Raw genomic sequence first — 115,343 nt, forward strand, 5'->3', positions numbered from 1 at the left:
TTATTTTTTTCTTTGTTAAGATAGTGAGGTTAATTTATTGTCCTCCAACAACACATCCTGTGGATAACTTCTCTTACCATATCGTTTAATAAACGCTCAATATGCGATCGGCTTTCAAAAAATCCTTATTTTACAAGGACTTTTACCTCTTTTGCTGTTATGACCTCTAAATTATTTATCCACAAAATCTGTGGATAATCCTGTGAACATGATGTAAAACACCTTGTACAATCAGCCTGATGTGTACCTGCTTCACAACTTTCCAAAGTGTTCTTTGAAGTTTTAACTTTGGAGGGCCATCTTCAATTTTAGATTTATTTTTTTCATCGAATTTATGGGTAAATTTTAAGCATTCTAAAATAAATTCAATTGAGGTTAAAAATTTTTAAAAATACCAAAGTCAAGACTGTTTTTTATTTTTTTCTTTGTTAAGATAGTGAGGTCGATTTATTGCCCTCCAACAACACATCCTGTGGATAACTTCTCTTACCATATCGTTTAATAAACGCTCAATATACGATCAGTTTTCAAAAAATCCTTATTTTATAAGGACTTTTACCCCTTTGGTTCTTATGGCCTCTAAATTATTTTATCCACAAAATCTGTGGATAATCCTGTGAACATGATGTAAAACACCTTGTACAATCAGCTTAATTCCTCCCCCTCTCAGAGGACAGCAGGATATTTTGGAACAATCCCATTTTATGTAATTTTTAATATAAAAAAATTCTAAACCATGTTTAAATAGACGAATAAAATAGAGATGAAACTGAACCCAGGATTTTTGTGAGGAAAGCAAGAACTCACTCTTTGACCCAGGCTACCTTATTTAAAAATACAATATGGCCCAGCACGACAGATATTGGCAAGCAAAAAAAGTAACCCTTTTGGGGGCTATTTCAAATGCGCTACTTGGCGTCATTAAACTCATTGGCGGATATTTTTTCCATTCCCATGCGCTTGTTGCAGATGGAGTACATTCTTTATCAGATCTCATAACGGATGCGATGGTTTTATTTGCATCGAAATATGGCAGTCTTGATGCAGATGCAAGTCATCCTTATGGACATCAACGTATCGAGACCGCAGCGACCTTATTGCTCTCTCTTTTACTTATTTTCGCTGGCATTGGGATTGCTTGGGATTCAATATATGACTTGCTTCATTTCAATTATCTTGTGCCAAATTGGTTAACCCTTCCCATAATTTGCATTTCCATCATGAGTAATGAAATTTTATTTCACTACACACTGTATATTGGAAGGCGTATTAATTCCAAATTAATTACGGCAAATGCCTGGCATCATCGTTCCGATGCGGCCTCCTCTTTGGTTGTTTTAATAGGCTTAATTGGCAGTATCTCAGGTTTCATCTTTCTTGATGCCGTAGCAGCCATTATTGTCGGCCTCATGATTGTTAAAATGGGTTTGGACTATGCCTGGAATAGCGTCAAAGAGCTGGTAGACACCGCAGTCAGCCCAGAACTATTAACACGGATTGAAGAAGTAATTCAAAGTGTAGATGGGGTTGAAAAAATTCATCAATTACGTAGTCGTTCAATGGGAGAAGATGTATTAATTGATGTACATATTCTCGTTTCACCTAAAATATCGGTGTCTGAAGGTCATTATATAGCACAACATGTCCATCATGCGCTCACAGATCAAATAGAAAGTGTCAAAGATGTGATAGTTCATGTTGATCCTGAAGATGACGAACGCTTTTGTCCCTCCTTGCATTTACCCAGCAGAAGGGTATTACACGAATTATTATTAAATGAAGTACATATTGATTTCCCCCAAATTTTATTTTGGAATTTACATTATCTGGATGGTAAAATAGGGATAGATATAGTCTGTGATGAAACATTCACTCAGTGGCATGAATTGCATAATCGAGTAATTTTAGCGTTAAAATTACAGTCTGAGATTGTAGAAGTTCGTTTATTTAGCTTGCATGAAGCCATGCATCACCACTAAACTACGGGATTTGATTAAGTCTGGTTGTAGACTGAGGTTATTATAACCTGGGTGCAACGAAGCGAAACCCGAAGTTGAATAAACACGCTTAAACCCAGGTTCCGCTTCGTTGCACCCAGGCTACAATAATCCAAGCAACAATCTTAGTGATAAAATTCTAGAATAAATAACAGGATAAACGATGGTATCAGCTACCAGTTTAAAGATTTTTTTTGCATTTTCCATTTTTGTAGTCATCTTACTCGCGGGCTGGTATCCCTTTAAGAAACGTATTAAAGATGATCGACATATTGATTTTCCTGTGGGAGAGACCCTGGCTACTGGAGTATTTTTGGGAGCAGGTTTATTGCATATGCTTCCAGATGCAAATTTTTTATTTAAAAAAATGGGATACAACTACCCATTCGCCTTTATCATTACTGGAGCAGTATTCCTGATTTTCCTTTGGTTCGAACATTTAGGCAAAGAACTCTACCATCATAATACGAAGCATCCTGCTTTTGCCCTTTTAGCATGGGGAATGCTTTCAGTTCATTCTATTATGTTGGGAGCTGCCTTAGGGTTGGCACAATATAACTCCATGATTATCATGATTTTTCTTGCAATTATTACACATAAATGGGCAGAGAGCTTTGCAGTAGCAGTTCAATTAAATAAAAGTTCTATGAGCATGAACACCAGCTTAGTCTTTTTTATTTTATTCAGTTTGATGACTCCTTTGGGTATCTATTTAGGATGGTATTTTGGTCATGAGGTAGAAACTAATTCTCTATTTGATCCAATTTTAATCGCCGCGTCAGCAGGAACATTCCTCTACCTGGGAACACTACATGGTTTAGAACGCTGTGTTATGGTAGAGCGCTGCTGTAATCTTAAAGATTTCAGCTTCGTGATTATAGGCTTCACACTGATGGCGTTGGTGGCTGTATATGTTTAATTTTTTCCAACAAAAACCCATTATCCTCGCCTCAAGCTCATCAATAAGATTAAAATTATTGCAGTCTCTTGGAATTGAGTTTTCTGTAGTTCCTTCACATTGTGATGAAGAGGCAATTAAAACATCCTTCAAGTCAAAAAACGCATTGGAATTAGGCTATGCGCTTGCAGCAAGTAAAGCCTTGGAAGTGAGCCAGCACCATCCTGAACATTTTATCATCGCAGCAGATCAACTGTGTCTGTTTGAACAAACCCTGCTGAATAAGCCCCTGAACCATCATACAGCCATGGAGCATCTGCGTTTATTAAATGGTAAAGAGCATCTGCAAATTGCCTGTCTCTGCATTGCAAAAAGTAGCGAACTGCTCTGGCAACATCATGAAACAGCCTACTTAACCTTGCACCAATTAAGTGAAAAAACCATTGAGGCTTACTTACACAGTGAGAAACCCTATCATAGTTGTGGCGGTTATCACTATGAAAGTCTAGGTAAATGGTTATTTAAAGAGGTTCAGGGCAATGAAGATACCGTTTTAGGTTTACCTTTACTTGCTTTATCCAACGCTTTAATGAAGCTTGGTGCAGTCAGTTTCTGATTAGTTCATCATCGTTCCAAATTCCGCACTTCATTCAGGTGATACATGATCCCCAAAATACAAAAATCATTAACATAATGATTTATTGTATTTATTAAGATCATTTTGTTATGATTCTTTATCATTTGCTGAGGCATTGAGAAAAAAATGGAAGGAAAAATTGAAAATCCCGTTGCAGTAACGCCATCATTGAGTTTGTTTGAATTTAAAACTAAATTCACAGACCATATGAAAACATGTGCAATTTTTAAATTAACGTCTGAAAAGAGAATTGCTGAGTTAGAATTAAACAATGATCATGATGTTCTTATTAAGCTATATGAACAGATGATGGTCACAATTAGAGGACAAATCACTGTTTATCAAGGAAAGTTAACAGAAGCTGAGAGCTACGAAGAAGATAAAGAAACCTTACAGGGACGCATTAATACCGAAATTGCCAGACAAAAAAGAGAACTGGAGAAGTTACAATTACAATTGCTTCAAATCAAATCTTTAAAATTTTTATTCTCTTTAAACCCGCTTGAGTTATTTCAGGAAGCGCTAAAAAATAAATCCTCGGCGCTGCTTATTATCAAAAATTCGACCCTGATCGCCAAAATTTCCAACGATCAAATGCTCCTTATGACCCATCAAGACCCGGAGATCATTAAATCTTTAGCCTCTATCGTAGCAACACGTGAATACACGTTTGCAACACCCAATATTTTTGCTGCACTCAAACAACAAGTTCAAGCTGAGCCTGATCAACGCATCATCGTAGAAAAAGAAAATGCAGCAATCCGTGATTTATTACTCAAAATTAATAATTATCTCGATAAAAAAATAGAGAAGGCTGTAAAAGGAAATGCTAATCCATGGGCTTTGGGCTATTTTGGGTCACGCCATCAACTCGATAAAGGCGATAAAAAAGTACCTGTTCCCCAAGGTATTTATGAATTAAAAGAACATCTTAACCAACTCGGTAAAATCCTCCCGAGCAACATCTTAACCAAAATGCAAAATACACTTCAGATAAAGAATGTAGAAAGTAAGGATGAATCCTTGTTTCAACAGTTTAAACGACTTATAAGTTATCTTTTTGGATACGCCCAATCAGAACAGACCATAAAAGAATATGAATACCTTGAGCAAGTAACAATAGGAAAACAATCTATCTCTTGACAAAGCAAGCACATATCAAAACAATACTTCACTAGACTTCTTCGGAAACTTTACTAAGAAGAATTGCTTCGTCGATGCGGTGCTCTTCTCTCCCGGTAGCGAGTTTCCGAAGAAGTCTGATTTGAAAAATCATTAGATGGCTAATGGTTTTCAGATTAAAAAATTTCAATCGTAATTGGGACTCAACATGCAAATTACAAAAATTCAAGCTCGTGAAATTCTGGACTCTCGTGGTAACCCTACTGTAGAAGCAGACGTTATTTTAAAAAATGGAACCCAAGGAAGAGCCAGCGTTCCTTCTGGGGCATCAACAGGAAGCCGGGAAGCTTGTGAACTCCGCGATAATGATGCAAAACGTTACAATGGTAAGGGTGTACACCACGCAGTTGCTCATGTGAACCATGAAATAAATCAAGCGTTACACCTTTTTTCCGTTGAAGATCAGGACGCTTTAGATAATAAATTATGTCAATTAGACGGTACAGAAAATAAATCACGTCTTGGAGCCAATGCCATTCTTGCTGTCTCTCTTGCAGCCGCAAGAGCTCGAGCAAATGAGCATAAGTTGCCCTTATATGCTGCATTAAACCAAGGTGAAAAAATGTGCATGCCCGTACCCATGATGAATATTTTAAATGGAGGCGCACATGCAGATAATAATGTGGACATTCAAGAATTCATGATTATGCCTGCAGGAGCTGCTGATTTTCCCACGGCATTGCAAATGGGCACTGAGATTTTTCATGGATTAAAATCCGTTTTAAAAAAGCAAGGCTTAAATACTGCAGTAGGCGATGAAGGAGGTTTTGCGCCGAATATAAAATCAAACCGTCAAGCTCTTGACCTACTTTGTGAAGCAATTGAAAAGACGGGATTTAAGTTAGGCGATGAAATAGTGCTTGCTTTAGATGTTGCTGCTTCCGAGCTGTTCGATCAAGGCATGTATCACATGGCGTCAGAAAATCAAAAATTCACTTCAATGCAACTTATTGATTATTATACTAATCTTGTTACTAATTATCCTATAGTAAGCATTGAAGATGGGTTGGATGAAAAAGATTGGAGTGGCTGGAACCATTTGACTGCTCAATTAGGGGAAAAAATTCAATTAGTAGGTGATGATGTATTTGTTACTAATCCCAAAATTCTACAAGAAGGTATTACTCAAAAAGTAGCTAATGCCATCCTGATTAAAGTCAATCAAATTGGAACTTTGAGTGAAACACGACAAACAATTCAATTAGCTCAACAAAATGGATATCGTTGTGTGATGTCACATCGTTCAGGTGAAACAGAAGATACGTTTATCGCAGATCTCGCAGTTGCTACAGGTTGTGGTCAAATTAAAACAGGATCATTATGCCGTACTGATCGTGTTGCAAAGTACAATCAATTATTACGCATTCATGAAATGGCTGCATTGCCTTATGCAGGTAAATCCATATTAAAAAGATAAATTCAGGATCCTGGTTAAGTGTAGAATCGGTCGTCAAGCGGATGTTGTCATTTCTTGCGAAGGGGAATCCTTCTATAATTGAGCACATTGCCAATATAAAGATAGATCCCCGCCTGCGCGCACAACTGTCGGTTTTTGTCGCAAAAATAAAATCACATTTTATTCCATCCGAATCGGCTGCACAAACTTGAATGCATATGATCATATTTGATACAATAAGCACATTTTTAATATGCGAGTGAACATTATGGAAAAAAATTTGCTTGGCATAGCGTAAAAATTACTAGAGGTATAGTCCGTTTATTGATCATGGTGTTGATAAACAACATTGACGCATAATGGTCACTTGGAGTTCAAATAACCATCCAGGCCCTTAATATCTAATGCCTGGATGGTGAATAATTCTGGAAGCGATAAAAATGGCCAAAATTTTTAAATTAGATTTAAACTGAGGATTATGATAATGACCAAAATATTAGTGCTAGATATAGATGAAAATTTAATGATATTGCAGAGACCGAATCAAGGACATGATCTTACAGAAACTGCAAAAGAAACTCTAAGTCTAGAAAATGATACGAATGGATTTTTAAAAAAACCTCAGTTAAAAGAAAATATCCCTTTATCACGGGTAGAAGACTATTCAATAATCGCTTTAAGCAGGAATGAATGGGAAAAAATAGTTAAAAAAATAGATAAAGTAAATAAAGCTGCTATTAAAAAAGATGGTCAGCCAGCAATTATTGTTAAATTCATGACATCTGGAGGCTATGATAAAATAGCGTTCTTAAATAATGTGTTCAGCACATTTTATTACAAAAAAAATGAAGAAAAAATAGCAAGGAGAATAAAAAGAGGGCAATTTGAATTTTTTAATGCCGAAGATATAAAGAAATTATGGCGAGAAAATCCTTCTCTTGAAAGAGAGATGATAAAATCAAAACTGTTGGAACAGAAATTTCCCGAATGGCAGAAACAATATCCAGGAATAAATAAAAAAGATATCATTTTAATTGATGATAACAAGAAGATCATTGAAAACGCGGATATAAAAGGCTTTTCTACTCTTCATAATCCTACTTCTAAATCAAAAGATACGACCGATGCAGATTATAAAACTGCTGGACCAGAATTTTTTGCAAAACTTGAAAATGTAGTTAATGAAGTTGCTAAAGAATTCCCTATTCATAAAAAAGGATCAAAGAAAACGTCTTCTTATGCATTTTTTAGTGATGCTGAGAAAACAGCTTCTCAGGGAATATTCAATGATACTAGCAAGGTATTAAAGGCGTAAAATGCCAGGAATTCTGGACGAGTTTACACCGTAGCCCCATACAACTGTTCCAAATAATATGATTAGACGTATCCAATGATATGGACTCATCCTATCACTGGTTACAAATACTCTTAGCTTGACAGCAATGATCTGAAGAGGCCAGTATAGAGCTGCTTTTTTTCTTGATTCACCTGACTCCCCTATGCAATCTTTCTTAATCCTCCACAAAATGGATGTTGGTATTGTATTTAGTACGATTGAGGCAAAAACTGCTTCGAAACATTTTAATATTTGGCTCATTAGCAAATACCTTACGTGCAAATTCATTGTAATGATTCATATCTGCTACATGTATTATTAATAAATAATCGGTTTCGCCTGAAACAAAATAACATTGCTTTATCTCTTCTTGCTCCGCCATTTTGCGTTCAAAATGAGCCAATAAATCTTCTCTTTGCTTTTCCAAAGTAATATTTGCAAAAACAATGAGTCCGCGGCCTGCCTTAAAAGGATCGACCAGAGAAACATCCTTCACAATGATGCCCTCATCACGTAATCGTTTTACACGACGAAAACAAGGAGGAGCGGAAATCCCTACTTTTTCAGCAAGGGCTAGATTGGTAATTTGATTGTCTTTCTGCAATAAATTTAAAATTTTTCGGTCAATTTTATCTAAATATACCGGATCAGTCTTATTTTCCAATGCACTTCTATCACCATTTTTTTCCATATATTACCCAAAAGTAAAAATTTAACATTATAAAATGAAATAAAACATCATTAAATTAAAAATTTATTTATTTTTATTTCATGATAAATTCTCCTACCCATTAATAAGATACAAAAGGAAACAACTGTGATAAGAATAGCGCATATTGATGAAATTAATACGCTGAACCAACTCATTGAATATTCAGCCCGTGGATTAAGCCAAGAAGACTATACGAACCAAGAAATTGAAGGGGCTATTCATTTTATTTTTGGTGTGGACAAAGAACTTATTAAGGACCAAACCTACTATGTTATAGAAAAAGAAGGCGATGTCATTGCATGTGGTGGGTGGAGTAAACGAAAAACCCTGTTTGGTGGGGATCAATGCGCAGTGCGTGAGAAAGGTTTTTTAAATCCACAAACAGATTATGCCAAGATCAGAGCTTTTTTTGTCCATCCAAACCATGCTCGGCAGGGCCTTGGAAAAATGCTCCTGGAATATTGTGAACAACAAGCCTTATTTCATGGGTTTAGGAAAATGGAAATGATGGCAACCTTGCCCGGTGCAAAACTGTATGAGATTTGCGGCTATCAAATCATTGAACCGGAATATTTTGCTTTCCCCGACGGAAAAAAATTTAAAATGTTAAAAATGATAAAACATTTATAAATACCCGGGTCGAGCAGAGGAATATTTGAGTATGTGCCCTAAATGCAGTACGTACACTCCCCTGGATATGGTATTCCTGGGTGCACGTTGAAAAAGAGACCCAAACTTAATAAACCTCACTACGTACTGCGCTTTATGTTGTACGTAGTAGGATTTTGGATTTCCCCTGCACCAGGAGCGGTTACATTTGTAAACTAATTATTTTTCCGGGAATGATACTCAGGAATTTCTTTAGGATAGCAGCCTTTTATAGTTCTAAAGAAATCAAGAATCTTTGGAAAGTCCTTATCAATATCTCCTGATGGTTGGAATTTCTCATGAATTCGAACTTCCTTAGTTGCATAATCAGGACCTACCATAACGATAGGCAGTCCTGCTTGACACGCAATATGGTAAAATCCCTCTTTCCATCGGGTCACTGGACTACGAGTTCCCTCAGGAGTAATGGCAAGCTTAAACTCATCACGAGAACAGAATATTTCTACGACTTGCTCAACTGTCTTATTTTTTTTAGAACGATCCACTGGAGCGCCGCCTAAAGCTCTTAACAACAAACCTAGAGGAAAAAAGAACAATTGATCTTTCGCTAAAAAGTTAATTTTAACGCCGACTGAAAAACGCGCAAATAAGCCAACAACAAAATCCCAATTGCTAGTATGGGGAGCTACAACCACCAAATATTTTTTATCGTGCGGTAATTCGCCTACAACTTTCCATCCAAACAGTTTTAAAATAAAGTGTCCAAGTTTCTTCATAGTCGAAATCAATAATTATTTATCTTATTATATACAAATTATTATGCTGATACAGCTCTATCTCTTCGAAGACTAATTTTATCCGGATAGTTTAAATAAAAAAATGAATAAAACACAACACAGTAAAATATTTATACTAAAATGATACATATATAGGTGGAGCTATGGAGTGCCCCATGAAACAAGATCCTGCACTTGACTTTCCCAATCCACGTTTACTGGCAGCTGTTTACTACGGATTACTATCCGTTGTCGGAACGATACTTATCAATGGATTTCTTACAACAATTGGTTTTGAAGAGGTTGTGCCGCTTTTTTATGCAATTATACTAGGAATGGTTGTAGCCTCTATAACTGGGGCACTATTTGGGAAAAGCATCGTTCTATGTCCTAGACCTTACAAACTCAAGACTTTTTTGTTGGGCTTTATTATGGTTCTGCTTTCCTTGCCCTTTTTTGATCTGGGCTTGCTGCTCTTTATGGACACATCAGAAAATCAAGCATTGAAAGTAATCGATTTTAATGATTTTGTTTCTGCATACTTCATTGTCCTGGGTTACAGTTATATTCTTTTTGGCTTTTTACTTGCCATTGCTTCAGGTTTAGCCTCCATCTATTTACGTGGGAAATTTATTTACCAAATTTTGCGTACCGACAAACGACGAGACCATCGTTTACCACGATATGTTGGTGCTGCAGACAGAGAAAAACCTAAACCGGCAAAAAAAATCCGTACTTTGCAGCGCAAAAAAACTTGAGTACAATCTTCTAACTACTCAGCTTTTCATTATATTGTAATCTGCAAACAGCACAGCATAACTTTGGTTTCCCCGGGTATAGAACATTCTCCGGGAGCGCTGCGCTACACCCAGACTACAATTCAATTGTGGATTTTTAATGTCGACACACACGATTACTGATAAAGAGCAGCTTTTTTTTCTATTAACTCAAAAAACCATTGTTCTCACCCCGAATAACCGACTTAGTGAAGCAATACTTCAATCCTACTATACACACAGTAAGAAACAAACCATCGAGAAGCCTAAGTGTATGCCCTTTAGCGTTGCTCTGGTTAAAGCCTATGAACAACTCAATTTTATTAGCCCTCAGATTACCCACCCCACCTTATTAAACAGCACTCAATGTCAGTACTTATGGCGCAAAATAATTCAAGCCGAGACGAACATAACTTATAGTGAAGGTCTGCTCCAATCGATAAGCAATGCGTGGGAGCGTTGCCAACTCTGGCAAATTAACATGGAAGATCCCACTTTTAATTACACGGCACAAACACGACAATTTCAACAGTGGTGGCAATTATTTGATAAACAATTAAAGCAGAACCATTTTATCACTGAGCATCAATTAATCCCCTATTTGCTCCATGCTAATAGTTCTTTATTTTTCCAAGAGGTTGTTTGGGTATGTTTTGATGATTTTACACCTCAGCAAGCACTCTTGCAGGAACATTTGACGAGAAAAGGTTTCACTCAATACCACTATGATTTGAAGGAAAAATCATCGAAAACTGAAGTATTCGCGGCTCAAGACAACAAAGAAGAATATCAACAGCTCATGGCATGGCTGCATTTAAAAATACAGGAAGGGAATCGGCATATCGGTGTCGTTGTACCGAATTTAGAGCAAGAATCTAATATATTACAAAGAATCTTGGCACATCATTTTGAGTCATCCTGTTTTAATATTTCCCTTGGCCAGTCTCTGAGTAATTTTCCTTTGGTTGCCCATGCCTTATGTTGGCTTAATTTAGATGATCTCTTAAACCCGCATCAAGCAGGATTACTTCTGCAATCGCCCTATTTAGGCAGTTCTAAAGAAGAATTCATAGCCCGCTCTGAGTACTTGCACGAAGGAGTCTTATTAGAAAATCATTCAATTCAGCTAAATCATTTTAGAGAAGAACTTCATACTTATGCTCCAAAACTCGCTAACCTTTTAAAAAATCTTACTCCTTACCCTCAAGAGGCTGCTGTAGAAGAATGGATACACTTATTTCAAAAGCGTTTAAATACTTTGGATTTTCCCGGGGACTATACTCTTAGCTCAGAGAATTATCAGTGCCTTAATCGTTTTATTGCTCTCTTTGATGAGCTAAGGCAATTTTCTTTACTAAGTCCTTGCTTCACAAAATCGGAGGCTCTGGAGATAGTACGTCATCTTGCTGATAACACCATTTTCCAAGCGCAAAAAACCAATGCGCCGATTCAAATTTCCGGTCTACTGGAAGCATCAGGATGTGAGTTCGAGAGTTTATGGATCACGGGCTTAACCGATCAATGTTTGCCCAAAAAAGTAAAATTATCAGCTTTTATTCCACCTCAATTGCAACGTGAATTATGTATGCCACATAGCTTACCTGCTCGCGAATTGCAGTTTGCTCGCCAGATCCTGCGTCGGTTCCAAAGAAGTGCTGATTCTATAGTATTCAGTTATGCCCAATTGCAGGCAGACACACCTAATCTACCTTGCTCCTTAATCGTTGGGTTTTCCAATTTTGAACCTTTACCAACTGATTATGAAGAAAAAATTCCATCTGAGTTAATCTCTATAGAGGAGTCTTTTCATATTCCTTTATTGCCTCAGGAGCCTATTTATGGAGGTACAGCAATTCTATCGAATCAAGCCAAGTGTCCTTTTAAAGCATTTGCCGAACACAGACTCCGAGCCAAAACTTCGTTGCAAACAACCGATGGTTTAGGTAATAAAGAACGAGGACAAATCATTCATAAGGTAATGGAGTTGCTATGGCAAAAATTAGAAAATCAACATAATCTGCTTCATTTAGCCAATGATATTCTGGAACAATACATTGATGACGCCATTCATACCTCTTTAGTCTCACTAAAAAGACAACATTGTGACTCATTTCCTGATTCAATACAGGAAGTGGAATACACACGTTTAAAACGAATGGTACACACGTGTCTTGCATGGGAGAAACAACGACCTCCTTTTACCGTAGCAGCGATAGAGCAATCTTACGTGATTAATTTAGCGGGTCTCGATTTTCAAGTGCGCGTCGATCGTTTGGATCAAGTTGAAGATAAAAAATGGGTTATTGACTATAAAAGTACTCTTCCTGCCAGTAAACCCTGGAATGAGGAGCGCCCTAAAGAATCACAGCTCTTGCTTTATGCACTGTTGGATGAACAAATTAACACTCTTTTGCTCTTACAATTGAAAACCGGGAAAATTAGCTGTGCAGGACTTAGTGAGGAAAAGTATACCATAAGTGGGATAACCCCTTTAAAGAAAGACGAAGTATGGACAGAATGCAGGGAGCTTTGGCAAAAACAACTCACTGAGCTGGCTAAAGAATTCCAAGAAGGCCACTGTGCCCCACAACCCGCTCATTTAACTCTTTGCCAACAATGTGATTTTCAGAATTTATGTCGTTTTCAGGGGGAAGAGTAAAGTATAAAACTTTTTTTATACTTTATGTCGAACGGTTCCTAGAATGGATCCCGCACAAAATGCTTCGCATTTTTACGGGATAATGTTCGTTTAGCGTCATAAAAAGTATAAAGTGCTTTTATACTTTTTTATGTCGAACGGTTCTTAGAATGGATCCCGCACAAAATGCTTCGCATTTTTGCGGGATAACGTTCGTTTAGCGTCATAAAAAGTATAAAGTGCTTTTATACTTTTTATGTCGAACTCACGTTAATTGTGATATAAGACATTTAGACCGCTCAATCTCAATTGAAGTGGTTTAATACTATGGTTTCCCTACTACTAATAATAAAAAAGAGATAAATCATGCCTTTGAATCAGAGAAAATTAGAACTGCGTTTAAACGCCTGTGACGAAGCACTACAAACTCTGTTTGCTGATCAGGATGTCGGCGAGAAAATAAGAAAACAAATAACAGCCGTACAAGAATATTATAACCTTTCATATACCAAAACGAATTCAGCCAAAAGCGCTGAAAAAATTGCTGCCAGTTATGAATTATTTTTAGACCAATTAGCCAAAGTAAAATATAAACAGTTAAATACTAAGGAAGCATCGGAAAAAATTAGCAACTCCTGTGAATCCAGAAAAATTGGTGTCTTATTTCATAATCTTGGCAAAGCATTGGAGCTGATGTTCTACGCAGCGACTGCATTTTCTTTATATGCGGGTATTTTTGGGATTGCACTGCCCGTACTTATTGTTCAACCTGTTTTAGGTATTGCCGTAGGAATAACTATTGTCGGAGCAATGATTGCAGCAGCATATAAAGCATTGTCATGTTTCACAGAATTTAAATCATTCAGTCGCCACGATACAGAATATACTAATGAGTTAAGTTTAGTTTCCTTCTTCAAACCCGTGCTGCAACCAATGAAAGAAGAGCTTCAACTCAGTGAAGAAGATGAGTTAGAGAATCGTTGTTTCTGCTAATTAATCTGTCCACTTAAAATCCTGCGGTTATGTAGCATGAGAGGAAGCCTGGGAAACAAGGTCAAACCCGGGTTTCGTTTCGCTACACCCAGGCTAGTATTTTAAATGCCTGGTGCAATCAGTACAGATTCTAACCCAGTGTATAAGCCAAATTTATGAAGATGTTCCAATTGCGAAATTTAACCAGATGTTTAATAATGATAAAATCACGAAACAAGGGAGTGAATATGTCACTCAAATTAGCTAGAGCACGAATTCTATGTTGTGGTTTAATCACCTGTTTACTGAGTTCATGTTTACTGAGTAGTTGTTTTTATCCGCCTTATAATAATTTCAAACCGGTACATCCCATGCCGAGACGAGTCGTTACTGGAGCCGTTGTGGGCACTGCAGTGGGTGCTGCAACAACAGGTACCGTGACAGGTGCACTGGCAGGTACCGTTGTAGGAGGTACTGCTGGCGCCATTGTAGGTTTTTACAAAGCTAGCAGACGCAGCATCATTAAAGAGTTGAATAAAGAAAACATTGAATATGTACAATACGGAGACACCATGACCTTAATTGTACCTGTTGATAAATATTTTATGTTTCAAAGCCCACGCCTCAATGAAGTGTGTTACCCTGGATTGGAAAATATCATAAGGTTATTGAAGTTTTATCCTAACAGTCCTGTGTATGTTGCAGGATTCACCGATAATGTAGGCACACGTCGCCATAAAAAATTAATGTCCCAGGCTCAAGCAGAAACTATGCTTACTTTTTTATGGGCTAATAATATTCCTGCGCAACTTCTTAAAGCAGAGGGCTATGGGGATAAAAATGATGTAGGTGACAATAAATTGATTCATGGCAGTGCATTTAATCGACGCATTGAGATCCAATGGTTCAATAATTATGGTATTAAGACTTGTGCAACATGTCCAGCTCCAGTACCATCACCCGTAGTTTATGCATCAAAGTAAGGCAAATTAATGCGTTCAAGATTTATCGGAGGAATTCTTTTAATTGTTGGAACTTCTATAGGCGGGGGAATGCTCGCCTTGCCTGTCGCCAATGCAGCTACAGGTTTCTGGCAATCTTCCATTTTTCTATTTCTTTGCTGGGTATTCATGACATTAGGAGCGTTTTTTATCCTTGAAGCGAATCTTTATTTACCCAGAGGAAAACATATGGTTTCAATGGCGCAAGCCACTTTAGGTAATTATGGTTTGCTTGCTGCTTGGGTAAGCTATCTTTTTTTACTCTATACCCTGTTGTCTGCTTATATTTCTGGCGGGGCAGACGTATTAAACAGCCTTCTTTTTAAAATTGGATTGCATCTGACAGATTGGCAAGCGAGTTTATGGTTTACGCTTATTTTTGGCATGGTTGTTTATGGTGGAATTCGATATGTAGATTATGTCAATCGTGGATTGATGTTTGGCAAATTAGCTGTTTATGTATTATTAGTGGTACTTATTGCTCCGCACATTGAACTACAACATCTGCGTCATGGTGATATGCGTTATATCGGTGGCGCCATTATGATTTTAATTACCTCCTTTGGTTTCGCCATTATTGTTCCTAATCTAAGAGATTATTTTGATGACGACATTAAACAACTGAAAAAAGTGATTTTTATTGGTTCGTTAATTCCTTTATTTTGTTATTTGGCTTGGGATGCCGTCATCATGGGTGCTCTCCCCTCGGAGGGAAGCCAAAACCTTGAGAGTTTAATGCATAATCCGCATACTACGAGTGCCTTAGCAAGCTTACTCTCAAATAAAGTACAAAATACAACAATCAGCGCTTTGTTTAATTTCTTCACCTCCATTTGTATGCTCACTGCATTTCTTGGCGTGTCTTTATGCTTGTATAGTTTCCTTGCAGATGGTTTAAAGTTGCGTGAACGTGGAAGTCATGGTGTTGGGTTATTTTTACTTACATTTGCCCCTCCGCTTCTCATCGTCATTTATTATCCTGGTGCATACATCCATGCTTTAGGCTATGCAGGTATTTTTTGTATTATTCTGCTACTACTTTTACCCGCATTAATGTGTTATTTTGGCAGAAGAAATCATCAGTCTGTCTTTATTGTTCCAGGCGGTAAATGGACTCAAGGTATTGTAGTTGCTGTTTCTATCGGATTATTGGTGCATGAATTTTGGAATTTGATATAAAACAATCTGTATGCAGCATGTCACTTTAAGCGATAGAGGCAAAAGTTTATAGTTTAATAAAAAATTTTTATGTACTCTACGTATCGCCCTATCCAGAGAACTTGTTTAATAAAGAACTCAGAGGTATCTTAAAGGCTCAATTATGGATATCGGTATAAAGCGAGGTATATAGGGAAAGAACCTATTTATTAGGATCGCTCAACTATAACCCTTTTGGCTGCGATACAATTGACTTAAAATGAATAACAAAGTATCATATTGAATTATTTTTATACTATTTTGGGTTATATCTCATGATCAATTCAAAACTAATAGGTGGAATATTACTTATAGTAGGAACATCTATAGGTGGTGGTATGCTTGCCCTCCCCGTTTCTACTGCAGAAGTAGGCTTTAGCAATTCCATTTTCTTCCTGTTTTTTTGTTGGCTGGTCATGACTGCAGGTGCTTTACTCATTCTGGAGGTCAATCTACGTCTTCCAGCAGGAAGTAACATGATTTCCATGGCTAAATCTACATTAGGATTACCTGGTCAAATTATTGCCTGGATCACCTACCTGTTTTTGCTTTATACCCTACTGTCAGCTTATATATCTGGGGGGAGTGATGTATTCAATAGCTTATTACATAAATTGAATATTGATATGCCCAACAGCGCCACTGCAATTTTGTTTACATTTTTATTCGGTTTGATTGTTTATAAAGGCATACGTTCCGTAGATTATGTCAATCGTGGTTTAATGTTTGGTAAATTAGGCATTTATGTTTTGTTAGTTGCTATCATTAGTCCGCATACCTCTGCTTTGGGCTTAACTGGCGGTTCAGCGCGTGCCTTTACTGGCACTTTAATGATCTTAATTACTTCATTTGGCTACGCATCAATAATACCAAGTCTCCGTGACTATTTTGAAGATGATATACATACCCTAAAACGTGTAATCTTACTAGGTTCGCTTATCCCTCTTGTCTGCTATATTGTTTGGGATGCAGTCATTATGGGTGTTGTCTCTCGAGAAGGAGAAAATGGCCTACTCGCTCTCATGAATTCAGAACACGCGACGAGCGGGCTCACTGAGGCTTTAAGTCAATCAGTACAAAATCAATGGATCAGTGGATTTTTTGGCTTTTTTACTTCGATATGCATGCTTACAGCGTTTTTAGGAGTTTCATTGGGATTGTTTGATTTTCTGGCAGATGGATTAAAACTAGAGAAATCCGGTAACCAGGGAAAATATACCTTAGCTTTAACTTTTCTTCCTCCACTAGCAGTAGTCTTATTAAATCCAGGAATTTATCTGCATGCTTTAAGCTATGCCGGCATTTGCTGTGTTATTTTATTGTTACTACTGCCTTCAATTATGGCCTGGAAAGGACGTAAAACTCATTTAGTCACCGCAGAAAGCCACTTGGTACCAGGTGGTAATTCCAGTCTTGCTTTAATTGGTTTTATAGCCACAGGTTTACTGGTTATCGCCTTCATGTACTAATATCAACCCATCATAGCCGACTCGTTAAGCCTAGCCGGATCCCTTCTGCTTAACTTCACTGAGGATATAACTATGAAATTTGGATATAGCATTATTTATATTAGCAATGTAACAGTCCAAAAAACCTGGGGTTTTCCAGAATTTTTTCAGGTTTTTAAGTATTCCTTAATCAGCGTATAAATAGTCTATAATTAAATCATAAGTAAATGTTTTCATTATGATAAATACAAGGAGGTAATTATGTTAGGCTGGGCTTTAATATTTTTCATCATTGCAATTATTGCAGCCGCATTTGGATTTGGTGGCATTGCATCAGCTGCTGCAGGAATTGCGAAAATTTTATTCTTTATATTTCTTGTTATCTTTGTCGTATTTCTGATAATGGGATTACTGGGTCGACGTCCGCCACCTCCAGTATAAAATTAAATTGTAATAGTGAAACAGAACCAACCGGGCTTAATTTTGGGGTTCTGTTTCGCACTCCAAGTTAAGGCTGTACCATTTCATCAAATTAATTGAACAGTTTAATTTGAACTTCTTGAGATGAACTTTTCCATGCTCTTTTCATAATTTCAGTATTAAAAGAAATGCCAAAATCACCATTTTTATTAAGGGCAATAACACCTACTTCCCCGTTTAACCTTTGATTGCGTTCATGAATTACGTAATCGCACGCTTGCTGCAATGACATATCAAATTCTATCATCATGGAGATAGTATGCCCCACTACCCCTCTAATTAAATACTCACCTTCCCCGGTTCCAGAAACCGCACATGTAGCGTTATTGGCATAACATCCGGCACCAATAACACAACTGTCTCCAATTCTGCCTGGAAGGCAATTGCTAATTCCACCTGTCGATGTTGCCGCTGCAAGATCTCCTTGTAAATCTAAAGCAACAGCACCTACAGTTCCTTTCATTTTCTTGCGTTGAATTTCTTCCATGCTCTCTATTTTATTCAGCTTTTGATACATCTCATATTGATGCGGAGTTATAAAATAAGACTCGGGCTCCATTTCCAAACCATACTTCTTTGCCAGTTCTACAGCACCATATCCTGAAAGAAAAACATGACGTGTTTTCTCCATCACCAGCCGGGCAAGACGAATTGGATTTTTTACAGTACGAACCATAGATACGGCACCAGCTTGCAGATCCGTGCCACTCATAATGGAAGCATCCATTTCCACTTCACCCCGGCAATTTAAGGCTGAACCTTTTCCTGCATTAAATAAAGGATTATCCTCAAGAATTGCTACTGCTTGCTCTACTGCATTCAAAGCAGAACCCCCTTTATCAAGAACCGAATAACCTATTTCAACTGCTTGAGCCATGCCGTGTTCAAATTCTTTTTGATGATCGTGCAAAAAAGAATAATTTTCACTAGCACCACCATGTACCGCGATTGCAATTTTATTCATTACCGTATTCCATTTTTTGAATTATCTATTTAGAGGGATCGCAGGATTCGCCAGAATACGATCTGCAATTGAAAATTGACATCCCTTTACCAAAAGATGAACTATCAAATTTTCAACAAATACAGGCTCTCCTTCTTCAACATCCGTGATATTTGTTTGATTTATATTTCTACCATCAATAATGACAACCATACCTGAGCCATAACATTCTGCATCCGTTCCATTTCGAATAACCAGAGCGGTATCTTCACCTAGACCAATACCCAATTGTTCTGGGTTCATAATAATGGCATGTGCCAAACGACTAAATCGTCCTCTTTTTATGAAATGAGTATCAATAACACAAGAATGTAAAATCCCTAACCCCGAAGAGGTTAATAAATTGAGGTACCTTAAAGCTTCTGATAAACCGCCTCCTGTAATCATAACCGTACCCATAACCATAGCCCCAGCACTGGTTCCGGCAATAGTGAAATTGCTATCTTTCATATATCGTTCTTTAATAATATCGACTATAGGAGTACCACCTAATATCGTGGATAGACGAAACTGATCTCCTCCTGTAAAGAAAATAGCTCCCGCATCCTTTGCCCTTTTTAAATACTCTCCATGGCGTGCTTCGCTTCTATTTTTTATAGGAATAAAACCTATATTGGTATAACCCATGTTATGAAAAACATTTTGATAAATTTGTTTTACTTCATCCTGAATTTCCGACCCAGTTGTAATAATTTCTATTTTCTTATTCGACGGAGGCAATAATTCATTTAAAATTTCATAACGAGTAAATTCCTTATTTTGTTCCGTAATATCCAATGGCTCATTATAACCCTTATCTTCAGCACCCCCGATAATTAATAATTTAGCTTTGGGTGTCATTATAAACCTCATTTGCCATTATCAGTTGTTTTTCCTTTTTCTTGAGAAAATGAGTTGTTTCAAATACATCTTCAACTGCGCAATAAATAAACGTATTTAATTCTGCTACTCCCATCACATATTCAATGGCTTCGAGCTCATCTGAAATAATATTTAAAGACGGTTTAAAATCAGATCGAAGTATTCCTGCAGCAATAAGACGATTTATTTCATGATGAGTTCTCCCTCTTCCGTCTTTATCATGGCGAATGACGATTTCATCAAACATGGAAGCAGCATGATAGCCCAGCCTTTCTATGTCCTCATCACGGCGATCACCGACCGCCCCTATAATCCCAATTTTTTTAGTACAATGAATTGAAGCAAGATAATTTTTTAACTCACAAAATGCACCCTCGTTATGCGCATAATCGACCATGACTTGGCAATGAGGAAATTTAAATAGATTCATTCTGCCAGGAAGATTTTCGACATTTGGATAAAAAATTTGCAGTGCTTCTTTTACTTTTTCTAAAGAGAACTGACTGATAACCCCAGCCAATGTTGCAGCTAATATATTCATAATCATACCGCTTGCAGTACCTTGAAAACTAAGTGGTATTGATTTTACATCAGCTAAAACCGTTCGTTCGGAGCCTCGCTGCACGATAATATGTCCTTGATCAAGATAAGCAGTCAACCCACCTAAACTGCAGTGCTTCCTGATACGAGGGCTTTCAAACATACTAAATAAAGCAATGTTACACGTTAAATCGTTTCTTAAATCATAGGTTAAATTATCATCAGCATTTAAAATCGCATATCCTGTTTCTTTCGTGCTGCGCGCAACAACCGCCTTGACCTGGACCAATTCATCAAGAGTATGAATTTCATTTAATCCCAAATGATCCCCAGTAACATTAGTAATTACACTAATATCACATTCATCAAATCCTAAACCCGACCGCAAAATTCCGCCTCGCGCACATTCTAACACTGCATAATCCACTTCGGGATCATATAAAACAACTTGTGCACTGGCAGGACCACTACAATCTCCGCTATAAATCAATTTATTATTTATATAAATACCGTCTGTAGTAGTGTATCCGGTGTGATGATTTGCAAAACGTGCGAGATGAGCAATTAAGCGAACAACGGATGTTTTTCCATTAGTACCTGTCACTGCGACTATTGGAATCCTTGAAGTTAAATTAGGTGGATAAAGCATATTCAAAATGGGTTCAGCTACATTACGTGGCGTACCTTCATTTGGTGACAAATGCATTCGTAATCCTGGCCCAGCATTTACTTCGATAATGGCACCATGATTTTCATTCACAGGACAAGTTATGTCATTTGAAATCACATCGATTCCGCAAATATCCAAATTTACAAGTCGCGCTACACGTTCTGCAAGAAAAATGTTAAACGGGTGAACCGTATCAGTTACATCTTTAGCTGTTCCACCAGAACTTAGATTTGCAGTTTCTTTTAAGTATAAAATATGATTCTCAGGTAAAATACTCTCAAGAGTCAGATTATTTTGTTTTAAAATAGAGAACGTGTATTCATCAATCTTGATTTTTGTCAGCATATTTTCATGGGAATCGCCTCGATTCGGATCTTCATTCGCCTGCTGAATTAATTGACTGATTGTAAGTTTCCCATTCCCTCTAACCTGGGCAGGAGTTCTTTCAGCTACAGCTACCACTTTATAGTTTACTACTAAGAATCGATAATCTTTCCCTGTTATGAAGCGCTCAACTATTAATTCATTAGAAATTTTTTTTGCACGTTCATAGCCAAAAATTGCTTTATCCCAATCCGCAATATTTGTAGTTACCCCTTTTCCATGATTCCCGTTATATGGCTTAATCACTAATGGGAATCCCAATTGTTTTATTGCTTTTTCAAGTTCCTCTTCATTCTTAATAACCAACCCTTTGGGAGTTGGAATAAAATTTGTGCTTAAAATCTGCTTGGTAAGCTCTTTATCCGAAGCGATATCCACGCCTATAGAGCTTGTTTTCGAAGATACGGAGGCCCAAATCTTTTTTTGATTTCGCCCATATCCTAATGCGATTAGAGAAGTGTTTTCATAATGTTTACAAGGAATTTTTCTTTTTTTAGCTTCCTGGACAAGTGCCTGAGTGCTAGGCCCTAATCCCTGCTTTTTAAAAATTTCCCTTAAGTGATTAATTGCCCCATCAAGAGGATATTCTTTGCCTTCTGCAATAGAATTTATGAAATTGATCGCAACTTCTCCTGCATACAAACCTGCTTCTTCAATTTGGTATGCAAATATGACTTGATAAACACCATAATCTTTAGTCCCATAAGTCCGGCCAAAACCGCATTCCATCCCTGCGAGACACTGCAACTCCAAAGCAATGTGTTCGATCACATGTCCTAACCAAGTACCTTCTTCTACCCGTTTTAAAAATCCGCCGTCAACTCCTAAAGAACAACGATGGCTCTGTAAACTTGGAAGACACTGTATCAGCCGTTCTTTAAATCCAACTAAAAGATTCGTAGGAAGCTCCTCATATTTTCCTAAATCAAGTTTAATAACAATGAGTTCTTTTCTATAGTTCGACCAATAATTAGGTCCTCTCAAGACTTGGGTTTTTAAAATGTTCATTCGCATTCCTTGGCATAAAATGAATTACTAAAAACTCTTTTTAGCATAGGAAGAATTTTTAAATTCTTCAAATTTAAAAATAACTGATTTGCTAATCACGGTGAACTAAGGATAATAGTTAATTATTTGAAAAAAAATGATTTTTGGGAGATTACCTGCATTTCTTAGAAAGAAATGCAGGTAAATGGATTATTTTTTAACATCACATGTGATTTGTGTGCAGTCTCGGCAATGCTTTGTTGCGAAAGCAAATGACTTGACAGCGGAACCAGCATGCTCTGACATTTTCTTATCAGCATCTTGGTCGGCTTTTTTATCACTTGAGCTTGCATTAGTAGTACAAACCCAATTTGAGTTCATTGAGGTCTTCGGAGTAGCATTCGAACCTGTGCCATTAGACCCTGTTGTTTCATTAGCAAATGAAGTGACAGAGAATAGAACCAGTGTACTGAATAGTGCTCCTGATAGTATTTTCATAGATTACCTCCCTGTATAGAAACCGGTTATTGTAGTTTTAAATTCAGGTGCAGAAAAATTGGGCCAATGATCTTTATCAAAGCCAGGCGCATCTTTCAGATGCTGTTTATCTACATTGAGAATAAAACAATCATCTTTGTTGTCGTACAAAAATAAATTCCAGGGTACAGCAAAATATTTATTCCCAAATCCTAGAAAACCACCAAAATCTAATACAAGATAATTTACTTTTCCAGATTGTTTGTCGATAACAACCTCAGCAATTTCACCTAGATTCTCATGAGCTGGATTCATTACTTTAGAACCTGTAAGCTCACCAGATTTAACAATTCCTCTGTGTTCCATTTTAAAGCTCCTTTTAATGTGAAATCTTTTTCTTAAATTTTAATGATGCATTTTCTTTTGAAAATCTTGTACCGCTTTTTTAGCTTGTTCTTCACTGTAACCGTAATGTTTTCTGAGTTTTCCAAAAATTTCTTGTTGATTGCCTTCAATTTGTTTTAAGTCATCGTCTGTGAGCTTACCCCAAAATTGTTTCATTTGGCCTTTTATTTCCATCCATTTTCCTTGAAAAATATTCTGATTCATTTTAATTCTCCCTAATAATTTTTTTCAGCTAATAAATTGGAAAGTTCTTATTAGCCCCAATAAAGGCTAGTCAATAATTTTTAAAAATGCAAAGAAACTAACCCTGAGATTCAGGATATTTGCAAAATCTTGACGATCAAATTAACGTTCGTCCTAGGATTTCTAAAGGTCTATGATAGATTAATTGGGGTTTACATTATAATTTTCATTACTGTAACAGGGTGTTCTTTAAAACGGTCTGTATCTATAATTTTCCATCCTAATGATTGGTAGTAATTCGGAATTGTTTGATCAAACGCAAAGAGATAAAGTACTTCATATCCCATTTTTTTTGCTTGCTCTTTCGTTACATCAATAAGACGTTTACCAAGTCCCTGCCGTTGATATGCAGGTTTTACAGATAAAGATCCTAGCCAGGGCATTAAATCAGGGCGGATACCATCATTTTCACGTAAACTGCACATGCCTACCGGCGTTTCTTCATCAAATGCAACAAAAGTAATGGGTAATTTGTCGTGGTTTGCATGTTCACGAAAACGTTGTTCTACTACATCTAGGGGCACATCAGGTAACCAAATTTTTCCAAGACCTTCTTGCCAAATGAGGGCAAGCTCAGGGATCGCATCAAGATTATTTTGCAGAAGATCAATTCTTATCATTTTTAAATACCCAATAGTTTTTTGCAATTCTACGCTTTGGTTAAATGCTGCGATTTCATGCACTCCGATATCACATACGTTCGGTGCTAAAATCGCAGCTTTTCGACTCAATATAGTTGGGGACAGACCCTATGAACATCAGAATACATCTTATATTGCTTTATTACCACTCAGGATTCCATAAACAAACTATTATTTTAATTTTTTGAAGTAGGTGATTTCCCATATCGGTTCAAGGCATAAAGTCCCATATTTTTTGCTATTTCACCCTCGGCAAAAAACACCTTTCCGTTGATTTCTTTTTGTAATAACGTAGCCTCTTCCTCATTATGTGTCCGGATAACAATTTCAATTTCTGGATTGAATTTAGTTGCATATTGGATCATCTTTCCCACATGCACAGTCTCCGATATTACAATGATAAGCATACTGGCATGGGCAATATGGCTTTGCATAAGTACAGAAGGCTTGGATGCATCGCCATAAACTGCGGGTATACCCGAAACTCGCAAGCGTTCTATTAGCTCTCGATTATCATCGATTACAATATAAGGAACAGCTTTTTCCGAAAGTAACCGAGCAACTCGCTTCCCCACTCGTCCATATCCTATCAGAACAACGTGTCCTGCAAGATATTTTTCTGTAGTGGTCACAGGTAACTCAGTTAAAGGATCTTTTGTACGCTCAAAAATCTCCATTAATTTAGAGTGAGTTTTTGCCCATATATGGATAGGAGTGATTAGTTTAAATATAAGCGGATTAATGGCTATTGAGATTAACGCACCCGCTAAAATAAAACTTCGTCCCTCTACAGGAAGGAGGCCCAAGCGTATTCCAAGTTCAGCAAGGATAAAAGAAAACTCTCCAATCTGCGCCAGACTTGCTGATACAACCAATGCCGATTGTAATGGATAGCGAAAAGCGAGGACGAGAATAAATGCTGCAATTGATTTTCCAATAACAATGATACCTACAACAGTTAATACCTGCAGTGGTTGTTCCACTAAAACAGCAGGGTTAAACAACATACCGACTGAAACAAAAAACAATACAGCAAATGCGTCTCGAAGGGGTAATAATTCTTCGGCTGCACGATGGCTAAAGGCAGACTCCCTCATGAGCATCCCAGCAAAAAAAGCACCTAAAGCAAAGGAAACCCCGAACAGTTTAGCAGCTACATAGGCAATACTAATTGCGGCGGTAACAACACACAAAGTAAATAATTCGCGTGATCCTGTACGGGCAACATGCCAAAGCAATTTGGGAAAAAATCGCCGCCCTACCAAGAACATCAGGGCAATAAAAGTGGAAACTTTTATGAACGTAAGACCAAGGACAAACCACAATGGCTTGTGTATACTGACTGCTGGATTATTACCTAACCATTGGGATAATGGCGGAAGCAATACCAGCACAACCACCATAGCCAGATCTTCAACCAGAAGCCAGCCTACTGCAATATGACCATTAATTGTTCCCAACATGCCTCGTTCTTCAAGTGCTCTCAATAATACGACCGTACTTGCAACGGATAACGAAAGTCCAAAAATCAAGGCATAGCCATAGTTCCAACCCCACATAATGGCAGTACACCCCCCCAATATTGTTGCTACAATCATTTGCACAATCGCCCCCGGAATGGCAATCTTTCGAACATACAGCAAATCAGATAATGAGAAGTGCAATCCTACTCCAAACATGAGTAGCATGACTCCAATTTCAGCGAGTTCCTGAGCGATTTCAACATCAGCCATCAACCCTGGAGTAAATGGTCCCATAGCGACACCAGCTAATAAATAACCTACCAAGGCAGGAATCTTAAATCGTACCGCAAGAAATCCCAGGATTAATGCTAAAGCAAATCCCATTGCAACCGTAGTGATCAGAGGAAGCGCATGATGCATACTAAAGTATCCTTTTAAATCCATATTCTTTAGAAACTGTTGTTCACATGCATATCTATAAATCTATTAGTACGAAGAGCAAACATTTTTGATTATTAAATATTACTGATTTAATTGGGAAAAATTAACTCAAATAACTCTATATTTATTCAATATAGTAAATTTACTAGAAACATCAAATACATAATAAGACAAGAAGAAATAAATAATGCAGAACACATCGATCGATGTTATCCGCATGATTTACTGCAATAGCTTTATGCAACTAATTAGGGAAAAACTGAAGTTAGATGAAATTTGCCAGAGGCCCGCAGAAAATAACCAACGAGAAAATTTGCATCATTTTTAAGTGGGCTTAAAGAGGAACTTGTATTATCTCACGAATTATCTGAAGATTATTATGTGTTAAAAATATTTTTTTTTTAGAACAATTAGTTATGAGACTGCGGTGAAATAAGGATTGTAAGTTATGTTAAGAAGGTTAAATCGTTTACTCATTCCTCGCGCACGATTAAATCAATATCAATTAGCTGGCTGGAAGCCTGACTGTATCGCTGATTCAGGATTAGGGTGTAAGCTTTTAGCTGATGTAATGATTCCAATGCCGGACGGAGTTCATCTCTCTGCGGACGTCTATATACCGAGAAAGTCTGGAAAATATCCGGTTATTTTACAATTTTCGGCTTACAACCGCGACTTACATACTACTGGCCTCCCTACCGGAAATAATGAAATTGGTTCTCCTCCGGTAATTACTGATAGAGGTTATGTACAAGTTGTTGTCACCGCGAGAGCTATTGGACGCTCCGAAGGTACTTTTCAACTTTGGCAAAATGAGCAGGAAACTGATGATCATTTTCATTGTATTGAATGGGCAGCACAACAACCTTGGTCAAATGGTGATGTCTGTTTGTTTGGAACCTCTTACTATGGTATGAATCAAGCCAGTGTGGCTGCACTTAATCCTCCATCGTTACGCGCTTTTTTTGCTAATGAAATTTGTACTGATTTTTACCGACATATTTTCCACTATGGCAGTGTGTTTAATGCTGATTTTTTGAATTTATGGGTAGGGGCTAACTTCAATCCGGCCACAGTGCATCGCTATATAGCCCCGTGGAAAAGAGCAGTCCTTAGCTATTTCATCAGTTATCCCTGGTTATGGAATAGATTCATAAAGCCCAACTTAAATAAAATTATTGCACGATTTAAAAAAAGTCATGTCATCCCTGAAGCACTTCGCTGGTACATTCATCTTATGGTCGATAGCAACTTAAGAGAAGAGACTCAAATTGCACAAGGACCATTTCGAAAATTAAACCAGATTAATGTTCCTTTTGTTACAGTACAAAATTTAGGTAACATTGCATTACATCAATTTGGCTGTTATGACCTATTTGAACACGCAGGTACCCCCCCAAATAAAAAATGGATGATACTTGGGCCCGCCGAATATGAGTTACCTGTCTACTCATGGCAATTGGAAGCGCTTGCTTTTTTTGATCATATTGTCAAAGGGATTGATAATGGATACTCTAATTTATCTCCAGTTCGCTACTGGGTAGAAGGAAAAAACAAATTTGAATCCGCCACAAATTTTCCTATTCCAGAAATGCAGGTACATAAGCTTTATCTTCAAGGCCAATCCAATAGTTCAAAGCGTCGAATACTACAGCATCAAATACCGAATGAAGAACAAGATTCCTGGATTTCTATTCCTCCAGGTACAGAAGTCTTACCCGGAATTGAACAATTCGAAACGCAAAAATTGGCTTATGAATTTATTTTTGAGCGAGAAACAACAATAATTGGTCCTATTACATTGCAACTTAAATACAGTTGTAATGAAATTGATTCCTATGTAATCGCTCGATTAGGGAAAATAGATCACGAAGGGAATTATCATCCTTTGTCTATGGGGCATCTTCGCCCTGCTACACGGGCCATCGATACCCAGAGTACTCGTTGTGAGTTAGTTATTAATACATCGATAGTAACGCCCCTTCAACATAATATACCTGTCTTATTGCGTTTTAGCCTGACGCCGGCTGCCTCATTTTATCAAAAAGGCGAGAGTTTGCTTTTAGAAATTGCCAGTCGGAGTGACCAACTGTACGTCAGCATGAAAGAAGGATTTATTGTTCCTTATACTGCTGTCCCACCCTATTGTTGTCGCAACAAAATCCACTATGGAGCGGATTCTTATATAGAGCTTCCCTATAAGCAAGAGGCACATTAAAGATATATTTGTGTTGAAGCAAAATATACCCAAAATGACGCGTGTACACGACTACAGGTTCTATCTCACAATTACATTTCATCAATCCGCATCTATACTAAAAATAGTTTGTGGCATATAAAAGGAATATCCAAATGAGCACTCACACTGGTACTGGTCGCGGCGATTTCCATATCCTTTATCGGGGTCAATCTGTAGATGACCTCATAATAGAATATATGGAAGAAAATAATGTTCCGGGAATGTCTCTGGCGATTGTTCAAGCCCCATATATTACGCGAGTAGTCAGTTATGGATTCGCTGATACAGAAAAAAAACTTTTGGTTTCGACACGCACACTCTTTCACGTAGGTCAATTGACTCATGTATTTACTGCAGTGGCTGTGATGCAATTAATAGAGGAAGGAAAACTGAAATTAGATGACTTAATTTCTGCTTCTTTATCGTCTCTTCCGCAAGCATGGCAAGGTGTTACCATTCGACAATTATTAACGCATAGCTCAGGAATACCTGATTACTCAGAATGTGAAGGTTTTTCTTATCATAAAGATTATAAGCCTGAAGAGATTTTTAATTTAATCAAGGATCCCAATTTACTCTTTCCCTCGGGCACCAAAATGCAACCCAGCGCTTCAAATTATTACCTACTCGGAATTATTATTGAAAATACAAGCGGTATGAGTTATGAATCCTATATCAGCAAAAATCAAATTGAGCGTGTGGGTTTAAAACGTACATTTTTTATCAAAAACACATCCTTAATCGATAATGAAGTTCACACCGGCACCCTTCCTTTTAAGCACAGCGAATTTTTACATAATCCATCTTATATAAACCCTGTAGAAATGGCTGTTGGTTATACAACGGATAACAATGCAGCCCCGGGGATCACATGGACGACAACTTTTGCACACAGCGGCATCATTGCATCAGCGGAAGACATCAGCTTATGGGATATCAGTTTAGCCGGAACTATTTTAATCAAAGAAAGTGAGAATAGAGATTTCCTATATCATTGTATTACTTTAGACAATGAGACGGTTATACCTGGGAATGTGGGTTGGTTATTTCCAGGCCATCCAGGATTAATGGAAATAAAAGGAAAACTTCCTGGTTTCTCAGCTTTTTTAAGCCGTTTTACTGCACCAAATGAACTCTTGTGTGTCACTCTTTTGGCGAATAAAGAGAATTTATCTGATTTAGATATCCTAGGCCGTAAAATTGCAGCAGCTTTTGATATAAAGCTGGGAGCTCCAGCAGGTTCTGGTTCACAAACGCTTCAAAGTCCTTATTCTGTCTCCCAAACAATTCAACGAATAATTGATTTGATTACCCAAAAAGGCGGAAAAATCTTTGCTCACATTGATCACAGCAATGAAGCCCAAAAGGTAAATCAATCACTTCCACCTACCGAGGTCCTTATTATAGGGAACCCAGCAAAAGGCACAGCATTAATGCAAGAAAATGCAGCAATCGCACTGGATTTACCGTTACGGGTGATGGCTACAGAAGACCAAACCGGTCAAGTGTGGTTAAGTTTCACTGATCCGATTCAATTAGGTAAAAAATACAATTTACACAATGATGAATTAAAACAAATTGCAGCTGCATTACGCATGCTTTGTGAACGAGCTGTATCTGCACACAGTATTATTTAAAATAATAGGGCATGTTGACAATTCATCCCCACTGCCTACGTGCCGCGACTTGTTCGCGGCATCCAATAGTTCGGGTGCTGTCGGAGAGGAAAATCAAGCCATTGGGAAATCCGTTGGTGGCAATACAACAAAAATCCATATGGCAGTTGATGCTTGCAGCTTTCCGGTTGAATTTGAATTGACTGGCGGTGAAGTATATGATGCTAAAGCAGCTCCTAATCTCATTGAAAAACTCCCTAAATCTGATTACGCCATTGCAGAGAAGTTTATGATAGTGAGGAAATTCGAGAACTGATTAGACAAAAATCATCTACTCCAATTATCCCTCGGAAGAACGACTCTAAAACTGGCCTAAATTGGTTTATTATGAGGTTCATGAAACCTATGTAGAAGCTGCTCGGCGTGAAAAACGTTTCAGAAATTGGTGCAGGCAGCGGAAGTTAAAGTTTATTGAGGGTCTTAATCCAGATTGGCGTGATCTATATGAAGAAATTTGCCGTTTATCAAGATCGGGCTGGATGCCGCGAACAAGTCGCGGCACATAGGCGGTAGGGATGAATTGTCAACATGCCCTGGTCAGTGGGATTGTTACTTTTTTATTTCTACGTCCTGCGGCTTATCTGCAGAATCCAGTGAGATAAACAAAGCCTGGATCCTGCAGACAAGTTCTCAGGACATAAGAAAAAGCGTTAATCCTCAACTGCGATCTCCGCAACAATTATGTTTTTTCTTCTATTTCATATTTCTGAATTAATGCAGGACTCTCTGGTGATAAGGTAAAACTGACTTTAAGATTTGTTTTTTCTCCTTGGATAATAAAATATCCCCGTAATTGATTTTCTGGGATCACATCACCTACATGGAGGATTTTTCCCGCTTTAGCGAAAAGATTTTGAGTTTTCTTTTGCAGTGAAGCAACCGGTGAGTCGAGAAAAAAATTCAGTGCGAACAACCCGCTTGTGGTCGCACTCTTCCATTCAGGAAGTAATTTCATCAATGCTTTTTGTCGTTCGTGCAAAATTTTTGAAGGGAGTAACTCTCTTGGTTTAAATTGAGCTTGTTTAATAAGTTTATTCATAGCCTGGACATTAATGACCTCCGCAGCAGCATAAGTCACATTAGTTAATAAAACTACTCCCACTCCATATTCAGGCAATATGAGCCAATTACTACCAAAACCAGGAAGCCCACCACTATGTCCTACTGATATTTTCTCGTCACAATCTCTGGACCATCTTAAGCCATAACCGTAAGCACTAATTGTCGGACACTCTTTACCATTTACGTTAACCTTTGAATTCACAGCATAAAATCGCCAAGGTTGATGCATTTCACGCAGGGAACTTCTTTTTATCGGACCTGTTTCTGCATCATCACGCGCAGGCCATGCATATTGATGGAATGCAACATAATGACTGAATGATTCAATGGAAGTAATCATCCCTCCCATAGAGGCATAACTGCCATCGTGTAACAAGGGTTCTTCTTGCCAATCTCCATTGACCCATTGATAACCGTGGGCTAATTGATCCGTAGGAACTTGTGCAAATTCCCATGCGGCCTGTTTCATACCTAAAGGCTGCCAAATATTTGCAGCAATATATTCCTGATAGGGAATTCCTGATACTTTTTTAACAATCAATCCCAGAAGCGCAAACCCGAGATTACTGTATTCAAATGATGTTCCAGAAGTATTGGATAAAGAAATTCCTTGTTTTATCAAGTCGATTAATTCTTCATCTGTTTTATTTAAATTTCTATCGCCCCATGGATTATCTTCAGGGAATCCCGCAGAATGGGTTAATAGATCACGAATCGTAATTTCCGAGGCATCTTGGGTTAATTTCTGATTTTTTAGTTCAGGAATATAAATAGAGGCAGGATCATCTAGGTTCCGTGAACCAATTTTCTAGCGCATCCATATAAGCGCTCCGGCCAAATGTAAGAACCCGGAAAAAGCGGTCGTTGTTTTATCAAAACGAGAAAAAACACGCCGAAAGTGTTTGATTTTGGAGAAAAAAGCTTCAACTAAAAACCGCTCTTTGTACTGCTCTTTATCGATTTTTCTTGGGTTCTTCGCATTCTTTTTTGACGGAATGGTTGCAATACAGCCTTGACTCTCCAGTGTGTCAACAAGTGCCTGTGAATCATATCCTTTATCTGCAAGAACTATCGTGTCACGCTGCTCCTTCAATAGCTCTGCTGCTTGAGTAATATCGTTTCGATGTCCCCCGGTCAGGATAAACTTAATCGGATTCCCCAGTCCATCCACCAAAGCGTGAATTTTAGTGGTAAAACCTCCTTTACTGCGCCCCAATGCCTGAGCATCATTCCCTTCCTTGTCGTAACCAGATGCACACGCATGCGCGCGCACTATGGTGGCATCAATCATGACGGCTTGATCATCAACATCGCTAACTGAAGACATTAAGCCAGTCCAAATGCCGCGATCTGACCACATTTTATATCGCTTGTGAATTTTACGCCAATGTCCGTAATAGGGCGGGAGCAGGCGCCATTGACAGCCTGTACGTAATACATACCAGACTCCTTCCACAAAGCATCTTGTCTTCTCATTATTCTTAATGTGCAATCCTTTTACTCCTTGCAGAAAAGAATAAATTGTATCCCAGACTCGTTCTGATATATTATTATACATGTAGGCAGTTCCATTAGTGTTGTTAACGATCGCAATCGAATTTCACTATAAAAACTGCCTACTTTTCAAGTAATTAAAAAAATTGGTTCACGGAACCTAGTCTTAATTTACCCTCATCGCGAAGTTTTAAAACAGCCATAGCTGTGAACCCTTTAGTCATCGAGGCGATGCGAAACATGGATTGGGTAGTAACGGGAGTTTTTTTTGCAATATCTGTGAAACCACCTCGTCCAGTATGTACCAGACGTCCATCTAAGATAATCCCATACACATAACCAGGAACATGATTTTTTTCAGCATAGTTCTGGTACATTTTATCAATGACTGGAACCACAGCCTGAATTTTTGTAAGTCTGTGGCTCTCAATAAAAACAGGCGGAAGATAGGAATTTTTTTGACTATTCGCTACCAAAGGAATCATTGCAGCGAGGAAAAAAATTTTTTTTACGATGAAGCGACACATAAAGAGAACCTTAATAATCCCATTATAAAAGCGGAATGCAGTATATAATATTTATTGACTGAAATTGACAGAAAATGAAAAATAGAATCTGGAACCTTCTTTTTATATTGGAACTATTTGCATGAAACTCTCAACACTATTAAGAATGATACGGTTTTGGCCGCCTTTTTGGGGCGCAGGAATCAGCGTAAAAAAATTTCATTCTGATGGTACTTATATTGTCGTCCAAATGAAGATGCGTTTTTGGAATAAAAATTATGTGGGAACACATTTTGGTGGTTCCATGTACTCTATGACTGATCCATTTTATATGTTGATGCTCATGCATTCATTAGGAAAAGGGTATATTGTTTGGGATAAGTCTGCCTCCATCCGTTATAAAATCCCCGCTAAAGGGACCCTTTATGCCCAATTTGAATTATCCCCAGAACACGTTGAAAGAATTCGACTTGAAGTCAATGAAGCAAAGAAAATTGACTCAGAATTTATTGTCCCTATAACCGATGAAGAGGGAAAAATTGTTGCTGAAGTAAAAAAGATTCTTTCTGTTATCAAAAAATAAAAACAGCAAAATCAGTAGTTATTCTACACTTGTTTCAGGGGGAAAATACCATGCCAATACAGCCTTTTTCAGAGGAAGAACAGGCTTCTATTCTGAATAACTACAACAACACTAAGAGTGATAATAATAAAATCCCGGTATCTCTCCGCAATTACGATTCAGGTTGGCCACTCGTCCAAGTAAGCCTCTTCAGCCCAGCTAAGGATGCAAACGATCCCATAAAATATGAGCATGTTTTAGGGGGTGGAAATTGTCATTTCTTTCATATTGGTGCCTTTAATTTTGCAAGCCTCTTAACAAAAATTCCAGGTAATATGGAGATTATTACTTCATATCCCATAACCCCCAAAAGAGAGCTCGTCAAAGCAGATAATGTACTTTTGTTTCTAAAATCGTTTAGCGTTCATCACAAAAAATTTGGCATTAAAATTTCGAGTAAATCCAATGCGTATGGTAGAAACTTACTTGTTGAGCTCCCTATAGAAAATTCAGCAGAATTTCGCGATGCATTGGCTGATAGCTTTTCATTTGCATTAAAAAAACGTTTTTCAATCAAAGCAATTGGAGGATATAACGATTCTGGGTACACTCAAAACCAAATTATGGAGGCAATTAATCCTGAGGTTGCTGTTTTCATCAATGGGCAAATCTTTATTGACTTAGGAATGCTCTTAGAACAACACGTTAAAGACAAAGAAATTGGCGAATTATTTAAACTTCTATTTAAGATTGATGCGTTTTTGGAACTAAAAAAGGAATATCCGCAATTCAAACCCGATTCAATCAAAAGTAGTGGAAAAACTCAAAAAACTCCTGCGCCTCCTCTTGAACCACGTGCCTCAAACCCGACCGCTTTCTTCCAGAAAGGAAAAGAAGCAACACTTCTTGATGAACGAGCAACCCAGAATAGTTCCGACTTGTACGCTTTAAAATCAAACATCAACTTCCAAAAGTAAAAGTATATATTTTAACTCCAGGTTCACTTGCCATAATTTGCAGGTACCCACTGATAAATTTCTTTTCTGAAATCAGCTCATAAATGGAATATTTGTCAACGAGAATGCTACGTTCCTGTAGCTTTTTACCTGATTGTTTATCAGTTAAAACCACTTTAACCTTAATCGGTTTAGCAGTACTGTTTCCCATAACAGCATATACTTTGCGCGCATTAAAGTGGATTTTAATCGCCGCATTTGCTTCTGCTGCAACGATATTCTCCGCATTGACTTGCCACAACCCCTCCAAGACCCAGGCATTAGCAGATAATTGATCGGAAAAATAGTAGCGAGTGGTTTTATCTTTTATGAGTTCGGGACTGTAATAGGAATCGGCTTTCGCATATCCCAAATAAGTTTCTGGTGTTTGAGCGATACTTACTGAACTTTCTTTTAAAGACTTCATAGTGCTTAAGTCCTTAACCCCCAATAAAAAGCGAATATTGTTCTCCATAACATCATATTCACCTTCACCAAAACGTCGATAGACCACATCGCCTTTTTTATTGATTAAATAATGAGCAGGCCAATAATGATTCTTATAGTTCCTCCAGGTAATAAATTGATTATCAAGTGCTACAGGATATAAAATTCCATACCGCTTCACTGCAGCTTTGACATTATCTAAATTTTTTTCAAAATCAAATTCAGGCGTGTGGATACCAATAATAACGAGTCCTTTATCATGATAACGCTTATACCAATCATTAAGATAAGGCAGTGTGCGCAAACAATTAATACACGAATAAGTCCAAAAATCGATTAAGACTACTTTTCCACGTAAATCAATCATGCGTAAAGGCGGTGAATTAATCCAGGTATCAATACCTTGTATCGGTGGTGCTTGATAAGTAAACCATAAGCCATTAATAAGTGAGCTTGACGTTTTAATTCCTGTTTGCGGAGTCACTGAAGAAGAAACCACTTTTCCTTCAAAGTAAACCATATAGATTACGCTTGCGATTATTACTCCCCCTAAAAATTTACGAAAAAGAGTGGCGCGTGTTTTAAAAAAAGAGAAGGTATTTATTAACTTTTTTCCGTATAGAGAAATAATAAACATAGGAATTGCAGCACCCAGAGCAAACGCCATCAAAGTAAAGAAACTGATTATTGTCGTTTCCTGAACCACAGTCTGTACGATAATCGCTGCTAAAATAGGCCCAGCGCAAGGGGTCCAAATGATTGCAATGATTCCCCCCAAGAAAAGTCCATTCCAAAATCCTCCTTCTGGCTTATTGACTGAAGAAAAAAAACTGCTTATTCGAGTGAGTCCCTGAGTTATTTTACCAAATTGCTCTGTTAAATAATTCGAGATCATGATGGCTCCCAACAGGAGTAAAATGACATAACCAATCTCTCGAACTAAATTAAAATCTACATCTAAGTAACGTACTAATTGATGGGAAAAGAACACCAATAAGGAAAAAAACAAAGTAAAACCGACAATAATCCCCATCGGTCTTTTTTTGGATCCAGTCAGTGAGCCTGCTAGAAAAATAGGCAAGATAGGCAAAATACAAGGAGAAATAATCAGGGCAAACCCTTCTATAAATCCCAATATAACATTAATAAAATTCGTTTCCATTTTATTTCCGGAAATCGCAATTTCAATTTCGTTCGATAATCACGCAATCATTGTTTTTGACGTGATATGTCAATACTCATTTTTGCCCATTGCAAAAATAAATGGCGACGTACCATGAGTTCCAAACAATGGCTGTGTTTTACAAACGCACATGAGCACCACTTTCTTGTAACCGTTTGGCAACAACAAGCTGAATATTGTCGCGTGCGCGCGCAGGAAAATATTGATACACCGCCAAAAAGTCACTTGCGCTAATCGTCAGAAACTGGCAAGCAGTGATGGTGCTAATACGCGCCGTTCTGCGGATATTGCGTAAAATAGCGATTTCCCCAAACACATCACCAGCCCCCAAAGTATTAATGCGTTTCCACCCCATAGACTGAGTTTTTATAGAAACTTGCACAGTACCTCGAATAATAATATAAAGCTTGTCCCCTATTTCTCCTTGTTCGATAACGATTTCTTCAGGTTTATAGTTTTCAATAACACACTTATCTGCAAGCATTTTTTGCTCAATGTGACCGATGCCTGTAAAAATAGTTGCATGAGAAAGTATGGGTATTAAATCTAATTGAGCTTGATATAAATGATTACTGGGTTCCATATCCTTTCTCCCTATTCAAAACGAATTACCTTATAAATGAAATATCTTACAATTAGAGTATAGTTGTTTTTTCTAAAATTTTTTAAGGCCGGAGTAATCGCGTAGTTGATCACAGAATAATTGACCTAAAAATAACAAGACACTGATCAAATCAGCGACTCCCCCTGGACTAATCCCGGTCTCAGAAAAAAATTGATGCAACTCCAATGCCTTTTTTTGACGAGTTTGTAAGCATCCAATCGTCAATAATTCTGCTACCCTGTGTTTTGCATAATCCAGCGCTAACTTTCCTTTCCTATAAAGAATATTTGTATCATCCATGTGCAGTAAAAGTTCTGAGTACGCAAACAAACAGGCAGTATCCAGTGATTGGGTCTCAATGAAAAGTGAAATAAAATCAGGAAGTAATTGGAAAATTAAATCATACCCATGTATCGCCATTTGCTTGGCATCAACCACCTTATATCTTTGTCGTACTAAAGCGCCATGGCTTTCAGGGTTCCCAAGATGCTCCACTAAATGCCTTGGCCAGTCTTTCAATATTTGCCGACGTACGTCCTCAGGAGTGAATTGCATTTTATCCTGAGCCAGCCTTATTACAGAAACACAGACTAGACCCAAAGCAAAAATAGCACCACGATGGGTATTTACTCCCTGAGTTTTCCCAAGCATGCGCTGTTCTGCATCAATGGCCACTTGTTTTAATTCCTCAAAAGAATCATTTGCTAATCCTTTTTTTGTAATTTGGTAGAAGTAATGACGTAAGGTAAATAAGCTACGGTAAAAGGTTTCACCGCTCATATCATGATGCGCACCGGCATCCTTAAAGCTCACCAACCCTGGTTTAGGATAAGCTTTAACTTCAAAATAAAGGGCTCTAACTGCTATTCTGGCGAGTGTTCTTTCACAGCAAAGGATAGTGTTCATACAGTTCTGCTCTTGATAATAACGTAACCTTGTCTCTACTCTTACACAACAGTTTTTTTGCAGATAAAAGAAGCAATTCTTTGATAGGAATATCCCCAAGGCAGGAAAAACGAACCTCACCATCAATAATTCGATTAAATTTTTTTGTTAAAGCAGCAATTGATTCACGTAAATCAATTAAAGAACAGTCTTGGTAAGAGATAAGTAAATCAAGATCCGAAGCCCGATCAACAAAAGAATATCCTGATACATAATGAAATAAAAATGATCCATAGACCGCAATGTCAGAAATTGGCAACGACTTAATCAGCGTGTCTAACTTTTTTATCCCATAATAAGAAGAAAAAAAATCCTGCATCTCCAGGAGTTGTGGAAGCGGCTTTTGTTTTTGCACCAATGATGGTGCGCTCTGTATACTAACTCGGTGTTTTTTCTTGGCATGCAAAAGAGTTAATCCCAGATTAATTGTATCTTGGTGCGCTAATTGTTTGGCATAAATACACGGCAAGCCTTGTGCAAGCCAGAGGGATACGTGCTCTTCAATCATTTTCTTATCCTCATGAATCGAAGCAACAGCAAAGTCTGCATCCGGCTGAAGATAAATTAAATGATGTCTTTGTAAACTCATAAATGATTGGCTACTTTATTGATAATGGGGTATGCAAGCGTTCTCCCCCCTCGCTTGCTACCCAAGAGCGCGCGATCATCTCGAGTATTTTTCTTTTGGATTGCCCCATCAATTTGTTCAGCAAGTTCAGATGGGCTTACAATCTCGTGTATTCCACCAAGCTCGTAAAAATTTTTCACGCCTGGTGCAAAAACGGGAAATGTCCTACTAAGTTCTTGCAGGATACTTAGTTCTATTTTGGTTACCTTGGCGATACCTTCCAGCCACATCACAGCCAGTGCTGCATCAGGTAAGGCTAAAATTGTATCTGCCATCAAGCCGTAAGCGATAAAAGCACCACCTACTGCTTGATTATACACCAGCGAGATCAAAGCATTTCCCTGTAGGCGTAAACACTCCAAACATGCAAGCAAATGGCCAAAATATTGTTGCATCCCCAACCATTCATTACGCATTGTTAGCTCTTGTCCAGCAACATCAACTAATAAAAGGACGGGTTCACGTGATTGACGCTCAAGAATGTCGATTACATATTGCGCCATAATCAACGCTTGCTCTGCCCCCAGAAATGTGGATTCCTTGACGCCAAGAATATGTATCAGTTGATTATTCAACATCGCTTGCCCAGATACAACCGATTGGTTCTCGGTCAATTTGACTTCCTGAGAAAAGATCTGTTTGAGAAGCTCCTTTAATGCAACCATTTTTTTATTCCTTCTGTGTATCATCGCAGACTAAATACTTTGTAACCTGGGAGCGCGCAGCCTACAATGAATTACAATTTCTTTTTTATGTTTTTTGCTGCTTTTAAAAACTCCTGCTCGCCCATATCAAAAAGAGTCACTGCATATTTTGGAGCAACTTTAGTGAGATAAGTTCCCTCTTCTTGATACCCTTGTGTATCCTGAAAACGCTTTTTTAACAATGTCTGCTTTTGTTTTAGGGAATTAAGATCCAGGGGAACATTCTTATCGAGAGCAGAAATTAGTTGAGTGCGTATCGCTGTAACATCAGAGCCCACATAGCTTTGAGCAACATCCTGTAAATAGCGAGTTTTTCCTCCATATACCCGCCATACCAGAGCTCTATCTTGTGAATTAAAAGCCTTGATACCGGCCACAGCTTGAATCACCTCCGGGCCTGATACTCCAATACGTCCTAATTCATTGATCACAAGATAATCCAAACACGCAGAAATAATTCCCATCCCCCCAAAAGCACCGTTTTTCCCACACACAACACCTATAGTGGTTATCCCTTGATGTCGTGCCTCAAATACAGCGCGGATCGTTTCTGAAATGGAAATTTCTCCCGCATTGGCTTCATGCAAACGCACTCCACCACTATCGATAAGAAGAATCACTGCTTTAGCTTGAATTGCGATCGCAGCTTTAAATAAACCGGTAAGTTTCGCACCATGAATTTCTCCAACCCCACCCCCCATAAAATCCTTTTGCTGGGCAGCAACAAGTACTTTATTCTTTTGTAACAGTGCCGAACCTATGACGATGCCATCATCTGCTTCACCAGGCAAACCTAAAGCGGCTAAATAGGGACTATAAAGCTTTTCATCAGCAAGCCACTCAGTGAAAGAATCTTTATCAAAAATAACTTGGATTCGTTCGCGTGCACTAAGCCCTTCATAATTATTACCTATTTTGTAATTACCTTGAAATTCTTCCAACGCCTGGGCTAAGCGTAATAAAACAACTGCGGGTATTGCCCCGTTATCATTGAGGGTAAATTGCAACCCGACAGGTTTATGTTGATTGACGAAATCCCCAATAACCATTTTCCAAACTGGCTTATAATGGTCAACCGCAGTCTGAATCATAAATATTGTTTCAGAAGTAGTGTTCTCTTCGATTATGACTTCTAAATTCCCTGAGCCAACAACACCACAAACCGTTTTTTTTCCGTGCACACGTTTTCCGGGGAGCGTAAAACGAAATTCCATGTTTTCCATATTCTTTGCCCTACTTTACCAGTTTCTAAATTTTGCAGGCGGTTCATATAAACCCTTTGAACAATCAACAAGATCACGAATTGACTTAGCTGCCAATAAATTTCGGGTTGCATCAGACACTTTGATTCCTAAATCCTCAGGGCGTTTAATGACTCCTCGGTGGCGCAACTCCTCGACCTTTTTTCTATCGCGCATTATTCCAACTTCGGTATATCCGGCGATTCCGCGAATGGCCTGTTCACGTTCCTCAAGATTGCGACACATCAGAAGATTGGCAATACCTTCTTCGGTAACAACATGACTCACATCATCGCCATAAATCATTACTGCGGGCAAATCAGCATTCATGGATTTTTGCAAGGCCCAGGCATCCAGTTTTTCTACAAAAGTAGGTCGTGCTGAACTCTGGAATGTTTCCACCATTTGAATCACCAATTTTCTTCCTCGTGGCATTTTGGTTGCTAAGGCTTCACTTCGTTCCTGGCCTGCTTTCAACCAGGCATAGGAAGAATGGCGCCGGCCAGGAGCATCACAGCCCATGTTGGGAGCACCACCAAAACCCGCAATACGTCCTTCAACTGCTGTGGAGCTATTTCCCTCAAGATCCATCTGCAACGTTGCACCAATGAAAACATCACACGCATAATGCCCAGCTAGCTGACCTAACATACGATTCGAGCGCAAATTTCCTTCTTTACCTGTAAAAAAAATATCGGGACGAGCAGCTGCATAGCGATTCATTCCTACTTCTCCCCCGAAGGGATAAATTGCTTTTACAAATCCTGCTTCGATGGCGGGTATTAAGGTAGGTAAAGGATTCACAACCCAGTACTGGCATATTTTACCCTTTAAGCCCAGAGATTCGGCATAGGTAGGTAACAGTAACTCAATGGCGCATGTATTAAAACCTACGCCATGATTTAAGATATTTACTTGATAAGGGGCATATATTCCTTTGATCACCATCATGGCCATTAATATTTTCACTTCATTTATTTGCGCAGGATCGCGGGTAAAAAGAGGTTCGATATAAGATGGTTCGGGACCTTGAACAATGACATCAACCCAATCTGCAGGAATATCAACTCGCGGTAAATGCTCTATCACTTCATTGACTTGAACAACAACCACACCATTTTTAAAATTGGTCGCTTCAATGAGAGCAGGGGTGTCTTCTGTATTTGCCCCGGTAAATAAATTACCCTGCTTGTCTGCTTTATCTGCCATCAACAAACAAACATTTGGCGTCAAATCTGCTACTAGTCGTCCAAAAAGTTCATTATAGGTATGAATATTACCGATTTCGATCTTTTTATTTTTTACCATATCAGCAAGACGAGTTGATTGTGAACCTGAATAGGCAAAATCAATTCGGCTTGCAATCCCTTTTTCAAACACATCAAGATGCTCTGGTAAAGCAATGGCTGATTGGATCATATGCAAGTGATTTATTTTAGCAGGACTCAATTGAGTCATAGCAGCAGCCAAAAAATTGGCTTGCTTTTGATTATCTCCTTCAATGCATACTCGGTCACCTGAGCGAATGAGATGGGAAAGGACTGTTGTTAGATCATTCGCCTCTACAAATTTATTGTTCTTAAGGTAAGGTTTAATCCTCGACAGGCGTTTTAAATATTCTTTTTTATTCTTACCCCACATTATTGCTTCCTGCATTTTCAATTTCTTTATGATACTTCATTTTCTCCAGTTATCCCCTTTACTCGTGTAAGCTACCTCAAAACATGATTTAATGTTTATTCTCATATCTTTATGATCTGCTCTTCAGTGCAACTTAAGCCGCGGCTTTACTCTGCGACTTAACACATTCGAAAGAGTGAGCAAACAAACCCGCCACCAACCATATAAAGAAATTTGATGTTGTTTGTATAAAGATAAATAAAATAAACGCGCCAGTTTGCCTTCTATCATTAAATTTTTAGTAATTTTACCCATCAAATTACCAACTACATGATGACTTAAAGTAACTAAGGAGCCGTGATCACGATAATGGTAAAGAGGCAAAGGTTTACCTTCTAAATATTTATCCAAATTTTTATACAAAAAACGGGCTTGCTGATGAGCAGCCTGTGCACGAGGTGGTACCATTTTATTCGAATGAGTTTGTGGGCAACTCGCACAATCACCTAAAACAAAAATAGAATCGTCCAAGGTTGTTTGTAACGTTTGCTTTACTAATAATTGGTTGATGTGATTAACCTCCAAGCCATCTAAATGACGCAAAAAATCTGGGGCCTTAATACCAGCTGTCCAAACAATAAGATCAGCAGGAATAAATTGGGTTGATTTAGTATGCAAGCCTTTTTCCGTCACTTCATTAACTTGTTCGTTAACACAAATTTTTACACCCATGCGCGTTAGTTCAGTAAATACTTTTTCAGAAATTTCTTCCGGAAGCGCAGTCAACAATCTGCTTGCCGCTTCAATTAGAGTAAAGGAAATAATTTCAGATTGAATGCCAATTCCATAATTTATAATTTCATGAATTGCATTATTCAATTCTGCGATTAATTCAATCCCGGTAGCGCCACCGCCTACGATGACCACATTAAATTGACTCTGTTGCGGTTGTTGGGAGAGACGCATAAAATGATTTAATAATTCGCGATGAAAATAGACTGCCTGGTCAATGTTATCTAAAAACAAACAATGTTCACGCACTCCGGGGATACTGAAATCATTAGCAACACTTCCTATGGCAATAATTAAAATATCAAATGAAAGTGCTCGCTTTGGAAGAACTTCTCGTTCGTGACTGTAAAATGGAGATAAATAGATTTCTTTTTTACTCCGGTCTAAACCTTCAAGCGCCCCTAAAACAAAATGAAAATGATGCGTAGCAGCATAAGCAAGATAGTCAATTTCATTTTCATTAGTAAACAAACTCCCTGCAGCAACCTCATGTAACAGCGGTTTCCAAATATGGGTAGATGTACAATCAACCAGGGTAATAGCAGCTTTACCCCCTTTTCCATATTTATTTCCAAGCAATGCAGCCAACTCCATTCCTCCTGCACCGCCGCCTACAATAACGATGTTGGGTACATGAATTTTATTTGGCATAAAACGCTTCCTTGGAATAAATCATTATTATTATAAATATACCAACAATTTATTACTTTTTAAGTAAGTATTCCATAAATGAATCTTCAATAAATGAATAGCTTATATTTATATCGCAACGTTACTGCGCTTTATGCCTGATTGATCCTCACAAAATTTAAGCAGGTAAAAATCATTTGTTACTTGAATCCTTACACTCTAAGGAATGGACACCCCATATCGGGTCAAAAAGGCTGTCATCACTATAGATGTTGAATAGGTATTTTCCTGTGTCGATTTTGTGAGGATCTCTCAGGCATAAAGCGCAGTACGTAGAGAAATTTAAAATGATAAAATGACTAAAATTTAATATATTGTCTACTCTAGTCAAACCAGAGTCCATCTACATTTTGCCAGTTTGAGTCAAAATTGTTTGATTTTCGAGCACTTAAGCGCAGCATACATGAAGTATGTGAGCATCAGAGCACAGAAAATCAAGCAATTTTGGCCAAGACAGTAGAAAGTAGATAGACTCTAGTCAAACTTACACTCGTGCAAAGGTATCACCCTGGTCTTTTTTACCCATTTATGTCCGATCCAGATCATTAAAAAAAGCGGCACGCCAATATAAGAAATAAGCAAACCATACCAATCTTTGGTGGTTGCTATTAAAGCAGAATAATTCTGGCCACTAATCACGATCATGCATACACCAAAAGCAAACAAAGGACCAAAAGGATATCCTCTGGCCAAATAAGGAAGTTGAGCCGGATCTTTCCCTTGACGCAAGTAGGCTTTACGAAAACGATAATGACTCATTGCTATTCCCATCCAAGCAATAAATCCCGAAAGGCTTGTTGCATTGAGTAGCCAAAAATAAACGGTGCCGTTACCAAAAATAGAAGATAAAAAAGCCAACATCGCCACAACACTTGTTAAGGCTAAAGCATAGATTGGTATTCCTCTTTGATTAACAACGGAAAAAATTCGAGGAACATGACCTTCCTTGGCAAGATGCCAGAGCATTCTGCTGCCAACATACATGCTTGAATTGGCTGTTGATATAATTGCCACAAGAATCACTGCGTTCATAATCATTGCAGCAAACGTTTTATCATATTGTTGAAACACCAGGGTAAAAGGACTCATTACCACATCAGAACTGATTAATTGTGATGAGGTATAAGGTATTAAAAGACTGATAATAAAAAGCGATAAAATGAAGAATATTAAAATCCGCCAAAAAACCATTTTTATTGCTTTGGGAATCGTTTTATCAGGATGAACGCTCTCCCCTGCAGCAACGCCAATTAACTCCGTACCTTGAAAGGAAAAACCTGCTGCAACAAAAGCGCCAAGAATACCGATCCAACCACTATGGAATGGAGCATCGCCAATACGCCAATTTTGGAATCCCCCTGCTTTATAATCTGTGAAACCAAAAACAAGAAAAAATCCGGTCACAATAAATAAAACAATAACCGAGATTTTAACAAATGAAAGCCAATATTCCACTTCACCAAAGGCTTTGGTTGATATCGCATTAAAACCAATGACCAGAAAGAGAAAAACAGAACACCAAAGAAACGATGAACTCTCAGGAAACCAAAAATGCATGATCAACGCAGAAGCTGAGATTTCTGAAGCAATATAAATGGCACAACTATACCAATAATTCCATCCTAGCGCGTATCCTAAGGAGGGATCGAAAAAACGAGAGGCATAAACATAAAATGATCCACTGGTGGGCATGAATGCCGCCATTTCACCAAGACCCGTCATCAAAAAATAGACCATGATCCCCATAATCAAATAAGCAAGCAATGTGCCCCCAGGACCAGCCAAGGATAAAGCATTACCACTCGCTAAGAAAATGCCCGTTCCTATAGAACCACCCAAGGTGATCATTCCCAGTATACGCGCATTAAGCTTGCGTTGCAGCGATGGCTCTCGAGCTACATCATGCATCTTTCAATCCTTGAATTTGGGAGAAGAGTAAGTGCCCACCCTACCATTAAGTTAAAGAACTCATCTACACCATTTTAACAATCCTTTAGATTATCGCAAATTACTCCGAATCATGATCGGAAGAAGATATCTGCTCTATTATATTGAAAAAAACCTTTGAAGAAGTTTTGGGGTGTTAAGTGCTCTGTTGCTGTGTATAACTTGCATGCACAAATCCTAGTGTCTTGCATCGTTTATGAGAATCCAAACGCGCATAACTCATGAATACCCCCCGTATTAAAACAGTAAGAAGTTTACTCACTTTCTCTGTCTTTTTATATAAAAGTAGCACTAATCACTTGAATCAAAATTCGATTCTAGCTTTATATCGTCAAAAAAAATGGCCAATTTTTTGCGCGATCAGCAAATTACTAACGAATTACTCCGTCAAACGAAATGCAGATAGGGAATAAGTTCAATTAGAGCCAATTACGTGATAAAAAGTATTCGTGAAAACTGAAGCAATTGAGTCAGAATGGCTTGACAATTATAAATGAAGCAAAGCAAAATTCGGCATATTGAGCGCGTTGGTTATAGATCACTAGAGGATGATAACCCATACTGGCGCGCTGTAATAGCAGGTCAATAACAAAGAAATAGAGAGCATAAATTTTCAGGGGGCATGTTATCTAAATATCATGCTGGGAGTTTTATTTAATTTTAATTTTAGGGGGATTAGGTGTGAGAAATAACATTATAGATAAACCTGGCTTTAGATGGTGGTTAAGCAGTATTGCTTGTCTTACATTTCTGACATTAGTAAGCCATGGGGCAGCAGCAGGTACTGCAGTGTCTTTAGGGGCAATGGCATCCACAATTACTGGATCATTTGTGAACTTGGCTAAATTGATTACTGCTGGTGCTTATTTGGCTGGTTTAGGATTTTCTATCGGAGCTATTATGAAGTTTAAACAGCACAAAGATAACCCGACTCAAATTCCAATTGGAACGCCAATTGCTTTAGTCTTTATTTCTGCCGCTTTATTGTTCCTACCTTCAATTTTAGGTGTAACAGGAACAACAATGTTTGGATCTGCTGGCGGTCAAACTGCAGGACCTAATGGCGTTGTTTTTGAGGTAGCCAATAAGTAGGTTCTGGTTTTATGCCCTTCTCCTGGCATTGTCGAGGTTTCTGAAGGGACCCCTAACAGCTAATCTAAGCCATAAGTTTTTGGAAGATCAGAGAGAACCTCACCGTTTTGTGACAGCGGCAAATTCTCTCTGGAACTCTTTTCTGTTGCGTTTGTTAGAAAAGCATATTTCATTAATTCCTTCCATTTCTTTATCGCAGCCTTTCTTCGTTCTTCAATCGTATTTAATTCCCTAGTAAATTTTTCCATATCGATAGTTGATTGCATTGGATCAATGCTTATAAAATCAAGGTTCACATTTCTTGCCATGACTCCATCTAAATCATCTCTGTCGCCAACATAGGCAATGGGTTTATCTTTTACATTGTAAACTTTGCGAAACTCATGAAACATTGCCGGATTTGGTTTTTTCGGTAAATTGTTATCGGAATTAATGTATCCATCAATATCCACTCCATAAAATTCTCTAATCTTAGGAACTTTACTCGCAAAAGCCGAACCATCGGTAATGATGCCAATTCTATATTTATTTCTTAGGGTTAAAAAATCTTCCTTGCTCATTTTGGGTGCAAATGGTTCCGCATTTTTATGCTCTTGATACGCTTTAGTTATTTCTTCGAAAGAAACTTGAACACTAGGATTATGTTGTCTTATGAAATCTAAAAGCATCTGTTGATATTGATATTGACCCCTATCTTTCAAGGTTTGACGCGTTTCTCTAATTGTTTCAATCGGTATTTCTATGCCAGAATATATTTTAATAATATCTTGGAAAATGATAAAAGTACTATTATTCAAGTTATGCAGGGTATCATCAAAATCAAATAATAACCAAGGGAGACCAGCCCTTTTATCGATTTCTTTTCTAATATTTTGTCCTTCTTCATCAGATAGTACAATTTGTTTTTCATACGACACTGTATACCTGCCTTTTTTTATTGCTGCCAACAACTCTCTTTCAAAATGAGCGAATTCTACTTTTGGTTTTTCAAATTCTTCCATCAAGCTATCTTTTTGATGTTCAAAAAGCGAATGATTCATGTCGTCTGATGCATCATATTTTTTAAGTAGAGTTTGAAAATCTGATTTATGTTCTGGATTATTAGAGTCACACAGGATAGAGATTAATATCATACCTTCAATATTAGTCAATGTTTCCATACTTAACCCGACAAGTCTTAGTATTTCGTTTAATCGAGGAAGATCTTTTGAAGTATTAGGTAACAAACTTATGATGAATTCTTTAACGTCCGGCTGTATATTAAAAAACTTATTATTTTTATGTGCTGTTATACAGACTATGCTCAGCAAATTTGCGTTGTTATCTCTAATTTCATCAGCTGCACACGATATAGCCGAACCCGCTTGAATGTGATCGTCAATCATAATCACTTTTTCATTTGGAATTATTTTTTCTGCAATATTTCTTGATTGGTAAAGAGTTAATGCCTGTTGTGCAATTCGATGGATACCATAAGATTCGGCACGCGATGTGCGCTGCTTTAAAGCAAGTACTCTATCTAATTCCACTTTCCAAGGATCATTATTTTGGGCAATTTTCTTTCTTAATTCTGTAAGTAACAATGTACTAAATTCTGCAGTTAATCGATTTTTACCAGACTCCGGCTCAGAAAGATCCCTTTCCATTGTAGCTAAATGAATCACTTCATCTTGACTCGGGCAAGCTTTTTTTATTATCTGGTATAATCGATTTACCATTATCTCCAAATATGTATTCTCTTTGTTCTCTTTAGTTGGAGCTTTTAATACTTTTTCCAAATAGGCATTTGTGTGTACTTTGAGAAGAGAAAAAAGCGCTTCATTTTGCATAATGGATACAGGAGAAATTTGCCGTGGTTTCCCGAAAAGAGTAATGCTATTGCTCGCAAGTCCTGTGATTTTGGTGGTAGGTTGTTTGCCATTGTAGCCAAACATTTTTCCTTTTTTTATAAATAACTGTAGCCTGGAATATTGTTTCTCCTCTTCAGTCATATTGAAATGATTTTCTGGCTGAGAAAGTTCTTCTGAAGTAGCAGCAACGATAATCGGGATTTCGGCCTCTATATCATTTAACTTAGCAAATAAAATTTGTTGTCTTTGGTGAAATCCATTTTCTTTAGGCATTTTTATTTTCCTGATATTCGTTATTTTTAAAAAAAGGGCAATATGAGACCCATTAAGTAAAAGACATCACTAAATGGCTGAAAAATTGACATGATTGTATGGTAAAATACTTAAAATTCAATGAGATAAATATATAAATGGTATATAAGAAAATCAAGATCAATGGCGCAGACTTGATTGATCTCGATGGAAAAGTTGCTAATCAATCGAGCCTGACCCCGTTGATTCTTGATTTATTAAAAACTCACTATCATCATCTTGTTGGAGCAAAACATGAAATCCAGATTTTATTGTAGTCGCTGATCCATGGGCAAATATACAATGAGTAGGATAAGAAAAAGACATTAGCTATTAGGATGGTTAATTCAATTTTTTTTACATACTATCTAGAGAATTATTGAAAAGTATCAAATTTCTTGATAGAATGCAGGGTTTTTTTAAGATGTGCATTAAAAAATAAGGATATAACATGCGCCTCCAATTATTAAGCCTAAGCTTCTTGAGCTCCTTCTTTTACTCTTCAATATTATTAGCAGGTGAATCAGGCATTCAAAAAATTTACCAAACTAATTTATATCCTGTAATTTCAATTTTAGGTGGATATGCCAATATGCATGTCCGAAATACAGAAACCTATTCCGGTGATGATGACAATATCTTTCGATATAGAAACTCGGGTCATGATAATGACACGGGTGTTGGGGGTATTTTTTTGGGGCTCGAGTATGTTTTTACTCCTTCCTTTTTGATGCAATTAGGCGTGGATTATGCCTACTTCGGTAGTACTAGAATTCAAGGAATACATAGCGTAGGTATAGAACCAAGCACATCAACCCAATACCAATATAAATACAAATTTCAACCGCAGCAGTTATTAGCAGCTACAAAATTATTAACAACGGTACAAAATTCCTTTCACCCCTATTTGTTCGCAGGTCTAGGGGTTTCTTTTAATCGAGCATACAACTATGATGCGTCGACACGGGAAACCTGCGATATAAATCTTACTCCAATTTTTAAAAATAACTCCGATCAACGCTTAAGTTTCACCTTAGGGACAGGGGTTGATGCCGATCTTAATCAGCATATTCGATTTGGTCTTGGGTATCGCTTCAGTGATTTTGGAACAATATCACTAGGTGAGGGAAATGTGAATTTTGATGGCTATACTGCATCTGTACCATTTAGCTTAAGAGCTCATGATACATATGCACATCAATTCATTGCTCAACTCTCTTACTTAATATAAAAGTCGTCAAAGGACATTATTATGGATAATAACTTTAATTTACCCTTAGCCAAGGTCATTTGTGCTGCCATATCTTTATTCACTAGCAGTTATACTTTTGCTGCCGGTAATTTCACTATTAGTCCAACTCCCGGAACTGTGATTCCAACTACTGTGCCTGCAGGATCTATGGTTTCTGCTTATTATACCATTACAAATAATACCAGTTCAGCCCGAGTAGGCTATGTATTAAGAGGACTTCCCAATACAGTTCTGCAAAACTTAGGAAGTAACTTTTGCTCTAATCCAGTTAATTTAGCTGCGCATGCAAGTTGTGTTTTAAGATTAGATATCTTTGGTCAAGCTCAAAGTGGATTTGCCCTCTGCAAAGGTAGTAGCTGTACGACTGCGTGTGTTCCTTTAAATGTAGTTGTAGTTCCTCCTCCTCCTCCGCCTCCTCCTCCTCCTCCTCCGCCACCACCTCCTCCTGTATTGCCTTTAATTGCAGCTGGTGATTATCGCTTTACCGATGTGGAATCTGCTTTTCCGCTTTTAGCCGCGAGTATTGATGGGTTAAATTGGTTTTACCGTATTACAAGCCAATTCCCTATGCCTCCAATAGATTCGATAAATCAATTTACCCGATTGACAAGTGCAAGCTGTAACCTCAATGTATGTATTGCGGGAGGCCTCTATTTTTCTGATGTCACAAATTTTCCTTTATTGGCTCTAAGTACTGATAAGGGTGTTACTTGGTCCTATAAAATAACAAGTTCTTCTCCTGCCTTACCCGCAGGGACTCTCTCAGGAAGTTTTGCAGATGTAAGCTGTAATAGTAGCGTGTGTATTGCTGGTGGCAGATACTCCAGTACTGCAGAGTATCCTCTTCTGGCAACAAGTCTTGATAATGGGGCAACATGGCAATATACGCTTTCGGAGAATACTCCTAGTGCACCGAGTGACTTTAGTAATGGTCAGTTTAGTAGTGTTAGTTGCAGCGGGGGGACAACCAATAATGTTTGCGTAGCAGCTGGAAGTTATACTAACGCTGGATTTACAAGATTTCCTTTAATAGCAACAAGTATAAACCGTGGGCAGTCTTGGACTTATACAGTTTCGAGCAGCACCCCAACTTTACCTGAAAACACGGATGAAGCATTTTTTAATAGTGTTAGCTGTTATGGAACAACGTGCATTGCGGCAGGGCAACACTTTAATGGTGTAGAAGGTGTTGGATACCCATTACTTGCTTCAAGTACAAATGGAGGTTTAACCTGGACTTATAGAATTTTTAATGGTACACCCACCTTACCAAGTGATTTTACTAGTAGCGGTATATTTACAGACACCAGCTGCAGTGCAACTACTTGTGTGGCGTCGGGGCGATATATCAATACAGGAGGCAATTTAATACCTTTATTGGCTACCAGTACAAACAATGGTGTGACTTGGTCCTTTCGAATTTCCAGTAGTTCGCCAGCTTTACCTGCTGATTTCGCATCAGGATCACTTTCATCGGTAACCTGCTTGTCTAATAATTGTATTGCAGCAGGTAATTATACCGATATTGGCGCTGCTTTTTTACCTGAGCACTTTTATCCTTTATTAGCAGCAAGTAGCGATAATGGGCTTACCTGGACCTACAGAATTACTAGCAGTACACCAGGCTTACCCGCAGGATATATTGATGCTGCTTTTTTAAATAGTGTAAGTTGTAATGAACAAAGTTGTATTGCTGCTGGTACTTATGGGAGTCTTGACGAACCAATATATCCTTTGGTAGCTGTAAGTAAAAATAGGGGAACTAACTGGACTTATGTCATTAATAGAGACTCCCCTACACTTCCTGGTGATTTTATCTCAGGTGGATTCGAAGCATCTGCAGCAGCAAAAATATCACCCATTATCCGTTCTTTATTAAGAAGTAGGTGAGCTCTAGATTAAAAAATCTCTGACCACTCTTTTAACTCAAGCAATCCTAAGTTAAAAGAGTGGTTTTAATTGATCAAAAACATTGAGTTTGAAAAAGTTTTCCACAGATTGGATAGCCAATTAGATATCTTTATTGTCAGTTTCAGAAGTGATCTGCACGGATGTCAAAGCCAACTTCACTATATCAGGTTTCGGTTAGAACCCGAAAAATTGCTCCATCTAAAAATCAATCAATTGTCTATTTTGATCACTAGCTTTTAAGTTTCAGTTTTGCGACTTAATTGAACATAATTCAACATAAATCTATTTTCTGGTAACATCACATTTTTTAATCAAATATTATTATATTGGAGCATGCATGCCATTATTTACCCCACAAGATCTTGTGCCTTTAGCTAAAAGTAATTTAGGTTTAAGACTCACAGGAAATACAAATGAAGCTAAATCAGGTGGATTTGGCGATGCAATACCGTTATCTCATCTTGGTGGGGCTAAAGATATTATAGAATTTATAACGTTGTCTTTTCTTCCTGAACCGCCAAAAGATCAAATGGAGGCTATCTATAATCGATACAAGGAAACTGATATCCACTCAAATGATTGCATGCCTCGATTGATACTGCATTATGCTGCAAAGAATAATATTGGCGATGCTAAGGAACGGTTATCTTACCAAAAAGATGATGTAATGACAGCGTTTTATTTTAAATTGGAACTTATGTCGATTGAATCTGAGGCTAAAAAGCTAGTTTCTTTTTATACCTCTACATCAACGGCAGCCTCTTTAGAATTTATTACAAGCCAATGTCCTTATTTAGCCGAAGAATTAGCCCATAATTTTAATGAAAAATTTCTGTTACGCTTGAAGGTAAATTGGAATGCATATGCAACTAGTGATGACATGGATTATCTATTTTTATCAGACAATGTTCAAAGTCGAAACTACGACGAAGGTTATGATTTTAATAATTATCCATTGGGAAAAGTAGGCCGCCATCATTTTGATGCTGCAAATGTTGTAGAGCAGGTAATGTTTTTAGGCGGTGAAAATCGTACTCCTGATTCTGAAAAGAGTTTAGAACAACGTATTTTTAATTCTACGAAAAGTATCATGAAACATGATTTATATAAATCATTGCATCAGCTTCGTCAAAATATAGAAACAAAATTATCACGACATCAAGATTATCCTATTAATTTTAAAAAGGCTTGCAATGAAATGGTCGCGTTAGTTGCTAAATTGCAAGAAAATGAACAGCTTTCATCTGAGGAATCAATAGATTTGATGAAAAGAACGGAAAGCTTAATTGATAATCCTGCAGAATATAAGACATTTCTTACTGCAGCGAAAAATTATCGTATGGTTTCTGGCGGAGAATTATCAGCATATATGATGCTGATTGCTGGTTGGGCTGCTAAGATTATGACAATAAATCATATGGGTGATGCTTGGATTAACCTTGCAACAGAAAAGCTCGAGTTAATTTCATCATCTCAAGAGCTTGCTAATGTAAGCCAGGCCTATTCAACAAGTCTATAAAACTCCATCGCCATTAGAGCGGTTCAATCCGAATGCGCTCTAAGAGTCTCGCTACTATAGACCAGACTAATATTCATCTTTTTATTTTAAAAATGAGACATTGAGTAACATTGTCTTGCCATTACGCTATTCTCAACTTACCTATTAATCAATAATTCAATAATCACATATTGCCAAGCAATTTTTTACCATCTTCTCGTAATTGGGGTGTGACAATCATTGGAACGAAAAGTTACTCTAGTACGAGCTTCAGGAATTAAATGAGATAAATCAAAATGATTATTGCTCATTATGACCAATCCTCAATTTGATCAAATGGGCGAGCCATCTCCGTTGTTGTACTAACTGGTGGGTCTATTTTGAGATCATTAATGGGTTGTGATTTTTCTAACTGATTAAGCCGTTGCTGATTTACGCCTGGCTTTGCGTGTTGAGGACTGTGCAGATTTAACAATTTCACGCATTTGAGAGACCATGCGAAACAACATTGTCTCATCTACTTGTGATTGACCTCTTGCACGCAGTTGCGCCATTGCTTGCTTATGCTCCCAAAGTGTTATCGATGGGCGAGATAATATTCGATAAGGAATCTCAATGTATTGATTACTATTTGGGTCTAATACCCAAATACGACTTAAATCAAGTGGATTTCGTCGAATAATAAATTTCTCCAGATTATTTCTATTAGCAATCCAGGACTTGAGTATGTCAGAATAATAGGTAATATGATCGATCAAGAAGCCACTTCGCCCGATTCTACGACGAATAACCGGTAAAAAATCAATCAAAAAAGCTCGCGGATTAGAAACTGTATGGACCTTTCCACAACCTATCATACCTTCAGCCCAAACTGCAGAGGGAATTTGATTCAAAGTATGATGAACTGTTGCATGATAATGACCAATAGCCAAGGCAACCCAACGTTCTAATTCTTGAAGTGTCAATACAGCTTTTGCCTCTGAATTATAATCACTCTTTTGCAATAGATTGGAAAATGTTGTCCCAGGCAACTCATGCACTCGCTGCATAACTGTACCAATCAATCGTTCAATGATCCCGCCGTAGTGAGTCTTTCCTGGCGGTCTATAATTCAATACAATGCCATGTTGTTCACATCCACGACGTAATGCCTCGCTTTTGAATTCTGCCCCATTATCAAGATAAAGTAATAATGGTTTACCACTCATTGACCAGTCAATATCTACTCCAAGCCGCTCTAACCATGGACGTTTGTCACATACAGCATGCGCTAGACATAGACCTACTGATACCGCTGATGGTGCTTCGAGTGTCACCAACATTCCAATGACACAGCGACTAAAAACATCGATGACTATGGTAATATAGGGCCTGCCAATGGGTTGGCGATTTATATCATCAACGATCATTAAGTCAATAACTGTGTGATCAATTTGTACTTGTTCAAGTGGAGAAAGAATTTTTGGTGGTACCCCACCAGCTGATTCTAGTGTTTTGGCTGCATCTACTCCATTTCGCTTACGGGTGACTACATAGGGATCTAACCATTGAATCCTGAGTCTAACTGTATTTCTTGCCGGTACCGATAAATTAAGCTTACGACATTGCCTTACGATTTCGTTCCAGACAACTGTTTCTGAGTATTTTTGTTTGTTTAAATAGTGGGAACGTAATACTTCTCGAATAATCTGTTCTATAGTTTCAGGAAGACGGCTTTTACCTTTTCCACCATAAGATTTATTTAAAAGCATATCCGAAACAAGTCCATTACCTTGGCGATAGCGTTTTATTAATGTATATACTTGTCTTCCTGAAATACCGAGTGTATCTGCGGCTTCATCAGCTAATGCCCAAGTCACTGTCTCTAATTTTGCTAATGGGGCAATAATTTCTGTGCGCAAACAAGCCGATTCCCATTGATCATCTGAAGCAGTAAGCAATCCTCGCTCAACTAAAACTTCATTCTCTGAACCCATTATTTCTTGATCTATTCGTGAAGTTAGCTTCTGATTATAAATACAAGTAGTGAAGTTGGCTACTGAAATTAAATTGGTCAGAAGTCGATTGCACGAGTATGATTACATATGATTTTATAGTGAAGATCACTTATGAAAATGACATTTATTTACAAAAAAATTTGTAGGAGCAGCTCTCATTTGCCTACAATAATATGTGCGCTTTTGAATCCAATGAAGCAGATTCAAAAAGACTTCAGTTCAATCGCAACATCGTTAATTTAGCAAATGCAACATTATCGATGTGAACAATCATTTAGGTGGCCTTTTCAAGAATTACTGAAAAATTGCCACCAGTTGAACTACACTTTAATTGATTTTCATAAACTAAAGGGAGATAGTTATGTTTAAAAAAATATTAGTCACATTCATGATAGTCGCTAGCTTTTCCTTGATGTCTTCGGCTTTTGCTGAGGTAGTAGAAGTAACGTGGCGTGATTCATTGAATTACGATCAGAAAAAGTTTGAAACCTGGTATGCAGAGCCTGGGAATGCAAAATTATGGAGTACTTGGTATACTCAATATCATACCGAACCAGAATTCGTCACATTTTGTAAACAAACATGGACTGGTACCTATTGTAAATAAAAACCAGCTTACCCACTAAGACTGCATTTTTAGTCTTAGTGGGCATTATATACCCCTATTCTTTAATTATTAATCATTAAGAAACTCGCAAAGCAATCGTTGAAAATGATGGGTTCCCTGTTCTTTTGTAGGAGAAAACCGACCTGTCTCATAAAAACGAGAGCGAATTCCACGTTGAACCGACTCCACTACGGCTTCATCTTCACGTTCCACTTTATCCAAATCACCACCCGCCCCTTTACCTAACTTGGTTTCATCAAGCACATAGGTTAAAAATGAAACTTTTGTTAATCCAGGTCCTAATGGCTTCACAACATTTACAGAACATCCCCAAGGATAAAAATTAAGCATTGTATTTGGAAAAATCCAATAATAATAAGCCGCTACCTGTTTGCCATAGTCAGGAGAGTCTTTAGGTAAAATAAAGCTCTCTTCTCCATCACTGGCTAGAGCCAATTGCAAATTACAATAACGATAAAGTTCTGTGGTATAGGTGGTACAATCAATCACTTTTCTTAATGAATGATGAACAAAAGGGATGTGCAATGCTTCAAGATAATTTTCGCAATACAACGCCCAATGCGCTTTAACTAAATAGTCGCGTGAGCGATTAAGATCGAGACGCATTTTTTCCATGGGTAACCAGAAAAGGCGTTCTTTAATATCAGCAAACACTTCCTTAAAGGGTACTTGAGGTGATAAGGATGCGAAAAGAAATGGCTCAAGACAATCAAATGGAATTTGCGGCAAATTGTCCTTTGCGGTTGGAAAGTTGCAGGTCTTTTCAAATTCGGGCATATGTAGGAATTCACCGCAAAGATTAAATCGGCGTCCATGGTAGGAGCACTTAATTTTCTCAGCAGTACACGGTGCTTCAATCAAGATATTACCTCTATGGGTACATACATTGCTGAGGCAACGAAAGCGATCTTGTTCATCACGAACAAATAATAAAGGTTCATCCAACAATCCCGGCAATAAGGTAAAAGGCACCAACTGTCCATCCAACCGCAAGCTTTCTGTACTGCAACAAAACTGCCAAGTCCTGGCAAATATTTTTTCTTTTACGTGTTCAAAACACTCCAGAGACGTATAAAAATGAGCAGGTAAAGTGGAGGCTTTTGCTATATCGGGATCTACATAAAACTTATTCATGATCAACTTCCTTTTAAATATTCCTGCCATGCTTATTGGGCAGAACAACTTTGGCGATATTAAATCACCAATCATTCTTGTTATCCATATATCTTGCATATTCAGGAGCAAAACACTACTGACAAAAACTGTCAGCATGATCTTTTAAACTCAAATCTCCGTTAAATAAAAGGAGTTCTTTATGTATCTTGATCCCAATTTAATTATTTTTTATGTCGATGATCCTTTGGTTAGTGCATCGTTTTATGAGCAATTACTCAAGAGCCAACCTATTGAATCGTCGCCTACTTTTGTCATGTTTTTATTAAAAACCGGTATGCGTCTTGGTCTATGGTCAAAGCACTCAGTTGAACCTCGTGCAACCGCACTTGGTAACGGAGGTGAGCTTTCATTGCAAGTACGAGATGATCTCGTGATTGATGAACTTTATACGCTCTGGCAACAACAGGGGATCCAGATTGCCCAACCCCCGACGATGATGGATTTTGGTTATACCTTTGTGGCCCTTGATCCAGATCATCATCGTCTTCGTATTTTTTCATTGAATCCAGAGAAAAGTGTCTCTTAATCCAAGAGCGGAGCGCAGTGAAACCGGGGGTTCTAGCGATTATTTTATCGAAACTCTCAAGTTCCACTGCGATTAAGATTGATAAGCCTTACTCTTCGACTGTGATATCAATTTTTTTCTCAACTGCCATTTCCTTTTTAGGAATCGAAATTTCCAACACTCCTTGCTTGTATTTAGCACTTATTTTTGTATCGTCAGCAGTTTGCGGTAAGCTAAAGCGACGATAAAACTGACCTTGTGAACGCTCTATACGCGTGTAACCATTTTTGTTTTCTGTTTTTTCGAAGTGACGCTCTCCGCGAAGTGTTAAGATATTATGTTCCAAGGATATTTGAATGTCATCCTTATTCACACCAGGAATATCTGCAAGTACTAAAAAGCGTTCTTTTTCTTCTTTAATATCTACAGGAGTCGTCCATGTACTTGTATCTACTATAGAAGAATCTGATGATTGTCCTCTGAAAAAATTATCTAAAAATGAACCAAGTTCATTGTATACAGGAAAATAATCGCGTCTTACGATACTCATAATCACCTCCTAATCATTGTTTTACATACATATAAATAGAGGCACTTTATTAAAATTCAAGGGAATAGTGTATGAATTGTAAGATTAAGTTATCATCAATAAAAAGGAATGATTTTTTTAATTAAACAACGGAGCATCATAATGCAGCATCTGATAAAAATTTTGGCTTTAACATTCGGTTTTACTTGTTCATTTACTGGCTTTGCAAGTTCATCTACTGCAGAGATGCCAATTTTAGGCAAAACATTAACTCAAGCAAAACAACAAAAACTGACTCCAAAACAGGCCTTGCAACGCTTGAAAGAGGGAAACCAGCGTTTTTTAACCAATACGCAAATGTCCAGAGATTATTTAGCACAAGCACATCAATCTTCTTATGGGCAATATCCATTTGCAGTGGTCCTCAATTGTATGGATTCACGTAGTGTCCCTGAATTCATTTTTGATCAAGGTTTAGCTGATTTATTCACCTTGCGTGTGGCTGGAAATGTACTCAATGATGATATTTTGGGTAGCATGGAGTATGCAACTAAAGTAACCGGAGCCCGGCTTATTGTAATCTTGGCACATACCTCGTGTGGCGCTGTAGCAGGTGCATGTGATGGGGTTCAACTCGGGCATTTGACTGATGTTTTAGATAAAATTAAGCCTGTTGTGCAAACAAGTATGCAAGAGCAAGGAACAAAAAATTGTACTGACCATAAATTAATTGATGCCATCGCCAAAGCCAATGCTTTAAGAGTTGTCAAAGAAATACAAGAAAGAAGCCCAATACTCAAAGATTTAATTAGTAAACAACAAATAGGAGTTGTGGCCGGCGTACATGATATCAAGACAGGTAAGGTACAGTTTTTTGAAGAGAAACGTTCTGTTCCCAATTAAATAAAATGGAACCTGGGGGTAGCCGTAGCGGACCTTAAGCGATGCCCGCATTAGTTTTTACTCTCGACTGACAGGGAAAGTCTGCAAAAACCGGCATAAATTTTTTTAGCCCTACGTACCGCGCTTTATGCGCGGTATACAAAGATCCTATTTAAAAAGAACCTAAAGCCGTGAATTAATTACTACAATTTTGGACCCATCTGCGGTCATCATGACTTCAACATGAAAAATACAATTATAATCTTCAGCTTCAATTACGTTTCTCTTCGAGCCATTGTATCGATTGTTTTCTAATATCTTTGAAATCTTTTTGGGCAGTGTAAAGTGCTTCGAGTGTATCATACAGAGGCTGTTTTTGATCTTTCTCGTTGATCAACCAAAACCCTTGGTGTTCATTATTTTCCACTTCATTGTTATACATTTCCCAATAAAGTATAAAAGGAACATTGGTTTGCAAAAACTTTATAAAGATATCACGATTCACCTTTTCATGTTTTTGGGGATTAAAACCAACAAGCTTCGCTTGAATACCACATTCACCTATAAAGACCCTGCGTCCGTTAATACCTGTCTTTTTAGGTAATTTATCTTCAATATAATTAAGCGTTTGTTTTATCACATCTACAGGTTCTTGTTGTACATCGTAGCTTGAATAAGAAACATAATCCACATTAGTCTTGGGCAATACTTTATTAACCACACGAGCTTTGTTAAAAACCATTGCATCTCGCACCCGATTTACCTCAGCATACAGGTAAACCTTTGCTAAGCTATTTGCCCCCACATCCTTGCGAGCATCTTCAACTGCTTTCTGTCTTATATTAAACCAATCAATCATTCCTTGTATTTTCTTTTGACTGGGTTCTATTTGATTTTTAGGGTCTATCAGATACCAATCCCCCTCCCAATTACCTAAATAGAATGTTCGCTCAAGCTGGGCATTACGAGTAAGCAATTTTTTGGCGAAACTATAAGTTGCTTTATATTCCTTTGCCTTATCAGGTGCAGATAAACCATTCTCCCAGATTTTCCCATCAGAGCGCCACCAGAAGAAATAAGTATCAAAAGGCATATCCAAAATAGCATCGAGTACAGGTCCCTCTTTAGCTGATATTTTGATCATTTTAGAACCCATATCCAGAATTCTTTTCGCCTGCTCGACTACTGGATCATCGCTGGTAAAATGATATTTTGCGCCAATAGCTTGTGTACCAATAATTTGTTGTTTTAACAAGGAGTCCGAATCATTCGGAACTGCCTGGCTGTTAAATGATAATAATCCTAGCCACAATAAGAATACATATCCCGACTTGCTCATATAACTCTCCCCAGTTTAGAGGTTTTTAACGCATGATATAAAAATTAACCGTCAACAATTCCCTGCGTTAGCTTCGAGAAAAATAGAATAGGGTGTGATTAAGAGTAACTGATGAAGTTTTATCACATCGCTGAATTAAAAGTTCAATCAAGGTCCAACCCAGCCCCTCCCTAATCCTTTATCTCAGCGACTAACCTGTTTAATAATTTTTAACTAGGTTGCTGAACCAGCTCTCCAAATTATCCTGTGGAGAAGATAAGTCGCGAATATTGCTATCACTATAACCCAAATGATCAACAATCAGGCAAATATAGGTGTGATTTTAACTATTTGCAAGTGACACTTTGGGTTGATTGTGTGCTCATACCATACTTCTAATGATATGCTATTTTTATCTTGGGAAAAGCGCTAATAAAAAAGATACAACCCCTTTTACTCCTGAGTTCATGATGAAGCCTCTGTTTCCACATAGAGTTTTTTAACAGTCAATACTGCAATAAAACAAAGAATTGCACTGAGGGTTAGATAAAAGCTGGGAGCAAGGTTGTTGTCTAATGCCTCAATTAAATAAGTAACAATAAACGGAGTTAAACCTCCGAAAAAAGCAAATGCGAGATTATAAGAAATAGCAATTCCAGTGTAACGGATAGATACCGGAAATAGTTCAACCAGTAAGCTGGGATAAACCATGATGGCACTGCTCAAAATAGCAAAAATAAATAAGGCAACAATAAGTGATAAAGTCGTTTGTATGGATAAGGTAACGAATAAAATATAACTTAATAATATAAAACCCACTGCCCCAATTAAAAGAACCAACTTACGACCCAAACGATCAGCACACCAGCAAAAAAATATAAGTAACAAGGAATAAAAACCCAAATTAATCGTATTGAATAAAGTCGCTTGCTGTTTTGGATAAGCAAGAATCGTTGAAAGATACGTAGGCATATATAAAAATAATAGATTAATCATTACAGAGCCCAAACACGTTAAACCAATACCTTGTAAAATTTTTCGCCAGTATAAAGTGATTGCTTCGACAAAGGGCATTCGTGTATTTTCTGTTGAATTCTTAAATGCGAGAAATAAGGGACTCTCAGCCAATTGTTTACGAATGTAGAAACTGAATATCCCAAGTAATCCCCCAAGTATAAATGGAATACGCCAACCGAAACTCAATAATTGTGCGTTTGAAAGTTCATTCGTTAGAATTAAACTAATCATTGCGCCCAGAAAAATACCTAAATTGAGACAAGCAAAAATAACGCCGCAAGCAAGTGCCCTGGAGCGAGGATTTACGTGTTCGCAAGTAAAAGTTAATGCTCCTGGAATTTCCCCTCCAATCGATAATCCTTGCAATAACCGTAAAAAAATCAAAAGAATACTCGAAAAAATTCCTATGTGTTGATACGTTGGTAAAACGCCAATAAGAACTGTTGGAACAGCCATTAAGATGACCGAAAAAATAAACGTTTTTTTACGGCCGTATTTATCTCCAAAATGACTAAAAGCGACACCTCCTAAGGGACGGATCAAATAGCCAATGGCGAAAACGGCATATACACTCATCAATGAAGCCAATTTGTCGGTTTCTGGGAAAAAAATCTGGCTGATTATCGGTGCGAAAATAACGTAAATTACAAAATCATAAAATTCCAATGCCCCCCCCAAAGAAGCAAGAAAAATAATTTTTCGTTCACTGGGTTTTAATTTTAACTCATGCACCTGCAAATCCTTTTTCATGGCAAAGCTGTAAAATAGCATAACTTTTAATTACGCTCATGATTTTTTTAAATCAGGAGCTTGTAGCTATCTTATTTCCCAATGGCTCTTTATCTTGAGTTTTAGTAACATCAATGAAAACTCATATTTCACCCAAGATGAAAAACCATTCTATTTCAGAGCAGATTATTCAGCGTGTGGAGGCAGCTATTACTCAAGCGCAAATTGATGCTTATAAAAAAGTGGGCGCTGTGTGTATTCGCCAAATTCTAAGTCCTATAGAAATAGAACTACTTCAAACCGGCATTGAGCTTAACCTGAAATCCCCTAGTCCTAGAGTTAAAATTGCAAGTAAAAATGATGATCCGGGGCGATTCATTGAAGATTTTTGTACTTGGCAAACGAATCCTCATTATCAACAATTTATTTTTGAATCACCAGTTAGCCTCATTGCTGGTAAACTCATGCAGAGTAAAGAAACAAGACTTTATCATGATCATCTTCTGGTTAAAGAGCCAGGTACGCGGCAACGAACCCCATGGCACCAGGATCAACCCTATTACAATATTGCAGGAATACAAAATTGCAGTTTATGGATACCTGTTGATCCAGTACCTCATGCATCCACTTTGGAGTTTATCGCAGGCTCTCATTTGGGACCCTGGCTCATGCCTCGTTCTTTTATGGATAACCAGGCAAAATGGTTTCCGGAAGGAAGTCTCGCTGATCTTCCTGATATTGACTCAAAACGGGAAAACTACCCCATTATTGGCTGGGAAATAACTCCTGGTGACGTAGTTTGTTTTCATATGCTCACGCTTCATTCTGCAAGTGGAGTGAGCTGTAATCAACGACGAAGAGTATTCTCTGTACGTTTTCTTGGTGACGACATCACTCATGCACCACGAAAATGGATAACATCTCCCGATTTCCCAGGATTGAGCGAGCAGCTTCCAGCAGGAGCACCAATGGAGCACCCTTTATTTCCTGTCATTTGGGAGTATTGATCCGAGATTGATGAATGGGTCGTGCACATCCGTCCCTAAGCTGACGTTATCAGGAAGTAATAAAGATCTCATGTATAAACCTTGCACCAGAAGCCCTGGTGCAATAATTAATTCAGGAGATGCTGTCCTTTAATCCCGATCTTCTTTAGACAGCGCACCAGTTGCTGCATCAATTTTTATTTCAAACTCCTTACCCTGAGTGTCTCTCCCTGAAACTTCCCATTGGCCATCCTCTAACTCAATTTCTCGAATATCTGTATATCCTGCTTTTTCAGCTGCAGAAAGCGCCTGTTGAATGCTCACCTTAGGTGGAGTTGAATCAGCAAAAACAGTTGAATAGGCCAAGACCATTGATGTTAGAAGAATTGTTTTTGTTTTCATTTTCATTCCCTTAAAAAATGTTCACTGTTAAGAATTTATTTTTTTAATATAACATGTGGAATTTTCAATTCCACTCAAACTATAGTAATCCAGCAATGTAAGCAAACTAGTTCGGCATATGAATTACATAAGTAACTATACCCCAAATCACTAAATCCTGCTCATCTTTTGGATTTCCAGAAAAAGCGGTACATGATCCCCTATCTTAGATAACCTTCACAGTCAACATTCCATCGAGTGCGGACTCTATTTTTTTGATCCGCCTTACACGATAGGAAAAAGGTATACTTAAAGAGTTGTAAATTTTTGCAATAAAAATTCTGTTTTTTTTCTTAAAAATGAGCAATACTTCTTTCTGAATAAATCGTGGTAAAACCTATGGTTAAAATAAGACCTTTTCTTAAATGGGCAGGTAGTAAATACAACTGTCTGGAAAAGATTATTCCCTTTCTTCCTCCGGGTAAACGCCTCATTGAGCCTTTTGCCGGCTCAGGTGTCGTTTTTATGAATACGAATTATTCTTCCTATCTGTTGGCTGAAAGCAATTTTGATTTAATCCATCTTTTTACTACATTACAAGGAAATGGAGACGCATTCATTAAGCATTGTGAAACCTATTTTAGCCCAGAATTCAACCGTAAAGAAAAATATTACCAACTCCGATCTAATTTTAATATATCGTCTCACTCACCAGAAAAATCTGCACTTTTTCTTTACCTAAATCGACACGGTTATAATGGATTATGTCGATATAACTCCAAAGGAATTTATAACGTTCCTTTTGGACTTTATAGTAAACCTTATTTTCCACATAAAGAAATGAAACTTTTTCATTTAAAAAGCCAACAGACAGAATTCATCCATAATGATTTCAGAAAAACGTTTGAGTATGCAGAGCGGGGGGATGTGATTTATTGTGACCCACCTTATGTACTTCTTTCAGAGAAATCACATCATTTACCCTACACCAAAAAATTGTTTACAACAGAAGATCAAATCGAGTTAACGGAGTTGGCCAAAGAAACAGCCGCTAAGGGTATTCCAGTTATTCTCTCTAACCATGATACTGAGTTTACTCGATACCACTATAGAAAAGCAGAAATTAAAAGTTTTCCAGTATCGCGTTTTATTAATTGTCAGGGATCGCTACGCCGGCCGGTAAAAGAGTTAATTGCAATATTTAATTAGGGCATGTTGACAATTCATCCCCACTGCCTACGTGCCGCGACTTGTTCGCGGCATCCAGCCCGATCTTGATCAACTGCAAATTTCTTCATATAGATCACGCTATTCTGGATTAAGATCCTCAATCAAATTTAACTTCCACTGCCTGCACCAATTTTTGAAATGTTTTTCCACGCCGAGCAGCTTCTACATAGGTTTCATGAACCTCATAATAAACCAATTTAGGCCAGTTTTAGAGTTGTTCTTCCGAGGGATAATTGAGTAGATGATTTTTGTCTAATCAGTTCTCGAATTTCCTCACTATCATAAACTTTGTCTGTAATGGCGTAATCAAATTTAGGAGTTTTCAATGAGATTAGGAGTTGCTTTAGCATCATATACTTCACCGCCAGTCAATTCAAATCCAATCGGAAAGCCGCAAGCCTCAACTGCCATATGGATTTTTGTTGTATTGCCCACCAACGGATTTCCTAATGGCTTGATTTTCCTCTCCGACAGAATCCGAACTATTCGATGTCGCGAACAAGTCGCGGCACGTAGGCGATGGGGATGAATTGTCAACATGCCCTAGTAGCCATTGTTCAGAGTTATCGTTGAATCCTGGAAAACTGCAGAGCGAAACGTTTTACAATTAATATAGCCTGGGGTCAGCCAGGCTACACTTTTGTATTAATGAATTGGCTGATCTTTATGGTCATGATCTTTGATAAAGAAAGCAAGAATAGTAACGAGTAATAATGAAAGTGGTAATATCGATAAAGCAACCTGATAATCGACTACTGTATAAATATGCTCTCCCTTTACAATACCACTATCACCAAAAGTATCCAGTAACTTACCAACAAGCGGTTGGAAAATAACACCCCCAAGGGTTACTATCATATTTGTTGCTGCAAATACCGTACCTGATAATTGAGCACCACTGCATTCCTTAGCCATGATAAATACGATAATTTCCGTTGCACTAAATACGCCATACAAAAACAATAAGACATTCAAGCTAACATAGGAAAGGCCAGGCCAATATAATACGATGCTAATGCAAATCAAGGCTAAAATTGCACCTAAGACCAAAGGCAGCAAACGTCTTCCTGTATGATCGGATAAATATCCGGCAATAGGAGCACCCACTGCCCAACCCAAAAAAACTGCAGAGACAGTTCTGGCAGCCTCAACTTTAGTCAAATTGTGGGCTTGCTCCAAATACGTTTTTCCCCATAACTCCCCAAATACAGACAATGAGGTATATAAACAAGCTCCGACAAAACCAATCACCCAAACCTCTGGAGCCATTAACACTTTAAGAACATTTCTAAAGAATTCAGGTAAAGGATGTTTATTTGACTGATGCCCTTCAGGACCATCACGAACCACAAGAAATATCAATACACTTAATCCACAACCTACAATGGCAATAAAGAATAATACATACTCCCAACCGATGCTCTCAGACCATTCAGTAATTTTCACTTCGCCATAAACAAGCCCTAACATTCCTAGGGTAGTCATGAGCCCCGCGACTAAAGAAAAATAGCGTCTGGGCAACCAATGTAACGCAAGAGACAATACACCGACAAAAGCAAAGGAAGAGCCAAAGCCTACTAAAAAGCGCCCTGCCCCTACCAAAAACATGGATGAAGTCAGGCTAAACATCCAGGAACCAACGGTACAACATATACAGGCAAATGTTAAAAGCCGTCTGGGACCAAACCGATCCATGAGCATTCCTACAGGCATTTGCATCGGTGAGTAGGCAAAATAATATAAGGCAGATATTTGGCCAAAAGTAGTCGCTGAAATATGCCCCAACGCAATACTCAGTTCGGTCTGTAAAACCCCAGGAATAATACGTAAAATAAACTCATAGCAATAAAAAATAGCCCCAACAAAGCATATAAATATGCCAAAAAGCAATTGTTTCCTTGAAACGGTATCATTTAGGCGCATGAGCGTGAGTTTCCCTTAAAAAGAAGGTTAATAAAGCAGCAATAAACATACTGATTGGTATAAAAGCCAGAGCAATACGGTAATCAGTCATGTTGTATAATTTATTAACATTATCCACAACCAACCCTGAAGGAAGTGAAGAATCACTACGTAAGGAATAACTGAAGTCTAATAGATGCCCTACTAAAGGTTGCAGCAACATACCACCTAGCATGACGATCATGTTGGTAAACGCTATTGCTGTACCTGCTGCTTCACCAGGACTTAACTCCCTTCCAACAGCGAATACAATCGCTTGCGCACTATAAAATAACCCCAGGAAAAACATGAGTATCTGTACATTAGTTTCACTTAAACCAGGGAAATACAGGATAACCAACATGAGTATAGTTGCAACACTGGCGCCTAAAAACATAGGAAGCTTTCTGCGCGCTATTCTGTCAGAGAAATACCCCATCAGTGGAGCGCCTACAGTAAAACCTAAGAAAAGTAATGAATTCGCTAAGCCCGCACCATGTGCTGATAGGCCATGAGCATTTCTCAAATAGGGAATTCCCCACAATTCAGCAAAAACAGTTGTAGGGAGATAAACCATACAGCCGTACAATCCATTAATCCATATTTGTCTGTTACTGATTATTATATTTAAATCAATAAAACCTGTTTTAAAATTGGAAACCGTACCGCTTTGTCTGTATCGCCCTTTTTTATCATGAATTCCTAACCATAATAAAAAGGTTAATACGATCCCAAAAAACGCAGTCATGTTTAAGGTTTTAATCCATCCTATTTGGGTAACAAAGAGCTCTAAAAAATTATCCCCTAGCATGGCACCTACTGTTCCTAATGCTGAAGTGATACCCGAAACCATAGCGAGCTTATTCTCAGGCAACCAGATTGTGGCAAGCTTTAATACTCCCACAAATGCAAATGCAGAGCCTAATCCGACTAAAAATCGTCCTGAAGCTGCAACCCAAAAAGAGGTCGTCCCGGTGAATAAAAAAGTTCCAATGACGCAAATCATGCAGGCAAAAGTTAATAATCTTCGAGGACCATATCGATCCATCATTATCCCTACAGGTAATTGCATGGGAACATAGGCATAATAATATATAGATGAAATATGCCCAAAACCGGTTGCTGACAAATTAAAATGCTCACGCAGAGCAGTTTCCATCGCACTGGGCGCTATTCGAAGCAAATATTCATAACTGTAAAACACGGCTCCAAGACCACAAATAAGCCATCCAATTAATGCGTAATTTCTCCGGTTTTCAGAAAGCAAAGTAATCTCCTTAACTATTTGGTTAAGCAAGGGCACACACTGTCTTCAATTCAACAGTTAAAGCCCTTAGCTGCATAATTCACCGATTATCCTGAACGCAAACCGATACATCTCATACGGCATACTGCTACACCTTGAGCCCTGCATTCAGGATGCTGCTTTATTCTAAATTACTACTTACTTGATTTGCGCCGCTTGCTATTGCAGCCTGAGCTACAGCAGCAGGCACTCGTTCTCTTAAACGAGGATCTATAGGCTTGGGAATAATATAGTTAGGACCAAAATCCCAATACGTTACACCTGGGTAATTATCCTTCACTACCTGGGGGACGGGCTCATGCACCAGTTGACGAATTGCTTCAACCGCAGCAATTTGCATTGATTGATTAATACACTTGGCACGTACATCCAACGCACCACGAAAAATATAAGGAAAACATAACACATTATTGACTTGATTAGGATAATCGCTACGTCCAGTAGCAATGACCAAATCATCACGTACTTGAAAAGCCAATTCAGGCCTAATCTCAGGATCAGGGTTCGATAAAGCAAAAATAACAGGCCTGGATGCCATTAATTTCAATAGATCGGCATCTAATAAATTAGGCTTGGCAACCCCAATAAAAACATCAGCATCAACCAGTGCATCTGCTAAAGTCCTACATTCAGTAGTACGTGCAAAAGCAAATTTATAAGCATTTAAATCAACTCGTCCCGAATGAATAACACCTTTGGTATCCAAAAGTAACATATTTTCTTTATGGGCACCCAAAGCTACAAGCAATCGCATGGAAGCAATTCCTGCTGCTCCTGCTCCAATACACACAATTTTTGCTTCAGATAATTTTTTTTGTTGTAATTCAAGAGCATTCAGCAAAGCTGCCGCAACAACTATTGCAGTACCATGCTGATCATCATGGAATACTGGAATGTTCAATTGCTCAATCAAAGCCTGTTCAATTTCAAAACACTCCGGAGCCTTAAGATCCTCCAGATTAATCCCTCCAAATGTAGGAGCAATACGTTTTGCTGTAGAAATAAAAGCTTGCGAATCGTGAGCATCAATTTCTATATCGAATACATCAATGCCGGCAAAACGCTTAAATAAAACTGCCTTACCTTCCATTACTGGCTTACTGGCAAGAGGTCCAAGATCACCCAAACCTAACACTGCAGTGCCATTAGTCATAACCGCGACTAAATTTCCTTTATTTGTGTAACGATACGCGTCTTCAGGGTTTTCTGCTATTGCAAGCACCGGAGCAGCAACACCAGGCGTATAAGCCAGTGACAAATCACTCTGAGAGTCAGTTGATTTGGTAACATGGACACCGAGTTTTCCAGGAGTTGGAAACTCGTGATAATCTAATGCACATTGCTTTAAAACTTCATTATCCAAAGTACTTACTCTCTTTCATGTGAAACAAAACTTAAGTAAGGTTTTAAAATCCTACTATCCATTGCCAATTCATTCTTATCCAAAGTGCCAGCCATAGGCACACAAACATCTGGCTATATACTCTTAAAAGTTGCAAGAGGAACAGCCATGAAATGATGGGATTGGGACAAGAATTGGACGTCAAGAACCTACAAGTACCGCAAATTAGCATTGCAGGAACAATCTGTCAATAAGTTATACTTCGAGTGAAATATAATAAAAAGGCGCAAAGATAATGCGCCCTTATTTCTTTTCTTCTTTAGCAGCTTGAGTAGAACGCTGGCTATAACGATCGCGGAACTTCTGAACACGACCCCCAGTATCCACCAATTTTTGCTTACCAGTATAAAAAGGATGACATTGTGAGCATACTTCAATGTTCAAATCTTTGCATAATGTTGAACGGGTTTCAAATTCCTCGCCACAGCTGCATGTTACCTTAACTACTTTATAATCTGGATGAATTGATGCCTTCATAATACTACTCTCTTAGTTTTAAATGAGTATCGCCACCTGAACTCAATGCCAAGCACCATACTCGATACAAATGACGCAAAACAATAGCAGAAAAATTTCTGTAAAGCAATTTTTATCAAATCGGATTGATCTCATCTTGCATTATTTGTTTATAAGAACCCTTATAATCAAATGAATCCATAATTAATGATAGCACTAAGATGATGGATAACCTTACACCTGTCATAAAAATAACAATTAGTCACCCATCCATGAGACAACATATGCCAAAGCCCACCATGGGCACTACAACTGTAGTAAAATGAAACTCAACTTGCTTCGTCCCCCAAAGTTCCGACACAGAAATACATTCGCAGAACCCTAATGGAAAACCATTAATTATTCCACTCAATTATTTTTATGTAAAAAGTCTATATTTCAATCAATTGGTAACAAATTAGCAAGGTATGGTCTACGCTTATAAAAACAAATTAATTTAACAGGAGTTAAAATGAAAAAACTGGCACTTTATAGGCTCGAAACACCTAATGACCTGGATATAAAAGATCGTCGCAAAATTGCCGAGGCGGTTAACCCACTCTTGGCTGATACATTTGCGTTATTCGTTAAAACCAAGAATTTCCATTGGCATATGACTGGCCCTCATTATCGTGATTATCATCTCTTATTAGATGAACAAAGCGACCAAATTTTTGCAATGATCGATGTTTTAGCAGAACGTGTACGCAAACTCGGAGAAAAAACAATCCATTCTATCGGGCAGATCAAGGAATTGCAGACACTTAAAGATGTTAACGAAACCTTATCAGCAGATGACATGCTGAATAATCTTCTGGAAGATAATAAGAGTTTTTTAAAAAATATGAGAAAAGTTCATGAAGTGTGCAGCAAAAGAGATGATTTTGCCACTACCAGTCTCTTGGAAGTTTATATTGATGAAACAGAACGACGAATTTGGTTTTTATTTGAAACGTTACAAAATAAATAAAAAAGAACTGCCCAACAAGCGTGTAGAAGCGGAGCGGAAAAAAATCAAAGCCGATACAGTTTTCCTTCAAATTCCGCTCGCTTCACCGTACACTATGAATTTACATTAAAATCCAGTTCAACCCAAACCGGTGCATGATCAGAAGGCCTTTCTACTTTGCGTGGTTCTTTATCAATAACGGATTGCCTACATAATCCATTAAGCGCTTTACTTAATAATATATGATCAATACGCAAGCCCCGATTTCGTCTGAAAGCACCTGCACGATAATCCCACCAACTAAATACCTGCTCATCCTGCATAAAATTTCTAAAACTGTCATGCAATCCAAGATGTAATAATTGGGTAAACGCTTCTCGTTCGGCGGGACTTACTAACACAGACCCCACCCACTCCGCAGGATCATGAACATCACGATCTTCAGGAGCAATATTAAAATCGCCTACTACGGCCACATTAGGAAAAACACTCATTTGTAGTTGAATAAATGCGGTAACCTTTTGCAACCAATTCAGCTTGTATTGATATTTATCCGAAGTGAGCTCTGAACCATTAGGAACATATAAATTGATCAAACGAATACCCGCAACAGTAACCACCAAAATGCGCCGCTGAGGATCATTAAAATCGGGAATATCCGTGAGGACATCAGAAAAAGGATATCGACTTATTACCGCCACACCGTTATAAGTCTTCTGTCCTGAAAATGCCACATAGTAGCCTTTCTCAGTAAATGCGGTCACAGGAAAATTTTCATCAAGCAGCTTCGTTTCCTGTATGGCAAGAACATCCATCTGATTCGAATCAAACCATTCTAATACTTGCTCCTGCCTTACCTTTAATGAATTCACATTCCAGCTTGCTAATTTAAGCACACCAGTCTCCTTTATATTCAATCAGCAAAGGAGCATGATCAGACAGGCGCGCTTCTCGAAAAATACGACTGCCGACTACATCCCCTGTAAGACCAGGAGTTACTACCTGATAATCAATTCTCCATCCTACATTTTTTTCCCATGCACGTCCTCTAAAAGACCACCACGTATATTGATCTTCTTCCTGATTATGCACACGAAATGCATCAATAAACCCCATAGTTCCAAACAACTCATCCATCCATGCACGTTCCTCAGGTAAAAATCCTGAATTCTTTTGATTGCCACGCCAATTTTTCAAATCGATTTTTTTATGAGCAATATTATAATCCCCACACAAAATTAACTCTCGTCCCTCATTTTTCAATCGCATTAAATGTTCGGCAAACTGTTCGAGGAAATTGTATTTCACCATCTGGCGTTCATCACCACTAGTACCTGAAGGTAAATAAAGGGATATTATACTGAATTTAGGATAATCAAATTGAATATATCGTCCTTCATTATCGCAATAATCAAAACCCATACCTTTCACGATACGACTTGGTTTGTGGCGAGCGTAAATTGCCACCCCGCTGTATCCTTTCTTTTGAGCTGAATAATACTCACAAAAATAATCACGAGGATAATACAGCTCTTCCGGAATTAACTGTTCAGGTTGAGCCTTCGTTTCTTGAATACAAACAAAATCAGCATCTTGCATTGCAAGCCACTCGTAAAATCCGTTACGTGCTGCTGAACGTATACCATTGGCATTAAAACTAATTACTTTCATTTTTTTCACTCAATTTTATTATAGTCTGGATGAATGCGTATCTTGGAAATCACAGCCAATATGCTTGGGGCTTCACTTCCCAAGCTCAACTAATCGCTCACTTTTTTCTATCCAACTTAAGAGCAGCTCGTGCCAAACGCTCACCTAAATGCTTGGCTAAATTAATTTCATCCTGACTCAGAGGTCGATCATTTGCCACACCCGAAACATGAGTTACACCATAGGGTGTTCCCCCGCTAACCGTATCATTTAAAGACGGTTCAGAATATGGAACCCCCAATAAAATCATGCCCTGATGCAACAAAGGCAACATCATACTAAGCAAAGTAGTTTCCTGACCACCATGCATGCTTGCAGAAGAAGAAAAAACACATGCAGGTTTATCTACTAAATCACCTCCCAACCACAAAGATGAAGTGCTATCCAAAAAATACTTCAAAGGAGCAGCCATATTTCCAAAACGAGTAGGGCTCCCTAAAGCAAGACCATGGCAATGACGTAAATCATCCAAGGTTACATAAGGTGCACCATTATCCGGAATTGCTTTATCTATTGCTTCACACGTGGCTGAAACAGGTGGAACCGTTCTTAAGCGCGCTTCAATCCCCTCAACACGTTCTACCCCACGTGCAATATATTGTGCTAATTGTGCTACAGAACCGGTTCGCGAGTAATATAAAACCAAAACATAAGGATTAGACATCAAACAACTCCATTATCTTATACCTAAAAAAGCAACAAGCTAAAGGTGATCCGCTACAAACTCAAATGCTTCTTTTCGGTTAAAATTTAAAATCATACTTTAATTGGTCTTCCAATTTTTTTTCAATAAATTTAATTCGTTGATGCAAAGATCCTCCTTTTTCAGGTTTTAGTGTCTTCAAATCAGAAACAATATCATCAGCAGAGTCATAATAATTCTTAACTGACATATTCGCGATAATTTTACTTACTGCCCTGACATGGTGTCTATTCCAATGTCCTGAAATCATTCGCCCAATAAACGAACCGAATAAACAATTTTCTTTGGTATAATCTATAAGCAACGCTTTGATTCTTCTATGATTGGAATCCCCTTTGATTTTATTCCAAATCTCTGCATAAGCATCTGGGAAATCTAAAGTAGGTTTTGAACGATTAAAAAAAGAATATAATTTTACATCAACACTCGAAAAAGAAGAACGAGAACCATAAGTTAGTGAATTATTTACTCCTTTCTCTATAAGCTCAAGATCCCCACTTATCATTGTAGCAATAGAACTCGAATTATGTGACATTTTTTTCTCCTCCGTGAGAACATCTGTTCTTTTGACCTACAGTTGAATCACATACCAAAATTCCAGCTGAATCAAGCCCCATCAAAAATTGAATCAGAGAAGGCAAATTGTCATAATAATTTTCCTTAATTTTATTAGACAGGTTTATTATACCAAGCAACCTTGATTTTTAGAAATAAAGGCCTATCTCATTGAATTAATTAATTTTTTTATTTAAATAAGCGTGGAATCACAACCATGGGAGATGTGGAATCCAGAGTTGAAAAAAGTTCATGTGTTTTTATGAAACCCGAGTTTCGCTGGGTTACACTCGGGTTATTATAGTTTAAAGAATATAGCGGGCTAAATCTTCATCCGCTACGAGCTGTCCGAGATTTTTCTCAACATATGCTTTATCAACATGGACGGACTCGCCTGATTTGTCTGTTGCTTCAAAAGAAACAACTTCCAATAATCGCTCCATAACGGTATAAAGCCTACGCGCACCAATATTTTCTGTACGCTCATTCACTTGCCATGCTACTTCGGCAATACGTCGAATTCCTGTCTCATCAAATGTTAATGTTAAACCTTCGGTAGCCATTAAAGCACAGTATTGCAGCGTCAATGATGCTGTAGGTTCAGTAAGAATACGTACAAAATCATCAACAGAAAGAGCGGATAACTCAACACGTATCGGCAATCTACCTTGCAATTCTGCAATCAGATCGGACGGCTTAGCTACATGGAACGCCCCAGATGCAATAAATAAAATATGATCTGAACGAATCATGCCGTATTTGGTCGTCACCGTTGTTCCTTCCACTAAAGGCAATAAATCTCTTTGTACGCCTTCACGAGAAACATCTCCTCCTCCCGCATTTTCAGTACGTCGCGCCACTTTATCCAACTCATCAATAAAGACAATACCATTTTGTTCCACATTCTCTATGGCACGAGTCTTAATGTCATCTTCGTTAATTAGTTTAGCAGCTTCCTCTTCACGTAAAATTTGCATGGACTTACCAATAGTCATTTTTCGGGTTTTCGTTCGATGAGTACCCACTTGTTGAAACATTGACTGTAATTGGTTTGTCATCTCTTCCATGCCTGGAGGAGCCATAATTTCGATGCCTATTGGTGTTGCTGAAACCTCTATTTCAATTTCGTTCTCATCGAGAATGCCCTCACGCAATTGCTTACGAAAGACTTGCCTTGCGGTACTGTCTTTTTCACTTGGGGTTAAGCTACCCCGTGCAGGAGGAAGTAATACATCAAGGATACGCTCTTCAGCTGCGTCTTCAGCCAAATGCTCTACCTTCTTCATGGCAAATTCACGTTCTTGTTTTACCGCAATATCCGCTAAATCACGAAGAATAGAGTCTACATCGCGTCCGACATATCCTACTTCAGTAAACTTTGTTGCTTCTACTTTGATAAATGGAGCACGAGCCAATTTAGCCAAACGCCGAGCAATCTCTGTTTTACCTACACCAGTTGGTCCAATCATAAGAATATTTTTGGGCATGATTTCATTACGCAAAGCGAGATCTTTAATGTTCATACGCCGCCAACGATTACGTAATGCAATTGCTACTGCTCTTTTCGCATCATCCTGGCCAATAATATACTTATCCAATTCTTGGACAATTTCGCGAGGAGTCATCACCTCTCGGATAATCTCACGAGGAGATATCGCCTTGTTGTTATTTGTTGCCATGATTTAATTCTTCTATAGTTAAATTGTTATTGGTATAAATACAGATATCTCCAGCAATAGTTAATGCTTTGCGCACTATATCCACAGCAGATAATTTTGTATTTTCCATCAATGCTCGCGCAGCTGCTTGTGCAAAAGGTCCACCCGAGCCAATAGCAATTAAACTATGCTCAGGCTCGATTACATCACCATTACCTGTAATAATTAGGGAAGATTTGATGTCTGCTACAGCAAGTACTGCTTCAAGTCGGCGTAATATTCTGTCTGTTCGCCAATCTTTAGCAAGCTCAACTGCAGCACGTACCAAATGGCCTTGATGCATTTCCAGCTTGCTCTCAAAACGTTCAAAAAGAGTAAACGCATCCGCGGTACCACCGGCAAAGCCAGCAATTACCTGGTCTTTGTAGAGGCGTCGCACCTTACGTGCATTACCCTTCATCACGGTATTACCTAAAGTTACCTGGCCATCGCCACCGATAACCACTTGATTTCCGCGTCGTACTGAAAGTATGGTTGTCCCACGAAATTGTTCCAAAATTAAATCCTCAAATCAAACCGGAACTCCGTACATGGGGATGATAAACAAAAAAACAAGGGGGCTCAAAATGAATAATTATTCATTGAGCATCCTCAAATACTCTATACATTATTGAGAATATCCATAGAGATTAGACCTAGATGAAAAAGGATACCCCATGGGATAGATTTTCTAATCCAAGATGTTGTGCAATGCTTTGGCCAACATCAGCAAAGGTATCACGCCGTCCGATAAAGCGACTTTTAAGACTCGGACCATATACTAATACTGGAATATGTTCCCTTGTATGATCTGAACCAGGAAAAGTAGGATCACAACCATGATCCGCAGCAATTACAACCAGATCATCAGGCTTTAATAATGCATGAAGTTCCGGAAGACGTGCATCAAACTCCTCAAGCGCATGAGCATAACCAATTACATCACGTCGATGACCGTATGAGGAATCAAAATCTACAAAATTAGTAAAAATCAAACTCCCATCAGGTGCAGTCTTCATTGCGCTTAAAGTAGCATCAAATAAGGCCATATTACCGTCTGCCTTAATGACTTGAGTGATGCCTTGATGCGCATAAATATCGGCAATTTTCCCTAGAGTAATGACTTCACGACCGGCTTCTTTCAAGTAATCAAGTAAGGTTTTTGCAGGAGGTAGCGTCGCATAATCCTTACGATTTGCTGTTCGTTTGAATGTTCCTGGTTCACCAATAAATGGTCGAGCAATAACACGGCCGATCTGATATTCATCTACTAAGGTACGAGCGATTTCACAGATATCATATAAACGCTGCAAACCAAAATATTCCTCATGAGCTGCAATTTGAAACACACTGTCTGCAGAAGTATAAACAATGGGTTTACCACTTCGGATATGTTCTTCGCCTAATTCTTCAAGAATAGTCGTTCCAGATGCGTGCTTCTCACCAAGTACTCCGGGCAACCCAGCACGTTGAATCAATGCATCAATTAATTCTTTTGGAAAACAAAAGGGTTGGTCGGGGAAATAACCCCATTCAAAAGTAACTGGAACCCCGGCTAACTCCCAATGCCCGCTTGGAGTATCCTTACCTAAGCTCTGTTCTACCGCATAACCATAATAACCCAAGGGTTCAGGAAAAGTGGACAATTCGACAAAACGTAACCCGCTGCTGGCTAAGGCTGCATGATAAAGCCCTAATTTAGCCAGATTGGGCAAAGTTAATGGCCCTTGACGCAGCCCTTCCCTGTCACTTTCACCGCGCTCACACGCTTGATGGATATGAACAAAAGTATTAGCACCGGCATCCCCATAACGAGATGCATCCAAGCTCGCACCTATTCCAAAGGAATCCATGAGTAATATACAAACTCTCCCTGTCATCTTAGCCCTCAATATGTTCGCAACGTGTTTCGTTTAAACCCAACAGAATAAAAAAAGCAATTAATAAACCTACAGGTAAAATAATTGCGGCATATTGATATGCACTGAGTAGATATACGGGAGTACCGTTTACTATATGCATCCCGCCATGGCTCGTTAATAAATAACTGAACATATTTTGATACACAATATAACCGCCTTGCGTCAATATTGAAATGACACTTACAGCAGTCGCAGTCATTGCAGGAGAACTACTTTCAGCCACTAAAGCATAACTAATCACTTGTGCTGAAGTAAAGAAACCTAACAAGAAAAACAAAAATGCCATTGTACTATAAGAAACCGGGAGGTAAAGCACTGCGAGCAAAGTTAATAAAGATGCAATCACCCCTATTTTCATGGGTAAAACCCGTAACCCCATTCTATCAGATATCCAACCCACCAGAGGCGAACCAATAATCGCCCCCAAAAATAACATGCCATTTACCATGGACGCTTGTGCAGAGCTAATATCTAATCGTTGCACCAGATATAAAGTACCCATCATGGCTCCAAATACAGCGATGGCCATATTCATTAAACTGGCATAGAATGCTGCCCGCAAGTATTGGGTATTTAAATAAGCTTTTTTAGCAGCCGAGATGACATTAATTGGTTTAGCAGCTTGCTTTACTGCAACTTGTGGTCTTTCTTTTATCCAAAAAAACATCACGACCAACATGACGAAACCAAGAATTCCCACATTTTGCACTGCCTGACGCCATCCAACCAAAATAACTAATTGAGTCAATGGATATTGAGCCAACATGCCTCCAGCCATTGCCATGGTCACTATAGCTCCAGTCACCAAAGCCATGCGCTTTGGTGGAAACCAATGAGATGCTAAACGCACTGGGCCCAAGAAACAGAAGGCACTGCCTATGCCCGTAATAAACCGGCAAAATAAAGCCATATAAAATGAATGAGAGTAAGCTAACAGAAAAGTACTGGCAACACACAAAAACATGGCAATTAACAATGTATTTTTAATCGAGAACCGATCAAGCACAAGTCCCGCAACAAAAAGGAACAATACATTAGAAAGATAGTAGATACTTGATAACCAAGCCATTCTATCGGCCTGTATCTGAAAATCTTGCATGATGTTTGCGGCGATGGACGCAAACATATTCCCCTGAATAAACTCATAAAAAAAGAATAAAGTCGCAGCAAAACATACCATCCAGGGCAATAATGACGATTTAATCTCGTTATATCCTTGAAACTCATCCACCACTTGCATTTTTACTCCTCAGCTTTACCGCTTGCAATTTGTTTCGCGGGTTAATAATACGGCGATTAAAGCCAAAACTGTAGTTATAGGGAACATCCACATGGCATATTGAAAATCTGCCACAGAATAAGTTGTCGCTGTCACATCAGCATGATGCGCGATTAACCAACCATAGAGCACCTGTCCTACTCCTCCGCCACCCATAATAATTACTGAGGCAATACCTGTCGAGGCACCTGTGTTTTCAGCAGAATTGCTTTCAGCGATTAAAGGATAGGAAATTACCTGTGTGCTTGTAAAAAAGCCTAAGGCAAAAAATATAATGCTCAAAGTAGTTTGTGATAAAGCCACATCAAGGAATAACGGAATGACTGTGATAAGTGTCGCAATGGCCCCTAATACCATCAGGGGCTTACGTCGACCTTGGGTATCAGATAACCATCCTGCCAAGGGACAGCCTACGACACTACCCATAAAAATTAAACTGACAACATTGCTGGCAGCCATTTCAGGTAAATGATGTACTGCTTGTAGGTAACTAGCACCCCATAAGGCACATAAAACCATAATCGGCAAATTAAGAAAGGAAGTATAAAATCCTGCTAACCAATTTTGTGGATTGGATAACGCCTTGATAAATCCAGAAATTACTTGTTCCTGATTGGTAAATGTTTTCATTGGTGAGTCTTCAGGTTTATCGCTAACCATCCAATAAATCCAAAGCAATAATCCAGCACCTACTGCCCCATCGATTAATAAAGCTTTGCGCCATCCAAATAATTCATGGAGATAAGCAAAAGGAGTATGAGCCATCATGCCACCAACAAAAGCCATAGTCACTAAAGAACCAATGACAAGAGCCTGCCTTCTTGGTGGAAACCAATGTGATACCAATACTACACAGGATAAAAAACAAAATGCATTACCTATTCCTGAAAGAAAATGACAAAATGAAGCGACAATAAATGAATGGGTTAAAGCAAAACCTACTGTGCCTAAAACACAAACAAACATGGCGCTTAAAATCACTGTACGTGTGGAAAAGCGATCCAGGATAATCCCTGCTGGAAGAAGAAATAGGATATCCGCCCACAAATAAGCACTGGACATCCAGCTTAATTGAGTCGCATCAATATGGAAATCCTCTCGCAAGGGTTGATTGATTACATCAAAAATATTGAGCTGGAAAAATTCGTAGAAAAAAAATAGTCCAGCTGACAGGCACACCACCCAGGCCATGAAGTCACCACGGGGCACAAAAGTTCTCGAATCCACTGCAAGAGATTGCGACACAGTTACTCCTTATGGCATAAAAAATTGCGCCCGAGTATATCAAAATTCCAAATGAATTGGTATCTTTATTGAACAAGCCCAGAACCTAAGTACTGAATCTTCTACACACCGCTGAAAACTAGTCCATCCCTACTCCAACTTCCCGCGGCTTGTCCGCGGGATCCAGAGATCTGTGCTAAAACACTGGACCCCGCGGACAAGCCCTGAGCGCAGTACGTAGAGAAATTTAAAGCAGTACGTAGAGAAACTTAAGTGGTACATGATAAATTTAAAAAACTGACGATCGTTCAGGGTCTGTTTACCTGCGGGATCGTCAGTTTTGAGAAACCTCCACTAATTTTTTCGCCTACGTACCCCCCCTTAATTTTTTCGCCTACCTACCGCGCTTTATGCGCGGTATCCAGGGGATCTTGCTCTAGAAATGCTCAGCGGCATCTTAAAATATCGTTCTGGATACCGCGCATAAAGCGCGTTATGTAGGAAAGCAGTACGTAGAGAAACTTAAGTGGTACATGATAAATTTAGAAAACTGACGATCGTTCAGGCACAAGCCGCGGGGAGTAACATAAATGTGATCAGGAGAAAGAACCTAAGTACTACAAACAGAAATTCATTCAAAACAATCCTTTTTCTCTGGTTGTGATTACTCAACTGCCTTACGTACCCTTCCTACAAAAATTCTTTACCCAAACCGGAATACGCATCAATAAATAAGGCTTGTCACCCGAATACACGCGTTGAATAAAGATCATTTTGGAGAACACATCCGGCGAAACCTCATGTACATCGTGCGGCTTGATTGCAAAATAATTTTCTCGGTTATTGTCCAGCAAAGCGCAGAGTTCTTCATTATGAAAAGCAAATTTTCCTCGTCCTCTTGAGTAAAATTGGGCCGAGAATTCAACTTTGAAATCCCAATAAATAAGATAACTTCCTGGAACTGGATGTTGTTTTAGCCATGCGGCAACTACAGACTTTTCCGTTTTGGAAACCGCTTTGGGAACTATATTAAATGCAAGGGTTATCCCCAGGGCAAATACACCAACAATAATTGAAAGTCCTGTGATAAGTTGCTTTGCTTTTGCTGCAACACCAACACGCTCCCAATATTCCACAAAAAACACCGAAAAAGCAGGGAGACTAGGAAAAATATAAGTGTAAATAATGTTCCTGGAAAAAGTAAAAAAGACCAGCGGAATTACCGTACAAAGAAAGAAAAAGCTCAGCCATCCATCTTTGTCGATAAATACTTTACGTGGATTATGTCTGTATTTAATAAACCAAGCAGCGCCTAAGAGACACCAAGGGAAAATACCCACTACTGCATAAACCCAAATCATCCCCCAAAGTTCCTGATGGGCATAACCATACTTATCACCCGTCCATCCTGGCTTTAAAAATCGATTAAAATTCTCACCCACAATAAAATAATTTAAAAAACCAGGCGTGCGTATTTCTGCCCAAATGTACCAGGGAAGCGCAATAATAAGCATCAATAAGACACCTTTTATCCAAGGCAATCTTTCCCATAAATTACGCCATTGATTCCGTAGTAACACCCAAAAAAATATCGGCATGCCTGATAAAACAATAGCAACAGGACCTTTTGCTAATAACCCTAATCCCAAACCTATAAAAAAAATATAAGACCAGAGCTTGTTCCCCTCAACGATTGCCCGCCAAAAAGCAACTAACACTAAAGTAATGCAAAATACTAAAGACGGATCGGTCATTACGGTTCCTGCATCAACAAAAAAATCCAAAGCTCCTGCAAGAACTAAAATTGTGATCGTTGCAATCACAGATCCACTACGCTTTTTAGTTAAATCCCAAATAAGCCACAGTGTTGCCAAAGATAAGAGTAAGCCAGGCAAACGAACCGCAAACTCATTAATCCCAAAAAGTTTCATTGAAAAAGCAGACAACCAGGTAGACAAAGGCGGTTTTGCCCAAAAAGGAACACCGTAATCATGTAACGGAGTCACCCAATTCCCGGTTTCCAACATTTTGCGGGCAATCTCTCCGTAACGTGCCTCAGACACATCGTTTAGAGGGATAAAACACATGGAAATAATACGACAGACAAGCAGAAAGAGTAATGCAAAACGTGCATTATTAAAAAATTGATTATTCAACTGTTTATCGTTTTCAATATTCAAAACAGACCTCGTTAAAAATTTCCCCTCTTGCATTTATGCAAGGCGTATAAAATACATGCGCTTATCCGAGCTATCTTGATGAAGCACTTATCAAAAAATGACAGAATATTACCCATTATTTCAATTAATACAATTTTTTTATGTTTGTTGAGAAAAAAATAAACCAATTTTAATACCCAATAAAGAGATTAACATAATGAATTTTCTTAGGTTTTATTAAAAGACTAAAATGTATAATGAAAATACATGACGAGCGGTTTACTTTAGTTTACACTGAGGCCTTGTAAGACGAACTTACATTATCAATCCATTGGAAATTTGGAGGCTAACATGACGTTTGTACTAAAGGATTTAAGTGAATTAAGAAAACTTTTTGACCATGCCGTTAGTGTCTATTTAAGACGCGAGAAAAAAGGAAAAATTGAAGACCTCCCTGACAGAAGAAAATTCGAACTTCAATTTCTGAGTTCCATCCTCGAAAAATTGGAAGAACAATCAAAAGAACATTCCGTCCCAGCTGCAAATCTTGTGTTTTATGGTGCAATGTACACTACATTACAAGACATCAGAAATAATCGGAAGACCGGGGAATCATTCGGACTAATTTATGATGACCTAATTGATATCATAGGTATCAGTGATGAGGTAAAAGAAGAAGACAAACCTAACTTATATCAAATTGCTAAATTCTATACCGCTTTGAATGCATTCCTGAATCAAGTTTTTATAGAGAACGATTCTCGTAAAGGCTTTGCAAAAAACCATATGTTGACTACTGTTCCAACCGAGAACTTAAGCAAATTGATTCACACCTCTTATCAATTGGAAAATGAAGCTCAGAAAGCAATAGTTGCTTCCTTTACCACTGATGGACAAACTGCCCCCGAACTCAGCAAATACAAAGCATCTAAAAGGTCTCCAGCCTCTGCAACCATTCGATTTGGTGGTTGGGATAAACTCAATGCTGATCTTGATGAGTTAATCAAAGATGAATTGGCAGATAAAAATGTTTCCAAGATTGAAAAATTATCAAAAGAGCGTATCGCTCAACTTCATTTTTTGAACGCCATAAGAAATACCCTGAAAACATCTGCAGTCGAAGAAGAAGAGAAAGTTGCTATCCTCGCTGGAGCCATGCACCTAGTTCGTCAACAGATTATAATTGAGTGTGACAGTTCATATCTTAAGAAAAAGGAAAATTCTGTTATTTTCAAAGGGTTAAACAAGCTTCTTGCGATAGATGTTGTAAGCCAACAAGATGTTGAGTCCTTAGTTACCTCAGCAACTCAATTTATACAATTTATGACAGTAGATCCGAAGCAAAACGGCAAAAAAGCAATTCGTACTAACCATATTTTTTCAACAATTGCAGATTTTAATTTAAAGGCTACTTTTAATTTGTTAATTGACATGATATTCACTCGTCGCACTGCGGCATTAGACGAGGTTGTTGAGGAGTTTAAGAAAGAAACTAAAGCAAAAGAAACTAAAGTGCCTGAAAAAACTAAAGGAGGTTACTTAGCCTCAGCTTTAGGTTATTTTAGATCCAAGAAAGAAGATGATTCAGAAGAGGAAGAAGAGAGCCTAGAGTATAAAAGTGGCACTCCTACAACCAAATAATTCTAGTCATCACGTTTTTTAACTTGACTCTCCGATAAGGCGGCAAATTCTTTTCATTTTCCGCCTTATTTTAATAAGCGCTTCGCTTCAGATAAGCCATTTAAGCTAATTTTTGTTACAATATCATTTTTTCCAATTTGTTTTACCTTCTACTCATGAAAATTAAATTAATTATTAAAGAGATATCGTTCGTCCTAATACTTTTTGTAGTAAGTCAAAGTCTCAGTTTTGCGTTTGGGCATAGCGGGAAGACAGCTAACAACAGCAATAGTATTACCCATTCAAAAAACCAATCTCCAGAGGAGCCCAACGAGAGGAAAAAAGAATCCTCTAGAGCATTGCCTTTTGTACATAAAAAAACGGTATCCATAACCATTGATGATCTCCCGTTTGTTGGAGAGTCTCGAAACTTTCATTTGAATATGATGATCGATACCATGACCAAGGAGCAAATACCGGCTACTGGATTTATTATTGCCAGTGAAGTGCGCAAAAATAACTGGGAAATATTACACAAATTTCGCGATGCCGGTTTCGGATTGGGCAATCACACGCTCACCCATGCCAATTTGAATAAAATGGATACTGAAGAATACATTCAGGAAATTCAAGAAGCAGACAACATTTTACTTCCTGTTTTAACTGAACCTAAATATTTTCGTTATCCTTACTTAGCCATGAGTTCTGGACAAAAAAAAGAAGATATTCTCTGTTATCTTGCACAAAAAAATTATCATGTAGCCCCAATTACTATAGATTCCAAAGATTTTGTCTTTAATCAACGACTGTTATCCGTACCCGAGATAAAGAGACGTGCCTACCTTGAGGAATTGAAGCCCTTTTATCTTGATTTTATTTGGCAACAAACACTTCGAGCTGAAGAACACAATCAATTTCATCAAAATACCGAACAATCGCAAATTTTATTGATCCATGCCAATTTACTCAATGCCTATGTTTTACCCGATCTTATCAACCTGTATAAACAAAATGGATACGAATTTGTTAATTTGGAAGAAGCATTGAAAACCTTTAAATCTCCAACTCAATGTTCTCGACCTCATACACTTGCACAAAACAAAAAACGACATCAGCAACTGAAGGTCGCACGTAATGTAGATATTGAGGCATTTATTGAATGGGATTAAACCTAAAAAAACAGTTGGAGTTGTAGCGAGCAGAGTACTACTGCTTTTTCTAGATTAAAGATAAGCAAAAAACACGAATTGAAAAATGGATACATTGTTGCAGGAACTATTCTATCCGTATTAAACTTTTCTTTTCATATTAAGCTCAAAAGCATAAATTTTGGTAAAATTTTAGTCTTAACCTAAACTAAATATATAGATACTTAAAAACGGATTGCTCTTACAGGGACGGAACTTTGAAATTCATGCCAGCTAAAAAGACAGCGTTCACCTTAATTGAACTTTTGGTGACCTTATTGGTACTTTGCGTCACTTTGGTTATAGCAATTCCCTTCTTAAGCGGTATGCTTATGAATAATCGCCTAATAGCTTATACAGATATGTTTGTGAACGCGCTTAATTATGCGCGCCACAGCGCGCTTAACGGATCAATGAACGTCATAGTTTGCCCCTTCGGGGCACCACAATCCACCACTTGTGGCGGAAGTTGGAACGCCGGATGGATAGTAGCAACCCAACCCACAGTAGGTGCAAGCACCTTATTGAAAAGCCAGCAACTTTCACCTTCAGATCCTGTCCTTTCAGGCAACGTTGCAAATGTAGTCTTTGATTCTCATGGAGTGACTACTACTCCAAGTAATTTTAAATTTTGTGACAGCAGAGGAGGAGCATTTGGACGTTCTGTAGAAGTATTGGCCACTGGATATGTCCAATCAAGTACCACACCCGGACAAGCCGTTTGGGATAACAGTGCGCTTACATGCCCTTAATGGAGGTTATTCATGAATCATTCGGGGAAATACAGCACACAACAAACAGGAATGTCATTAATCGAGGTCCTCGTTGCACTCGTGGTCATGGCCGTTGGCTTGTTAGGCATAGCAGGTATGTTAATCCTGTCAAGTAAAGCAAATAATTCAAGTTATGCCAAACAACAGGCAGTACAAAGTATTTATGACATATTTGACAAAATTCGTGCTAATTCGCAAGCGGCAATTAATGGCAACTACAATATCAGTAATATCAACAGCAGCGGCTCGCCGACTCCACCATCTCCGCCAGGAGTCATGTGCAATCAATCTCCTTGTTCGAGTGCTCAATTAGCGGCATATGATACATGGTATTGGCTTACCCGTGATGTAAGCAAATTGCCAAGGGGCAGCGGTTCCATCACTTCATCTCCTGCCCCTGGGACAGGTGGAAATACACTGATTACTGTAACTGTGCAATGGGATGACAGCCTGGCACAAAATCTTGTGGGTGCAAGCAGCGCTCCTGCTCCTAACCCGAACTATGTCCAACTAATCGTACAAAGCCAATTATGAATAATTATAAAGCACATCAACATGGTTTTTCCTTAGTCGAATTAATGATTGCAGCAGTTATTGGTCTTTTACTCAGTTATGCAGCGATACAAATTTATGTGACCCAAACTCAAATCTATAGAGTGACAAACTCACAATCTCTGATTCAAAGTACAGAAAATGCTATTGCCAATCTAGTCACACCGATTATTCGCTCCGCAGGGTTTATGGGTTGTGGATCACTTAGTACCTCAATCTCTAATTTAAATGGTGGTGGTTCCCCCCCTATTGCCTCACTCAATACTAATTCAACCTTACTCACTGGTTACAATCGAAATGGAGCAACAATTACAATTAGCCAAGGCAATCCTGCTAATGACACCAACTCAGGTAATTGGACACCTTCCTTGGATTCATCATTAGCAGGAAATGTTCAAAATACGAGTGATGTCCTAGTTGTTCTCGGCGCAACTCCTGGCAGTTTTCCTGTCTCAATCACCACGATTGATTCAGGCAGCGACTCCTTTACAGTGCAAAGCATGAGCGGTATTAATCTTGCTGCTGGACGATTCGCTGGGATATCTGATTGTATTAAATCCACTGTTTTTCTTGTGACTAATATAACAGGAACAACGATTAGCCATGGTTCAGGTACAGGACAATATGAAAATTCTTCTTCTACTTTTAGTTCAAACTATCAGGCAGGAGCCCAATTTATTCCGCTTCAACAAACCGCTTTTTTTGTGGGACAAGGACAAGGTGGACAAAGTGCATTGATGCGGGGAATTTTAACCAGTACAGGGTGGACAATCCAACCTCTTGTTCCTGGGGTTTCAGTAATGAAAGTACAATATGGCATAGGAGGGAATGGTTCAATTTCTCAGTATGTCTCTGCCAATGCTGTTCCAAACTGGGCTCAAGTTTATGCAATTCGCCTGGGTTTTTTAATTGAGGGAAAAGTTGCTTCCGGCAATCTGAATACTACTCAATATAATGTATTAGAGACTTCAGTTACCGTCCCAAATGACAATCGACTTCGTCATGTATATGAAATCAATATTGCGTTAAGGAATGCGAGCTCATGAATTTTATTTCTCAAAATACAAAGTCTGCTCTCCCCAACAGCAATGTAATTATTTCCAACTTCGCTGTAGGGAAAGAAGTACATGAAGAAAAGAAATGCGGAGCTTCAGTATGCATGCCAGTACATAAGAACTCCCTAGAAAAAGTAATTTCAGTGCAACAAAAAGGCTATATCTTGTTAGTGACCATGATTTTACTACTTGTTCTTATATCCTTGGCACTTACAGCAATATCAATAAATACAACACAAACACGAATCGCCGCCAATGCTACTGATACCGAAATCAGTTTGGAAAAAACTGAAGGGGCTTTAAATGAAGCGATTAATAAACTACTCAATGGAACCTACACTTCCACAAGTTTCATGCAGAATGGCAATGGATTATACATACTAAATCCTAGTGACCCACCTTTATGGAAGACAGCTAATTGGTCCAGCGCTTCATCAGTAATCCTCAGCTTCCAAGGATATTCCAATTCACAGTCGAGTTACATTATTGAGCAACTACCCTCGATTGTTCAGCCAGGACAAAATATGAAAACACCCACTCGTGTATATCGAATTACTGCACGTTCGGTAGGTGCCAATGGGAATACAATAGTGATGCTACAAAGTACAGTACAAATACAACAATAGGTAAAACGAATGATGAATAATGCACGAAAACACGGATTCACCTTAATTGAAGTAATGATAGCCGTACTTATTATAGGCATACTGGCTACAATTGCCTATCCTTCCTATGTCAGTTTCGTGCTCAAATCACGTCGTTCAGATGCGATGGCCACATTAGCACAAGATCAGATCATTCTGGAACGGTGTTATTCACAAAACTTTTCTTATAACGCTCCTTGTGCCTCGTTACCTCCATTTCCGCAAACATCGGCTCAAGGTTTCTACAGTATAACCTTATCTAATGTAGGAGCTACAACATATACACTCACAGCAACACCAATTGGGAGCCAGGCGGAAGATGAAACCTGTGCCAGCATGACAGTAGATCAATCGAACGCAAAAACCGCAGTAGATTCATCAGGAATTGCACAAACCATTTGTTGGAATCCGACATAATAGGAATCCAGGTACCTAATAAAAAATTTACTTTACAAAGAAAACTCGATTCTCTACTATCCAACTCAACGGAAAGTCCAACTTAAAAATAAAATGGAAATTTTTTGCTTTTTCACAGGCATACTTTATCTATATACCTTTAATCATTCTTTACCCTTAATTACCTTGCTCTTCTTTTTTCTCAGTCCAAAGTATTCCTTAATTCTGTTTTTTATTTTAGGTGTTGCGATGGCAGGAATGCATCAAGCCCTTGTTTCACCCAAAGGAATACCCAATCTCACTCTACTCCCTAAAGTAACCGTGCAAGGAACAATTGCATCGACTCCTAACCAAGATTTTACCAAAACCCAATTTTTATTTGCCCTTGAACGATATAATCATCATCCGGCACAAGGATTAATCCAATTATCCTGGTATACTAATGCACCAAAATTGCATGCAGGACAACGCTGGCAATTCACGGTCAAATTAAAAAAACCTCGGAATTACCTTAATCCTGGAAGTTCAGATTATGTAGGCATGCTTGCCGCACGACATATTCAGTGGACTGGCTATATACTCTCCAAAAACAATCAAGTGTTCCCTGAGGCAGAACCACATTTTAATTGGCTTCTCTTGCGTGAACATTTGGGAGCTAAACTCAGCCAATTAGCACCCAACCAATCCACTGCAGGCGTTGTTGAAGCATTGACTTTAAATTTAACTACCCATATTAGCCAGAAAAATTGGGATCTATTTAGACGTACGGGCACCACCCACCTTTTTGGGATCTCGGGAGAACACATTGCATTGGTATCGGGGATAATTTATTGGCTGGTTCGCTGGCTATGGTCTAAAAGCTCCCGATGTTGTTTGTTTATCCCAGCTCCCTATGTGGCCAGCATGAGTGGTCTTTGGGCTGCTTTATTTTATGCCTTTTTAGCAGGGTTTGCTCCACCGGTACAAAGGGCATTAATCGGGTGTTTCTTTTATACGCTCTACAGCTTGGGGAAACAACGTTTTTCCACTTGGCAAATATGGCGTTATGCCTTATTTGGCGTTTTATGTATTGAACCACATGCCGTATTTATGCAAGGATTTTATTTTTCATTTCTTGCGGTAGCGTGTTTGCTTTTAACTCAACAACGTTGGCGATTAAAGGGTTACAAAGGAAAGTTAGCCTTACAATTAAGCTGCTTAATTGGGCTCATGCCCTTAACCCTATACTGGTATTCTTATGGTTCAATTAACGGCTTTATTGCAAATTTATTTGCTATTCCTCTCGTTGGTCTTTTGATCGTCCCCTTAGCATTAATCACGATGACCCTTTGTTCATGCAGGATTGCTGCTCTTTTAATGAAACTCTTATCGTTGTTGATTGCCTTGTTATTTAAAGGATTGTACTTGGTTGAACATATAGCAATCATGAACATTAATGGGTCTATTTCCCATATTGGGTTGGTTGTTATATTAATGGGGGCTTTGCTGATGTGGGTTCTACTGCCAATTAAACCCTTTCAATGGATTGCACTGTTATGGATACTGCTCCCATTTTTTCCGCCCCGTACTGTATCATCTCCAGGAGAAGCACTGATTGATATTTTGGATGTTGGCCAAGGTTTGGCAATTGTCATTAGAAGCCAACATCATACCCTGATTTATGATACTGGAGATCGATTTTTTCAAGGTAATGATCTAGGGAAAATGGTGATTTTACCCTATCTTAAAACCTTAGGAATAAAAAAAATTGACTTTGTGGTCATTAGCCATCCGGATAAAGATCATCGTGGCGGACTCGACTCGCTTGAAAAAGAAATACCAGTGGATCAGTTATTAGTCAATGATCCACATTACTATGATCATGGTGTGAGATGTCATGATTACCCGCAGTGGGATTGGAATGGTGTTTCTTTTCGTTTCTTGCCGATTACTGCTCACTTTAAGAATAAAAATAATAATTCGTGTATTCTACAAATAAGCACCAAGGCTGGAAAAATATTATTAACAGGGGATATTGAAAAAATAGCAGAAGATTATTTAGTAAAAACTTATGAAGCAGAGCTTGCTTCGGATGTTCTGATTGTCCCTCATCATGGCAGTAAAACCTCGTCTTCTTATCGATTTCTACTTGAAGTTGCGCCACACTATGCCATAGCTTCTTTAGGTTTTGATAATCGTTTTCACTTTCCTCATGCTAAAACTTTGGCAAACATGAAATCATTGAATATCCCCTTTTTTAGAACAGATCAGTGTGGCATGGTACGACTTGCCTTGCCGGCTCAAGGTGAAATAAAAAAACCTATTTGTTTTAGCGGTCTTGATGTAATCTAAGCAAAATGCAGCATGGATACAGTGAACCTATCAATCCTGGATTTTCTCTTCGTTTCACGCGTACGAAAATACTTGCGCTGCAAAAAACTCCCACTAAAATTCAATGCCTGAATTTCGGTCGCACTTTTTTTAAAAAAAGCTATAGTAACTATTGAAATAACTGTTTGAGCGATTCATGTTAACTAAAGAATATTATCAGGCCTTACTTGCTAAAGACTCTAAATATGAAGGTGTATTTTATGTTGGAGTTAAATCGACCGGAATATTTTGTCGACCTACCTGTCCTGCAAAAAAACCAAAATTTGAAAATTGTGAATTCTTTCAAACAATTCAAGAAGCACTCCTTGCTGCATATAGACCGTGTAAGCGCTGCCAGCCGTTGTCCTATCCGAATCAAGCTTCCAATGTAATTCAAAAATTGGTTGCGGCTGTAGAAGCCAACCCTGAAAAGAGATGGAAGGACAGGGATTTTGCAGCATTAGGAGTGGATACATCAACTGCACGCAGGCAATTTAAAAAGCGCTTTGGGATGACCTTTGTTGCTTATGCACGTGCACGAAGAATGGGTATAGCCATGAAACAAATCCGTGAGGGCTCAATAGTGATTGAAACACAACTTAATGTAGGGTACGGATCCAGCAGTGGTTTTCGTGATGCTTTTTCTAAAATAATGGGTGCAGCACCTTCGCAGCTGACAAAACATTCTAAGGTTTTGAAAGCATCCTGGTTCGATTCACCTCTTGGACCAATGCTGGCAGTAGCTGATGAAGAAGCTTTATATCTCTTGGAATTTGTTGATAGAAGAGGCTTGGAGCGTGAAGTAGAGCGGCTGAGAAAGAAGATGAAAGCAGCCATTATCCCAGGAGATCCTTCGCCAATTCGTTCAATTGAAAAAGAGCTTAAAGCATATTTTGCAGGGACTCTAAAACAATTTAGCACCCCAATACAGATGCTGGGCAGTCCTTTTCAAAAAATGGCTTGGCATGCTTTAACACTTATTCCATATGGGGAAACGAGAAGTTACGCTGAACAAGCTCAAGCACTAGGAAAACCCACTGCTTACAGAGCCGTTGCCAATGCTAATGGTGCAAACTCACTTTCGCTAATTGTTCCTTGTCACCGAATCATTAATTCCAGTGGCAATTTAGGTGGTTATGGCGGAGGGATAGCTCGTAAGCAATGGCTTATTGAACATGAACAGAAAAATAAGTAAATACGTCACTCATTCACTAAGTGGCCTCGATGAAGCTTAGCGAAACTGGGGAAATAATATCCACGCTTCACTATGCCTCTACCAGGCTACCCCAAACTAGGAGCGTCCACCAAAAAGTTTGGTCAATGAAAGAGTAAAAGAAAATGGAGATGGATTAAAGCCACTGTTTTCTTCCGAATCATGACTTACTCCTTTCTCTTCTACATATTTTTCTTCTTTTTCTTTTTCATCTTTACCACGTAATGAGGGTTTTGGTGTTGGAGTAAAAGCAGATAAACGAGTAGGTTGATTCTGTAGCTCCAAATTAGGAGCATATGCTTTAGGAAGTAGGTTTCGCTTGACTAATTCTTTGATAAACGTATCGCGGACAATTAATTCATTTTTATTTAGCGTTATCGTGAAGTCATCCACCGGGACACCTTCTTTTTCTAAGGCAATTTTAAATTGTTCAAAGGCCTTTTTCAGTGTCTGAATAAGTTCCCGAATTTCTTTTTCATCTAATAAAAGGCTGGGTTTAGGACGAATCGTTATTACTCCTCGCTTACTGTCATGACTAAACAATAAAAACTCAGCCATTTCTTCCAAATCAAATAAGTCGAGTTTTAAGGAGTCTTGCACAGTTACTTCTGCATCTGCATACAAATCCAATGGCATGCTCTCGAAAGCCTCTTTATTGTTCATACTCATACTGTGTTGTGCAGATGTTTTGCTTTGAGTTTCAAGGAGATTGTCGCTATTTGAGCCACTGCCACTGCCACCGCCACCGCCTGATCCACCAGGTCCTTTGCACTTGCACACAGGAAGTTTGGCGGCCTTACATAGACCGCAAGGATTTTTTTCTATGAGGGCTTGTATGTCATCTGGTGCAGCTTCTTGCGCTGCATGTTGTAAATCGGGCATCTATCCACCAGTCACTTATCATAATGCTAAAGAATTTATAATAGCAGCAGGCATATCACCTTTAGACATCCGAAACTATTATTTACATTTTCTTAACCATTTATTTCTTCTATAGACACTGCGCTTTCCACCGAACCATGATTAAGAGTGCAGAACGTACCTCTCTTTATTTCAAAAATCCGATATAAGTTCAACGGTAATAATAACGAATGCAAAACAAAAATCGGATAAAGGTTACTCCCAAGAGCATAAAGAATAAATGCTACATTGGAGCAGATTGCGAGAAGACGTAATGTCAAAATCCTTTTGACATAGAAAGTCGCTAAAACCAGGCAACAGGCAACATAGCCAATAATTTCGATCGTTGATTCCATTTCAACTCCCAACTTTACAATCCATTCCTATTCAACATACACCTAGTATGCGAGACTCGCAAGTAGCCTTGGAATTGGAATTCGATAAAACGAAGCAAAATATGCTTATAAAATAAGCAATAAATAAGTCAGTTAGATTTCTTGGTTTTTCTGCTCAGAACGATGAAGGTAATGGGGTTACTGAAGAAGGGAGCGAGGATATGTAAATTCGTTCATTTACAAAAGTAATTGATTCTCGCTCAAATGTTGTTTTTATTGCGGAAAGCACCTCATCTCGTACGGTTGCTAAATCATTTTTTGACCAATACAATACTTTAAGCTCAATGCAAAAAAATAGCCGAATAGGAGTAGAAATAAAGCAAAAGCAAAACGCTCCCAATCCAGATGTTTCAGATATTCCAATGTGTTGTTCATAGGGAAACCTAAAGTCGCCGAAAACCATCAAATAGTATCAATTTTTACCCATAGATACTATCAACCTGTGGTAATCTTTTGAGATGAGCGTCTTAGGATAACCCGACTGTTTTTTACTTATTATGCATTTTAAAAAAACCGCAGACTCAGGCCACAAGTTTAAAAAAACATTACTTAATTAATAACAGGAATCTTGATACCAGCAATGTCCATATTGATTACATACACGAACAGATTGACACTCAGGATAGTAATAATCGTTGTAGTAAGGAACTCCAATGACAACACCAGGTCCCACCCAACCGCCGCCCCAGCCCCCATAATAGCCGCCGCGCCAACCACCGCCATGATAATAGCCGCCATGCCAGCCGCCACCATGATAATAACCACCGTGCCAGCCGCCATGCGCAAAACTTGCTCCAGCAGTAAATAGGCCAAGAGCAAAAACTACTGCACGCATCATACTACTCATAGAATTTCTGCTCATAATAATTTCCTATTTTCTAATAATTTATAGTTTAATTATATCGTAAATTCGCTTTAAAAATAGTGGGTTTGTTGATTTTTTGTAACCTTTAACTCTATATTTGAAATACCTCTAATAAAGAGAAATAATAAGTTCCTCTTTCATATTTAGGGCAATTAATGCAGCTTACTCAATTTACTGATTATTCATTACGCGCTTTAATTTATATTGCGATAAAACAAAATACATGCACCATTAATGACATTGCTACAGCCTATGCAATTTCACACAATCATCTAATAAAAATCATCCATAATTTATCTAAATTAGGAATTGTTAAAACAATTAGAGGAAAAAATGGCGGCATTATCATGGCTGAAAATCCCGCGGAAATTAATCTCAAAACACTTGTTTTGCAGCTTGAACCTCACTTTGATTTAGTACCTTGTTTTAATAAAGAAGCAAATTGTTGCATCGCCCCAATCTGTAAATTACGAAAAATTCTCATTGATGCACAAAGTGCCTTTTTTGCGATCTTGGAACAATTTAGCTTGGCAGATATTATTCAAAACAAAGTGGAACTCTACCCATTACTCAATCTTGCTCCTAAAGGAGAAAATCTCGATGCACAAAATAAAAATCAAGCGAATTTATGAAAAACCTGATTACGCAGACGGGTATAGGATATTGGTTGATAAGTTATGGCCTCGCGGAATTAAGAAAGAGACAGCTGCTATAGACTTATGGCTCAAAGAAATTGCCCCAAGCACTGCATTACGCCAATGGTTTAATCATGAACCTGATAAATGGCAAGAGTTTCAAAAACGCTATGCTCAAGAACTCACAGAGAAACAAGAACAACTCGCAACGATTACTTCTCAAGCAAAAAGTCAGACTGTAACTTTGTTATACAGTGCTCAAGATGCAAAACACAATAATGCTCAGGCCTTACTTGAGTTAATTCATGCAGAAAAAAATAATTAGAATTGGTACTATTTTAAAGTTGTATTTAAAATGAAACTTTATTATCATTATCTCACTTGTATCAGCGGGTAGTAGTGATATGACTGAGCTGAATAAAACACATATCGAAAAGCTTGTGACTCATTTTTACCGAAAAGTACAAAAAGATGAGATCCTTGGCCCAATTTTCAATGATACAGCACAGGTTGATTGGGATGAACATATCCCCTTGCTTTGCCAATTTTGGAATAGCATTATGTTGAAAACTCATGAGTATCACGGTAATGCTTATCAAAAACATATCCTATTAAAACAACTCGCCCAAATTGAGGAAGCACATTTTGTCCGTTGGCTTAATTTATTCCAGGAAGAAGCGGTAAATCATTTGCCTATGAATGCTGCCAAGGACATTTTTCAAAAAGCCTCCTTCATCGCAGAATCTTTAAAATATGGGATGTTAGGCCAAGGAAAAAGAGTTAATGAATATGATTAAACCACTAACTCGTGATATCCTCATTACCTTAATTATTAAGTTTAGCTTATTGATTTTATTATGGATAATTTGTTTTAAGGATGTGGAAAGATCACATCAAAGCAATGAACAATGGCTGTTAGGTACAAGTCAACAAAAGGAATATATTCTTCCTAAAGAAAAATGAACAGAAAATCCCCAATACTTTCTTATAGATAAGCAGGGCGATTGAGCAAAATTTTATCAACACAGTATATGACATGTGAGGTGAGCAATGATTCCTGGTAGTGATCTGGTCGATCTTTCCCGTTTACAATTTGCTCTAACAGCGCTTTATCATTTCCTTTTTGTCCCACTGACATTGGGCTTATCGCTAATTTTAGCGATAATGGAAACAATCTATGTAATGACAGGCCGAGATATTTGGCGACAGATGGTCAAATATTGGGGAATTCTCTTTGGTATTAATTTCGTTTTAGGTGTAGCTACCGGTCTGACTATGGAGTTCCAATTTGGTACCAATTGGGCCTATTACTCCCACTATGTTGGCGATGTTTTTGGTGCCCCACTGGCTCTTGAAGGACTTATGGCTTTCTTTTTAGAAGCTACCTTTGTCGGTTTGTTTTTTTTCGGCTGGGACAGATTAAGTCGCTTTCAACATATGTGTTGTACCTGGTTACTTGCTTTAGGTACAAATCTTTCTGCATTATGGATTTTGATTGCTAATGGTTGGATGCAAAATCCAGTTGGAGCAGAGTTTAACTTCCACACGATGCGGATGGAGGTTACCGATTTTGTTGCAGTGATGTTTAATCCGGTCGCTCAAGCCAAATTTGTTCATACTATTAGTGCTGGTTACGTCACAGGGTCAATTTTTGTCTTATCCATTAGCGCTTACTTTTTATTACGGGGCAGAAACATCCAATTTGCCAAGCGCTCTATAACTGTGGCTGCAAGCTTTGGACTTGCATCTGCTTTAGCTGTAGTCGTATTAGGCGATGAAAGCGGTTATCTTGATAATCAAAATCAAAAAATGAAATTCGCAGCAATCGAAGCCATGTGGCATACCGAAAAAGCCCCAGCAAGTCTTACAGTTTTTGGTATTCCTAATGAAGAAACAATGAAAACTGATTATGAAATAGAAATCCCTTATGCATTGGGATTAATCGCAACACGCGCATTCACGGAGCCCCTACAGGGTATTTCTGAATTGATTGAACAAGGGAAAGAACGAATCAAAGAGGGTATGCTTGCTTATGAAGCATTAACACGATTACAAAAAAATCCTAATGACGAGCAAGCAAAAGCTGATTTTACCGCACACAATAAATATTTAGGTTACGGTCTACTCTTGAAGAAATACACTGAAAATGTAGTTGATGCAACTGAAGATCAAATTAATCAGGCAGCCCATGATCTAAAGCCTCGAGTCACTCCTTTATTTTTCTCATTCCGTATCATGGTTGCTTGCGGATTCTTCTTCGTTTTCTTATTTGCAACAGGCTTCTACCTGTCCATGAAACGTAAATTACACACTACCCGTTGGTATTTGCGAATGGCATTCTATTCACTGCCACTACCTTGGATCGCCGCAGAGTTAGGTTGGGTAGTGGCAGAATACGGACGTCAACCATGGGTAGTCCAGGATATCTTACCTACCGCGATGGGTACATCCAGCATAAGCACTACTCAAGTATTAACATCCATAAGCGGATTCATTCTCTTTTACACAATTCTTGCCATAGTTGAAATTTTCTTGATGGTAAAATACATCCGTCTTGGCCCTGATAATATGGCGCACTAGGAGATTCATTATGCCTTTGGACTATGAAACATTACGAATTATATGGTGGATCCTGCTCGGTGTATTGCTCATTGGTTTTGCAGTCATGGATGGTTTTGACCTGGGTGTTGCTATGTGGCTGCCCTGGCTTGCAAAAACAGATATAGAACGACGCATATTAATTAATAGCATCGGTCCAACCTGGGAAGGAAATCAAGTCTGGTTTATTCTCGGTGGTGGCGCTATCTTTGCTGCCTGGCCAGCCTTATATGCCCTCTCCTTCTCGGGTTTTTATTTTGCGATGCTCCTGGTTTTGTTGGCGCTCATCTTGCGTCCTGTTGGTTTTAAGTACCGTTCAAAATTAGAAAATCCTCGATGGCGCTCATTTTGGGATTATGCTTTATTTGTTGGTGGCTTTGTACCTGCACTTATTTTTGGCGTGGCTATTGGCAATGTATTACAAGGTGTTCCTTTTCATTTTGATGAATATTTGCGACCCTTCTACACAGGCAGCTTCCTTGATTTACTGAATCCTTTTGCCCTGCTGTGTGGTTTGTTGTCTGTGTTGATGCTTGCCATGCATGGTGCTTTTTTTCTTAACTTAAGAACCGAAGATCGCATTCAAAAGCGAGCCAGAACTGCAGGAAAAGTATCTGCCCTACTGAGTTTATTGATTTTTATAGGCGCTGGAATTTGGCTTCATTATGGTATTGATGGTTACAGTGTGACAGGAGTTTTAGCTCATGATGGTCCATCAAACCCGCATTACAAGTCAGCAATTCGACTAACAGATGCTTGGTTTTCCAACTACCGCGCTCTGCCCATAACTTTATTTGCTCCAGGAATCGGCATGATTGCGGCATTATTAGCATTAATTACTGCAAAACATGTTAAGACAGCTTTTCTTTGCAGCGCCCTTTCAGTAGCTGGCATTATCGCTACTGTAGGTGTCAGTATGTTTCCATTTATACTGCCCTCTTCGACTAATCCTGGACAAAGCTTACTGGTCTGGGATAGTTCTTCAAGTCAGTTAACTTTGTTTATCATGTTAGTAGGAACCGTTATTTTATTACCGTTCATTTTGCTTTATACCGCATGGGTTTATCATGTATTGCGAGGAAAAATAACTGAACAAACAATTACTAAAAACCAAGATACAGCTTATTAGGAGGTGTTTATGTGGTATTTTTCCTGGATTTTGGGTACCGGCCTGGCCTGTTGTTTTGCGATCTTAAATGCAATGTGGCTTGAACTGGACGACTCGAAAAATGAGTCAAAGTAAGTTAGGCACTTGGTGCTATCTGTTAGTGACACGTTAAGAATCTTGGGAAACGTCAGAGTTGAGTGCAAGTTGGATGAAAATGATTCTCCAAAGCATGCAGCCATCCTATAATCCTACCCAACGAATAAATTCATTGTGAGCATTTAAATTAACTGATGAGTTTCCTTCAAAATAAACAGTGAAACTGTTCGCAAGGGAATTGTCTCTGACTAAATTGCCATTGATTTTGACTGCCTTGATTTTACCTAAATTGACAAACTGCATTTGCGTCTCATAATAACCGCCCCGGACTACTTTTAGAACCGGTATTACAAAACGAATGGCATTAATACCTTCTTCTTGACCTGTACTATCTGAATTAGTGTGATGAGACAAATAAAAAAGCTCTTGAGCATTCAGTGCAATGTATTCTGCATTATTAATCTGACGTCGTAACATTCGTGTCAATGGGGCTGTCGTATGAAATACCCGTTCATATGTATCTGCCGAAATGACTGTAACCGGTTTAGTTTCTGCATGTTTACTGCCTTTATATCCACTACCTACAAATAAAATAGCATCACGTTGTTCATCAGGTGCAGTATCAGGTACTTGTATGGTCAAGGAATTCGTATATTGAGGCGTGGAATTTTTATCACAATTTAAAAATTTTGATTTAGCAAACCATGTATCGCTAGGATAATAAATGACTAATAAAGATTTATCTTTTATGATATTAATAATTGCTTGAGAGTTCACCAAAGGAAGTGCTGGACATCCCCAGCTTCGTCCAGGTCTTCCATATCTTTTAATAAAGTCTTCTTCTACATACCACCCAGAATGCATTACCACGGCGCGTCCAGATGCATTATCGTTAAAATTACGGTCCAAACCATCTAAACGTAATGAAAGACCATCTCGACCATAATAAGCTTGTTGTGTTTGATAAACCCCAATACTACTTGCTTTGCTGTTGTGTTTATTAGAAAAGAAATTGGTCAATAAAGCACCGGATTTGATGCCATGCGACACATAAGTATGAAACAATAATTTTTTGGCTTTTAAATCAAACACCCAGAAACGTTTTTCGTTTGAAGGTAAAGAATAATCGATAATCGTTAAAATATGATTATGTTCCACATTATATTCAGTAGCACACCTAAGAGTAGAGAGTACCTTGTCGATCACGAGCGGATTTAATTGAGGTGCTTCATGAGTTAACAGCATTTTAATAACATTTAATGATTGGTCATTAATTTGTTCTGGCTCTGAAAAGGGGGTGATTTCGCTGATGAAACGAATATCACTCTTAATTGCTTGTGTATGGGGAAACTCCAATGGCAATTGTGGAAAAGAGGTTACAGTTACTGCTAAAAATAATAGCAGAAGAGCACTCATGATTTGTCCTTTTTTCTAGTTGTTCAAATCCTGTATTTTTAATATAGCTCAAATTTTTTAATACAACGGATAATTTTAAGAGATAAGAAATGATTTATTTTTAAATAGTCTGGATATTTTAAGAACGATGGGCTTTGCAGCCCAAACTCAATTGATTACATTGTTTTTACTTGAGACTCTTGCGCCCTTTCCTGATTTGGCTCATATTTGTAACAAATACTCGTTAATGCATTGGCGAAATACAACGCAGCATTTCCTGCACTCTCAGCGAGCGACTTCGAAGAGCAACCTAATGTCGCTGCAGCATAAACCGTGCCCAAACCCATAATATTAAAAGCGGCATTTCCTATACTGGTCAATGCATTGTCATTTTCACTGAAGGTAACTACATTAAGCGCAAGCGCTGCTACCTCAAAACCATTTTCCCAAACAGTTTCCGGATCAGAAAACATCCTGTACGCGGTCATCATGAGAAATAGTCCGTTTGTCGCTTGCATGGCTGCACGCCATTTATTTTCCTTATTAAAAAAACCTGGCATTTTTAATCCTCCTGGAAGTAGTTAGGTTTGATCGAACTTTAAACATGGCGTCCAGAAAAATCAAGCACTTTATTAAATTGATTATTCAGGAAATTCAAAAACACAGGTAATCTGGAATATATCTATGAATTTTTTCAGAAATAAAATATCAAACAATTAAAAACAAGCTAAAATGGATTGTTCTTCATTGAGTACTTTTTCATTCGTTTGCTCTCTAAGAGGTAGCGGTTTTGCGGCAAACAAATGAGATAAATTGTTCATTAACAAACGCACGGCACGCTTGTTCGGATGAATGTGATTTTGTTTTTCTCGGCGTATCTGCTGTTCCTCTGCAATAAATTGGCTTTTTATTTGAACCTTAATCGAATCATTCAAATTTGGAATAAGTTCAATTTGGCGTATTCCCCCATCCACAATATTTTGATACTCCCCTACTAATCCATCCACTTTAATTTTCCAAGCAGCGGCATCATCAATCATCTTTGCAGTTCTCGTTTTAAAGAAGGAAAAGTACTGGGCGAGGAAATTAGAAATTTTCACGAAAAAACCATCATGTAGTTTGATGAATGCGCTCAAGGTTTGGCTCTTCGCCTGAAGATCCCGCAGAAAAGATGAATTTTCTTTTACAGTAGCAAGTAGCCTAGAACTAGCTTGCACCGATTCTTTCATTATCTCATTTGCCTTTTGTAACAAAGCGAGTCGTTCAGAACCTTCTTGTGCAATCAATAGTTTTAACGCTTCGTCTTGATTAAAAAAACGATTATTTATGGCAGTAATCTGGTGCTCTTTTTTCTTTAGCTTTTCTCGTAAGTCCAGCAAACATGTATTTGCCAGATTTTTAAGTTCCGCTTTGCAGGTGCTATCCAGGGTAGCTGGGAGAGTGGAGGCAATCATGCTTTGCAATACTTGGGGTGTGGTAGTGCGATAAACAACCTTTATTGGTGAAGTCACCCAGCTCACTCGCTGAAGTACTTCTGAAGAAAGATCGGGAGATTCAACAATGTTTTTTAATTGCTTTATTTTTTCAAGTAATTGTTGTTTTGGGTCTTCTTCGGCAGTTTCTAAAAGAACTTGAAATAACTGCGCATGTTCTTCTATAAAATCTAAAAAATCTTTTCTTGCAGTGATTTTCTTATCATTTTCTTCTGCAAATAAAAGTAGTTTATTTACTGCTTCTATTTTGGCTTCTAAATCTGCCTTTTTGCTCCGCTGTTCAATAAGACTGAAAATACCTGATGAAACTTTTTCTATATCTGCTTCAAGTGCATTAAGGCTTTCATGAATGGTTCGTTTTACAGTTTTCTCTGGCAGATGAAATTTGGGCACAGCAGGAGCAGGGCGCTTGGTATTATGTAACCCTCTTTGAAGTTTTGCGCTGTTCACAGGCTTAATACCTAATACTTTAAGATAACGTTCACTCAAGAGATCTTTAAAAGGTTTTAAAGGATCAGGTACAGTATCGTTCGTCATTTTTGCTGATTGCCCTGCCTTTAACTGTTCCATTCTTTTTTCTACTTGGAGTAAAAAAAGATCTATCTTAGGTTTGATTTGTCCAAGATCTACAAGAAGAGAAACTACAATTTGCGCTTTCCAATTCCCCTCTATTTGGGCAATTGCTAGTTTGATAATATGGAACAACATATAGGAGGACAGAAGAAATGTTTTATATTGATTTTTATCGGTAAAAGGAATACTGTCCAAAGTGATTAATTTCTCAATATCTCCAAGTAGAGCAAAAATATTACCTGCGGTATTATCTTTCCAGTTATCATATAAAGTGGATATAACCTCGCTGGAGTGGGTCAGTAATGCTAATTCTTTATCAGCATCCTCAGGCAGTTGTGCAATTGCTTCATCGATAAACAGCTTGACAAAAACGGCTGTTCCCCATGGGCGTGCATTATATTGATCAAAGTCGTTATATTTTGTCTGCGCATTCGCTTTGATGGCTTCAAGATTATCTACTGAATTAACGTAATTGCTAATAAGCAAAGCTGAGTTCAGCGCGTTTTGTTCTGCATAGAATCTGGTCCCACGCCATCGTTTGAAACGTTCCTCTTTACTCAGCATAGTGAGTCCAACGAATTAGTTAATCGATCCTTAAAATCCATTCTACAAAAACGGAAATTAAAATAAAACCATAATGCTCTAATAAAGTTAAAATTGAGAAAAACGAATAATATCAGCGAAATAATGCAAGTGTTTTTAAAATCAGCTATTCTAAATTTAAATACCTTAGGAGAAGCGGCATGCCATCAAAAAAAGGAATCTATCTTTTTACTCTAATTGGCTTACTGCTTGGATTCGCACTTGATGGGTTAATTCGCCATGAAATTACTAAGCTATTTGATTACACCTTAATCAGTCTTTTTGCTCTTTTATATGGATTGGCTTATAACGAAAAAAATTGTTTTCGCTTAGTCGCAAGCAGTTTCATTATCGCGCTGTTCCTGTCTTTACCCTTGCTTCCTATAGAAGCTCGTTATACTTCCTTACCTCTTGAACATTGGATTACATTTCTGGGCGCTTTCCCGTTATTTGTCTATGTGGGGCACTCATTTCACTATGCATTCCATCATGATAATACCTGGCGTATCAGTTATAACAGCTTATTTGCTGCGGTATGGAATACTATTCTTTTGCTTTTTGTTGCTTCTTTATTTTCTGCCTTAGCCAATGTACTTATCCTGTTAGGCTCTTTTATTTTCAAAACTGTAGGTAATGATTTTTTATGGAATTTATACTCCAATAATTTCCATTTTCAATTGATTTCCCATGTTACTTTATTTTTTATAGGATTAGGGGTTGGTCAGCAAAACATCAAAATTATCTATAGCTTGCGCTTTTTACTATTACGCATGATGTACTATTTATTTCCTTTCTTAGCATTGATTAGTATTGTGTATTTTATACTTTATCTAAGCCATCTTCTCAGTGGGGGTGAAGAATACGTCAATCCCCTGATTATTTTAATCCCATTAGCTGCATTAGGAATTATATTCTTTAATGCATACTTTCAAGACGGGAGTGTGGAATCAGGAGCTCCATCCTGGCTTAAGCTATTACTCCGTTTTTATCGCGTGATTTTATTCCTTTTGGTTTTAATGATGACTTATAAAATTTTCCAATCTTATTCTGTAGACGTTAATGTCGTCATTTGTATCATCACGGGGATTTTATACAGCCTGACTTATGCAATCACAGCCTGGTTCCCTGAAAATATGGAGCAAAAATGGGTGCGCATAGGCAATATTAGTTCTGCATTATATTATATAATTATTCTTTTTTTATTCAATCTGCCTTATATGCCAATAATATTTCAGGTAGGAGCCAATAATAGTTAGGGGGAAAGCCCCCTTTTCTTTTTACTCTATATCTGGGGTAGGCCTAATATTTCCAAATCGTGAATTTTCCTCAACCACCTGATTGACAAACGTATTTCCGTAACCAATCCAGCAACCTTTTTTAATGGTCGTTCCTGGACCAATAGTGGTCGCCATACCTATGAAAACATTGTCTTCAATAATTACCGGCGCAAGAAAGAGTAAACTACCAACATCAGAGTGACAACTTATTGACACTCCACTCGCAAGAGTGACATTTTTTCCTATAGTGATTAATGGGCAATCAACTAAATCTATGTCAAAAGAATTTACAATTTGAAAGGAAACTTTAGCCCCTAATGCACGCCAATAAAAAAACTTAATCACATTGAATGTTTGCAACAAAGGGGTTAAACCTACTACTTTAGCAGAACGAGCAAGTGCAAAATGACAAAACCAGGCAATAGTCATCTGATTCATTTCACGTTTGTATCGGCCCGGTTTCAAGCGGGGCAAACACAGCCTAATTACTGCGATAATCACGATAAAAGAAGCAAATAAAACAAAAGGAGCGACCAGAAGAACGAACCAAGTGTATGCATAGCCATGATAAATAAATAAACCCGTTACGCTAAAAGCAACAACACTAGGCATCAAACTAAATAAGATGGATACCAGGTCAATCATAAGAAGCATAGAAGTAGTTAATTCAGTTTTTCCCGGAGTTTTTTTTGACTTGGTTTTATTCTTCTCAGTCATAACATGATGTTCCTTTTTTTATAATAGCTTGGCGTAGGCGAAATCATAACAAATTTTCCAAGTGATCCGGAGACATTGAAATTCATTTTTCCGTAATTACTTGCTGAGAAATAAGCTTTGGTTTGGTCTGCGCGTGACTATCCGCTAATAATTCATCTTTTGGCACTTGGAATAAAACTATAGGCAGTACTTCTTTGGTACTCACGCCGTGGGCATAAGGTTCACTAATTTGCATTAAACGTTCGTGCATCTGTACCAATATGGAATCAGATATTTGAGTTGTATCGTCTGTAACAAAAACAATCCTATTCCCCAAACTATTCCGGGCAAAATACCAGTGAGGCGCTACATCAAAAGAAATCTCGCACAACATTTCCTGCAACTCTTGGCCAGAAACAGAACAACTTTCCAATTTAAGCATTTGCGTTTTATAACAAAATTCAAGCTTTGGTGCTTTATTTAAAAAATCGATACATTTCACTACATCTTTTAGCTGGTAACGGACAAATCCCATAGCTGTAGTTAAAAAAACTTCATAATTTTTGCCTTGCTCTAATTCCCAAGATTGTAACAGGTTTTCTTTTTTAATCGGCTTTCCTTCTTCAATAAACTCAGCAATATGTGCGCCAGGATGCAAAATACCCCCAATCTGATTGTCAATTGGGACAGTAAGCCAGCCTTCTGTAGCGGAAAAAGTGCCATCAACCATCTCAATCCCAGGTCCTAATAACTTGTGTAATTGTCGTGCAGGATATTCACAAAGACTTGAAATCCAACATCCAACAACAGTCAATGACGGCCAAAACTCTTTGAATGTGCTTGGATCTTGGTGTGTCAATTGACGCAAATAACGCTGACGTTTCTTTGTAACCTGAAGCGGCGGCAAAAAGTCGGGAACGACTTTTTCACCTAATAAAAAAGGTAAAAAATACTTAAAATTTGTAAGACAACGCTCAAATAAAGCATCAATAACCATGGGGGTCACGGCAAATATTGCACTCAGATCAGATGCTAAAGCATACAAAGCAGACCATTGCATATAGACTTCCGAAGTATCGAATACTTCATTAGGCATTGCATAAAAACGTTTAATAAAAGAAGGCAAATTACGGTAATTAAAATTGCTAATCCAGCCTGAAGGAATGCCGCCTGGTGACGTTCTATGAGAATCTACTGCAGCCAAATACAGTATCTTTTCTCGAAACAATCCATGAAAACGCTGAGTCAATGTATAAATATAAGGAGGCATGGTGCGCTGAAACTGTCTCTGAAAAGATTGAGTAATTGGAAAAAATTTTCGAACACCGGCTGTTCCTGAAGTTTCTGACCAAAAAAGCAGTTTTTCTCCATTAAAAGGCTGTATAAGACTGTATTGTGCTGCCAAAAGATCTTTTTCATAATCTTCATAGGTTGTAATTGGAAAATCATCCAGATTTGACGTTTGGAGATTTTGTAATAAAGGAGGCCAATAAGCAGATTTTTTTAATAAAGGTACAATCTCTTGATTCCACAGCCTGTCACGGGAACGATCGGGGTATTTGGTATCTTCAATAAAAGCCTGATATTTTTTTCGGGTAATTGCTGCAATTAATCTTCTTTTCCAATTCATTCCCATAGCCAAAATGAATACGATACGAAATGATAACCGCAAAAACTAAAGTTGGCCATCGGGTATTTTAATTGGAATCATAGAGAGCATTTTATTTTGCTCATAAAACAGAACTAAATGCTCTGCCATAGACTCTTGCAACTTAGGCTCAATGTTTACACGCCCATTTAATTTATTAAGAATGAATTGAATTGCCAAATTAAGCCAGTCCAAACCCAGTGATTCTCTAGCCATTAATTCCTGATTATGATACCAAAAATGCACACAACAACTTGCTGCAAAAATCCAGCAATAGTGCTCCGCCAAACGAAAAGCAGTAAGGCTGCGTGGGTCAAATTGCTTTTTCTCTTGTAAAGCAAGGATTTGTCTATCCAAGCGCTTTAACTCCCTTCGAATCGCTTTGATTAATGTATTGATTTTTTTCGATTCCAGCACAGATAAACCCGCCAAAATATCGTCCTCAGTAGGGGTGAAAAGACCTAATCGCTCCAGAGATAACTCTGGACAAATACTATTGAGGTTAAAAATCCCCTCCAATTTTTGTAACTGACTCGGAGGACAATCTCCTCTCATTCTCACTTGGGGCACTAAATTACCAGCAATCACCGATAAATTGACCTGACTACTCCCATCAAATAAACCCACCACTTGGATATCACGTCTGATTTTTTGAAGCATAGCCCACTCTGTTGTACGTAAATAAGCACGTGCACCCATTACTGTGCTGCATTCTTCAACGATTCCTTCCGTTATTTTGGGAATGAGAAATTTAACAATAGCAGACCAAAAAGATAATTTTTCAGGGATCACCGATGCAGCACGAGCAACTGCTATGGCAGTACAATCTGCAATAAGCAACTGGGTAAACTGCTCGCCCAAGCGCTGTTTTACCACGGGAATTTCATACGCGGTTTTCCCATACAAGTGTCTTTGTAAACTAAAAGAAAGCGTTAGTCGCAAGGCAGTATCTGCTGCACCCACAGAAAAGGAAGCACATAAAGTACGTGAAACCTGTAAGGTTTTATAAATGATTTCCAAACCACGTTTTTCGCCCCCAATCAACGCATCATGAGGCAACAAAACTTTGTCTAAAGAAAAGCCGCTTATGTCCAATCCCCTGACCCCATGCGTAGGGAGTTTTGGTGTTGGCATAAAACCTGATTGAATTGCCGATTTATCGAGAAAAAAAACAGAAAAACCTAAAGGGCCCCCTCGCTCATGAGTACGGCAAAGAAGAGTGACACTTTGCCCCTGAGTAGCAAAATTAATGCACCACTTTCTCCCAGATAGCTCCCATCCATTCTTGCAAGGTTGAGCGGCTACCTCATTCGCCATGATATCAGAACCATGCTCTTCTTCGGTTAAAGCACATGCGGTAATTTCACCTCGACGTAACGACTCTACCAAATCTTTTTTCTGACGTTCATTTCCTGCTATCCAAAGAGGTAAGGAACCCAAAAATGACAAACCCAAAGCAATACCAGTAGTTAAATCACGTCTACATAGTGATTTTGCTAAAAAAAACGCGACATCAAGCGAAACAAAACGCCCGCTAAGGTGTTGAGGGATTAGGTATTCCATAAATCCCCACTGCTGAATGAATCTGATTTGCGGCCAGGCAAGCTCTTCTTGCTCATCATAGTGCAAGACTTCTTGAAAATTTATGGGGTAACTATCCTGTTTTGCAGGATTTCCCAAATAAGCTTCGAATGAATTAATTAATTGCAGCAAATCATGGTAAGAAGACATAATGATCCTTACTAACTGTAGCGTTCCTCCTTCCGAAGGGAAGAGGTACTTATCAGAATGAAAGAAACTTGCGTTTTTCCCTCCCCCTAACACTCACTGCCATTAAGTTAAGTGGATGTTTCTTCGCCTGCGTTCCGCGACTTGTTCGCGGAATCCATAAATTTGACTCTGTAGCTGGATCCCGCGAACAAGTCGCCGGACGTAGACGAACTAATTTTTCTATACAATAGAATGTCGCGCAATCGCCACATCATCCATTTTGCGATCTAAATACGCCAAATATTGAGCCAATCTTCCCCGTATTTGTTGAGGAACAATAATTTCATCGATTAAACCAGACCTATATGCCTCCACTAAAGAAGGATCAAGATTGTGCGCATCATTCACTTGATGTTTCATCTCAACAGATACTTGTCCATCAGTACTTTGAATTTTTTTCGTAGTCTCTTTGCCCATCACGCCAAGTGTTGCAGTCTCTAAAGCCAAAACCAAATCTCCTTGTTGAGACGCAGTTTGCATCAGTAGAAATGCTGCAGCGCCATAACATTTCCGAACAATCACACTCATCCTGGGTACGCGAGTCTGCATCGCAGCACATAGCCTTGCTCCATGCTGCAATAATCCTTTTTGCTCTTCGCGTTTTCCAGGCATAAATCCAGGAACGTCAATTAAAGTAAGCACTGGAATACGGTATGCATCACATATCCGAATAAATTTAGCTGATTTTTGCGCCGCATCTGAATCAATGGCTCCACTAAAACGAATACTCTGATTTGCCACAATGCCCACCGCATATCCATGAATGCGTACAAAAGCACAAATGATAGCCTGGCCATAGGCGCTTTTGTATTGCCATACTTCAGAGTTATCTACAAGTGCTTGAATTAATTCGAGCATATTAAATGGCACTCTCGGGTCCGTCGGTATATTGGGCAAGCGATGCAAAGGCTCCTGAGCGGAGCGTACAGGAGGACATTCCCCGCTATGTGAAGGAAAAAAGTTGAGCATCGTTTTAACATGATTGATTTGCGCGCTGATGCTGTCATCAACAAAATCAGCAATGCCAGTAGTACTCGCGTGCATCGCTGCCCCCCCTAATTCACTCATACTGACTTTTTCACCAATTGCTTGTTGCACTACCATAGGGCTGGTTACCATCAGATAACTACGGTGCTTGTTAAAAAAAAGTAAATCCATCAATACTGCAGAATAAGCAGGTGCACCAAGAGTTGGGGCCACAAGCACCGCAAATTGCGGAACCATACCGGATAAGTTGATATTACGTGCGATAATTTGCGTGTACTCATCACCACTTAATAAATTTTCTTCCAAAGAAATACCGGGAGACGCTAAAAAAGCGATAATAGGAATCCGTAAATCTTTGGCTCTATCCATGAGGCGCACAATTTTTTTTGCGCCCTGGCTGGTAATGTACCCTCGGTTCACGGAATTATTATGGGCATATACTGCTACAGGCCTTTGATTCACTTGAGCTAAACCCGTAATCACTTCAGCCCCAAATTGCAAATGAGACTGATTATTTATGGCATAATCTGTAAGTAATGGAAGAAAACTGTGTTCATCAATAAGATTTTCTATCCATTTCATCGTGGTTTTATCAACAGACGATGAAGACATATTGACACTCAACTTTTAATTAAAATTTATATAAAATATACACTTCGTCATTACTGGGGTCAATTTTCCTAAAAAATCAGCTATAATTTAGGCTCATTGAATTCATAGTGTAATCGAAATAAAAGCAAACGAAAAAACAATTTAAAGGTAATGTATGGAAATTTTGCATCCCCACATCCGTTTTGATATTACAGCTGCATCTCGTGTTCTTCCTGATTCTCCACCAGTTACTAATCTGGAAATTTTACAAAACTTTCCACGAACTTCAGGTCACACTTTATCCTTTTTAGAAAAATTTGCTGAAAAAATTGGTGAAGAATTTGGTTTTTATTCCCGTTATTGGTGCCATAAACCTTGGGAATCTTTAGATAAGTCTAGAGAGTTGACTGCTGAATCTTTAGCTACTGAAGCATTACAAAAACTGTTAGCGGATTATGACTCAAAAAAAATACACGCTCTTTTATTGGGCTCTACTACCAATAAACGATTTACAGGCTCACAAGCTGCAGCGGTTCTTGGAAATTTAGGAATAGATGCTCCAGCTTATGATTTAAAAACTGGCTGCTCGACCTCCTTATCCACACTTCATCTTGCCTATGCCTTAATGGCCCTGGGTTACACTAATGTGATAGTCAGTTGTGCCGAAACTTTATCCAAAGTAATCGATCCGGAAAATGAAAAAACATGGATAGGATTAGCCGATGGGGCAGCAGCCTTGCTGATGGAAAAAAAGGAAACCGGTGCATTCGCTGTTGAAAAAACCTTTTTTTCTACAGAGGGAAAATACGTTGAAGCCTTTACCACTCAGGGTGTTTTCCCCCCTACCAAAGAGCAAATCGACACTATAGGCTATCATTTGATTGGTGATGAATCCCTAATGAAAGAACTGGCCTATGCTAAGTACAAGCACATGCTGGATCATTTATTACCTACTGAAGAAGATAGAAAAAACATCACCTGGATTATTCCTCATCAAGTGAATCGCAAATTAATTACTCAACTCCTCCAAGAGTACCAAATGAGTCACAAGGCAATCATTTGGGATTCAGATACGATTGGAAATGTTGGTGGTGCTTCTGTTCTTTATTCTTTGGCAAGAGCAGTCGAAGAAAAGATTTTTGATAGGCCTGGAAAAATACTTATGATGAGCGTTGGAGGCGGTCTCTCTTATGCAGGCCAAGTCTTGCAATTCCATAGGGATGTTTAATGAGTAAAGAGATTTTCAATTGCCTATCCCTAATGGATGCTGTTCGCTACAGGGCCCTACATACGCCAGAAAAAGTAAGTTGTACTTTTATCAATAGAAATCTAGAAGAAAAAATGACTTATGCTGAATTGGATGAACGGGCCAGAGCCATTGCAGCGCAATTACGCGTGCAAGGAGCAAAGCCTGGAGATAGGATCTTATTATTATTTTCTCCCGGACTTGCCCTAATCCAAGCTTTTTTCGGCTGTCTTTATGCAGGTTGCATTGCTGTACCTATTTATCCTCCAGCCCAAGCCAAATTATTAGATAAAGCACATCGCATTATTCGCAATGCAAAACCTGTATTTGTGATTATGACTGCTGATCATCTAACTAAATTTGCGACCCTGGATCACAAAGGAAAACCGTATTTAGATAAAGTTCCATGCTTAGCCATAGACAGCATGGAACTGCAAATAAGTGCTTTTTGGCAGCCGCCCTCTATTCACGAACATCAGATTGCTTTTCTTCAGTACACGTCGGGATCCACGATGCATCCGAAAGGGGTCATCATCACTCATAGAAATTTACTGGACAATATCCAAAAGATATTCGCTGCGTTTGAATTAAATGAAGAAACCATATCTTTCAGCTGGCTCCCGCCCCATCATGATATGGGATTAATAGGCTATATTTTGACTCCTATTTATGCAGGCATACCTACCTATCTGATGTCCCCTTTTTCTTTTTTACAAAATCCTCTTTCCTGGTTACAAAACATTAGCAAATATCGAGCAACCATAAGCGGCAGTCCCAATTTCGCTTACGATTATTGTGTGAAACGGATCAAGGAAGAAAAAAAACAAGGATTGGATTTAAGCTGCTGGCGAATTGCATCGAATGGTGCGGAGCCTATCAGAAAAGAAACATTAGATCATTTTTATCAAGCATTTAAAAATTATGGATTTCGCAAAGAAGCCTTTTATCCTTGCTATGGTTTGGCTGAGGCTACTTTATTAGTGACAGGTACCATTCCAGACACACCCTATCGGACGCTCTCCTTAACTAAAGAACAATATCAGGATCATCGAGTCCATTTTGCTCAAGAAGAAAACTCACAGAGTCACAGTTTAGTCAGTTGTGGTCGATTTATTCAAAGAGTGAAAATTGTGGATCCAGAAACACGGGCGCTTTGTGATAATGACCAGATTGGTGAAATTTGGGTACACAGTGACAGTGTAGCCCAGGGGTACTGGCAACAAGATGAAGAAACACGCCATGCATTTCATGGTAAAATTTCTAATGATCCAAGCAACCAATTGTATTTAAGAACTGGAGACTTGGGGTTTGTACATGAAGAGGAATTATATGTGACGGGCCGCATTAAAGATTTGATTATTCTTTATGGAAAAAACCATTATCCACATGACATAGAATATTCCATTCTCCATTCCCCAATCCATGAGTCCCTGGGTAAATGCGCTGCTTTTGTCATTCAAACAGGTCATGAATATGAACTCACTGTTCTGTGTGAGATAAAAAACCGTTTCATGTCACCTGACGAGCAAGATACTTTATTCAATACCATCTTTGAACTGGTTTATCAGACCCATCAACTCGAGATTCATCATATTATTTTTATCCCGCTTAAAGTCATGCCGCATACAACCAGCGGCAAAATTCGTCGAAATTTCTGTCGGAAACATATATTGGATAATACACTGCCTGTAATAGCTACGTGGCGGTTAAATAAGGTTGAGGGTTAAGACCATGCTATTTTTAGCTCAAGATTCGCCAAACAAAATTGCATTAAGTGTGGAAAATCAGCTTTTAAGTTTTGCTGAATTAGAAACAGCAGTCTACAAAATGTCGTTGCAATTCAAAAAACTGCCCAAAGGGCTGCTGGTTTTATATGCAACAGCACAACCTCTATTTGTGATTCAATTATTAGCCGCGTTCAACATAGGCAAACCTGTCGTCATCCTGACACACCAAGAATCAGAACAGGGAAAACGAGCTATTTTAAGTACAAACATGACCGTTGATGCTCAAGGCGAACTCCTGGAAATTCAAGAAAATAAGAAGATGAAACATCATCCTGAACTCGCTTTAGTACTCTTTACTTCCGGAAGCACAGGCCAAATGAAAGCGGTGCAGCTTTCTCTAAAAAATATCACTTCCAATTGTCAGGCTGTCATTAATGCGCTTGAATTTTCTAGAGTTGTCGATCAATTATTATTTTTACCTTTATCGTACTCTTTTGGTCTGCTTGGGCAATTACTCCCCGGGTTAATCGCTGGGATAAAAACACAACTCATCACGCAATTTACGGACATTAAAACAGTGTTTGAAAATCATCCTATCCCGCAAATGTGGAGCGGAGTCCCTTCTCATTGGGTCGCGATTCATAAAATGGCAACACTTTTTCCAGAAGCTGCAACAAAAATAAAAGCGATTGTCTCTGCTGGAGCTCCTTTGAGCATTATATTGCGTGACAGTTTAATGCACACTTTTCCTCAGGCAATAATTTATAACAATTACGGCCTAACAGAAGCCTCTCCGCGTGTCCTGACTTATTCCAGCAAAGATCCATTATTCCTTGAAGATTTTGCCGGTTACCCAGTGGGTGATTGGCAGATACGCTTATCAGAGAACAATGAGTTGCTCATTAAAGGCAGTCAACTCATGTTGGGCTATCTGGGTGAAGAAAAACAAAGCCGGATGCAGGATGGTTGGTTTTTTACGGGAGATTTGGCAGAGCAATTACCTTCGGGTTTGGTAGTAATTAAAGGACGATTGGATCACATCGTTAATATTGGTGGTGAAAAGATTAATTTAATTGATATAGAGCATAAAATTTGCCAAATTAAAGGAATTAAAGAAGTAATTGTCATCCCGGTACCTGATGAATTGTATGGTATCCGTTTACGGGTATGCCTGGAACGGGACAGTTTCAGTACCGCCACCACAGAACACATGCTTTGTGATCAGTTAAAACACCATCTTTTACCGAGAAAACTTCCAATTACAGTACAATTATTGGATAAGTTGCCACGTAACCAACATGGAAAACTTGATAGAAAAATACTGCTTTTAAGCCAAAAGGAACAAAACCATGCTCACTGAACGAATCCGCAATATATTAGCAAAAATTGGACTTCCCTATCCTTCTCAAGATATATCCGCTTCACTGGAACAAGGAGGTCTAGACAGCTTAATGTTAGCCTTACTTATCATTGAGCTAGAGCGAGAATTCAAAATTAAGATCCCTGTTATGCCTTTAGTAAAAGAACATTATGAATCGCTAAACAGTATTGAAAAACACTTAATTGAGCTGGGGGCACAATGAACATTTTGATTACTGGAGGCTCATCGGATATCGCTCAAGCCATAACCAAGCGACGACTCCAATTAGGTGACACGATTATCATTACCAGTTCCAGCAAGGAAAGTCTAAATAAAACATTGGAACATTATAAACAACAAGAAATGCAGGTTAGTGGTTTGGTATATAATTTTTCCAATCCGGAAGCCAGTAAGGAGGAACTACAAAATCTACTGCAGCAACCTTTAGATGGTGTCATCCTTAACGCATTTACACGAGTGAGCCAACTACGCAAATTACACGCCTTATCCTATCCTGCATTACGCACTTACATCGATGATAATTTACATGGCAATATCTGGTTAATTCATCACCTATTACCGGCTTTATTAGCCAATAAATTTGGGCGATTGATTCTGATTTCGAGCCTTTCGGCAATTACAGGAACCAGTCGTTATGGCGCTTATTGTGCAACCAAAGCAGCACTCGAAGGCTTATTTTTAAATCTTGCCGTGGATTACAGTGCCAACAATATTTTATCTAATGTAGTACGTGTTGGTTTGATTAAAACCTCAAGAACCGAGCAATTCTGGAAAAAGCCTGCATATCAAGAAAAAATGGCACAAATTATTCCTCAAGGCATGATGGGAGAAGCGGCACAAATCGCAGAGGCCATGGATCCCTTATTATCCAGAACCTCATTTATGACAGGCTCTGTCATTACTGTAAGTGGAGGTTTACCACTCATGCGTTCTGAAGGAATATTATCATCATGAATTTGTTGCGTGCCGAAAAAAACATCTACATCAAAGGTCCTTTTACTGCATTACCTGAGCGGGTTGTGAGTAATCAAGAAGTGCTCAATTGGATGAATAGCACACAAAGTCCAACACTGGTCAGCTTCTCGACAGGAATTAGAAACAGACGCTGGGTCAATGAAGATCAGGCATGTAGTGATTTGGCTGTACTTGCAGCAGAAAAACTATTTGCAGCAAAGCCGGCAGAAAAAAATAAAATCAACCAAATTATTTTGGCAACTATATCAGGAGACTACCTTGCACCACCAACCAGCCCACTAGTACAGCATCGACTTGGATTGCAAAATACAGGAGCTTTTGATATTGGAGCAGCGTGTGCCGGTTTTGTAGTGGGTTTGCATACAAGTTCTGCCATCACTCAAGCAAGTATGGGTTCCATCTTATTAATTGCCAGCGAAGTTCGCTCAAAGTTTTTAAATAAAAATAATTTCGCTACCAGTGTTCTCTTTGGCGATGGAGCAGCAGCTTGTGTTGTG

General features: G+C 38.4%; 105 protein-coding genes and 5 pseudogenes (1 of these 110 running past the window's edge). 54 read left to right on the forward strand and 56 right to left on the reverse strand.

Features of this window, described 5'->3' with window-relative positions:
• Positions 1 to 842: 842 nt before the first annotated feature.
• The 6 genes from FOLKNPGA_RS13300 (at position 843) to FOLKNPGA_RS13325 (ending at position 7,425) form a co-directional block, all read left to right on the forward strand.
• Positions 843 to 1,979, forward strand: coding sequence for a cation diffusion facilitator family transporter (locus FOLKNPGA_RS13300; protein ID WP_182350353.1), 1,137 nt, complete (start codon positions 843 to 845; stop codon positions 1,977 to 1,979).
• Positions 1,980 to 2,160: 181 nt separating this feature from the next.
• On the forward strand, positions 2,161 to 2,916 hold the full coding sequence (locus tag FOLKNPGA_RS13305; protein ID WP_182350354.1) for a ZIP family metal transporter: 756 nt from the start codon (positions 2,161 to 2,163) through the stop codon (positions 2,914 to 2,916).
• Positions 2,909 to 3,511 (forward strand): nucleoside triphosphate pyrophosphatase, encoded by a 603-nt coding sequence (locus tag FOLKNPGA_RS13310; protein WP_182350355.1) that lies wholly within the window; start codon positions 2,909 to 2,911, stop codon positions 3,509 to 3,511. Before FOLKNPGA_RS13305 ends, FOLKNPGA_RS13310 begins: the two co-directional genes overlap by 8 nt.
• Positions 3,512 to 3,658: 147 nt before the next feature.
• Positions 3,659 to 4,675, forward strand: a complete 1,017-nt coding sequence (locus tag FOLKNPGA_RS13315) for a hypothetical protein (protein WP_182350356.1) — start codon at positions 3,659 to 3,661, stop codon at positions 4,673 to 4,675.
• 187 nt (positions 4,676 to 4,862) lie between these two features.
• Entirely contained in the window at positions 4,863 to 6,131 is a 1,269-nt protein-coding gene (gene eno / locus FOLKNPGA_RS13320) for a phosphopyruvate hydratase (protein WP_182350357.1), read from the forward strand.
• A gap of 463 nt (positions 6,132 to 6,594) precedes the next feature.
• Positions 6,595 to 7,425, forward strand: a complete 831-nt coding sequence (locus FOLKNPGA_RS13325; protein ID WP_182350358.1) for a hypothetical protein — start codon at positions 6,595 to 6,597, stop codon at positions 7,423 to 7,425.
• Between the two features lie 196 nt (positions 7,426 to 7,621).
• On the opposite strand, the gene FOLKNPGA_RS13330 is transcribed toward FOLKNPGA_RS13325, so the two are convergent.
• Positions 7,622 to 8,137 (reverse strand): Lrp/AsnC family transcriptional regulator, encoded by a 516-nt coding sequence (locus FOLKNPGA_RS13330; protein WP_182350359.1) that lies wholly within the window; start codon positions 8,135 to 8,137, stop codon positions 7,622 to 7,624.
• Positions 8,138 to 8,263: 126 nt separating this feature from the next.
• On the opposite strand from FOLKNPGA_RS13330, the gene FOLKNPGA_RS13335 reads away from it, so the two are divergent.
• Positions 8,264 to 8,788: a GNAT family N-acetyltransferase gene (locus FOLKNPGA_RS13335; protein ID WP_182350360.1), complete on the forward strand. Its 525-nt coding sequence runs from the start codon at positions 8,264 to 8,266 to the stop codon at positions 8,786 to 8,788.
• Positions 8,789 to 8,982: 194 nt separating this feature from the next.
• Here FOLKNPGA_RS13335 and FOLKNPGA_RS13340 read toward each other — a convergent pair whose 3' ends face one another.
• Positions 8,983 to 9,543 (reverse strand): 1-acyl-sn-glycerol-3-phosphate acyltransferase, encoded by a 561-nt coding sequence (locus FOLKNPGA_RS13340; protein ID WP_182350361.1) that lies wholly within the window; start codon positions 9,541 to 9,543, stop codon positions 8,983 to 8,985.
• Between the two features lie 176 nt (positions 9,544 to 9,719).
• Here FOLKNPGA_RS13340 and FOLKNPGA_RS13345 point away from each other — a divergent pair, with 176 nt between their 5' ends.
• The 7 genes from FOLKNPGA_RS13345 to FOLKNPGA_RS13375 all read left to right on the forward strand — a co-directional run bounded on the left by FOLKNPGA_RS13345 (position 9,720) and on the right by FOLKNPGA_RS13375 (position 18,016).
• A complete protein-coding gene (locus FOLKNPGA_RS13345) occupies positions 9,720 to 10,301 on the forward strand; it encodes a hypothetical protein (RefSeq protein WP_182350362.1) in 582 nt (193 codons plus the stop codon).
• Positions 10,302 to 10,440: 139 nt separating this feature from the next.
• Complete coding sequence (locus tag FOLKNPGA_RS13350; RefSeq protein WP_182350363.1) at positions 10,441 to 12,978, forward strand: PD-(D/E)XK nuclease family protein; 2,538 nt, start codon at positions 10,441 to 10,443, stop codon at positions 12,976 to 12,978.
• A gap of 345 nt (positions 12,979 to 13,323) precedes the next feature.
• Complete coding sequence (locus tag FOLKNPGA_RS13355) at positions 13,324 to 13,950, forward strand: DUF5638 domain-containing protein (protein ID WP_182350364.1); 627 nt, start codon at positions 13,324 to 13,326, stop codon at positions 13,948 to 13,950.
• Positions 13,951 to 14,177: 227 nt separating this feature from the next.
• On the forward strand, positions 14,178 to 14,912 hold the full coding sequence (gene cmpA, locus FOLKNPGA_RS13360) for a C-OmpA-like family protein CmpA (protein ID WP_182350365.1): 735 nt from the start codon (positions 14,178 to 14,180) through the stop codon (positions 14,910 to 14,912).
• Positions 14,913 to 14,921: 9 nt separating this feature from the next.
• A complete protein-coding gene (locus FOLKNPGA_RS13365) occupies positions 14,922 to 16,109 on the forward strand; it encodes an amino acid permease (RefSeq protein ID WP_182350366.1) in 1,188 nt (395 codons plus the stop codon).
• Positions 16,110 to 16,402: 293 nt separating this feature from the next.
• Entirely contained in the window at positions 16,403 to 17,596 is a 1,194-nt protein-coding gene (locus FOLKNPGA_RS13370) for an amino acid permease (protein WP_182350367.1), read from the forward strand.
• 240 nt (positions 17,597 to 17,836) lie between these two features.
• Positions 17,837 to 18,016: a DUF1328 family protein gene (locus tag FOLKNPGA_RS13375; RefSeq protein ID WP_182350368.1), complete on the forward strand. Its 180-nt coding sequence runs from the start codon at positions 17,837 to 17,839 to the stop codon at positions 18,014 to 18,016.
• 91 nt (positions 18,017 to 18,107) lie between these two features.
• Here the strand turns inward: FOLKNPGA_RS13375 and FOLKNPGA_RS13380 are convergent, their stop codons facing one another.
• The 8 genes from FOLKNPGA_RS13380 to FOLKNPGA_RS13415 all read right to left on the reverse strand — a co-directional run bounded on the left by FOLKNPGA_RS13380 (position 18,108) and on the right by FOLKNPGA_RS13415 (position 26,149).
• Positions 18,108 to 19,019 carry an isoaspartyl peptidase/L-asparaginase family protein gene (locus FOLKNPGA_RS13380; RefSeq protein ID WP_182350369.1) on the reverse strand — a complete coding sequence of 304 codons (912 nt, stop codon included), beginning with the start codon at positions 19,017 to 19,019 and terminating at the stop codon, positions 18,108 to 18,110.
• Positions 19,020 to 19,040: 21 nt separating this feature from the next.
• On the reverse strand, positions 19,041 to 19,898 hold the full coding sequence (locus tag FOLKNPGA_RS13385) for a cyanophycinase (RefSeq protein ID WP_182350370.1): 858 nt from the start codon (positions 19,896 to 19,898) through the stop codon (positions 19,041 to 19,043).
• Positions 19,882 to 22,521, reverse strand: coding sequence for a cyanophycin synthetase (cphA, locus tag FOLKNPGA_RS13390; RefSeq protein WP_182350371.1), 2,640 nt, complete (start codon positions 22,519 to 22,521; stop codon positions 19,882 to 19,884). Before cphA ends, FOLKNPGA_RS13385 begins: the two co-directional genes overlap by 17 nt.
• Positions 22,522 to 22,710: 189 nt before the next feature.
• Positions 22,711 to 22,998 carry a hypothetical protein gene (locus FOLKNPGA_RS13395; protein WP_182350372.1) on the reverse strand — a complete coding sequence of 96 codons (288 nt, stop codon included), beginning with the start codon at positions 22,996 to 22,998 and terminating at the stop codon, positions 22,711 to 22,713.
• 3 nt (positions 22,999 to 23,001) lie between these two features.
• Complete coding sequence (locus tag FOLKNPGA_RS13400; RefSeq protein WP_182350373.1) at positions 23,002 to 23,343, reverse strand: PRC-barrel domain-containing protein; 342 nt, start codon at positions 23,341 to 23,343, stop codon at positions 23,002 to 23,004.
• A 39-nt stretch (positions 23,344 to 23,382) separates the two neighbouring features.
• Positions 23,383 to 23,586 (reverse strand): CsbD family protein, encoded by a 204-nt coding sequence (locus FOLKNPGA_RS13405; RefSeq protein WP_182350374.1) that lies wholly within the window; start codon positions 23,584 to 23,586, stop codon positions 23,383 to 23,385.
• A gap of 191 nt (positions 23,587 to 23,777) precedes the next feature.
• Positions 23,778 to 24,245: a GNAT family N-acetyltransferase gene (locus tag FOLKNPGA_RS13410; RefSeq protein ID WP_182350375.1), complete on the reverse strand. Its 468-nt coding sequence runs from the start codon at positions 24,243 to 24,245 to the stop codon at positions 23,778 to 23,780.
• A 197-nt stretch (positions 24,246 to 24,442) separates the two neighbouring features.
• Entirely contained in the window at positions 24,443 to 26,149 is a 1,707-nt protein-coding gene (locus FOLKNPGA_RS13415; protein WP_182350376.1) for a cation:proton antiporter, read from the reverse strand.
• Between the two features lie 469 nt (positions 26,150 to 26,618).
• Between FOLKNPGA_RS13415 and FOLKNPGA_RS13420 the strand changes: the two genes are divergently transcribed.
• The 4 genes and pseudogenes from FOLKNPGA_RS13420 to FOLKNPGA_RS19015 form a co-directional block, all read left to right on the forward strand.
• Complete coding sequence (locus FOLKNPGA_RS13420) at positions 26,619 to 28,388, forward strand: CocE/NonD family hydrolase (RefSeq protein WP_182350377.1); 1,770 nt, start codon at positions 26,619 to 26,621, stop codon at positions 28,386 to 28,388.
• A gap of 134 nt (positions 28,389 to 28,522) precedes the next feature.
• Positions 28,523 to 30,046 (forward strand): serine hydrolase, encoded by a 1,524-nt coding sequence (locus FOLKNPGA_RS13425; RefSeq protein ID WP_182350378.1) that lies wholly within the window; start codon positions 28,523 to 28,525, stop codon positions 30,044 to 30,046.
• 55 nt (positions 30,047 to 30,101) lie between these two features.
• A pseudogene (locus FOLKNPGA_RS13430) lies at positions 30,102 to 30,421 on the forward strand (transposase); the annotation flags it as partial.
• Positions 30,403 to 30,591: pseudogene (locus FOLKNPGA_RS19015) on the forward strand (hypothetical protein); the annotation flags it as partial. The pseudogenes FOLKNPGA_RS13430 and FOLKNPGA_RS19015, both read left to right, overlap by 19 nt.
• 173 nt (positions 30,592 to 30,764) lie before the next feature.
• On the opposite strand, the gene FOLKNPGA_RS13435 reads toward FOLKNPGA_RS19015, so the two are convergent.
• From FOLKNPGA_RS13435 to FOLKNPGA_RS13445, 3 genes are all read right to left on the reverse strand, one after another.
• On the reverse strand, positions 30,765 to 31,952 hold the full coding sequence (locus FOLKNPGA_RS13435) for a serine hydrolase (protein ID WP_255466091.1): 1,188 nt from the start codon (positions 31,950 to 31,952) through the stop codon (positions 30,765 to 30,767).
• A gap of 3 nt (positions 31,953 to 31,955) precedes the next feature.
• Positions 31,956 to 32,705: an IS5 family transposase gene (locus FOLKNPGA_RS13440; protein WP_058441825.1), complete on the reverse strand. Its 750-nt coding sequence runs from the start codon at positions 32,703 to 32,705 to the stop codon at positions 31,956 to 31,958.
• A 73-nt stretch (positions 32,706 to 32,778) separates the two neighbouring features.
• The gene (locus FOLKNPGA_RS13445; protein WP_255465979.1) at positions 32,779 to 33,168 is read right to left on the reverse strand and encodes a serine hydrolase; all 390 of its coding nucleotides are present in this window, start codon (positions 33,166 to 33,168) and stop codon (positions 32,779 to 32,781) included.
• 121 nt (positions 33,169 to 33,289) lie between these two features.
• On the opposite strand from FOLKNPGA_RS13445, the gene FOLKNPGA_RS13450 reads away from it, so the two are divergent.
• Together FOLKNPGA_RS13450 and FOLKNPGA_RS13455 are read left to right on the forward strand one after the other, a co-directional pair.
• Entirely contained in the window at positions 33,290 to 33,730 is a 441-nt protein-coding gene (locus FOLKNPGA_RS13450) for a DUF4442 domain-containing protein (RefSeq protein WP_182350380.1), read from the forward strand.
• Between the two features lie 50 nt (positions 33,731 to 33,780).
• Positions 33,781 to 34,686 carry a hypothetical protein gene (locus FOLKNPGA_RS13455; RefSeq protein ID WP_182350381.1) on the forward strand — a complete coding sequence of 302 codons (906 nt, stop codon included), beginning with the start codon at positions 33,781 to 33,783 and terminating at the stop codon, positions 34,684 to 34,686.
• Here the strand turns inward: FOLKNPGA_RS13455 and FOLKNPGA_RS13460 are convergent.
• The 9 genes from FOLKNPGA_RS13460 to FOLKNPGA_RS13500 all read right to left on the reverse strand — a co-directional run bounded on the left by FOLKNPGA_RS13460 (position 34,670) and on the right by FOLKNPGA_RS13500 (position 45,466).
• Positions 34,670 to 36,313, reverse strand: coding sequence for a cytochrome c biogenesis protein DipZ (locus FOLKNPGA_RS13460; protein ID WP_182350382.1), 1,644 nt, complete (start codon positions 36,311 to 36,313; stop codon positions 34,670 to 34,672). The genes FOLKNPGA_RS13455 and FOLKNPGA_RS13460 overlap by 17 nt on opposite strands.
• Before the next feature lie 139 nt (positions 36,314 to 36,452).
• Complete coding sequence (locus FOLKNPGA_RS13465) at positions 36,453 to 36,917, reverse strand: cyclic nucleotide-binding domain-containing protein (protein ID WP_182350383.1); 465 nt, start codon at positions 36,915 to 36,917, stop codon at positions 36,453 to 36,455.
• A 72-nt stretch (positions 36,918 to 36,989) separates the two neighbouring features.
• Positions 36,990 to 37,844: a triphosphoribosyl-dephospho-CoA synthase gene (locus FOLKNPGA_RS13470; RefSeq protein ID WP_182350384.1), complete on the reverse strand. Its 855-nt coding sequence runs from the start codon at positions 37,842 to 37,844 to the stop codon at positions 36,990 to 36,992.
• Positions 37,822 to 38,472: a phosphoribosyl-dephospho-CoA transferase MdcG domain-containing protein gene (locus tag FOLKNPGA_RS13475; protein WP_182350385.1), complete on the reverse strand. Its 651-nt coding sequence runs from the start codon at positions 38,470 to 38,472 to the stop codon at positions 37,822 to 37,824. Before FOLKNPGA_RS13475 ends, FOLKNPGA_RS13470 begins: the two co-directional genes overlap by 23 nt.
• Positions 38,469 to 39,176, reverse strand: coding sequence for a biotin-independent malonate decarboxylase subunit gamma (locus tag FOLKNPGA_RS13480; RefSeq protein WP_182350386.1), 708 nt, complete (start codon positions 39,174 to 39,176; stop codon positions 38,469 to 38,471). Before FOLKNPGA_RS13480 ends, FOLKNPGA_RS13475 begins: the two co-directional genes overlap by 4 nt.
• Before the next feature lie 71 nt (positions 39,177 to 39,247).
• Positions 39,248 to 40,438: a biotin-independent malonate decarboxylase subunit beta gene (locus FOLKNPGA_RS13485; RefSeq protein ID WP_182350387.1), complete on the reverse strand. Its 1,191-nt coding sequence runs from the start codon at positions 40,436 to 40,438 to the stop codon at positions 39,248 to 39,250.
• A 15-nt stretch (positions 40,439 to 40,453) separates the two neighbouring features.
• Entirely contained in the window at positions 40,454 to 42,097 is a 1,644-nt protein-coding gene (gene mdcA / locus FOLKNPGA_RS13490; RefSeq protein WP_182352870.1) for a malonate decarboxylase subunit alpha, read from the reverse strand.
• Between the two features lie 123 nt (positions 42,098 to 42,220).
• The gene (locus tag FOLKNPGA_RS13495) at positions 42,221 to 43,519 is read right to left on the reverse strand and encodes an NAD(P)/FAD-dependent oxidoreductase (RefSeq protein WP_182350388.1); all 1,299 of its coding nucleotides are present in this window, start codon (positions 43,517 to 43,519) and stop codon (positions 42,221 to 42,223) included.
• A 513-nt stretch (positions 43,520 to 44,032) separates the two neighbouring features.
• Positions 44,033 to 45,466: an amino acid permease gene (locus FOLKNPGA_RS13500; protein WP_182350389.1), complete on the reverse strand. Its 1,434-nt coding sequence runs from the start codon at positions 45,464 to 45,466 to the stop codon at positions 44,033 to 44,035.
• Positions 45,467 to 46,186: 720 nt separating this feature from the next.
• Between FOLKNPGA_RS13500 and FOLKNPGA_RS13505 the strand changes: the two genes are divergently transcribed.
• The gene (locus tag FOLKNPGA_RS13505) at positions 46,187 to 46,597 is read left to right on the forward strand and encodes a type IV secretion protein IcmD (protein ID WP_182350390.1); all 411 of its coding nucleotides are present in this window, start codon (positions 46,187 to 46,189) and stop codon (positions 46,595 to 46,597) included.
• 59 nt (positions 46,598 to 46,656) lie between these two features.
• On the opposite strand, the gene FOLKNPGA_RS13510 is transcribed toward FOLKNPGA_RS13505, so the two are convergent.
• Positions 46,657 to 48,720 (reverse strand): HAD family hydrolase, encoded by a 2,064-nt coding sequence (locus tag FOLKNPGA_RS13510; protein ID WP_182350391.1) that lies wholly within the window; start codon positions 48,718 to 48,720, stop codon positions 46,657 to 46,659.
• Between the two features lie 137 nt (positions 48,721 to 48,857).
• Between FOLKNPGA_RS13510 and FOLKNPGA_RS13515 the strand changes: the two genes are divergently transcribed.
• From FOLKNPGA_RS13515 to FOLKNPGA_RS13530, 4 genes are all read left to right on the forward strand, one after another.
• A complete protein-coding gene (locus FOLKNPGA_RS13515; protein ID WP_182350392.1) occupies positions 48,858 to 49,016 on the forward strand; it encodes a hypothetical protein in 159 nt (52 codons plus the stop codon).
• 173 nt (positions 49,017 to 49,189) lie between these two features.
• On the forward strand, positions 49,190 to 49,969 hold the full coding sequence (locus FOLKNPGA_RS13520; protein WP_182350393.1) for an outer membrane protein: 780 nt from the start codon (positions 49,190 to 49,192) through the stop codon (positions 49,967 to 49,969).
• 21 nt (positions 49,970 to 49,990) lie between these two features.
• Positions 49,991 to 51,880 carry a sialidase family protein gene (locus tag FOLKNPGA_RS13525; RefSeq protein ID WP_182350394.1) on the forward strand — a complete coding sequence of 630 codons (1,890 nt, stop codon included), beginning with the start codon at positions 49,991 to 49,993 and terminating at the stop codon, positions 51,878 to 51,880.
• A 358-nt stretch (positions 51,881 to 52,238) separates the two neighbouring features.
• Entirely contained in the window at positions 52,239 to 53,420 is a 1,182-nt protein-coding gene (locus FOLKNPGA_RS13530; RefSeq protein ID WP_182350395.1) for a hypothetical protein, read from the forward strand.
• Positions 53,421 to 53,709: 289 nt separating this feature from the next.
• On the opposite strand, the pseudogene FOLKNPGA_RS13535 reads toward FOLKNPGA_RS13530, so the two are convergent.
• Positions 53,710 to 55,375 (reverse strand): annotated as a pseudogene (locus FOLKNPGA_RS13535) (Mu transposase C-terminal domain-containing protein).
• Positions 55,376 to 55,757: 382 nt separating this feature from the next.
• Between FOLKNPGA_RS13535 and FOLKNPGA_RS13540 the strand changes: the two are divergent.
• Positions 55,758 to 56,003, forward strand: coding sequence for a hypothetical protein (locus tag FOLKNPGA_RS13540; RefSeq protein WP_182350397.1), 246 nt, complete (start codon positions 55,758 to 55,760; stop codon positions 56,001 to 56,003).
• Between the two features lie 69 nt (positions 56,004 to 56,072).
• On the opposite strand, the gene FOLKNPGA_RS13545 is transcribed toward FOLKNPGA_RS13540, so the two are convergent.
• Entirely contained in the window at positions 56,073 to 57,158 is a 1,086-nt protein-coding gene (locus tag FOLKNPGA_RS13545) for an SRPBCC family protein (protein ID WP_182350398.1), read from the reverse strand.
• Positions 57,159 to 57,339: 181 nt separating this feature from the next.
• Here FOLKNPGA_RS13545 and FOLKNPGA_RS13550 point away from each other — a divergent pair, with 181 nt between their 5' ends.
• Complete coding sequence (locus FOLKNPGA_RS13550) at positions 57,340 to 57,726, forward strand: VOC family protein (RefSeq protein ID WP_182350399.1); 387 nt, start codon at positions 57,340 to 57,342, stop codon at positions 57,724 to 57,726.
• 88 nt (positions 57,727 to 57,814) lie between these two features.
• Here the strand turns inward: FOLKNPGA_RS13550 and FOLKNPGA_RS13555 are convergent, their stop codons facing one another.
• On the reverse strand, positions 57,815 to 58,255 hold the full coding sequence (locus FOLKNPGA_RS13555; RefSeq protein WP_182350400.1) for an Hsp20/alpha crystallin family protein: 441 nt from the start codon (positions 58,253 to 58,255) through the stop codon (positions 57,815 to 57,817).
• Between the two features lie 141 nt (positions 58,256 to 58,396).
• On the opposite strand from FOLKNPGA_RS13555, the gene FOLKNPGA_RS13560 reads away from it, so the two are divergent.
• Positions 58,397 to 59,137, forward strand: a complete 741-nt coding sequence (locus tag FOLKNPGA_RS13560) for a carbonic anhydrase family protein (RefSeq protein WP_182350401.1) — start codon at positions 58,397 to 58,399, stop codon at positions 59,135 to 59,137.
• Between the two features lie 250 nt (positions 59,138 to 59,387).
• On the opposite strand, the gene FOLKNPGA_RS13565 is transcribed toward FOLKNPGA_RS13560, so the two are convergent.
• Both FOLKNPGA_RS13565 and FOLKNPGA_RS13570 read right to left on the reverse strand, forming a co-directional pair.
• Positions 59,388 to 60,455 carry a hypothetical protein gene (locus FOLKNPGA_RS13565; RefSeq protein ID WP_182350402.1) on the reverse strand — a complete coding sequence of 356 codons (1,068 nt, stop codon included), beginning with the start codon at positions 60,453 to 60,455 and terminating at the stop codon, positions 59,388 to 59,390.
• Positions 60,456 to 60,899: 444 nt separating this feature from the next.
• Positions 60,900 to 62,183: an MFS transporter gene (locus tag FOLKNPGA_RS13570; protein WP_255465981.1), complete on the reverse strand. Its 1,284-nt coding sequence runs from the start codon at positions 62,181 to 62,183 to the stop codon at positions 60,900 to 60,902.
• A 155-nt stretch (positions 62,184 to 62,338) separates the two neighbouring features.
• Between FOLKNPGA_RS13570 and FOLKNPGA_RS13575 the strand changes: the two genes are divergently transcribed.
• A complete protein-coding gene (locus tag FOLKNPGA_RS13575; RefSeq protein ID WP_182352871.1) occupies positions 62,339 to 63,187 on the forward strand; it encodes a phytanoyl-CoA dioxygenase family protein in 849 nt (282 codons plus the stop codon).
• Between the two features lie 129 nt (positions 63,188 to 63,316).
• On the opposite strand, the gene FOLKNPGA_RS13580 is transcribed toward FOLKNPGA_RS13575, so the two are convergent.
• Positions 63,317 to 63,568: a PepSY domain-containing protein gene (locus tag FOLKNPGA_RS13580; RefSeq protein ID WP_182350404.1), complete on the reverse strand. Its 252-nt coding sequence runs from the start codon at positions 63,566 to 63,568 to the stop codon at positions 63,317 to 63,319.
• 378 nt (positions 63,569 to 63,946) lie between these two features.
• On the opposite strand from FOLKNPGA_RS13580, the gene FOLKNPGA_RS13585 reads away from it, so the two are divergent.
• Positions 63,947 to 64,756 (forward strand): Dam family site-specific DNA-(adenine-N6)-methyltransferase, encoded by an 810-nt coding sequence (locus tag FOLKNPGA_RS13585; protein WP_182350405.1) that lies wholly within the window; start codon positions 63,947 to 63,949, stop codon positions 64,754 to 64,756.
• A gap of 99 nt (positions 64,757 to 64,855) precedes the next feature.
• On the opposite strand, the pseudogene FOLKNPGA_RS19020 reads toward FOLKNPGA_RS13585, so the two are convergent.
• The 6 genes and pseudogenes from FOLKNPGA_RS19020 to rpmE form a co-directional block, all read right to left on the reverse strand.
• Positions 64,856 to 64,973 (reverse strand): annotated as a pseudogene (locus FOLKNPGA_RS19020) (GIY-YIG nuclease family protein); the annotation flags it as partial.
• A pseudogene (locus FOLKNPGA_RS19025) lies at positions 64,955 to 65,240 on the reverse strand (transposase); the annotation flags it as partial. The pseudogenes FOLKNPGA_RS19020 and FOLKNPGA_RS19025, both read right to left, overlap by 19 nt.
• 182 nt (positions 65,241 to 65,422) lie before the next feature.
• Entirely contained in the window at positions 65,423 to 66,700 is a 1,278-nt protein-coding gene (locus tag FOLKNPGA_RS13590; protein ID WP_182350406.1) for an MFS transporter, read from the reverse strand.
• The gene (locus FOLKNPGA_RS13595; protein WP_182350407.1) at positions 66,687 to 67,985 is read right to left on the reverse strand and encodes an MFS transporter; all 1,299 of its coding nucleotides are present in this window, start codon (positions 67,983 to 67,985) and stop codon (positions 66,687 to 66,689) included. The genes FOLKNPGA_RS13590 and FOLKNPGA_RS13595 overlap by 14 nt, the downstream gene beginning before the upstream one ends.
• A gap of 160 nt (positions 67,986 to 68,145) precedes the next feature.
• On the reverse strand, positions 68,146 to 69,387 hold the full coding sequence (locus FOLKNPGA_RS13600; RefSeq protein ID WP_182350408.1) for a malic enzyme-like NAD(P)-binding protein: 1,242 nt from the start codon (positions 69,385 to 69,387) through the stop codon (positions 68,146 to 68,148).
• 282 nt (positions 69,388 to 69,669) lie between these two features.
• Entirely contained in the window at positions 69,670 to 69,903 is a 234-nt protein-coding gene (gene rpmE / locus FOLKNPGA_RS13605) for a 50S ribosomal protein L31 (protein WP_058517521.1), read from the reverse strand.
• A 490-nt stretch (positions 69,904 to 70,393) separates the two neighbouring features.
• Between rpmE and FOLKNPGA_RS13610 the strand changes: the two genes are divergently transcribed.
• Positions 70,394 to 70,891, forward strand: a complete 498-nt coding sequence (locus FOLKNPGA_RS13610) for a Dps family protein (RefSeq protein WP_182350409.1) — start codon at positions 70,394 to 70,396, stop codon at positions 70,889 to 70,891.
• 92 nt (positions 70,892 to 70,983) lie between these two features.
• Here FOLKNPGA_RS13610 and xth read toward each other — a convergent pair whose 3' ends face one another.
• The 10 genes from xth to FOLKNPGA_RS13660 form a co-directional block, all read right to left on the reverse strand.
• Positions 70,984 to 71,766, reverse strand: a complete 783-nt coding sequence (gene xth / locus FOLKNPGA_RS13615) for an exodeoxyribonuclease III (protein ID WP_182350410.1) — start codon at positions 71,764 to 71,766, stop codon at positions 70,984 to 70,986.
• Complete coding sequence (locus tag FOLKNPGA_RS13620) at positions 71,759 to 72,541, reverse strand: exodeoxyribonuclease III (RefSeq protein ID WP_182350411.1); 783 nt, start codon at positions 72,539 to 72,541, stop codon at positions 71,759 to 71,761. The genes xth and FOLKNPGA_RS13620 overlap by 8 nt, the downstream gene beginning before the upstream one ends.
• Before the next feature lie 97 nt (positions 72,542 to 72,638).
• Entirely contained in the window at positions 72,639 to 73,244 is a 606-nt protein-coding gene (gene wrbA, locus FOLKNPGA_RS13625; protein WP_182350412.1) for an NAD(P)H:quinone oxidoreductase, read from the reverse strand.
• Between the two features lie 79 nt (positions 73,245 to 73,323).
• Positions 73,324 to 73,818, reverse strand: a complete 495-nt coding sequence (locus FOLKNPGA_RS13630) for a DUF5617 domain-containing protein (RefSeq protein ID WP_182350413.1) — start codon at positions 73,816 to 73,818, stop codon at positions 73,324 to 73,326.
• 325 nt (positions 73,819 to 74,143) lie between these two features.
• Positions 74,144 to 75,517, reverse strand: a complete 1,374-nt coding sequence (hslU, locus tag FOLKNPGA_RS13635) for an ATP-dependent protease ATPase subunit HslU (RefSeq protein WP_182350414.1) — start codon at positions 75,515 to 75,517, stop codon at positions 74,144 to 74,146.
• The gene (hslV, locus tag FOLKNPGA_RS13640; protein WP_182350415.1) at positions 75,504 to 76,052 is read right to left on the reverse strand and encodes an ATP-dependent protease subunit HslV; all 549 of its coding nucleotides are present in this window, start codon (positions 76,050 to 76,052) and stop codon (positions 75,504 to 75,506) included. The genes hslU and hslV overlap by 14 nt, the downstream gene beginning before the upstream one ends.
• Before the next feature lie 139 nt (positions 76,053 to 76,191).
• Positions 76,192 to 77,415: a phosphopentomutase gene (locus FOLKNPGA_RS13645; RefSeq protein WP_182350416.1), complete on the reverse strand. Its 1,224-nt coding sequence runs from the start codon at positions 77,413 to 77,415 to the stop codon at positions 76,192 to 76,194.
• Position 77,416: 1 nt separating this feature from the next.
• On the reverse strand, positions 77,417 to 78,697 hold the full coding sequence (locus FOLKNPGA_RS13650; protein ID WP_182350417.1) for an MFS transporter: 1,281 nt from the start codon (positions 78,695 to 78,697) through the stop codon (positions 77,417 to 77,419).
• 15 nt (positions 78,698 to 78,712) lie between these two features.
• Positions 78,713 to 79,981, reverse strand: a complete 1,269-nt coding sequence (locus FOLKNPGA_RS13655) for an MFS transporter (protein WP_182350418.1) — start codon at positions 79,979 to 79,981, stop codon at positions 78,713 to 78,715.
• 656 nt (positions 79,982 to 80,637) lie between these two features.
• Positions 80,638 to 82,140 (reverse strand): glycosyltransferase family 39 protein, encoded by a 1,503-nt coding sequence (locus FOLKNPGA_RS13660; protein WP_182350419.1) that lies wholly within the window; start codon positions 82,138 to 82,140, stop codon positions 80,638 to 80,640.
• A gap of 330 nt (positions 82,141 to 82,470) precedes the next feature.
• Here FOLKNPGA_RS13660 and FOLKNPGA_RS13665 point away from each other — a divergent pair, with 330 nt between their 5' ends.
• The 9 genes from FOLKNPGA_RS13665 (at position 82,471) to FOLKNPGA_RS13705 (ending at position 91,890) form a co-directional block, all read left to right on the forward strand.
• The gene (locus FOLKNPGA_RS13665; protein ID WP_182350420.1) at positions 82,471 to 83,760 is read left to right on the forward strand and encodes a hypothetical protein; all 1,290 of its coding nucleotides are present in this window, start codon (positions 82,471 to 82,473) and stop codon (positions 83,758 to 83,760) included.
• Between the two features lie 155 nt (positions 83,761 to 83,915).
• The gene (locus tag FOLKNPGA_RS13670) at positions 83,916 to 84,908 is read left to right on the forward strand and encodes a polysaccharide deacetylase family protein (RefSeq protein WP_232891287.1); all 993 of its coding nucleotides are present in this window, start codon (positions 83,916 to 83,918) and stop codon (positions 84,906 to 84,908) included.
• A gap of 245 nt (positions 84,909 to 85,153) precedes the next feature.
• Positions 85,154 to 85,678 (forward strand): GspH/FimT family protein, encoded by a 525-nt coding sequence (locus FOLKNPGA_RS13675; protein WP_182350421.1) that lies wholly within the window; start codon positions 85,154 to 85,156, stop codon positions 85,676 to 85,678.
• A gap of 12 nt (positions 85,679 to 85,690) precedes the next feature.
• The gene (gene pilV / locus FOLKNPGA_RS13680; RefSeq protein ID WP_182350422.1) at positions 85,691 to 86,233 is read left to right on the forward strand and encodes a type IV pilus modification protein PilV; all 543 of its coding nucleotides are present in this window, start codon (positions 85,691 to 85,693) and stop codon (positions 86,231 to 86,233) included.
• Positions 86,230 to 87,297: a PilW family protein gene (locus FOLKNPGA_RS13685; protein WP_182350423.1), complete on the forward strand. Its 1,068-nt coding sequence runs from the start codon at positions 86,230 to 86,232 to the stop codon at positions 87,295 to 87,297. The genes pilV and FOLKNPGA_RS13685 overlap by 4 nt, the downstream gene beginning before the upstream one ends.
• A gap of 113 nt (positions 87,298 to 87,410) precedes the next feature.
• Complete coding sequence (locus FOLKNPGA_RS13690) at positions 87,411 to 87,932, forward strand: pilus assembly protein (RefSeq protein WP_232891309.1); 522 nt, start codon at positions 87,411 to 87,413, stop codon at positions 87,930 to 87,932.
• Positions 87,933 to 87,941: 9 nt separating this feature from the next.
• On the forward strand, positions 87,942 to 88,367 hold the full coding sequence (locus FOLKNPGA_RS13695; RefSeq protein ID WP_182350425.1) for a type IV pilin protein: 426 nt from the start codon (positions 87,942 to 87,944) through the stop codon (positions 88,365 to 88,367).
• 93 nt (positions 88,368 to 88,460) lie between these two features.
• Positions 88,461 to 90,677 carry a DNA internalization-related competence protein ComEC/Rec2 gene (locus FOLKNPGA_RS13700; RefSeq protein WP_182350426.1) on the forward strand — a complete coding sequence of 739 codons (2,217 nt, stop codon included), beginning with the start codon at positions 88,461 to 88,463 and terminating at the stop codon, positions 90,675 to 90,677.
• 175 nt (positions 90,678 to 90,852) lie between these two features.
• On the forward strand, positions 90,853 to 91,890 hold the full coding sequence (locus tag FOLKNPGA_RS13705; protein WP_182350427.1) for a bifunctional transcriptional activator/DNA repair enzyme AdaA: 1,038 nt from the start codon (positions 90,853 to 90,855) through the stop codon (positions 91,888 to 91,890).
• Positions 91,891 to 91,986: 96 nt separating this feature from the next.
• On the opposite strand, the gene FOLKNPGA_RS13710 is transcribed toward FOLKNPGA_RS13705, so the two are convergent.
• From FOLKNPGA_RS13710 to FOLKNPGA_RS13720, 4 genes are all read right to left on the reverse strand, one after another.
• A complete protein-coding gene (locus FOLKNPGA_RS13710) occupies positions 91,987 to 92,790 on the reverse strand; it encodes a hypothetical protein (protein ID WP_182350428.1) in 804 nt (267 codons plus the stop codon).
• A 92-nt stretch (positions 92,791 to 92,882) separates the two neighbouring features.
• A complete protein-coding gene (locus FOLKNPGA_RS13715; protein WP_182350429.1) occupies positions 92,883 to 93,164 on the reverse strand; it encodes a hypothetical protein in 282 nt (93 codons plus the stop codon).
• 285 nt (positions 93,165 to 93,449) lie between these two features.
• Positions 93,450 to 93,578, reverse strand: a complete 129-nt coding sequence (locus FOLKNPGA_RS19030; protein WP_255465984.1) for a hypothetical protein — start codon at positions 93,576 to 93,578, stop codon at positions 93,450 to 93,452.
• A gap of 178 nt (positions 93,579 to 93,756) precedes the next feature.
• Positions 93,757 to 94,065 carry a hypothetical protein gene (locus FOLKNPGA_RS13720; protein ID WP_182350430.1) on the reverse strand — a complete coding sequence of 103 codons (309 nt, stop codon included), beginning with the start codon at positions 94,063 to 94,065 and terminating at the stop codon, positions 93,757 to 93,759.
• A 158-nt stretch (positions 94,066 to 94,223) separates the two neighbouring features.
• On the opposite strand from FOLKNPGA_RS13720, the gene FOLKNPGA_RS13725 reads away from it, so the two are divergent.
• From FOLKNPGA_RS13725 to cydX, 7 genes are all read left to right on the forward strand, one after another.
• Entirely contained in the window at positions 94,224 to 94,700 is a 477-nt protein-coding gene (locus FOLKNPGA_RS13725) for an Rrf2 family transcriptional regulator (protein ID WP_182350431.1), read from the forward strand.
• Positions 94,669 to 95,028, forward strand: coding sequence for a DUF488 domain-containing protein (locus tag FOLKNPGA_RS13730; protein WP_182350432.1), 360 nt, complete (start codon positions 94,669 to 94,671; stop codon positions 95,026 to 95,028). The genes FOLKNPGA_RS13725 and FOLKNPGA_RS13730 overlap by 32 nt, the downstream gene beginning before the upstream one ends.
• 79 nt (positions 95,029 to 95,107) lie before the next feature.
• Entirely contained in the window at positions 95,108 to 95,500 is a 393-nt protein-coding gene (locus FOLKNPGA_RS13735; RefSeq protein ID WP_182350433.1) for a group III truncated hemoglobin, read from the forward strand.
• Positions 95,487 to 95,666 carry a cytochrome oxidase putative small subunit CydP gene (gene cydP, locus FOLKNPGA_RS13740; protein ID WP_182352905.1) on the forward strand — a complete coding sequence of 60 codons (180 nt, stop codon included), beginning with the start codon at positions 95,487 to 95,489 and terminating at the stop codon, positions 95,664 to 95,666. Before FOLKNPGA_RS13735 ends, cydP begins: the two co-directional genes overlap by 14 nt.
• Before the next feature lie 87 nt (positions 95,667 to 95,753).
• Positions 95,754 to 97,283 (forward strand): cytochrome ubiquinol oxidase subunit I, encoded by a 1,530-nt coding sequence (locus tag FOLKNPGA_RS13745; RefSeq protein ID WP_182350434.1) that lies wholly within the window; start codon positions 95,754 to 95,756, stop codon positions 97,281 to 97,283.
• 10 nt (positions 97,284 to 97,293) lie between these two features.
• Positions 97,294 to 98,430: a cytochrome d ubiquinol oxidase subunit II gene (cydB, locus tag FOLKNPGA_RS13750; protein WP_182350435.1), complete on the forward strand. Its 1,137-nt coding sequence runs from the start codon at positions 97,294 to 97,296 to the stop codon at positions 98,428 to 98,430.
• A 9-nt stretch (positions 98,431 to 98,439) separates the two neighbouring features.
• Positions 98,440 to 98,544, forward strand: coding sequence for a cytochrome bd-I oxidase subunit CydX (gene cydX, locus FOLKNPGA_RS13755; RefSeq protein ID WP_058460063.1), 105 nt, complete (start codon positions 98,440 to 98,442; stop codon positions 98,542 to 98,544).
• A gap of 105 nt (positions 98,545 to 98,649) precedes the next feature.
• Here the strand turns inward: cydX and FOLKNPGA_RS13760 are convergent, their stop codons facing one another.
• From FOLKNPGA_RS13760 to FOLKNPGA_RS13770, 3 genes are all read right to left on the reverse strand, one after another.
• Positions 98,650 to 99,921, reverse strand: a complete 1,272-nt coding sequence (locus tag FOLKNPGA_RS13760) for a murein L,D-transpeptidase catalytic domain family protein (RefSeq protein WP_182350436.1) — start codon at positions 99,919 to 99,921, stop codon at positions 98,650 to 98,652.
• 155 nt (positions 99,922 to 100,076) lie between these two features.
• Positions 100,077 to 100,460, reverse strand: coding sequence for a hypothetical protein (locus FOLKNPGA_RS13765; RefSeq protein WP_182350437.1), 384 nt, complete (start codon positions 100,458 to 100,460; stop codon positions 100,077 to 100,079).
• A gap of 156 nt (positions 100,461 to 100,616) precedes the next feature.
• Positions 100,617 to 102,530 (reverse strand): hypothetical protein, encoded by a 1,914-nt coding sequence (locus FOLKNPGA_RS13770; protein ID WP_182350438.1) that lies wholly within the window; start codon positions 102,528 to 102,530, stop codon positions 100,617 to 100,619.
• Between the two features lie 179 nt (positions 102,531 to 102,709).
• On the opposite strand from FOLKNPGA_RS13770, the gene FOLKNPGA_RS13775 reads away from it, so the two are divergent.
• The gene (locus FOLKNPGA_RS13775; protein ID WP_182350439.1) at positions 102,710 to 103,804 is read left to right on the forward strand and encodes a hypothetical protein; all 1,095 of its coding nucleotides are present in this window, start codon (positions 102,710 to 102,712) and stop codon (positions 103,802 to 103,804) included.
• A gap of 21 nt (positions 103,805 to 103,825) precedes the next feature.
• Here FOLKNPGA_RS13775 and FOLKNPGA_RS13780 read toward each other — a convergent pair whose 3' ends face one another.
• From FOLKNPGA_RS13780 to FOLKNPGA_RS13795, 4 genes are all read right to left on the reverse strand, one after another.
• Entirely contained in the window at positions 103,826 to 104,542 is a 717-nt protein-coding gene (locus FOLKNPGA_RS13780) for a DapH/DapD/GlmU-related protein (protein ID WP_182350440.1), read from the reverse strand.
• Positions 104,543 to 104,624: 82 nt separating this feature from the next.
• Positions 104,625 to 106,151: a GH3 auxin-responsive promoter family protein gene (locus tag FOLKNPGA_RS13785; protein ID WP_182350441.1), complete on the reverse strand. Its 1,527-nt coding sequence runs from the start codon at positions 106,149 to 106,151 to the stop codon at positions 104,625 to 104,627.
• Positions 106,152 to 106,196: 45 nt separating this feature from the next.
• The gene (locus FOLKNPGA_RS13790) at positions 106,197 to 107,900 is read right to left on the reverse strand and encodes an acyl-CoA dehydrogenase (protein ID WP_182350442.1); all 1,704 of its coding nucleotides are present in this window, start codon (positions 107,898 to 107,900) and stop codon (positions 106,197 to 106,199) included.
• A gap of 219 nt (positions 107,901 to 108,119) precedes the next feature.
• The gene (locus tag FOLKNPGA_RS13795) at positions 108,120 to 109,538 is read right to left on the reverse strand and encodes an acyl-CoA carboxylase subunit beta (protein WP_182350443.1); all 1,419 of its coding nucleotides are present in this window, start codon (positions 109,536 to 109,538) and stop codon (positions 108,120 to 108,122) included.
• A 154-nt stretch (positions 109,539 to 109,692) separates the two neighbouring features.
• On the opposite strand from FOLKNPGA_RS13795, the gene FOLKNPGA_RS13800 reads away from it, so the two are divergent.
• The 6 genes in view from FOLKNPGA_RS13800 to FOLKNPGA_RS13825 are tightly spaced (at most 4 nt apart) and all read left to right on the forward strand, a layout consistent with a single transcriptional unit that may run on beyond the window.
• Complete coding sequence (locus FOLKNPGA_RS13800; RefSeq protein ID WP_182350444.1) at positions 109,693 to 110,745, forward strand: 3-oxoacyl-ACP synthase III family protein; 1,053 nt, start codon at positions 109,693 to 109,695, stop codon at positions 110,743 to 110,745.
• The gene (locus tag FOLKNPGA_RS13805) at positions 110,745 to 112,490 is read left to right on the forward strand and encodes a fatty acyl-AMP ligase (protein WP_182350445.1); all 1,746 of its coding nucleotides are present in this window, start codon (positions 110,745 to 110,747) and stop codon (positions 112,488 to 112,490) included. Before FOLKNPGA_RS13800 ends, FOLKNPGA_RS13805 begins: the two co-directional genes overlap by 1 nt.
• A 4-nt stretch (positions 112,491 to 112,494) precedes the next feature.
• Positions 112,495 to 113,850: a class I adenylate-forming enzyme family protein gene (locus tag FOLKNPGA_RS13810; protein ID WP_182350446.1), complete on the forward strand. Its 1,356-nt coding sequence runs from the start codon at positions 112,495 to 112,497 to the stop codon at positions 113,848 to 113,850.
• A complete protein-coding gene (locus FOLKNPGA_RS13815; protein ID WP_182350447.1) occupies positions 113,840 to 114,073 on the forward strand; it encodes an acyl carrier protein in 234 nt (77 codons plus the stop codon). The genes FOLKNPGA_RS13810 and FOLKNPGA_RS13815 overlap by 11 nt, the downstream gene beginning before the upstream one ends.
• Entirely contained in the window at positions 114,070 to 114,825 is a 756-nt protein-coding gene (locus FOLKNPGA_RS13820; RefSeq protein ID WP_182350448.1) for an SDR family NAD(P)-dependent oxidoreductase, read from the forward strand. The genes FOLKNPGA_RS13815 and FOLKNPGA_RS13820 overlap by 4 nt, the downstream gene beginning before the upstream one ends.
• Positions 114,822 to 115,343: the 5' portion of a 3-oxoacyl-ACP synthase III family protein gene (locus tag FOLKNPGA_RS13825; RefSeq protein ID WP_182350449.1), read on the forward strand. It continues 489 nt past the right edge of the window; 522 of the gene's 1,011 nt are visible here — the first part of the coding sequence; its start codon is at positions 114,822 to 114,824; its stop codon lies off the right edge, out of view. The genes FOLKNPGA_RS13820 and FOLKNPGA_RS13825 overlap by 4 nt, the downstream gene beginning before the upstream one ends.

Origin of the sequence: Legionella sp. PC1000, from assembly GCF_014109805.1 — a bacterium.
Taxonomy (GTDB): domain Bacteria; phylum Pseudomonadota; class Gammaproteobacteria; order Legionellales; family Legionellaceae; genus Legionella; species Legionella resiliens.

Bases quoted from the DNA above. Each gene is read 5' to 3' on its own strand.
- FOLKNPGA_RS13300 (WP_182350353.1), top strand. From the start codon at position 843: ATGGCCCAGCACGACAGATATTGGCAAGCAAAAAAAGTAACCCTTTTG.
- FOLKNPGA_RS13305 (WP_182350354.1), top strand. From the start codon at position 2,161: ATGGTATCAGCTACCAGTTTAAAGATTTTTTTTGCATTTTCCATTTTT.
- FOLKNPGA_RS13310 (WP_182350355.1), top strand. From the start codon at position 2,909: ATGTTTAATTTTTTCCAACAAAAACCCATTATCCTCGCCTCAAGCTCA.
- FOLKNPGA_RS13315 (WP_182350356.1), top strand. From the start codon at position 3,659: ATGGAAGGAAAAATTGAAAATCCCGTTGCAGTAACGCCATCATTGAGT.
- eno (WP_182350357.1), top strand. From the start codon at position 4,863: ATGCAAATTACAAAAATTCAAGCTCGTGAAATTCTGGACTCTCGTGGT.
- FOLKNPGA_RS13325 (WP_182350358.1), top strand. From the start codon at position 6,595: ATGACCAAAATATTAGTGCTAGATATAGATGAAAATTTAATGATATTG.
- FOLKNPGA_RS13330 (WP_182350359.1), bottom strand. From the start codon at position 8,137: ATGGAAAAAAATGGTGATAGAAGTGCATTGGAAAATAAGACTGATCCG.
- FOLKNPGA_RS13340 (WP_182350361.1), bottom strand. From the start codon at position 9,543: ATGAAGAAACTTGGACACTTTATTTTAAAACTGTTTGGATGGAAAGTT.
- FOLKNPGA_RS13345 (WP_182350362.1), top strand. From the start codon at position 9,720: ATGAAACAAGATCCTGCACTTGACTTTCCCAATCCACGTTTACTGGCA.
- FOLKNPGA_RS13350 (WP_182350363.1), top strand. From the start codon at position 10,441: ATGTCGACACACACGATTACTGATAAAGAGCAGCTTTTTTTTCTATTA.
- FOLKNPGA_RS13355 (WP_182350364.1), top strand. From the start codon at position 13,324: ATGCCTTTGAATCAGAGAAAATTAGAACTGCGTTTAAACGCCTGTGAC.
- cmpA (WP_182350365.1), top strand. From the start codon at position 14,178: ATGTCACTCAAATTAGCTAGAGCACGAATTCTATGTTGTGGTTTAATC.
- FOLKNPGA_RS13365 (WP_182350366.1), top strand. From the start codon at position 14,922: ATGCGTTCAAGATTTATCGGAGGAATTCTTTTAATTGTTGGAACTTCT.
- FOLKNPGA_RS13370 (WP_182350367.1), top strand. From the start codon at position 16,403: ATGATCAATTCAAAACTAATAGGTGGAATATTACTTATAGTAGGAACA.
- FOLKNPGA_RS13375 (WP_182350368.1), top strand. From the start codon at position 17,837: ATGTTAGGCTGGGCTTTAATATTTTTCATCATTGCAATTATTGCAGCC.
- FOLKNPGA_RS13380 (WP_182350369.1), bottom strand. From the start codon at position 19,019: ATGAATAAAATTGCAATCGCGGTACATGGTGGTGCTAGTGAAAATTAT.
- FOLKNPGA_RS13385 (WP_182350370.1), bottom strand. From the start codon at position 19,898: ATGACACCCAAAGCTAAATTATTAATTATCGGGGGTGCTGAAGATAAG.
- cphA (WP_182350371.1), bottom strand. From the start codon at position 22,521: ATGAACATTTTAAAAACCCAAGTCTTGAGAGGACCTAATTATTGGTCG.
- FOLKNPGA_RS13395 (WP_182350372.1), bottom strand. From the start codon at position 22,998: ATGAAAATACTATCAGGAGCACTATTCAGTACACTGGTTCTATTCTCT.
- FOLKNPGA_RS13400 (WP_182350373.1), bottom strand. From the start codon at position 23,343: ATGGAACACAGAGGAATTGTTAAATCTGGTGAGCTTACAGGTTCTAAA.
- FOLKNPGA_RS13405 (WP_182350374.1), bottom strand. From the start codon at position 23,586: ATGAATCAGAATATTTTTCAAGGAAAATGGATGGAAATAAAAGGCCAA.
- FOLKNPGA_RS13410 (WP_182350375.1), bottom strand. From the start codon at position 24,245: ATGATAAGAATTGATCTTCTGCAAAATAATCTTGATGCGATCCCTGAG.
- FOLKNPGA_RS13415 (WP_182350376.1), bottom strand. From the start codon at position 26,149: ATGCATCATGCGCTTCCTCTGATCACTACGGTTGCAATGGGATTTGCT.
- FOLKNPGA_RS13420 (WP_182350377.1), top strand. From the start codon at position 26,619: ATGTTAAGAAGGTTAAATCGTTTACTCATTCCTCGCGCACGATTAAAT.
- FOLKNPGA_RS13425 (WP_182350378.1), top strand. From the start codon at position 28,523: ATGAGCACTCACACTGGTACTGGTCGCGGCGATTTCCATATCCTTTAT.
- FOLKNPGA_RS13440 (WP_058441825.1), bottom strand. From the start codon at position 32,705: ATGTATAATAATATATCAGAACGAGTCTGGGATACAATTTATTCTTTT.
- FOLKNPGA_RS13445 (WP_255465979.1), bottom strand. From the start codon at position 33,168: ATGTGTCGCTTCATCGTAAAAAAAATTTTTTTCCTCGCTGCAATGATT.
- FOLKNPGA_RS13450 (WP_182350380.1), top strand. From the start codon at position 33,290: ATGAAACTCTCAACACTATTAAGAATGATACGGTTTTGGCCGCCTTTT.
- FOLKNPGA_RS13455 (WP_182350381.1), top strand. From the start codon at position 33,781: ATGCCAATACAGCCTTTTTCAGAGGAAGAACAGGCTTCTATTCTGAAT.
- FOLKNPGA_RS13460 (WP_182350382.1), bottom strand. From the start codon at position 36,313: ATGGAAACGAATTTTATTAATGTTATATTGGGATTTATAGAAGGGTTT.
- FOLKNPGA_RS13465 (WP_182350383.1), bottom strand. From the start codon at position 36,917: ATGGAACCCAGTAATCATTTATATCAAGCTCAATTAGATTTAATACCC.
- FOLKNPGA_RS13470 (WP_182350384.1), bottom strand. From the start codon at position 37,844: ATGAACACTATCCTTTGCTGTGAAAGAACACTCGCCAGAATAGCAGTT.
- FOLKNPGA_RS13475 (WP_182350385.1), bottom strand. From the start codon at position 38,472: ATGAGTTTACAAAGACATCATTTAATTTATCTTCAGCCGGATGCAGAC.
- FOLKNPGA_RS13480 (WP_182350386.1), bottom strand. From the start codon at position 39,176: ATGGTTGCATTAAAGGAGCTTCTCAAACAGATCTTTTCTCAGGAAGTC.
- FOLKNPGA_RS13485 (WP_182350387.1), bottom strand. From the start codon at position 40,438: ATGGAAAACATGGAATTTCGTTTTACGCTCCCCGGAAAACGTGTGCAC.
- mdcA (WP_182352870.1), bottom strand. From the start codon at position 42,097: ATGTGGGGTAAGAATAAAAAAGAATATTTAAAACGCCTGTCGAGGATT.
- FOLKNPGA_RS13495 (WP_182350388.1), bottom strand. From the start codon at position 43,519: ATGCCAAATAAAATTCATGTACCCAACATCGTTATTGTAGGCGGCGGT.
- FOLKNPGA_RS13500 (WP_182350389.1), bottom strand. From the start codon at position 45,466: ATGCATGATGTAGCTCGAGAGCCATCGCTGCAACGCAAGCTTAATGCG.
- FOLKNPGA_RS13510 (WP_182350391.1), bottom strand. From the start codon at position 48,720: ATGCCTAAAGAAAATGGATTTCACCAAAGACAACAAATTTTATTTGCT.
- FOLKNPGA_RS13515 (WP_182350392.1), top strand. From the start codon at position 48,858: ATGGTATATAAGAAAATCAAGATCAATGGCGCAGACTTGATTGATCTC.
- FOLKNPGA_RS13520 (WP_182350393.1), top strand. From the start codon at position 49,190: ATGCGCCTCCAATTATTAAGCCTAAGCTTCTTGAGCTCCTTCTTTTAC.
- FOLKNPGA_RS13525 (WP_182350394.1), top strand. From the start codon at position 49,991: ATGGATAATAACTTTAATTTACCCTTAGCCAAGGTCATTTGTGCTGCC.
- FOLKNPGA_RS13530 (WP_182350395.1), top strand. From the start codon at position 52,239: ATGCCATTATTTACCCCACAAGATCTTGTGCCTTTAGCTAAAAGTAAT.
- FOLKNPGA_RS13540 (WP_182350397.1), top strand. From the start codon at position 55,758: ATGTTTAAAAAAATATTAGTCACATTCATGATAGTCGCTAGCTTTTCC.
- FOLKNPGA_RS13545 (WP_182350398.1), bottom strand. From the start codon at position 57,158: ATGAATAAGTTTTATGTAGATCCCGATATAGCAAAAGCCTCCACTTTA.
- FOLKNPGA_RS13550 (WP_182350399.1), top strand. From the start codon at position 57,340: ATGTATCTTGATCCCAATTTAATTATTTTTTATGTCGATGATCCTTTG.
- FOLKNPGA_RS13555 (WP_182350400.1), bottom strand. From the start codon at position 58,255: ATGAGTATCGTAAGACGCGATTATTTTCCTGTATACAATGAACTTGGT.
- FOLKNPGA_RS13560 (WP_182350401.1), top strand. From the start codon at position 58,397: ATGCAGCATCTGATAAAAATTTTGGCTTTAACATTCGGTTTTACTTGT.
- FOLKNPGA_RS13565 (WP_182350402.1), bottom strand. From the start codon at position 60,455: ATGAGCAAGTCGGGATATGTATTCTTATTGTGGCTAGGATTATTATCA.
- FOLKNPGA_RS13575 (WP_182352871.1), top strand. From the start codon at position 62,339: ATGAAAAACCATTCTATTTCAGAGCAGATTATTCAGCGTGTGGAGGCA.
- FOLKNPGA_RS13580 (WP_182350404.1), bottom strand. From the start codon at position 63,568: ATGAAAACAAAAACAATTCTTCTAACATCAATGGTCTTGGCCTATTCA.
- FOLKNPGA_RS13585 (WP_182350405.1), top strand. From the start codon at position 63,947: ATGGTTAAAATAAGACCTTTTCTTAAATGGGCAGGTAGTAAATACAAC.
- FOLKNPGA_RS13590 (WP_182350406.1), bottom strand. From the start codon at position 66,700: ATGCGCCTAAATGATACCGTTTCAAGGAAACAATTGCTTTTTGGCATA.
- rpmE (WP_058517521.1), bottom strand. From the start codon at position 69,903: ATGAAGGCATCAATTCATCCAGATTATAAAGTAGTTAAGGTAACATGC.
- FOLKNPGA_RS13610 (WP_182350409.1), top strand. From the start codon at position 70,394: ATGAAAAAACTGGCACTTTATAGGCTCGAAACACCTAATGACCTGGAT.
- FOLKNPGA_RS13620 (WP_182350411.1), bottom strand. From the start codon at position 72,541: ATGAAAGTAATTAGTTTTAATGCCAATGGTATACGTTCAGCAGCACGT.
- wrbA (WP_182350412.1), bottom strand. From the start codon at position 73,244: ATGTCTAATCCTTATGTTTTGGTTTTATATTACTCGCGAACCGGTTCT.
- FOLKNPGA_RS13630 (WP_182350413.1), bottom strand. From the start codon at position 73,818: ATGTCACATAATTCGAGTTCTATTGCTACAATGATAAGTGGGGATCTT.
- hslU (WP_182350414.1), bottom strand. From the start codon at position 75,517: ATGGCAACAAATAACAACAAGGCGATATCTCCTCGTGAGATTATCCGA.
- FOLKNPGA_RS13645 (WP_182350416.1), bottom strand. From the start codon at position 77,415: ATGACAGGGAGAGTTTGTATATTACTCATGGATTCCTTTGGAATAGGT.
- FOLKNPGA_RS13650 (WP_182350417.1), bottom strand. From the start codon at position 78,697: ATGCAAGTGGTGGATGAGTTTCAAGGATATAACGAGATTAAATCGTCA.
- FOLKNPGA_RS13665 (WP_182350420.1), top strand. From the start codon at position 82,471: ATGACGTTTGTACTAAAGGATTTAAGTGAATTAAGAAAACTTTTTGAC.
- FOLKNPGA_RS13670 (WP_232891287.1), top strand. From the start codon at position 83,916: ATGAAAATTAAATTAATTATTAAAGAGATATCGTTCGTCCTAATACTT.
- FOLKNPGA_RS13675 (WP_182350421.1), top strand. From the start codon at position 85,154: ATGCCAGCTAAAAAGACAGCGTTCACCTTAATTGAACTTTTGGTGACC.
- pilV (WP_182350422.1), top strand. From the start codon at position 85,691: ATGAATCATTCGGGGAAATACAGCACACAACAAACAGGAATGTCATTA.
- FOLKNPGA_RS13685 (WP_182350423.1), top strand. From the start codon at position 86,230: ATGAATAATTATAAAGCACATCAACATGGTTTTTCCTTAGTCGAATTA.
- FOLKNPGA_RS13690 (WP_232891309.1), top strand. From the start codon at position 87,411: ATGCCAGTACATAAGAACTCCCTAGAAAAAGTAATTTCAGTGCAACAA.
- FOLKNPGA_RS13695 (WP_182350425.1), top strand. From the start codon at position 87,942: ATGATGAATAATGCACGAAAACACGGATTCACCTTAATTGAAGTAATG.
- FOLKNPGA_RS13700 (WP_182350426.1), top strand. From the start codon at position 88,461: ATGGAAATTTTTTGCTTTTTCACAGGCATACTTTATCTATATACCTTT.
- FOLKNPGA_RS13705 (WP_182350427.1), top strand. From the start codon at position 90,853: ATGTTAACTAAAGAATATTATCAGGCCTTACTTGCTAAAGACTCTAAA.
- FOLKNPGA_RS13710 (WP_182350428.1), bottom strand. From the start codon at position 92,790: ATGCCCGATTTACAACATGCAGCGCAAGAAGCTGCACCAGATGACATA.
- FOLKNPGA_RS13715 (WP_182350429.1), bottom strand. From the start codon at position 93,164: ATGGAATCAACGATCGAAATTATTGGCTATGTTGCCTGTTGCCTGGTT.
- FOLKNPGA_RS19030 (WP_255465984.1), bottom strand. From the start codon at position 93,578: ATGAACAACACATTGGAATATCTGAAACATCTGGATTGGGAGCGTTTT.
- FOLKNPGA_RS13720 (WP_182350430.1), bottom strand. From the start codon at position 94,065: ATGAGCAGAAATTCTATGAGTAGTATGATGCGTGCAGTAGTTTTTGCT.
- FOLKNPGA_RS13725 (WP_182350431.1), top strand. From the start codon at position 94,224: ATGCAGCTTACTCAATTTACTGATTATTCATTACGCGCTTTAATTTAT.
- FOLKNPGA_RS13730 (WP_182350432.1), top strand. From the start codon at position 94,669: ATGCACAAAATAAAAATCAAGCGAATTTATGAAAAACCTGATTACGCA.
- FOLKNPGA_RS13735 (WP_182350433.1), top strand. From the start codon at position 95,108: ATGACTGAGCTGAATAAAACACATATCGAAAAGCTTGTGACTCATTTT.
- cydP (WP_182352905.1), top strand. From the start codon at position 95,487: ATGAATATGATTAAACCACTAACTCGTGATATCCTCATTACCTTAATT.
- FOLKNPGA_RS13745 (WP_182350434.1), top strand. From the start codon at position 95,754: ATGATTCCTGGTAGTGATCTGGTCGATCTTTCCCGTTTACAATTTGCT.
- cydB (WP_182350435.1), top strand. From the start codon at position 97,294: ATGCCTTTGGACTATGAAACATTACGAATTATATGGTGGATCCTGCTC.
- cydX (WP_058460063.1), top strand. From the start codon at position 98,440: ATGTGGTATTTTTCCTGGATTTTGGGTACCGGCCTGGCCTGTTGTTTT.
- FOLKNPGA_RS13760 (WP_182350436.1), bottom strand. From the start codon at position 99,921: ATGAGTGCTCTTCTGCTATTATTTTTAGCAGTAACTGTAACCTCTTTT.
- FOLKNPGA_RS13765 (WP_182350437.1), bottom strand. From the start codon at position 100,460: ATGCCAGGTTTTTTTAATAAGGAAAATAAATGGCGTGCAGCCATGCAA.
- FOLKNPGA_RS13770 (WP_182350438.1), bottom strand. From the start codon at position 102,530: ATGCTGAGTAAAGAGGAACGTTTCAAACGATGGCGTGGGACCAGATTC.
- FOLKNPGA_RS13775 (WP_182350439.1), top strand. From the start codon at position 102,710: ATGCCATCAAAAAAAGGAATCTATCTTTTTACTCTAATTGGCTTACTG.
- FOLKNPGA_RS13780 (WP_182350440.1), bottom strand. From the start codon at position 104,542: ATGACTGAGAAGAATAAAACCAAGTCAAAAAAAACTCCGGGAAAAACT.
- FOLKNPGA_RS13785 (WP_182350441.1), bottom strand. From the start codon at position 106,151: ATGAATTGGAAAAGAAGATTAATTGCAGCAATTACCCGAAAAAAATAT.
- FOLKNPGA_RS13790 (WP_182350442.1), bottom strand. From the start codon at position 107,900: ATGTCTTCTTACCATGATTTGCTGCAATTAATTAATTCATTCGAAGCT.
- FOLKNPGA_RS13795 (WP_182350443.1), bottom strand. From the start codon at position 109,538: ATGTCTTCATCGTCTGTTGATAAAACCACGATGAAATGGATAGAAAAT.
- FOLKNPGA_RS13800 (WP_182350444.1), top strand. From the start codon at position 109,693: ATGGAAATTTTGCATCCCCACATCCGTTTTGATATTACAGCTGCATCT.
- FOLKNPGA_RS13805 (WP_182350445.1), top strand. From the start codon at position 110,745: ATGAGTAAAGAGATTTTCAATTGCCTATCCCTAATGGATGCTGTTCGC.
- FOLKNPGA_RS13810 (WP_182350446.1), top strand. From the start codon at position 112,495: ATGCTATTTTTAGCTCAAGATTCGCCAAACAAAATTGCATTAAGTGTG.
- FOLKNPGA_RS13815 (WP_182350447.1), top strand. From the start codon at position 113,840: ATGCTCACTGAACGAATCCGCAATATATTAGCAAAAATTGGACTTCCC.
- FOLKNPGA_RS13820 (WP_182350448.1), top strand. From the start codon at position 114,070: ATGAACATTTTGATTACTGGAGGCTCATCGGATATCGCTCAAGCCATA.